The sequence below is a fragment of the Brenneria sp. L3-3C-1 genome (assembly GCF_016456245.1).
Classification (GTDB): domain Bacteria; phylum Pseudomonadota; class Gammaproteobacteria; order Enterobacterales; family Enterobacteriaceae; genus Brenneria.
This window is the reverse complement of the sequence record NZ_JAEMHF010000009.1, coordinates 1-115,343: the sequence shown is the minus strand read 5'-3', so window position 1 is coordinate 115,343 and position 115,343 is coordinate 1. Positions and strand designations below refer to the sequence as shown.

Below are 115,343 nucleotides of genomic sequence, written 5' to 3'. Positions count from 1 at the left end.
GATCCGCTGGAGATTGTCGAACTGGCGCAGCGCCATTTTACCGCCGTCAACGATCTGCAACATTTGAACATTATGGTTACGGCCGGCCCGACGCGAGAAGCGCTCGATCCGGTGCGCTTCATCAGCAATCACAGTTCGGGGAAAATGGGATTCGCCATTGCCCAGGCCGCCGCCGCCAGAGGGGCAAACGTCACGCTGGTTGCCGGCCCCGTCGCTTTAGCGACGCCGAGCGGCGTGAAGCGCATTGACGTCGGCAGCGCGCTGGATATGCAACAGGCCGTGATGGCCGAAGCCGCCCGGCAGCACATTGTTATCGGCTGCGCGGCCGTTGCGGACTATCGCCCCAAGCTGGTTGCTGACGAAAAAATCAAAAAGCAGGGTGATGAAATGACTGTCACGATGATAAAAAATCCGGATATTATCGCTGATGTCGCCGCGATGGATAAAAACCGTCCCTATGTCGTCGGGTTTGCCGCCGAAACCCAGAATGTGGAAGAATACGCGCGACAAAAACTGGCGCGTAAAAAGCTGGATCTCATCTGCGCTAACAACGTCTCCCTTTCCGGGCATGGTTTTAACAGTGAAACCAATGCATTACATCTTTTCTGGCAAGACGGAGACAAGCAGTTGCCACAATGCGACAAGCTTCTTCTTGGCCAAAACTTAATCGACGAGATTGTCAGCCGTTATGATGAAAAAAATCGACGTAAAAATAGTTGACCCGCGTATTGGTCAACAATTCCCGTTACCGGCCTATGCCACGCCGGGTTCCGCCGGGCTGGATTTGCGCGCCTGTCTGGATCAGGCGATTGAATTAAAAGCCGGCGAAACCACGCTGATCCCCACCGGGCTGGCGATTCATATCGCCGATACCAATCTGGCCGCCATGGTGCTGCCGCGTTCGGGTCTGGGCCATAAACATGGCGTGGTGCTCGGTAATCTGGTCGGGCTGATCGACTCCGACTATCAGGGGCAGTTAATGGTTTCCGTCTGGAACCGCGGTCAGCAGACATTCACCATTGAGCCGGGCGAGCGCATCGCACAGATGATTTTCGTTCCCGTCGTTCAGGCCGAGTTTAATCTGGTCGAAGATTTCGTTAGCAGCGAGCGTGGAGAAGGTGGTTTCGGCCATTCCGGTCGTAACTAACACGCCCTTTACCACCCGGTATCGTAAAAACTCATATAAGCCACAGCACGATAGCGTGACTGTGGCGCTACCGGGTGCTTGTCAGTCAAATTTTTAGCAAGGGTCTTTTCAGGCATGGCAGAAAAAGAAAACAAGAAAAGGAATCGGCGCGAGGAAATTTTGCAGGCGCTGGCGCAAATGCTGGAATCCAGCGACGGCAGCCAACGCATTACCACAGCAAAACTGGCCGCAAACGTCGGGGTATCCGAAGCCGCGCTTTATCGGCACTTCCCCAGCAAAACGCGTATGTTTGACAGCCTGATCGAGTTTATTGAGGATAGCCTGACTACCCGCATTAACCTGATTCTGCAAGATGAAAAAGAAACGTTTAACCGTCTGCGCCTGATTTTATTGCTTATTCTGGGGTTTGCCGAGCGTAATCCAGGGCTGACGCGGATTATGACCGGCCACGCGCTGATGTTTGAACAGGATCGGTTGCAGGGCCGAATCAATCAGCTGTTTGAACGTATCGAGTCGCAGCTGCGTCAGGTATTACGTGAACATAAACTGCGTGACGGCAAGGGCTTTCAGCACGATGAAACGCTGCTGGCCAGCCAGCTGCTGGCATTTTGTGAAGGCATGCTTTCACGGTTTATCCGCTCCGACTTCCGTTACCGACCGACGCAGGAATTCGATACGCGCTGGCCGTTGCTGGCCGCGCAGCTGCACTGATTTCCGCTCTGTCTTTCGGCCGTTCCCGCCAGACGCCTCTGGCGGAACCCGCCGTTGGCGCGAATTAAATGCCGTACTGTTCGCGGTATGCCTTAACCGCCGCCAGATGCGCAGCCATTTCCGGTTTTTCCGCCAGATACGTAATCAACTCTTGCAGGGTAATGATGGAGATCACCCGGCACTGATAATCACGCTCGACTTCCTGAATCGCGGAAATATCGGCCCGTCCGCGCTCCTGACGATCCAGCGCGATCGTCACGCCGGCCAGGGTGGCGCCGTGGGCGGCAATGATCGACATCGACTCGCGGATCGCCGTGCCGGCGGTGATCACATCATCAACCAGCATCACGCGCCCCTGTAGCGGGCTGCCGACCAGACTGCCGCCTTCGCCGTGATCTTTAGCTTCTTTACGGTTAAAACAGTAAGGCAGATCGCGTTGATGATGTTCCGCCAGCGCCACCGCCGTGGTGGTGGCAATCGGGATCCCTTTGTAAGCCGGTCCGAACAGCAAATCAAACTCAATGCCTGAATCCACTAACGCCGCGGCGTAAAAGCGCCCCAGTAATGCCAGATCGCGCCCGGTATTAAACAATCCGGCATTAAAGAAATACGGGCTGATACGCCCTGATTTCAGGGTAAATTCCCCGAACTTCAATACCTGTTTGCTGAGCGCAAATTCAATAAACTGGCGCTGATAGGCTTTCATTACTGCATCTCCTCGTCTCACGGTTTGGTCGCGTTGTTGTTCGTCACGGCTATCTTCATCAAAGACAGACCACAAAAAAGCGACCATGCGGTCGCTTAAGGAAAATCAATCGGCTAACGCGGCTTTTTGCGCCTGAATGATATCTTCGATGCCGCCGCGCGCCAGCGCCAGCAAAGACAGCAATTCTTCGTGGGTGAACGGTTCGCCTTCGGCGGTTCCCTGCACTTCAATCATGCGGCCATCTTCGGTCATCACCACATTCATGTCGGTTTCTGCGGCGGAATCCTCGACATATTCCAGATCGCACACCGCCTCGCCGTTGACGATGCCGACAGAGACCGCCGCGACCATGCCTTTCAGCGGGTTCTTCTTCAGCTTACCGCCGGCAACCATGGTATTCAACGCATCGGCCAGCGCCACGCAGGCACCGGTAATCGACGCCGTACGCGTGCCGCCGTCCGCCTGCAAGACATCGCAATCCAGCGTAATGGTGTACTCGCCCAGCACTTTAAGGTCGATGGCGGCGCGCAGCGAGCGGGCGATCAGACGTTGAATTTCCAGCGTCCGGCCCCCTTGCTTGCCTTTCGCGGCTTCACGGGCATTACGGCTGTGCGTCGCGCGCGGCAACATGCCGTATTCGGCGGTGACCCAGCCCTGGCCCTGTCCTTTCAGAAAGCGCGGCACACCCTCTTCAACCGTGGCATTACATAAAACTTTGGTGTCGCCAAACTCAACCAACACCGATCCTTCAGCATGTTTTGTGTAATGGCGGGTTAATTTCAGGGGGCGTACTTGCTGTGCACTTCGGCCTGTAGGGCGCATGGCTTATCTCCGGCGGGTAAATGTTAACTGGCGCGCATTATACGGCCTTAGCGGCGCAATGCCTATCTTGCCCTGCGGCGCGGGGCCAAAATCCGGCGTTTTCGGTCTGCGGCCGTCTTCCCGGCAAATCGCTAAACGGTGAAAACATATACCCCCGCCGGTATAACCTCAGGCTATACCCTACCCATGAACAAGTATTCGTCAGCGATGATGCATCATGGAATATTTTCTTAACTACTTGCCCATTGATGAGAAAAACGTCATGTCGATCCCACAACCTTATCTGCCGCTGTCCGGTAATGAGACCGAATCTCTGGCGTTGCCGATGTCCGTCGCTATTACGGCTCCGGCGTTTCATGAGCGCTTCATGGCGCATGGCTATCGGTATGCATGTTAAACAGTGCGGGGAGTGAGGTTAACCATGCGTCATATGCAAATCGAAACCGTAAACCTGCCTTTAGCGCGACCATTCACGATTTCTCGCGGCACCCGTAGCGCGGTCGCCGTGGTGCGGGTCACGCTGGAAGAACAGGGATTTATCGGTCAGGGCGAATGTACGCCGACCGCTCACTACGGCGAATCCGCAGAAAGTGTGTGTCGGCAGTTAAAACAGATAACCGATGATATCGAAAGCGGTCTCAGCATCGCGCAACTGCAAACTCGTTTACCGCCGGGAGCGGCCAGAAACGCGCTGAACTGTGCGCTGTGGCGACTCAAAGCCGCGCTGGAGAAACAAACCCTGTGGCAATGCCTCGGCATTCAGCCGCCGACATCCGTCATCTGCGCGGAAACCCTGTCTCTCGACAGCGTGGAAAAGATGGCCGCCGCCGCCGCCGATGCGGTGTCGCGCGGCGTCCTGCTGCTGAAAATAAAACTGGATCGCGAACTGATTCTGGAGAAAGTGGCCGCGATTCGTGCCGTGGCCCCGCACGCCACGCTGATTATCGACGCCAATGAAGCCTGGGGTGGTCTGGATCTCAGCAGCCTGCTCAGTGCGCTGACCCGCTATCAGATTGCCATGGTGGAGCAACCGCTACCTGCCGGAAAAGATGATGACTTACAGCGTTTTACTCACCCCATTCCGATTTGCGCGGATGAGAGTTGCCACCACAGCGGCGATATCGCCGGACTGCGCAGCCGCTATGAGATGATCAACATCAAGCTGGACAAATGCGGCGGGCTGACCGAGGCGCTGGCGATGGTGGAAGCGGCGAAGCTCCACGGCCTACAGGTGATGGTCGGCTGCATGCTCGGCTCGTCAATGGCGATGGAAGCCGCTTTACCCATCACCACGGCGGCAGAACATGTCGATCTCGATGGCCCCATCTGGCTGGCCGCCGACAGTTCCCCTTACCTGACCTATAACCTCGGCCGTATCTGGCTATGACCCAAGCAACCGGAGTGACAATGACGGCTATCACGCAAACGGGTGCGGTAACCGCCGCAGCACCGGGTAAAACACCCAGGCCCGTGCTGGAAATCAACGATTTGAGCGTCAGCTTTAGCGGACGCTCCGGCAGGCATCTGGTGCTGAAAGGCATCTCTTTCACCCTGAACAAGGGAGAGGTGGTTGCCGTAGTGGGCGAGAGCGGTTCAGGTAAATCCGTTACTTCGCTGGCGGTAATGGGTTTACTGGCTGACGCCGCTCGCATTGAACGCGGTAGTGTCCGTTTTACCGGCCGTGACGGGCGACAGCATACGCTGCTGGACATGAAGGCCGAACAACGCCGTCAGCTACGCGGCCGTGAAATGGCGATGATCTTTCAGGAACCGATGACATCACTGAACCCGGTGCTGAAAGTCGGCGATCAACTGACGGAAGCCCTGCGAGATCATCAGATTTGCGATGCGGCCAGCGCCGAGAAAAAAGCCCGCGAATTGTTACACAAGGTGCGCATCGCCGACGTCGACCGGGTAATGAAAAGTTATCCGCATTCACTGTCCGGCGGCATGCGCCAACGGGTGATGATCGCCCAGGCGCTGGCCTGCGACCCGCAATTGCTGATTGCCGATGAGCCGACTACCGCGCTGGATGTCACCGTGCAGGCGCGTATTCTGCAAATCCTGCGCGACCTGCAACAGCAGAGCGATATGGCCGTACTGTTCATTACTCACGATATGGGCGTGGTGGCCGAAATCGCCGATCGCGTGGTAGTGATGTATCAGGGCGAAGTGGTGGAACAAGGCAGCGTGACCCAGATTTTCGCGCATCCTCAACACCCTTATACCCAGTCGCTGCTGGCCGCCGTGCCCAAACTGGGCGATATGCGCGAAAACATCTGGCCGAAACGCTTTCCGCTGCTCGGTCAGCAATCCGGCAACGATGAAGGCGATCAGGTCACTGCCCGCTACGATGAGGCGCCGTTGCTGGATATCTGCGGCCTGCGCGTCTATTACCCGGTGCGCAGCGGGATCTTGTCGTCCGTCACCCACAATGTACACGCCGTGGAACAGATTGATTTCAACGTCTGGCCGGGTGAAACCCTGGCTATCGTGGGAGAAAGCGGCTGCGGCAAATCCACCACCGGTCGGGCCTTGCTGCGTCTGGTACAGAGCGAGGCGGAAAGCATCCATTTTCAGGGGAAAGAGATTTCCCAAATGAAAGACGGCGATTTTCAGCCGCTGCGCCGTGAAATCCAGATGGTGTTTCAGGATCCGTATGCGTCCCTGAACCCGCGTCTCACGGTGGGCTTTACCATCGCCGAACCCCTGCTGCTGCACGGACTGGTGAAATCCCTGCAAGAGGCCACGCCGCAGGTACAGGCGTTATTGAAAAGCGTCGGCCTATTGCCGGAACACGCCCGCCGTTATCCTCACGAATTCTCCGGCGGTCAGCGTCAGCGCATCGCCATCGCCCGCGCCATGGCGCTGCAACCGCAGATCATTATTGCCGATGAGGCGGTTTCCGCACTGGATGTCTCCATTCAGGCACAGGTTGTGAACCTGATGATGGATTTGCAAAAGAATACCGGCGTGTCGTGGATTTTCATTTCTCACGATATGGCCGTCGTCGAGCGTATCGCCAACCGGGTAGCGGTAATGTATCTCGGTCAGATTGTGGAAATCGGGCCGCGCCAGTCGGTGTTCAATTCGCCGCAGCATCCCTACACCCGCCGCCTGCTGGCATCAGTCCCGATTGCCGATCCCACTCAGCGCGGCGTTCGCCAGCTTGATGACAGTGAAATACCCTCTCCGCTGCGTAAGGCAGGTGAGAGCGTGACAAAAACGCGCTATCGACAGGTCGCGCCCCATCATTGGGTGGCGGACGGTGAGATCGCCGACTCGTCCCCGGGTAATGATGTTCTTTGATCGTATTTTTATATCGCTAACCAGGAGAAACACCATGAAGCCATTCGTTCGCCGATCCGCTGTTGCCCTCGGGCTTTCATTGTGTCTGGCAGCTATTGCCCAGGCACAGGATCTTCGCATTTCCATCTACGCCGATATCACCGGATTAGACCCGCACGACACCTCCGATACGCTGAGCTACTCCATTCAGAGCGGTATTTTTGAGCGCCTGTTCCAGTTCGATAACAAAATGAAACTGGAGCCCAGACTGGCCGCTGACTACACCAGTAATGAAGACGCCACCGAATTCGTCATCACGCTACGTGAGGGCATCACCTTTCAGGATGGTACGCCGTTCAACGCCGATGCCGTTAAAGCCAACCTCGACAGACTCGCCGATCAGACCAAAGGTCTGAAACGTAATAGCCTGTTTAAAATGATAAAAACGGTTACGGTGATCTCGCCCACCCAGGTGAAAATCGATCTTAATCAATCGTTCGGCGCCTTCGTCAACACCCTGGCCCACCCGTCTGCGGTGATGCACAGCCCGGAGGCGTTGAAAAAATATCCTGATGAAGCACAGCTGCGCGTCAACCCGGTGGGAACCGGCCCGTTCAAATTCGATACGTGGCAGCAGGGTAAAGACGTGAAGCTGGTGAAATATGACAATTACTGGCAGAAAGGCTGGCCGAAAGTCGATAGCGTAACCTTCTTCCCGGCGCCGGAAGACTCCACCCGTGTGGCATCGTTGAAATCCGGCCAGGTCGATGCCATCTACCCCCTGCCCTCCGACCTGCTGAACGCGGTGCAAAGCGACAGCAAGCTGGCGGTACAGCGTGATGAAAGTATTTATTTCTACTACATCGCGCTCAACGCGCAGCACAAACCGTTGCAGGATGTGCGCGTGCGTCAGGCGATCAACTATGCCATCAACCGCGATATGTGGTTGAAAGTCGGTTTTGCCGGCATGGGAACACCGGCCACCTCAGCCATGCCGCCTAACGTTCAGTTCTACCAGAAACAAGCCACCCCGGACTACAGTTACAATCCGGAAAAAGCCAAGGCGCTGCTGAAAGAAGCCGGTTACGCCAACGGGCTGGATCTGAAGCTGTGGACCACCAACGCGACGGTAGCCGTTCGTAGCGCGCAATTCCTCAAACAGCAGTTGTCTCAGGTTGGCATCCGCGCCACCGTCACGCCAATGGACTCCGGCGCACGTAACGCCAAGCTGTGGGGCGTGAAGGACCCGAAACAGGCGGAGTTTGACCTTTACTACGGCGGCTGGTCGACCTCCACCGGGGATGCCGATTGGGCGCTGCGTCCGCTGTTCGCCACCGAATCCTGGGTGCCGACCGCCTATAACGTTTCTTACTACAGCAACCCGGCGGTGGACAAGGCCATTATGGCCGGCCTGCAAACCGCCGACCCGGCCAAACGCGCCGCAGCCTATGCCGACGCGCAGAAACTGATTTGGCAGGATTCGGCCGTCGCTTTCCTCGGCGCGCCGGACAACCTGGTGGGTAAAGCGAAAAATCTTTCCGGCGTTTATATGCTGGCCGACGGCTCGCTGATCTTTGATCAGGCGGAATTTAAGTAACAGACCCGGGGAGCACGCCATGTTTGCCTATATCGTCCGACGTTTGCTGGAAATGATCCCGGTTCTGCTGGTGGTCTCCCTGTTAGTGTTCGGTTTTATCAAACTGCTGCCGGGCGATCCGGCACGCATTTACGCCGGGCCGGATGCCACCATTGAAGCCGTTGAAGCGGCGCGCCAGCAACTGGGGCTGAACGATCCGCTGCCGCAACAGTACGTCAACTGGCTCGGCGGTTTGTTCAAAGGGGAGCTGGGCGTCACTTATCGCACCCAGCAACCCGTTACCGAGGTAATCGGTAAAAGTTTTATGCCCACCATGTGGCTGGCGCTGGCGGGGTTCGCCTGGTCGGTGGCGCTGGGGCTGCTGATTGGCGTGATTTCCGCGCTAAAACGGGGGAAATGGCAGGACTGGACGCTGATGAGCTTTGCCGTCGGGGGCATTTCCATGCCGCCGTTCTGGCTGGGATTACTGCTGATCCAGTTCGTGGCGATGCCGTTCGGCGTCTTTTCCGTCAGCGGCTTTAATCAGCCCAGCGATATTATTCTGCCCGCGCTCACCCTGGGCGCATCGGTGGCCGCGGTGATGGCGCGTTTTACCCGCTCCGCCTTCTTGGAAGTGGCGCAGGAAGACTATGTGCGCACCGCCCGTTCCAAAGGGCTGCGTAACCGGCTGGTAACGTGGAAACACGTAATGCGCAACGCGCTTATCCCGGTGATCACCATGCTGGGATTGCAGTTCGGCTTTCTACTCGGCGGCTCAATCGTGGTGGAAAGCGTGTTCAGTTGGCCGGGCCTGGGCTGGCTTTTGATCGAATCGATCAAAACGCAGGACCAGCCGGTCATTCAGGCGCTGGTTATGCTGTTTGTGTTTGAATTTATTGTTATTAACCTGTTGGTGGACCTGCTGTACGCGGTGGTCAATCCGGCGATTCGCTTACGTTAGGAGATATGATGAGCCTGCCTTCCGAGCCCGCCGTGGCCGCTGTTACGCTCGGCGAAAACACCATCCGTTCCCCCTGGCGTGATTTCGCCCAGGTGTTTATCCATAATCCGATGGCGCTGATTTCCAGCGGATTCATTTTGCTGCTGCTACTGGTGGCGGTCTTTGCCCCTTGGCTGGCGCCGTGGGATCCGATGGAACCCGACTGGATGGCGATCTCCTCGCCGCCGTCAGCGGCCCACTGGATGGGAACCGACGACCTCGGGCGCGACATCTTGAGCCGCATTATTTACGGTTCCCGCATCTCGCTGTATATCGGTATTTTTTCCGTTACGTTGGGAATGCTGGCAGGCATTGTGTTAGGCCTGCTGGCGGGATATTACGGCCGCTGGATCGATATGCTGATTATGCGCGGCTCCGATGTGCTCTTCGCCTTCCCCGGGATGCTGCTGGCGATTGCCGTGGTGGCGATCCTTGGGCCGGGGCTGAACAACGTGATTATTGCCGTCGCCGTCTTCAGCGTACCGGTATTCGCCCGTATTGTGCGCGCCTCCACGCTGTCGCTGAAGCAAGCCGCCTACGTCGAAGCCGTGCGCTGCGCGGGCGCGCCGGACCGCATTGTGCTGCTACGCCACATTCTGCCGGGCACTCTGCCCAGCGTGATCGTTTATTTCACCATGCGTATCGGCACCAGCATCCTGACCGCCGCCAGCCTCAGCTTTATTGGCTTGGGCCCGGAGCCGGACGTACCTGAATGGGGCAATATTCTGGCGATGAGCCGTAGCCTGATGATGGCCGGCTTCTGGCATGTCAGCGTATTCCCCGGACTGGCGATATTTTTTACCGTACTGGCTTTCAACCTGCTGGGCGATGCGCTGCGTGATACGCTCGATCCGAAACTGAAAAGCTAAGGAGCGGACATGGCTTCCTATCAACAGCAACAGATGATTTTGTTGTTACGCCGCTGGCGGCAACACCGCCAGTTGGGCACGCCCCGCTCAGCCAGCGGGCCGCGCAACAACATCAGCGACGTAGCCGGCGTTCGCGTCGGGCACTGTACGCTGGCTGAGAGAGCGACCCAAACTGGCGTAACGGCGATCCTGCCCTCTGACGAGAACCTGTTTACCCACCCTCTGCCCTGTGGCGCAGCGGTATTAAACGGTTTCGCCAAACCCGTGGGGCTGATACAGATTGAGGAGCTTGGTCTGTTGCAGACGCCCATTCTGCTCAGCAACACGCTGGCCGTGGGGACGCTGTTTACCGCGCTGGTACGCAACGCCATTGCACGTAATCCTGAACTGGGCCGCACCCTTCCCACCGTCAACCCGCTGGTGCTGGAGTGCAATGACGGCTGGCTGAATGATATTCAGACGCTGGCCGTTACCGAACAGATGGCGCGTCGGGCGATGGAATGCGCCGAAGAAACCTTTACGCGCGGCAGCGTCGGCGCGGGGCGCGGCATGAGTTGCTTTGGGCTGAAAGGCGGCATCGGCACCGCTTCACGCCTCATCCCGGAATTGAACGCCACGCTGGGCGTGCTGGTGCTGGCGAATTTCGGCACGCTCTCCGCGCTGACGCTTGACGGCGTGCGGATGGGCGAAGCCATTGCCCCTTTATTGCCTGAACTGGCGCCGCAGCGGGACGCCGGCTCAATCATCATTATTATGGCGACGGACGCGCCGCTGGATGCGCGCCAGCTCGGACGCATCGCCAAGCGCGCGGGAGCGGGATTAGGCCGTCTGGGCAGCTACTGGGGCCATGGGTCCGGCGATATTGCCGTCGCGTTTTCCACCTGCCCGGCTCCGCAACCGCCCGCCGACGACAAACTCGAACCCATGTTGAGCGCCGCCGCGGACGCCACCGAACACGCGGTGCTGGACGCCCTGCTCAACGCAGAGTCGGTGACGGGTTTTCGCGGGCATCACCGTCCGGCATTACGTCAGGTACTGGATCGTCTGGTACAGGATTTACTTGATTAAGGAATGGGTCATGAAAATTTTCATTTCGGCAGACATTGAGGGGATCGCAGGCGTGATGCGCCCGGAACAGTGCAGCCCCGGCACGGCGGAGTATCAGCTCGCTCGCGGTCTGATGGAGCAGGAAGTCAATGCCGCCATTGAAGGGGCGTTCGCCGGCGGCGCCACCGAGGTCGTCGTGGCTGACAGTCATGCCGCCATGGTAAATCTGCGGGCGGAGAATATGGATGCCCGCGCCCGGCTGGTGCAAGGCAAACCGCGTGGCTTATCAATGGTTGAAGGGCTGGAACAACAACGCTATGACGGCATGATGTTTATTGGTTATCACAGCGCCGCCGGGGAGTTCGGCGTGCTGGCGCATACCATCAACGGCCGGGCTTTTTACCGGGTTCATATTAATGGTGAAGTCATGGGCGAAAGCGATATCTACGCGGCTGCCGGCGCCGAGCAAAACACCCCGCTCTGGCTGGTCAGCGGCGACGATACGCTGCAACAATGGATCGCCCGCTATTATCCGGCCGCCGGTTATGCCTGCGTCAAACGGGCGATTTCCCAACATGCCGCGGAATCATTAAGTCCGGAAGCGGCCCGTCAGGTCATTCGACAGGCGGCGATGAATGCCGTCAGCAAAGCCCACAAAACCGTTACGTCGCGTATTCAGTCGCCCTATCATCTTGAGCTGATGGTGGCGAAGCCGGTACTGGCCGATCTGTTCTGTTTGCTCCCCGGCGTAAAACGTCAGGATGCCATTACCGTCGGTTATACTGCGCAAACCATGACGGAATTGGTTAGCCTGTTGAGTGCTTTTTCCTATCTGGCGACAACGCAGAATTGAGGCTGGAACCGCTCCTTGCGGCGTTATTGCACGACTAAAAAGAGAATCTGTAACATGATAAAACCCGTGATTGTCATCCACGGCGGCGCCGGCGCACTGACACGTTCGGCCATGAGCGCGGAAAAAGAACAGCGTTATCTGGCCGCGCTGGCCGACATTGTCGCCAGCGGACAGCAAATTCTGGCACAGGACGGCAGCGCGCTGGATGCGGTGACGGAGGCCGTTCGGCTACTTGAAGAGTGTCCGCTGTTTAATGCCGGACATGGCTCGGTGTTTACCCATAATGAAACTCACGAACTGGATGCCAGCATCATGGACGGCCGCACGTTGGATGCCGGGGCCGTCAGTTGCGTCAGCCATATCCGCAACCCGGTGTTGGCCGCCCGCGCCGTACTGGAGCACAGCCAGCATGTGATGTTCACTGCCGACGGCGCGGAAGATTTCGCCCGCCGGCACCGCCTGACGATGGTGGAACCCGCCTTTTTCTCCACCGAAGAACGCAGGCAACAGTTGTATAACGCACAGTCAGGCTCAGGCAAAGTGGTGCTGGATCACGATGGTCAGGCCCAGCTTACAGGCGCCGACCCTATCGATCCCGACCGCAAATACGGCACCGTCGGCGCCGTGGCGCTGGATAGCGCCGGAAATCTTGCCGCGGCGACCTCCACCGGCGGCATGACCAATAAACAGGCCGGCCGGGTAGGAGACAGCCCCATCATCGGCGCGGGATGTTATGCCAATAACCAGACCGTCGCGGTCTCCTGCACCGGCACCGGCGAAATCTTTATGCGTACCGTAGCCGCCTATGACGTTTCCGCGCTGATGGAATATGCCGGACTTTCCCTGCCGCAGGCCGCTGAACGCGTCGTAATGGAAAAACTGGTGCGGCTGAACGGCAGCGGCGGCCTGATTGCCGTCGATCGCCATGGCAACATTGCGCTGCCGTTCAACAGTGAAGGCATGTACCGCGGTTACGGCTATGTCGGTGAAGATCCGGTCGCGAATATTTATCGGTGACGGATGCGATACCGCGAGCGCGGCATCGATTGAGTAACCGGCGTCGGGCAGGTTGAAAATACAAAGCGGGGGTTTTTTGTCCATTTTGGTGCAAACACGCCATAAATGCGCAATTAACGCCCATTCCTTTGCATCCTGCGCCGATGCTTTTGACTGTGCCTGACAACCTCTCTTCCAACCCTGCACTTTTCCGATCTTTGACGGCTATCGATGTCCTCTGCGTCCATGGCCTTGGGATAACCACGATAAACCACCCGGGACGCCCGATTTAAACAGCCAAAAGCGATAACAGGCGAGCATTCATGAATGGCATGAATATTGCACGGATTTCTTAACGGTACAGCGACCACCAAAGAGACACGGAGCATGCTCCCATGCGTTTACGACACATCGAAATTTTCCAGGCGATTATTCAGGCGGGCACCATTAGCGGCGCCGCCCGCCTGCTGAACGTTTCCCAGCCTAATGTCAGCCGGGTGCTTAATCACGCGGAACAACAGCTTGGCTTCGCTCTGTTTGAACGACGTACGCAAGGCATGATCGTCACCAAGGAAGGCCGCCGCCTGATCCCCGACGTACAGGCGCTATTCAGAAACCTGCAAACCATCAGCTCGTTGACAGAACAGATCAAAACCGGCAAAGAACAGTCCGTTCGCCTTGGCGCGGCGCATGCGTTTGGACAGATGATTGTGGCCCCCGCGCTGGTGGAATTTCATAAGCAGGAGATGCTGGTCAACGTGGAGCTGGTGACGGAACATTTTAGTACGCTTTGCCTGAATATCCTGCAAGATCAGCTTGATTTCGCGCTGGTGTTTGGTCAGCAGGTGCCGGCGGCCTTGCTGGCGGAACCGCTGTTTCAGTCTTCCATGGTGGCATTGCTGCCCAAAGACAGCCCGGTGAACGGCCCCGTTTCGCTGGAATGGCTGTGCTCGAACAATCTGCTGATGATGCAGCTTCAGGATCCGCTCGGACAGGTATTACATCGGGCATTACGCGATAAATCCCTGAAGCCGGCGGCGGCGCTGTATATCAAAACCTACTCGGTGATTGCCGATATGGTACTGGCCGGAGGGGGGGTCGGCGTGGTCGATCTCTTTACCGCCTGTCGCTACGCCAACCAGCTTAAAATCGTCTCCATCGACCAGCCGTTACCGTTTGAAGTGACGCTGATTAGCCGCCGGGATAACCCTCAGTCACGGGCGACATTACAGCTAAAACAGATGATGAAAAATAAATGCCAGGAAATCGCCCGACAGAATGAAGCGCTACTTCACGCCGCATAAAACCATATAAACAGGCAAGCGGTATCACAAAAACAGTATGGCGCACTCCCTGTCAACGGCCGTTCCAGGAGACCTGACTGCCAGCTTGCCGATTTTGTTCTACCCAGCCCAGAGACACAACGTTATAATCCTTTCATCATTTGCTCTACAGGTATGCACCAATGATTCGCAGCATGACCGCTTACGCCCGGCGAGAAGTCAAGGGTGACTGGGGAAGCGCAGCCTGGGAACTGCGTTCTGTCAACCAACGTTATCTGGAAACCTACATCCGTTTACCAGAACAGTTCCGCAGTCTGGAGCCTGTTATCCGCGATCGCATCCGCACTCGTTTGACCCGCGGTAAAATTGAATGCAACCTGCGTTTTGATCTGGATCCACGGGCGCAAAGCTCGCTGATCCTCAATGAAAACCTGGCTAAACAATTAGTCAGCGCAGCCAACTGGGTAAAAATGCAGAGCGACGAAGGGGAGATCAACCCGGTCGATATTCTGCGCTGGCCCGGCGTCATGGCCGCCGAAGAGCAGGATCTGGACGCCATCAGCGCCGAGTTGTTGCAAGCGTTGGATCGTACGCTGGATGATTTCATCAGCGCGCGGGAAAGCGAAGGCCACGCCCTGAAAGGACTGATTGAACAGCGCCTGGCGGGCGTCAGCGGCGAAGTCGCCAAAGTGCGGGCGCATATGCCGAATATCCTGCAATGGCAGCGTGAACGGCTGCTCAGCAAACTGGAAGAGGCACAGGTTCAGTTGGAAAATAACCGCCTGGAACAGGAACTGGTTATCATGGCGCAGCGCGTGGACGTGGCGGAAGAGCTCGATCGCCTGGAAGCCCACGTGGCGGAAACCTATAAAATTCTGAAAAAAGAAGAAGCCGTCGGCCGACGTCTGGACTTTATGATGCAGGAATTCAACCGCGAATCCAACACGCTGGCATCTAAATCCATTAACGCCGATGTCACCGCCTCAGCCATCGAACTCAAGGTACTGATTGAGCAGATGCGGGAGCAGATCCAAAATATCGAATAATTTCCACCCTGTTCCACTGACTGCCACAACGCCCTGTTTTCAGGGCGTTTTTGTAAGATAAATGTGATCATGCCAATATTTACAAGAATGCCATAACACTTATACCACGATAACGCTGGTGCAAAGAGCATTGAAAAAAACCGCCTCCGCTCGTAATAAAATGACCAACACCATTTGCAAGGGTCAATTACACGTGTTTTAACAAAGGGTAGCGCGAGCATCCGCCGCAAGAAGACGGTAAGTGTGACACCAGAGCCCGCGCTATTTCAGCAAGCACGTAATGCGGGCATAAATTTGTCTGCTGTACTCACCGAAGCCCTGAAACACGAGATTCGAGCGTCAGAATCCGAACGCTGGAAAAAAACCACAAGGCACTCCAGAAGCTTAACCGTATTACGGATAAGCATGGTTTGTTATCGGACGATCAACGGGTATTTTAATCTATGCGGTACATTGTTTACCGTAATAATGGTAATAGCCATGCTTACCCTTACCTGCTTGATGTGCAGAGCAACATATTCGTCAGACCCAAATGTGTCCGGAAGTGGCAAGCGTTCAGGAACACCGTGAAAGGATAAAAAGTGCTATCGATTTTTTGCTGGATAGGTTTTAGATAACACGAATAATCGGAATTTTTTAGCCCCTCATCCCAGAGAGGGGAATATATTCAACTTATGGAATATAAGCATAACGCTTTATGGCCGCAGTAAAGCCACGGTCAATAGATATTGAATATACTTATGGTAAAAACAGCGAGTCTATATTTTTCAACCGGTTATTCATGGTTGATTCATAATGACATCAGCAGTCATTATTCAGCATTCAAATATCGGCTCCAGGCCAAATCGGCCGATTCGACGCCCATCATCTGCTGTATTTTTTCGTAAATTTCAGCGGCGGTCATACCGTTATATATTCCTTTACTGTAAAAGCTGAACATGTCCCTATTATCATCGGCGGTTTCCCGCCCTATCACCCCGGCATCCTCGGCCGTCACCGGCTTACCGGTAAAGGCATCAAATGCCTCCCAACTGCCGTCAGGGTAATTAATCATGGATACCAACGTACCGCCGTAAAGGGGAATACCGTTGATCATTTCCAGCGAACGTTGCGAAGAATCGGCCTGCTGCCGCGCTTGCTCTTCCCGCTCCTCTTTCGCCTGTTGCGCTTCGCGGGACACCAGTTGCTTCTCCAGATCTTGCAGGCTGTCACGTGACTGCGCCATTCCGGACTGTTTTTCTCCGTCCGTCGACAGCGTTACCTGGGTACTGGCGCCCGGCGGGCTATTCCCCGGCGAATAACCGTCTGTACCCGCCGTTGATGAGTTGGTGTTATCCACAACGCGATCGGATGCGATAAGGGGATAAATAGGTTTTATATTCTGACTGTGTGTGTCGATACCAGATATAGTCACAACGCCGCTCCTTCTTATTGTTTTAATACCGGTCCAGGCTAGAAGTTATAGTGATAACCCAAACCAATATGTTGAAACAGATATCAAACGCTGTCATCCAAACAGCGATTATTGATGCTATTAAAGGCGATGACCGACAGAGAAATAAACGCACTTCCGCCAATCTTGTCGCGAACTTACCTCATGTGATAAAGACGGTTGATATCAGCATTGAAAAAAGACTGTTCTGTAAAAGATATCGGTAATTTTATTTTTTTATTAATACAAAAAAAGAATAAGCATAGAAATACCACCGATGCAGGCGCATAAAAAAATCCGGAAACGTTTTTCGTCTCCGGATTTTTATGCATTAAATACCAAACTGCGGTGAATTACTTTTTGGTTTTGTCCTGCAACTGCTCAACCTGCGGCAGGCCGGCGTTGGCAGATGAAGACAACAGTCCGGTTTCAACATAGTTGAACAGCTTTTCGCGGGTATCGGTGATATCCAGATTGCGCATCGTCAGTTGGCCGATACGGTCATCCGGCGAGAACACCGAATCGCCTTTTTCCATCGTCAGACGTTCTGGCTTGTAGGTCAGATTATCGGACACGGTGTTCATGATGGAATAATCGTTGCCACGGCGCAGTTCCAGCGTCACTTCGCCGGTGATGGCGCTGGCGATCCAGCGCTGTGAAGAGTCACGCAGCATCAGCGCCTGCGAGTCGAACCAGCGCCCCTGATAGAGGAAGCGGCCTAGCTGGCGGCCATTGGCGTGATACTGTTCGATGGTATCTTCATTGTGGATACCGGTAAGCAGACGCTCATAAGCGATATGCAGCAACGCCATGCCCGGCGCTTCATAGATGCCACGGCTTTTCGCTTCAATGATGCGGTTCTCAATCTGATCGCTCATGCCTAAACCGTGACGTCCGCCAATACGGTTGGCTTCCAGCATCAGTTCCACATCGTCGGCAAAGGTTTTGCCATTCAGCGCAACCGGATGACCCTGTTCAAAACGGATCGTCACTTCTTCCGCCGTGACTTTGACGTTCTCATCCCAGAACTTAACGCCCATGATCGGGTTAACGATTTTGACGCTGGAGTTCAGGTATTCCAGATCTTTGGCTTCATGGGTCGCACCCAGAATATTGGAGTCGGTGGAATAGGCTTTTTCCGCCGACATTTTGTAGCCGAAACCCGCCTGAGCCATAAACTCGGACATTTCCTGACGGCCGCCCAGCTCATCAATAAAGTCGGTGTCCAGCCACGGTTTATAGATTTTCAGTTCGGCATTGGTCAGCAAACCGTAGCGATAAAAACGTTCAATATCGTTACCTTTATAAGTGCTGCCATCGCCCCAGATATTGACGCCGTCTTCTTTCATCGCCGCCACCAGCATCGTACCGGTTACCGCCCGCCCCAGCGGAGTAGTATTAAAATACGTGACGCCAGCGGTAGTATTATGAAAAGCGCCGCACTGGATCGCCGCAATGCCTTCCGCAACCAGTTGCTTACGGCAGTCGATCAGGCGGGCATTTTCAGCGCCGTATTCCATGGCGCGGCGTGGGATTTCATCGTAATCATCTTCATCCGGCTGACCCAGATTCGCGGTGTAGGCATAAGGAACCGCGCCTTTTTGACGCATCCAAAGCAGCGCGGCGCTGGTATCCAGCCCACCAGAAAACGCAATACCAATGCGCTGACCAACCGGAAGATGTTTGAGAATCGTTGTCATAAATAAATCCCTGCTCGAAGATCGATGGATAGAAGCTTAGCAGCTACACCATTATGTTACGCAATACATTGATGAGAGGTTATGCCTTCCCGGATAGGGAATTGGCCAGACTGGGTTGATTGTCAAAACCAATGCGCTCAAAAATGCATATTTATGCAAAATAAGTGAGTGATAATTTAAACATCTTTTTGCCGGCACAGGAAGAGAAGAGTCGAGTTTTAGGCAAAAAAATTCGCGCCTGATTCGCGCCCAAGTGAGCGAGTATAACGCTATTTGTGCGACAAGCTAAGCAGTAAAAACGGGTTACGCGATGCCAATAACAATAATAAAACATCGTTTCATTTAAATGCGCTTTCTTTGCTATTCTTTATTTCCCCCTGCACGTTGCTGGAGATGTTATGTCTAAGAAAATCGCCATTCTGCTGGCGCCTGGTTTTGAAGAAGCCGAAGCGATTATGGTGATCGATGTACTGCACCGCATGAAAATAGAGGTCACCATGCTGTCATGTCACGACAGGCTGGAGCTGCGCAGTTATCACAATATTCGTATGTTTGCCGATGCTTTATTGGAAAGAAACATGGACGTCCTGTTTGATGCCGTGATCATTCCCGGAGGTCCGCAGGGAACGGTCAATCTAGCGGCGAACCCGCTCGTCGTTGAATTCATTCGTCGCCACGATGAGGCCAACAAGCTGATTTGCCCGCTGTGTTCCGCCGCCGCACGCGTACTGGGCGGCAATAACCTGCTGAAAGGCCGACGTTATGTCTGCTCCGGCGAGCTATGGCGGGATGTTACCGACGGCGTATACGTCAACCAGAAAGTCGTCGAAGATGGTAACCTGATCTGCGGTAAAGGGCTGGGCGTCACCTTTGATTTTGCCTTCACTATCGCCTGCCGTCTGACGGGTGATAAAGAAGATGCCAATTTTCAGGTTGAACACATCGATTACGATTACTGGCGTGTGCCGGCGTAGCAGATAGGGTTCCCAGCGCGGTGTTGTCGGCCGCGCTTTATCTGTCCACGCCCGTGGACTATTTAAAGTCCAGCGACGCCAGCACTTGTTCAATCAGCGCCTGATGGACGTCACCACGGCTGGCCGGCGTGTTAATTTGCAACGTCAGTATTTTCTTCCGCCACACGGTATAGAACAGCGTCGAGTTGATCTGCTGTCCGCCAACCTGTAGCTCGTTGTCCATACGCTGCAAGGGTGTCTTGCCAATGGCGACGGCCTGTTGCCGGATCTTTTTTATATGCTGATACTGACCCTGCATACTGGCGAAAATGTCGTTTCCCAGGCTCTCCAGCCCCGCCTGATTCGTTCGCAATACCTGTCCTGCCGGCGGCGGCACCACGGAGAACACCACTTGCTGACGCGAGTCGCTGTTAATAAACAGATGCGTTTTACCCAGTTCGCCATTGTTAACATCATCGGGCGGCGTTTGGTCGGAAAACGCATCCGGCAGCATAAAACTGATTTTACCTTGTTGCAGCATCACCTTGTGTGCCGATGCTTCAGGCGCGGCGGGCGGCTCCACCGGCGCGGCGGCGTTGCTTTCCGGCGCCTGCATCGGCGGCGGCGCGGGCTGCGGGTCAGGCTTATTGTTATCCGATGGATTATCGCAGGCGCTTAATCCGGCGACTAACAAGGTGATAGCGAATAACTTACCCAATATCTTCAACATGTCTGCTCCGCGTTTTGCCGCACTATTCCGGTAAGACTTATACCATGCACCTCGTCATCTTAACTGATCAGACGCCGGGTATCGATTTTCTGCAACACCATCGACAACAGCAGGCTGCCCAGCAACGCAAGGGTGAATACGTAAAAAATATCCAGCACCGGCCGGGACGGAATATTCATGCCATGAGTACGCAGATAATGGATAATCAACGCATGAATGCCGTAAATCGCCAGCGAGTGACGTGATATCAAGGCAAACCCCGGCAGCACCCGTTGATTCAGGTAATATTTAACTATCATCAACAGACTGACCGCGGCCAGAAACACCAGCGGCCCGCAGTAAATATAAAAAGTCTGGGTAAAATTATCGTTTCGCAGCGTGTGATATTTGGTTCCCAGCGCCACCATCAGCACACAGAAAATAAATAACGGCATCGCGGCAAGCACCATTTTCCGCGGGATAGCCAACATCCCCAGCGCACGGCCGAGCATGGCGTACAGCAGGTAATAAAAGGTATCGCCGTAAATATAGAGGTTGACCGGCAGTAACCTGAATCCGGCGAATTCAACGCGCCCGGTATTGGGATTGGCAATAATCGCCAGCAGTGCAATGAACACCAGCAAATACTTTCCGGAAACAGGCTTGATATTTATCAGCGGAGAGAACAGATAAATCACCACAATGGCGTAGAAAAACCATAAGTGATAAAAAATCGGTTTCTGCAAAGCATGGCGAAGCGCATTCAGTCCATTTATCGGCGTCAGCGTGGCGATATAAATCAACGCGATGGCGCTATAAAACAGAATACATAAACCTATCCGCAGAAAATGCTTCTTCTGCGCGCTGCGTTCGCCAAAAAACAAATAGCCGGAAATCATGAAGAACAGCGGTACACAGACGCGAGACGCGGAATTAAGGATATTCGCCACATTCCAATGGGCGTCATCGGGTGTCCCGCCGGCGGTAATGGAGTAGGTTGTGCTGTGAATCAGAACGACCATCATACAGGCCAGTGCCCGCAAATTATCAATCCAGCCGATCTTGTCGGTCATGCACAACCTCTTAAAATATAATGCCTATTCAACAGAGTAGTGCCTGTTTACCATTGATACAATCAACAATCGGGGTAATCCGAAGCGCGCGGTGAAAACGAGAAGGGAAAAGGCCGCTAACCTTTAGCGGCCCCATGCTTACATTAGAACAAGCCCAACGGTTTATCCGAGTAGCTCACTAACAGGCATTTGGTTTGCTGGTAGTGTTCCAGCATCATTTTGTGGTTCTCGCGCCCAATGCCCGACTGCTTGTAACCGCCAAAGGCCGCGTGCGCCGGATAGGCATGATAGCAATTGGTCCACACGCGCCCGGCCTGAATGCCGCGCCCCATCCGGTAGGCGACATTGCCGTTACGGCTCCATACGCCGGCGCCCAGACCATATTCCGTTTCGTTGGCGATTTCCAGCGCATCCTCCATGGTTTTAAAGGTCGTCACCGCCAGCACCGGCCCGAAAATCTCTTCCTGGAAAACGCGCATGCTGTTTTTACCAAACAGGATGGTCGGTTCCAGATAATAGCCTTGAGCCAGATCGCCCGGCATCGCTTTGCGATGACCGCCCGTCAGCACCCGCGCCCCCTCTTTCTTACCGATGTCGATGTAGTTGAGGATGGTCTCCATCTGCCCGGCGGACACCTGCGCCCCCATCATGGTTTTGCTGTCCAGCGGGTTGCCGATGCGAATGGACTCCACGCGTTTAATCGCCCGCTCCATAAAACGATCGTAGATCGATTCCTGAATCAGCGCCCGGCTCGGGCAGGTGCAGACCTCGCCCTGATTAAAGGCGAACAGCGTAAACCCTTCCAGCACCTTGTCAAAGAAGCTGTCTTCCTTGTCCATCACGTCCGCAAAGAAGATATTCGGCGATTTCCCTCCCAGCTCCAGCGTCACCGGCGTGACGTTCTGCGCGGCATAGCCCATGATTTGCTGGCCGACCTCTGTTGAACCGGTGAACGCCACTTTGGCGACGCGCTTTGAGGTTGCCAGATATTCGCCAATCTCGCTGCCCGAACCGTTCACGACGTTAATCACCCCTGGCGGCAGCAGATCCTGGATCAGTTCCATCAGGATCAGCACCGACATCGGCGTCAGCTTGGCGGGCTTCAATACGATACAGTTCCCTGCCGCCAGCGCCGGCGCCATCTTCCAACAGGCCATCAACAGCGGGAAGTTCCACGGAATAATCTGGCCGACCACGCCCAGCGGCTCATGGAAGTGATAGGCCACCGTGTCGCCGTCAATCTCGCTAATGGCGCCCTCCTGCGAACGCATACAGGCGGCGAAATAGCGGAAATGGTCTATCGCCAACGGGACATCGGCGCCGCTGGTTTCGCGGATGGGCTTGCCGTTATCCCAGGTTTCCACATTCGCCAGCAGTTCAATATTCTGCTCCATTCGGTCGGCGACGCGGGTAAGGATCAACGACCGTTCCTGCACCGACATTCCCCCCCACTCGGCTTTCGCTTTATGGGCGGCATCCAGCGCATGATCGACATCCCGTGAGGTGGAACTGGCGACTTCACATAAAGGCTGGCCGGTAATCGGCGTCAGATTAACAAAATACTGTCCGCCGTCGGGCGGAACCCAGGCTCCGCCGATAAAGTTGTCATAACGTTTTTTCAGATTAAGCGCGCCATACTCGTCGGAAGTAATCCGGCCTTCAGATGTGACATGTGCCATTTCTGTCTCCTTTTCGCTGTCTGGATTCGCGGCAAAACCGCAGTGAAAATAGAGGCAATATGAAAAGTTTCGCTAAATAAAGAGCATGACTAAAGCGTATACAGTGATGCGCATTTCCGACAGCCGCAGCCGAAAGAGAATGACAACTCTTCGAGTTAACGCACAATTTATGGTACATCCATTAACAAAACGGTCGGCGGCGCGCGGGCATGTTCACCGTTTTCGGAGAAAAATTCGCATCCGTCGGGAGGCAGTGAAATAATGCTTTCATCAGTTTCCGGTTATTAACTTGCAGGTGTTCAGGTGAAAGGCGTTAATGCACAGACGGTAACGCCCCCGACAGGGGCATGTCAGCGAACGGTTCGTCATCAAGGTTCATTGGCGCAGCCGCAGGGCGACTGGCTGGCGGAAGAAGTACCGGTGGCGCTGGTGTATAACGGTATTTCGCACGTCGTTATGATGGCGTCGCCCAAAGACCTGCCGCTGTTTGCTTTGGGGTTTTCGCTGTCGGAAGGCATCATCCAGTCGCCGCAGGATATCTATGGCATCGATGTTCAACCGGTATGCAACGGCATCGAAGTTCAAATCGAGCTTTCCAGCCGCCGCTTTGCCGGATTAAAGGCACGGCGTCGGGCGATGGACGGCCGCACCGGGTGCGGCGTCTGCGGGGTTGAGCAGCTATCGGAGATCGGTAAACCCATTGCGCCCTTGCCCTTTAGCCAAACCTTTTCGCTAAGCCGCCTCGAATCCGCGCTGACGCAGTTGAAAGATGTGCAGCAGGCAGGTCAATTAACAGGTTGCACCCATGCCGCGGCCTGGATTCTGCCGGATGGTTCGCTAAGCGGCGGCTGTGAAGACGTCGGTCGCCACGTCGCGCTGGATAAGCTGCTCGGTATGCGGGCCAAACAACCGTGGCGGCAGGGCGCCGTGCTGGTTTCCAGCCGCGCCAGCTACGAGATGGTACAAAAGTCCGCCATGTGCGGCGTGGAGATCCTGTTTGCGGTTTCCGCAGCCACCTCGCTGGCCGTCGAGGTGGCCGAGCGATGCAATCTGACGCTGGTGGGTTTCTGTCGTCCGGGCCGTTCAACCATTTACACCCATCCGCAGCGACTGTGCGAATAGCGCCAGAGCGCGAAGACTTAGACCGATTTGTTGTTACCTCAGCGCATTACCACATAAGCGCTTGTTATCGGGGGTTAAGCCGATGAAACGCATCGCTTTCAGACGAGAATAATCATTTTCAATATCATTTAATTAACTATAATGAACCTAATTCTTACGCGGTGCTAACAAAAGCAGTGCCGCAACACTTTGTGTACTAGAATAATTGTGTACGATACCTCTTTTCAGTACTACAACACTTCAGTACGACAACCATGGAGATGCTAAACATGAGTTATTCACTGCCATCCCTGCCTTATGCTTATGACGCGCTGGAACCTCATTTCGATAAGCAAACGATGGAAATCCATCACACCAAACACCACCAGACCTACGTCAATAACGCTAATGCAGCGCTGGAATCCCTGCCTGAGTTCGCCAAACTGTCTGCGGAAGAACTGATCGCGCAGTTGGACAAAGTACCGGCAGAGAAAAAAACCGCTTTACGTAACAACGCGGGCGGCCATGCCAACCACAGCCTGTTCTGGAAAGGTTTGAAACTGGGCACCACGCTGGCCGGCGATCTGAAAGCCGCCATTGAGCGTGATTTCGGCAGCGTCGATACGTTCAAAGAAAAATTTGAACAAGCTGCGGCAACCCGCTTTGGTTCCGGCTGGGCCTGGCTGGTGCTGAAAGATGACGGCAAACTGGCGGTTGTATCCACCGCCAACCAGGATAGCCCGCTGATGGGCGAAGCCATTTCCGGCGCATCCGGCTACCCAATCGTCGGGCTGGACGTATGGGAACATGCTTACTATCTGAAATATCAGAACCGTCGTCCTGACTACATCAAAGCGTTCTGGAGCGTCGTAAACTGGGACGAAGCCGCCAAACGTTTCACCGAGGCGAAAAAATAAGCCGTCTTCTTACCGCCCCGGGTCAGCCCCGGCGGTGACTGAATAAACCGGAGTAACGGTAATCCCTGTTATTCCGGTTTTTTATTTTCAATGACGATGAACGGAATATTTCCCGTTTTCCCCCACTTTATTGGCTTATTAATCACCAGCAAGGGTATTAAAGTTTTCCCCTCTCCTGCCGATGATCCCTATGTGACTCTATCGTATTATTTTTAACCGATATGTTGTGCCTCACACGACAATCTCATGGCGCGATCTTTCATAATCAACGCGATGGATGACAAAACCGCGCCTGAGCCAGTATTCAGTTCATAAGATAGTGGAAGAAACAACATGGCTATAAAATTTGAAGATATTAACGTCGGTAAAAAATTAGGATTAGGTTTCTTCTTTATTTTATTGATGACGGTCATCATCGCTGGCGCGGGCGTCATGCACATTGAAGAATTAAAAAAAAGCATTGATAAAGTCAATTTAAGCAACAATATCAATAATGAAATTAATCAGGCCAAATATTACCGGGTGCGCTATAGCGCAACCTACTCGCCGGACGATATAAAACAAAATATCGTACACATTGAGAATATTAATCAGTACGTATCTCAGGCTAAAGGCTGGAACTGGCCTGAGCAGGCCAGAACGCAATTTTCCCACATCGAAAACGTGATTGCCGAATATCGGCAAAGACAGCAAAGCTATATTGACGCCATCCAAAAGAAAGATGACGTCAGGAAAAGCTGGAATATTTCCGAAACAGGCGCACCGCTAAAACAACTGGACGAACAATTAAAAGCCGACGGGGATAACATCCGGCTTCAGTTGCTGCTTTCCGATCTGAACCAGAAGCTGACGGCCGTTCGCTACCATGTACGCGGTATGCTGTTATCCCGGGATAAGGAATCGGAAGAAGAACTTGCCGGCGCCATTGACGATGCGCAAAGCGCGCTGACTACGCTGTACCAGAACCTGCCCGCCGAACAACAGGCGATACTCGCGCCCGTTCTGAGCACCATGAATACCTATGAAGAGCGCGCCATGGCTTATATGCCCGCCTATCAGGAAGAGCTGACTCAGGCTAAACAAATGGCCGCCAGTGCGGACGATCTCAACGCCACCATCCAGTCCCTGCTTAACAATCAGCTACAGCTTGCTCAGCAGGATATTCGTTCCTCCGAGATACAGATGGGCGTAACCATGCTGATTACGCTGGTTCTCGGGTTGCTGATTTCCTGGTTTATCTCACGCCAAATCACCAACCCGCTGAATACGACGCTGGATATGGCCGAGCGCATCGCAACCGGCGATCTGACCATGACCGTCAACACCGACCGCCGCGATGAACTGGGGCAGCTCATCAGGGCGATGGCGAAAATGAATGCTAATCTGCATAACATGATCGATGAGATCCGCATCGGCGTCAGCCAGATTTTCACCGCGTCAGGGGAGATCGTCGCCGGCAACACCGACCTGTCCTCACGTACCGAGCAGCAAGCCGCCGCCGTTGAGCAGACCGCCGCCAGCATGGAGCAGTTAACCGCAACGGTGAAACAAAACGCGGACAATGCCCACCACGCCAACACGCTGGTGATCAGCGCGTCGCAAACGGCGAAGCAAGGCGGGGAGCAGGTGAACAATGTGGTGAAAACCATGAACGATATTGAACACAGCTCCAGGCGTATTGCGGAAATCACCTCGGTGATTAACGGCATTGCTTTCCAGACCAATATTCTGGCGCTGAACGCGGCGGTTGAAGCCGCCCGCGCCGGCGAACAAGGCCGCGGTTTCGCCGTGGTGGCCGGCGAAGTCCGCAATCTGGCGCAGCGCAGCTCACAGGCGGCCAAAGAGATTGAGGGGCTGATCGCCGAGACGGTCAGTCAGATCGGCAGCGGCGCCGTTCTGGTCAGCAATGCAGGTAAAACCATCAATGACGTCGTCGTCTCCGTGACTCAGGTACACGACATTATGGGCGAAATAGCAACGGCCTCAGATGAACAGAGCCGGGGAATTACCCAGGTCAATCAGGCTATTGTGGAAATGGACAGCACCACCCAGCAGAACGCGGCACTGGTTGAACAATCCTCGGCGGCGGCGGATTCGCTCGAAGAGCAGGCCGCGTTGCTCAAACAGGCCGTTTCCGTCTTCCGTCTGGCAAACTCACAAGATGACGCAACGCCAGCCGGCATCGCCTTTTCCCAATCATCGCCCCAGCTAGGCCATAAAAAGTGATCGCGGTAAGCAATATGGACGTTGCCGACAAACCCACTCCGCCATAGTCATCCGCGAATACCACCGGCGGCTTGGTGTTGCTGAGATGCCCGCTTTCGCGGGCATGACGGAGGAGAAGGGCAGGAAACAGCGCGGCTTAAAAGGGTTTAGGGGCGTAACCCGTCATCTCTTTTAGCCCCATTTCACGGCCCAGCGCCGTCATGGGGTGTACCACCACCAGGCCGCGCACGCTTTTCTTCAACGCGCCCATATTGGCCTGCTCTTTTTTGGTGATGGCGCGGCTAAACGGCAAGCGGGCCAGCTTCTGCGCTTCCTGGCTGAGTTTCTGTTCTTTTACGCTGCGCAGACGTTCAATTTCCGCCGCCAGTTTCCCGCAGGCTTCCAGATTAAGCGCAATCGCCTCCGCATCCCCCTGTGCCAGCAGGGTGTCTTGCTTCCGGTTCAACTTATCCAGCTGATCGCTGAGGCGTTTAATTTCTGCTTTTTCCTGCTCTTTCATAACCTATAAACCTATCTAACCGGAGAATCGTGCGGGGCACAAGCATACACCAAACCGCCTGTCGGTGCAGTGGGCGAAGGGAAGAAGAAATAGGGATTAAAAAGCCTTTTTCAAACTAATCCGGGAAATCAGTTCGGTGAGTGACAGCAGCAGCGTCGAGCGCACCATCTGCTGATAACGCTGCTGTTGCATACCAATCAGTAATTGGTCGGCGGGGTCGCCGCCAGCGGGCAATGGCGGCGCTGGCGGCAGAGCGCTGACGCAGTGCAATTCGCCAATCGGACCGAGAATTTCATCATCGGTAAAACGGTAGTCATGGGCGTCGTGCGTGAGCTCTTCACCCAGCGCCATCAGCAGTTCTGCATCCTCATACTCTTTACGACTGATCATCCCTAATCCGTAAATCAATTTGAGACGCACAGACAGATCGCCCAGCGGACCGGTTCCCGTCATCAGCGGCTCCACCGCATATTTAACCGCATAGTCATCCTTGCGAAACACCTGCAACATCAGAATACTGGCCGCCTCAGCCAGCAGCTCGACGGCTTGCAGCATAAAACCGCGCACCGTCGTTGCTGAATTCAGCGATTCAAGAACCCGATTTTCAAACGCCTGTGTTTCTTCCATCGTCACTTCTCGTACCTTTAACCCACATGCAGATTTGCCTTACCCGATAATAGGGTTTTACCAGCGAGTGCGGCGATGTCGGTATGTAACATCACCTGTTCTATATCTCAACGGTTCCGAACGCACCCAGGTAATCAGGCAAAGGCAAACCCGCCTTGTGCCGAGACGCGCCGATTACTGCATGGCGTTATACACACTCACTGCTTGCGCGACAACCTTGCTGTCGGCATCCAACCCGGAAATCTGCGCCAATGCCGCCTGTGGCCCCAGTTTTTGCAGCAGCGCGGCCAGTTCCTGCGCCTGCGGATCCTGCTCGCTACGGTAGTGCATCGCTGCCGCAATACCGATAATCAGGTTATCGTACGGCAGGTTATATTCCAGCGTACCCAGCAGCGGCTTGATCAGCCGGTCGCCAGCGCTCAGCTTGCGCAGCGGCTGGCGGCCCACACGTTCGACATCGTCGTGCAGATAGGGATTTTCAAAGCGGCTGAGAATTTTATTGATGTAGGCGGCGTGTTTATTGGCATCGAAACCGTAGCGTTTAATCAGCACGGCGCCGCTCTCTTCCATCGCCCCTCTGACCACGGCGCGAACCTCTGGATCAAGGATGGCATCACGGATGGTCTGGTGTCTGGACTGCTGGCCCAGATAAGCGGTAATGGCGTGACCGGTGTTGAGCGTAAACAACTTACGCTCGACAAACGCCATCAGATTATCGGTCAGTTCCATACCGGGGATCGCCGGCGGCTCGCCGTTGAACTGCGTCTGGTCGACGATCCATTCGCTGAACGTTTCTACCGTTACCGCCAGCACATCGCTGCTGCCGGCTTCGGAAGGCGGCACAATACGGTCAACCGCGGAATCGACGAATCCCACATGCTCAACCACCCACTCCAGCTTATCTTCCGGCAGCAGTTTGAGTACATGCTGCTTAAGCTGGCTGGTGCCGCGCACCATATTTTCACAGGCAATGATGTTTAACGGCTGCAAATTACCGTTATCGTGACGCTTCAGCAGCCCCTGGGCGATGGTTCCGGCAATCTTTTCCAGGATTTGCGGCCCGACGGCCGTCGTGACCAGATCGACGTCGGCAATCAGCGCAACAGCCTCCGGGCCGCCGCTGTGAACCGCGCTAACGTTACTGACGGTTTCAAGCCGCGTTTGCTCTCCCACAATACGCACCTGATAGCTTTTGCGGCTGTTCAACGCATCCAGCAGCGGCTGGCTGACGTCGGCAAACGTCAGTTCGATGTTGGCATCGGCCAACAGTTTACCAATGAATCCCCGGCCGATATTTCCGGCGCCAAAATGTAATGCTTTCATTATGCTTTAACCTTTTAAAACGAAAATATAAAAAGAGGCCGCCCGCAGGCGGCACAGCCGTGAACTTAGGCGCTCTTTTTACCCGACAGCAGATCGAGCACCTCCTGCACGTCCCGGGTATGCGTCAGACGTTCAATCACCGTGGCATCGTCCAGCGCATTGGTCAGGCTGGTAATCACCTGAATGTGTTCGTTATTACGGGCGGCGATACCGATAACCAAACGCGCGACGTCATCGTCATTCTCACCGAAGCGCACGCCGTCGGGATACTGGCAGAAAACCACGCCGGTTTTCAGTACCTGATCTTTCGCTTCAATCGTTCCGTGCGGCACCGCGATGGACTCGCCCAGATAGGTTGAAGTCAGTTTTTCACGCTCCAGCATGGCATCGACGTATTCCGGCTTAACGAAGCCGCCTTTAACCAGTTGCTCGCCGGCAAAACGGATGGCCTGCTCTTTATCCGTCGCATGCTGATCGAGGAAAATATTCTCAGCGCCGAGTTGGAACAGATTTGGCGCGTCGCTGACGGCAGCCGGTTGAGCGGCCGTCGCGGGCGTCTGGGCAGCGCCGCCCTCGCCCTGCGCGGCGACGAGACGCGCCACCACATCGCCGTACAGCTGGCTGTCGAGGAAATTGGTCAGCGAGATATGCTGCGCCTGCGGCGCATGGCGCAGCGCGCGCTCGGTCAGATCACGGTGGGTAATGACCAGATCGACATCGTCCGGCAGGTTGTTGATGGCGCTGTTGGTCACGGAAATATTTTTCAGCCCGGCATCCTGTACTTTCTTGCGCAGCACGCCGGCCCCCATCGCGCTGGAACCCATACCCGCATCGCAGGCCACGATGATTTTACGCACGGTGCTCATATCGCCGCTGACGCCGGTATTGGCGCGATCCACGCCCTTAGAGGCCGATTTCATATCCTGCATGCGGCGAGTGGCATCACCAAGATCTTCCTCGCCTTTGTTCTTCGTGCTTTTCAGCAGAATGGCGGAAACAACGAAAGACACCGCAAAAGCCGCCGCAATCGCCGCCACGTTGGCGAAATAGGCGCCTTTCGGCGTCATCGCCAATACCGCCAGAATAGAGCCGGGAGACGCCGGAGAAATCAGGCCGCCGCTCAGCAGGGTCAGGGTAAACACGCCGGTCATACCGCCCAGGATCACCGCGATGATCAGACGCGGATTCATCAGCACATAAGGGAAGTAAATTTCGTGGATCCCGCCGAGGAAATGGATGATCGCCGCGCCCGGCGCAGACTCTTTCGCATTGCCGCGGCCAAAGAACATATAGGCCATCAGCACGCCCATACCGGGGCCTGGGTTGGCTTCAATCAGGAAGAAAATGGATTTCCCGGTTTCCGTCGCCTGCTGAATACCCAACGGCGAGAAGATGCCGTGGTTAATCGCATTGTTCAGGAACAGAATTTTTGCCGGTTCAACGAAAATCGAGGTCAGCGGCAACAGGTTATTCTGCACCATAATGTTGACGCCGGCGGCCAGCACCTGGGAAAAGACTTCGACCAGCGGGCCAATCGCCAAAAACGCCAGGATCGCCAGCAACATGCCGATAATACCGGCAGAGAAGTTGTTGACCAGCATTTCAAAACCGCTTTTGATTTTGCCGTCAACCATACCGTCGAAACGTTTAATGGCCCAGCCGCCCAACGGGCCGACAATCATCGCCCCCATGAACATGGGGATGTCCGTACCCGCGATAACCCCCATGGTGGTGATGGCGCCGACCACGCCGCCGCGTTCGCCGAACACCAGGCGACCGCCGGTATAACCGATCAGCAACGGCAGCAGATAGGTGATCATCGGGCCGACAAGTTTCGCCAACGTCTCGTTGGGGATCCAACCCGTAGGAATAAACAGTGCGGTAATAATACCCCAGGCGATAAATGCGCCGATATTGGGCATCACCATGTTGCTTAGAAAGCGACCAAAGTTCTGAACTTTGATCTTGATGTCTGGTGAAAGCATAAAACACACCCCTATTGAGACGCGCTGCCAATAAGAGCGCGTGATAATTATCGTGAGACGCTATGCGAACGAGTCGTCCTATGAACGTCCCCGTCAGTATTACTGTATGCAGCGAGGACTCTAGCACGCTGTTTTCATACCGCAACTCAGTGGCATAAACGTGACAAAAATCACACATTCACCCTACATCACTGCCACAAATAAGTGATCCATTTCACAAAAAACGCTTAAAAAGCCAAAATCCGGCGCTATCGGCGCATCATTACAGGCTTTTTATGTGACGTTAATCACATTTTTTAACCAAGCTTTTGTTTCACTTATGTGATGACAATCACAATTTATTTTCATCCCGCCCAACATCTTCTCGTCAGGCCGCCTCTCCTACGGTGTCGCGGTGACGCCCAACGCCTTTAGCGCATTCAACAGATTCTGCTGTTGCGCAGGCAATTCCGACACCATGCCGTTGTACTGCGCCACCTGCTGTGGCGTAGGGAACTGAACCGAGGCGCCGTTGAACACCACCTGATCGCCCTGCGCCTGAAGGTAATCCCCCACCTGAATCAGACTTTGAGCGAACGCGATGGCGCTTGGAATGACCGGCAGTAATACATTTGTCGGCTGCGTCACAACCCGCGCGTACAACCGCTCATAGGCGACCTGTAGCTCCTCCGGCTGTTTGAGCGCCCGGTGAGCGTTGTCGGCCTGTGCTTTGGCGGCCTGAACCTGCTGGCCTAACAAATTCAGCGCGCCAATGGATTGCCGCAGGTTATCGCGTTGAGACAGATAATCCTGAGGTACGCGAATGTGGGAAACTTGCTCCAGCATCGGCGTCAGGCTCCCCGCCACCGCTTGATTCACCTGCTGGGAAAATGTGGTCAAAATCGCGTAATCATTGACAAAAGGCCCGAATGTCTTCTTTTGTTCCTCCGTCAACGCAGGCAGTTTTCCATCCTGTTGCTGTTGAACATTTTGCAGAAAATCAGTAAACGCTTTGCGCTGGTCGGCTTCGGAATCACCGCAGGCAACCAACTGTAATCCCATAAAAAACATCAGTATTGGCAGTAACCAGCGTGAGCGATATCCCATCAATATTTTCATTCCATACCCCTGTTTTACATGCTTCTCGGTCAGTCAGTGATTTTCACGTATACAATACGTCGACGGCGTGTTTCAGATTACAGTAAGCATAGTCGAATCAGCCTGATGCAACGGGCAAAATAGCGCGGTGACAAAAGATAACGTCCGGGATCGGCAAGCCGGTCCCGGACGTTAAAATTTTACCGTTGAAAAGGATTAATGCCCGTAATACGCCACGGTGTACAGCTCTTTCATGTCTTCCACTTTTGGGTTGCCGGGGTTGGTCAGCGTACAGGGATCGGCCAGCGCGTTGTGACTCATGCGATCGAGTACCTTCACGAATTTCTCTTCAGCGAAATCCACTTCATCGCACGTATTCAGCGTATCGGGAATATTCAACCGATGGTTCAGATCCCGGATGGCGCTCGCCAGATTGATAATGCCGAAGCGCTTTTCAATCAGCTGATATTTATTGGTCCAGTGGCGGTTATACTGGATCACGTAAGGCAGCAAAATCGCATTAGCCAACCCATGCGTCACGCCGAACTCACCGCCGAGCTTATGCGCCAGCGAATGGATAATCCCCAGCGATGCATTGGTAAAAGCAATTCCCGCCAGCGCAGAGGCATTGTGCATGTGATAACGCGCCTGCATGTTGTCCGGCGAAAGGTAAGCCGTTTCCAGATTCTCAAACACCAGCCGAATGGCCTCCAGCGCGTAGGGGTCGGTGAATGAGGTCGCGGCGGTGGACACATACGCTTCCAGCGCGTGGGTCAACACATCCATCCCCGAATAGGCGGTAATGTGTGGCGGACAGGTGGCCGGAATGGCCGGATCGAGGATGGCGATATCCGGCACCATATCCGCCGCAACGATAGGATATTTAATATGGCTTGCGGTATCGGTGATCACCGAAAAGGCGGTAATTTCCGAGGCGGAACCGCTGGTGGAAGGAATGGCGACGAACTTTGCCTTGTTGCGCAGCGACGGCATCGCGCCAACGGGCAGAATGTCCTCCAGCGTAAGATGCGGGTGCTCGTAGAAGCACCACATGACTTTCGCCGCATCAATCGCAGACCCGCCGCCAATCGCCACAATCCAGTCCGGCTCGAATTCAAGCATCGCTTTCGCGCCGCGCTGTACCGTCTCCACCGAGGGATTAGGTTCGACATTATCAATCAGCAGGCAATCCATTCCCGCCTGCCTGAGCAGTTGCTCGGTTTTTGCCAGAAAGCCATGCCTTTTCATGGAATTGCCGCCGGTCACGATAGCCGCTCGGCGACCCCGCAGGGTTGCCAGCCGATCCATCGCATTTTCACCATAGGTGATATCCCGTGGAATAGAAAAATTAAGCGCACTCATAATAATCTCCTGCAATTAATAATAAACTATAGAAATAGTGTTACAGCAGACTGAGAGCAACGACGTTATCGGCAGTTCAGAATACCCCGGTATATTATTTGTTGTTTCTACCCGATTCCGACCAATAACAAGACCATCCATTCTGCCTTGAAATTAATAAAAAACACGGTGTTATTTATTTCAACGATACTTCATCGCGTAATGATTGCGATCAGAAATTTTTCCCAGTATAGGCGCGACACTGGGTAAGAATTGTGATCTTTATTCTATTTCACAAAAAATGAAATAATATGAAAACCACAATAAAATCGAGGAAAAACTTAACGTTAACAATATAATAGAGAGGAATAAAAACAATTATTATTATGTTGTAAAAATGAAATATTAATTAATATTCTACGTTAATAGAATGATATTTAATTTACATCAGTAATGAATACGCCATTATTGCGGGGAAGAAAATAGACTATCCAGATACCAAATAAAATATTCCCAAGGTGGTCAAAACGTTATTAACCAGCCCCGGGTTAAACATGATGCTCCCCCTCAGCATGAAGAGGGAGCACAAAGCACGCTACTGCAACAGCGAAATATCGGCGACTTGCAGGAACAGTTCACGCAGCTTGTTGAGCAGCGTCAGACGATTGATACGCACCGGTTCATCATCCGTCATCACCATTACCTGCTCGAAGAACGCATCGACCGGTTCGCGCAGCGAAGCCAGTTCCGCCAACGCTTCCTGATAACGACCTGCGGCAAACAGCGGCTCCAGCTTGTCAGACAGCACCACGACATGCGTCGCCAGCGTGATTTCCGCCGCGTCTTTCAATACCGACGCATCAACATTCGCTTTTAGCGTATCGCTGGATTTCGCCAGGATGTTGGATACGCGCTTGTTTGCCGCGGCCAGCGCGGCGGCGGCCTCCAGCGTACGGAAATGAGTGACCGCTTTCACCCGGGCATCGAAATCGGCCGGACGCGTCGGGCGACGCGCCAGCACGGCCTGAATGGTATCCACGCTGTGGCCTTCTTCCTGATACCAGGCGCGGAAACGACCGAGCATAAACTCAATCACCTCATCCACCGCCTTGGCGTTGGTCAGCTTGTCGCCGTACAGGCGCACCGCCTCTTCCGTCAGGGTCTGCAAATCGAGCGGCAAACGCTTCTCGACGATAATACGCAGCACGCCCAGCGCCGCACGACGCAGCGCAAACGGGTCTTTATCCCCTTTCGGATGCTGACCGATGCCAAAAATCCCGGCCAGCGTATCCATTTTGTCGGCAATCGCCAACGCACAGGCAACCGGGGAAGACGGCAGATCGTCGCCGGCAAAACGCGGCTGATACTGTTCGTTCAGCGCGACGGCCACATCTTCCGCCTCGCCATCGTGGCGCGCATAGTGCATTCCCATCACGCCCTGCGTGTCGGTGAATTCAAACACCATGTTGGTCATCAGGTCGCACTTGGACAGCAGACCGGCGCGGGTCGCGTGGTTCACGTCCGCGCCGATCTGAGCGGCAACCCAGCCCGCCAGCGCCTGAATGCGATCGGTTTTGTCACGCAGCGAACCCAGCTGTTGCTGGAACAGCACGGTTTCCAGACGCGGCAGATGATCTTCCAGCCGTTTTTTACGGTCGGTGTTGAAAAAGAATTCGGCGTCAGCCAGACGCGGACGCACCACTTTTTCATTACCGGAAATAATCTGCTGCGGATCTTTGGATTCGATGTTGGCGACAAAAATAAAGTTCGGCAGCAGCTTGCCGTCGTTGTCGTACACCGGGAAGTATTTCTGGTCGCCCTTCATGGTGTAAACCAGCGCTTCGGACGGCACCGCGAGGAATTTCTCTTCAAACTTCGCCGTCAGCACCACCGGCCATTCCACCAGCGAAGCGACCTCTTCCAACAGGCTGTCGCTCAGATCGGCGTTGCCGCCAATTTTACGCGCCGCGTCTTCGGCATCGGCTTTGATTTTGGCTTTACGTTGGTCGTAATCCGCCATGACCTTACCGCGATCCAGCAGGATTTTAGGGTACTGATCGGCATTATCGATGGTGAATTCCGCTTCACCCATAAAACGGTGGCCACGCAGGGTGCGGGCGGCGTCGATACCCAGCACGGTCGCCGGGATCAGTTCATCGTCCAGCAGCAGCGTCACGGTATGCACCGGACGCACAAACTGGGTGTCTTTATCGCCCCAGCGCATCAATTTCGGGATCGGCAGTTTAGCCAGCGCCGCGCTCACCATCCCCGCCAGCAGCGCCTGAGCCTGCTCGCCTTTAACCTGCGCGCGGTATAACAACCACTCGCCTTTGTCGGTCGTCAGGCGCTCCGCCTGATCGACGGTGATGCCGCAGCCGCGCGCCCAGCCTTCGGCCGCTTTGGTCGGCTTGCCGTCGGCGCCGAATGCCTGGGCGATCGCCGGGCCGCGTTTTTCTATTTCACGATCCGGCTGCGCGGCGCTCAAGCGGGCGACTTTCAGCGCCAGACGACGCGGCGCGGCGAACCAGCTTACTTCGCCGTGCGCCAGACCGGCGGCATCCAGCTCGGCGGTAAAGTTTGCGGCAAAAGATTCCGCCAGATTGCGGAGAGCCTTCGGCGGCAGCTCTTCCGTGCCGATTTCCACCAGAAAAGTCTTGTCAGTCATGGCTGCCTCTTAGCTCTCTTTCTTATTGCACATGTTCTTGTTACACATAGGGAAGCCCAACGCCTCGCGGGAGGCATAATAGGCTTCCGCTACCGCTTTGGTCAGCGTACGAATGCGCAGGATATAGCGCTGACGCTCGGTAACAGAAATCGCTTTGCGCGCATCCAGCAGGTTAAAACTGTGCGCCGCTTTCAAAATGCGTTCGTAAGCCGGTAAGGGCAGCGGTTTTTCCAGCGCCAGCAGGTGCTGCGCTTCTTTTTCATACTGCTCAAAGCAGCTGAACAGGAAATCGACATCGGCGTGTTCGAAGTTATAGGTCGATTGCTCGACTTCATTCTGATGGAACACATCGCCGTAGGTGGTTTTACCCAACGGGCCGTCGCTCCAGACCAGATCGTAAACGCTGTCCACGCCCTGGATGTACATCGCCAGACGTTCCAGGCCGTAGGTAATCTCACCGGTAACCGGTTTGCACTCCAGCCCGCCGACCTGCTGGAAGTAGGTGAACTGGGTGACTTCCATACCGTTCAGCCACACTTCCCAACCCAAGCCCCAGGCGCCCAGCGTCGGGTTTTCCCAGTTGTCTTCCACGAAACGGATATCGTGGATAGTCGGATCCATACCCAGCTCTTGCAATGAACCGAGGTAAAGTTCCTGAATGTTATCGGGTGAGGGTTTAATCACCACCTGAAACTGGTAGTAGTGTTGCAGGCGGTTAGGATTTTCGCCGTAGCGGCCGTCGGTCGGGCGGCGGGACGGCTGCACATAGGCGGTCGCCATCGGCTCCGGGCCGAGCGCCCGCAGACAGGTCATCGGATGTGAGGTGCCGGCGCCGACTTCCATGTCCAACGGTTGAACAATGGTGCAGCCCTGACGCGCCCAATAATCCTGTAACGTCAGGATCAGGCCCTGAAAGGTCTTGGTATCAAACTTTTGCATGTTGGATTCGCAGCGATACAAGTGGATTTACAATGAATGCGCCAGTATACCCTCTGAGTGCAAGATATACAGCCAGAATGCGGCAACAAGTGCATATCGGCGGCGATTTTTCATGCGGGCGGCGTCTGCCCGCATCCCTTCGCCGGCAGAGAATTAGCCGGTAAACACCGTTTGCAGCATCTTCAGACTGAGCAACAGCAGCAGCGCGGCAAACGCCTTCTTCAATGTCGCCACCGGCAGACGGTGCGCCAGACGCGCTCCGACCGGCGCGGTGAAGTAGCTCACCACGGAGATTAACAACACCGCCGGGAGCGAAACATAACCCAGGGTATAGTCCGGCAAACCGCTCGCCGACCAGCCGTTGATCATGTATCCCAGCGCCCCGGCCAGCGCGATAGGCAACCCGACCGCCGCCGATGTGCCGATCGCCTGCTGAATACGCACATTACACCAGGTGAGAAACGGCACCGTCAGCGATCCGCCGCCAATCGCCACCAGGGCGGAAATACCGCCAATCACCAGTCCCGCCAGCGAAATGCCCGCCGTGCCGGGTAATTGACGCTGCGGTTTGGGCTTGATATTCAGCACCATTTGCAGCGCGACATAAGCCATAAAACAGGAAAAGAAGATCGCCAGCGTCCGCGTCGGCAGCAGCGTCGCCAGCCAGGTGGCGGCAAACGTGCCAATCAGTATCGCCGGGGTAATCCGCCATACGACCGGCCATAAAACCGCCTGATGCTGATGGTGCGTGCGCAGGCTGGAGATCGCCGTAATCACAATCGCCGCCATTGACGTTCCCAGCGCCACATGCACCAAATGCTCATTCTGCACGCCCTGTGCGGCAAACAATGCGGTCAGAATCGGCACCATAATGCCGCCGCCGCCGATCCCCAATAGCCCCGCCATAAAACCCACTACCGCGCCTAACGCCAGATAGGCCAGAATCCACTCAACCGCCATTCCCGTTCCCCAATCAGTCACTCGTTATCGTTTTTTATTCAGACAGCTTAATGGTCAGCATCATGATATCTGTGAGCCATGACACAAAAAGCTGGTTGCATATACAGTGCTTGAAATGCAATGATCGCATTATATTGTCAGCGGCATTGCTATCAATACCAACAACCGTATCGAATAACAACCTGCCGACAGACCATTTCATGACAGGAAAATAAAATGAATCGTTGTGGCTGGGTGACCCAGGATGCGCTCTATCAGGCGTATCACGATAATGAATGGGGAAAACCCTGTACGGATAGTCAAAAACTGTTTGAGCTGCTTTGCCTTGAAGGCCAGCAGGCCGGGCTGTCATGGATTACCGTACTGAAAAAACGTGAAAACTATCGCCGTTGCTTCCGTCAGTTTGATCCCGGGCAGATTGCGCAAATGACCCAGGAGGATGTGGATAAACTGATGCAGGACAGCGGCATCATCCGCCATCGTGGAAAAATAACCGCCATTATCACCAACGCCCGCGCCTGGCTGGAGATGGAAAATCAGGGCGAAAGTTTTTCCCGTTTCATCTGGTCATTCGTCGACCATCAGCCGCAGCTTAACCGTCCGGCGTCGCTTGCCGATGTGCCGGCTAAAACGGCTATTTCGGACGCCATGTCAAAGGCGTTGAAAAAGCGCGGCTTCAAGTTTATCGGCTCGACCATCTGTTACGCCTTTATGCAGGCCGGCGGGTTGGTGAACGACCATACCATCGACTGTTTCCGTCGTCAGGAAACGGAAACGTGATCCGCGCGCATCAGCCGCAGGATCCGGCCCCGCGGCTGTCGCCAGATTAAATAAACCCTCACATTCCGCCCAACTAATCTACTGTAAAGGTACTATCTTAATTCTATCTGGTGTTACGCTGTGCAGTAACGTTTTCCTGCTTTCTTGTTTAATCACGGCGTGAACATTGATCAGAGGAAATTCATTGCCGAAATCAATCATTAACCACGAAAAAGCCAGTCGGACGGCCTCTCTTAATAACCATCATGGACAGGGGATTATCCAAGTTCGTTAAGGATGTACCATGCCATCAAATAAGCAGAACCGTATTAATGGCGCGTTATATGGTCAGATGTTGGGCGATGCGATGGGAATGCCGTCGGAATTGTGGCCGCGTACACGGATTAAAAACCATTTTGGCTGGATTGATCGTTTCCTGCCCGGCCCGGCGAATAATAGCGCCGCCCGTTATTTTCAGGCCGCGCAATATACCGACGACACGGCAATGGCTATCGCGCTGGCGGATGCCCTTATCGAATGTGAAGGCCGCATCGACCCAACGGCGATAGGCGAGCATCTTCTGAAGTGGGCGTTGTCGTTCGGCGCATTTGAGAAAAATATCCTCGGCCCCGCATCAAAAGCGGCGTTAACCGCGCTACGGCAGGGAGTCGACATTCACGAGTTGGAAAACAACGGCATCACTAATGGCGCGGCGATGCGAATTTCCCCGTTAGGTTGCCTGCTGCCTCCCCGTTCACTGAATGATTTCATCAATAACGTCGCGCTCGCTTCCAGCGTAACGCATAAATCCGATATTGCCGTCGCCGGCGCCGTGGCGATCGCCTGGGCCATATCCAGAGCGATTGAAGGTACGTCCACCTGGAACGGGATCTGCAATGAACTGCCGGCTGTCGCCCAGGCGGCGCAGAACAGAAGGATTACCACCTACAGCGCATCCCTGGCCTGCCGTATCGAACTAGCTTTAGAGACCGTCAAACGCGCCGGCGGCGCAGAACGCGCGATGACGCAGATTTATAATCTGATTGGCGCCGGTACGGACATGATTGAATCGGTGCCGGCGACGATTGCCATGGTTGAACTGGCGCAAACCGACCCCAACCGCTGCGCCATTCTGTGCGCCAACCTGGGAGGCGATACCGCTGCCATCGGGGCAATGGCGACGGCAATCTGCGGGGCGCTGAATGGCGTAACCAGTATCGCGCCTCACTTTAAACAACAGCTGGATGAGGTAAACAGGCTCGATATTGACTACTACGGACGCGAACTTCTGCGATTGCGCATTCTGTGGGAACAGGTCTCCCGGCGATTGCCGGCGTGATCCTGCAATACTTTTCCTGCTAATCTTTTTCATCATGCATACTGTGTGATGTGGCTTGGCGATGATTCCAACAGCTATTTCTGCGTTAACCTCTCTCAATTGCCGGAGTTTGCGATGAAACCTAGCGTTATTCTGTATAAAAAGATCCCTGACGATTTGCGTGCCCGTTTAGATCAACACTTCACCGTCACTGAATTTGACGACTTGCCGCCCGAGAACCATCCGGCGCTGGCGCAGGCCGAAGGCCTCCTCGGCGCCGGCGGCAACGTAGATAAAGCATTTCTGCAACACACGCCGCGCCTGCGCGCCGCTTCCACCATTTCCGTCGGTTATGACACCTTTGATGTGGATGCCCTCAACGAAAAAGGCGTTATTCTCATGCACACCCCAACGGTGTTAACTGAAACCGTGGCGGATACCGTGCTGGCGCTGATGCTGACCAGCGCCCGCCGGGTTGTTGAAGTGGCCGAACGGGTAAAAGCGGGTGAGTGGCAGAGCGGCATCGGCAGCGACTGGTTCGGTACGGACGTCCATCATAAAACCATCGGCATTCTCGGTATGGGCCGCATCGGGCTGGCGGTGGCGCAACGCGCTCACTTTGGATTCAGCATGCCGGTGCTGTACAACGCGCGCCGCCGCCATACGGAAGCCGAAGAGCGCTTTGACGCGCGCTATTGCGAGCTGGATACGCTGCTGGCTGAAGCGGATTTTCTGTGTATCACCCTTCCGCTGACCGCCGAAACGCACCATCTTATCGGTCGTGAACAATTGGCAAAAATGAAGCCCAGCGCCATCCTGATTAATATTGGTCGCGGAGCGGTGGTGGACGAAGACGCGCTGATCGACGCCCTCGCCAACGGCGCCATCCACGCGGCCGGCCTGGATGTTTTCGTTAAAGAACCTCTGCCTGTTGACTCTCCGCTGCTAAGCCTGCCAAACGTGGTGGCGCTGCCCCACATCGGTTCGGCAACGCATGAAACCCGTTATGCCATGGCAGCCTGCGCCGTGGATAACCTGATCGCCGCACTGAGCGGCCGGGTAAAAGAAAACTGCGTTAACCCGCAGGTGCTGAAATAGGTTCAGCCCACCGCGAACAAGGCGGCTGACGCCGCCTTGTTCAAGAAGCCGCTATCGTAGCGATCACTCAACCGCGATCGGTTTCTCCGTCAGCGTGGTTTTATTTTCGCCCTGAATCGCTTTCACCCGTTGCTCCGTTTTCTGTACCGCATCCGCGCTGCTCAGCAAACTGTATGTCAGTTCAAAGACGGTGCTCTGACCCGGTTGCAGTTGTTTTACCCGCCCCTGTTCGCGCTCAATGGTAACCGGATACGCATAACTGGTGCCGGGTTCAATACCGGTAACGTAGCCCTGTTTTTCCGTATCGGTGTTTTTCCATAACGTCAGCAACGGCAGTTGATGAGTATCAAATTCAATCGATACCCCTTTATCACCGGCGCGATTGACCAACGCCGCCAACGTTTTCCCCTGTTGATCCGCATACGGCGTCAGGTTGAAGACCATTTCGTCAAAGTCTTTGGTGGGGCCTTGATAGGTTTGCCACTCTTTCAGACCGGCTTTGGCATAGTCGTTAAACGGTGAAATATCCTTTACCGGCGCAATAAAACGCGCGCCCTGTTCCAGGATCGGCGTACCGAAGTTGCTGTGATAAATAATCTGATAATCACGGGCATAATCGGCTTTATTGGTCAGCACATCATGAACGGTAAAGGATTCGCTGCCGGGGATGTAACGCAGTTCCGTCCAGGTTTCCAGATTCGATTTCTTGAAGCTGTTCTCTTTCAGCAGACCGCGGACGGTGATCTGATAAGGCGCTTTCTCGCTGACGTCGACCACCACTTTCGAGGCTGGCGTGTTCCCGGCGCGCCCATGCAGGGTATACAGCATTCCGTCGCTGACCACCGGGTGCCCGGTCCACTCAAAACCACAGCGCACCATCATTTCATTGAAACCTTCCAGCCACCCCACCCCATTACGGCTTTCCAGGTTGATCGTATTCGGATTCACCACCTCATTAACCGGAGAATCCCACCCTAAACGGATGTTTTTGCCCGTGACGTGCAGCAAATCCATGCCGCGGGTTGGACTAAGCACAATTTTCAGCCCATTCTGACTGTTGATAGTGATGATTTTACTGCCTTCCTGACGCCCGCCGCGCAGCACGCTTTGCTCAATGCTGAAGTGCTGATCCTTAATCTTCATCGCGTCGCTGCTAATCTGCCAATTCCCTTTCTCCACGCTGCCTTCAGCATCCGTCAGCACAAATGTCTGAGCCGATAATTGCCATGAAGCCAGCGCTAATGAAATTCCCATTACCAGTAATTTTTTCATTTCATTTTTCCTTTTTGCTGAATTGATTTAGCCCAATACGCTGCCAAGACTACAAATCAGCTGAATTTCAGAATGTGATACTTATCACCAGTTCAATAAATAGCGTTTTACCAGTGAATTTCTTCTATGGAGATCACAATAACGTTAGAAACATTAATGCTTATTACAAAATAATAGCGTACAGATCGGTTAAAGCTGATATCGATTCAGCTTTAATCAAAAAACAACCCGTCGCTTGATGGTAATACGCTTTAGGTTATCAGTACTTTATGCTGAAAAATAAAGCCAGATCAGAACAATACAACAACCGTTTGATTTTCCGCCGCATTGCACCACGGTAACGCAAGCGTTATGGTTGCCGTCCACCCATGTATTACCGTTGATTAACAAACTATGAACTTTTCTCTTTTCGGCAACAAATTCACCCGTCATGCAGGCATCACCCAGTTAATGGATGATTTGAACGAGGGACTCCGTACGCCAGGGGCAATCATGTTGGGGGGCGGTAATCCGGCGCATATTCCGGCGATGGATAGCTATTTTCAACAGCTCTGTCAGGACATGCTGGAACAGGGGAAATTAACCGACGCCTTATGTAATTACGATGGCCCGCAGGGTAAAGACATTCTGCTCGGTTCACTCGCCGATCTGCTGCGCGATAAATTAGGTTGGCAGATTGGACCACAGAATATTGCACTGACAAATGGCAGTCAGAGTGCATTTTTCTACTTATTCAATCTGTTTGCCGGCCGACATGCCGACGGCAGCCTACGCAAGGTGCTATTCCCGCTGGCGCCGGAATACATCGGTTACACGGATGCCGGACTGGATGAAAACATGTTTACCTCGGTTCGTCCGCAGATTGAACTGCTGCCGGAGGGACAGTTTAAATACCATGTCGACTTCGATCATCTGTCGATTACCGACGATATCGGGCTGATCTGCGTTTCCCGACCGACCAACCCGACCGGCAATGTGCTGACCGATGACGAGCTGATGCGTCTGGATATTCTGGCCCAACAGCACGATATTCCGTTACTGATTGACAATGCCTACGGCGTCCCTTTCCCCGGTATTATTTTCAGTGAGGCCACGCCGCTGTGGAACCCGAACATTATTCTGTGCATGAGCCTGTCCAAGCTGGGGCTGCCCGGCTCACGCTGCGGCATCGTTATCGCGGACGAAAAGGTCATTTCCGCCATTGGCAATATGAACGGCATCATCAGCCTGTCGCCGGGAGCGATTGGTCCGGCGATGGCGCATGAAATGATCCAGCGCGGCGATTTGCTGCGGTTGTCCAATGAGGTCGTACGCCCGTTTTATCAACAGCGTGTGGCGGAAACCATCGCCACGATCCGTCGCTATCTGTCGCCGGAACAGTGTCTTATCCATAAGCCGGAGGGGGCGATTTTTCTGTGGTTATGGTTTAAGGATTTGCCCATCACCACCGAGGTGCTGTACCAGCGATTAAAGAAACGGGGGGTGCTGATGGTGCCCGGCCATTACTTCTTCCCGGGACAAGAGCAAACATGGCCGCATGCGCACCAGTGTCTACGCATGAACTACGTGCCGGACCCGGAGAGCATTGAGCGCGGCATCGCCATTCTGGCGGAGGAAGTCGTAAAAGCCTTGCAGGAGAACGGGCAGTAACGCTGCGCAATGTCGATCCCCGCTGAAAACCGATGGGTTTATATCCCGACCGCTGACGATAGGCCCTCATCAGGCAAAGGGGATCTTGCCAGATAACGGCAGGCTTCAGCCGTCAGGCAACGCGTGAGCCAATCGATGCACGGCGATTGCACTTTCCAGTGATGCCAATAGAGGTCAATATCGCTATAAGCGCCCGGCGAAATATCCACCAGCGCGCCGGTCGCCAGATTGTCGGCATACTGCAATTCCGAAATCATACCGTAGCCGAACCCCTGTTGCACCGCGATATAAAATGCTGCGGCAGACGGCACGCAGTGATATCGACACGCTTCCTGATTAACGGAAAACACCCGATTCAGGAAATCCGACTGTAGCTTGTCCTTATTGCCGACAATCATCAGCGGCGCCTTCTGTAGCGCCTCGCGGGTAACGCCGTGCGCGAACCAGCGTTGATAAAAATCGGGGTTGCACAGAAAACGATAGCGGATCGCGCCAAGCGGCACCACGTCGCAACCGCGCATCGGCTTGGCGATAGAAGAGATAGCCGCAATCACATTGCCCTCCGCCAGCGATTTCAGCGTATAGTCCTGATCGTCCACGATGATATCCAATAAAATACTTTTCTTTTGAACAACCGGCTGAACGGCGGGTAAAAACCATGTGTCCAACGAATCCTGATTAATGGCGATGCGTATTTTGACCTTGGTGTTTTCTTTACCCAAAAATTCGGATTCAAATTCCTGATAAAGAAATTTCTGCCTGCGCAAATATTGAACCAGCTTCCTCCCTCCTTCAGTAGAAGCGCAAGGCTTGCCTCGAATGACCAAAGGTTTGCCGATAGCGCTTTCCAACGCTTTGATACGTTGCGATATCGCCGAGGTGGTCAGGTTTAGCCTCTTCGCCGCAAGTTCAAAGCTCCCGGTTTCAATCACCGCCATTAAGGCTTCCATTTTGCGAATATCAATGTTCACAAGCGCCCTTCAGCTTAAGAAAAATTAAACATACCGTAATGTTTCTTAACAGACTTGCTAGTGTAAAACAAGTTAATTAATCTCTCTCACGGCGTCAGTTTAAAGGAAAAGGTAATTAGACAAATAACTGAATAATAAAACTTTATTTTTTATTGCTCACAGGGAAAAGCACGTTCAGATAATGAACCGACACAATACGGAGATTAGGTAGAAACATGAATATAGGTGAACTTAAGGGTAAAACAGTGGCCTTTGCCGCTTCTGGTGGATTGGATAGCTGTACGATCACGCATTGGCTTGCCAACCAGGGGGTAAACGTCGTGTGCCTGACGGCGGATTTGGGGCAACCGGATGAAGATGATTTCGGCCAAATCGGAGAAAGGATGCTCGCTTCCGGCGCTAAAGAGTTCATCGCCGTTGATCTCAGACAAAAAATGGCGGAAATGGGACTGGAAGTCATTCAAACCGGCGCGAAATACGAAGGAAATTACTGGAATCTCACCGGCGCCGGGCGGCAGGTCATTATCAAGGGACTTTTGCCGAAGCTTAAAGAGCGCAACATTACGATATTCAGCCACGGCGCTACAGGCCGCGGCAACGATCAGGTCAGATTCCAGGTTATCGCCTCCCTGCTTGACCCAACCATGCAGTTTTATGCCGCCTGGCGTGACGCCGCCTTTCTCGATGCCTTTAAAGGACGGCGGGAAATGATCGACTACTGCCAACAGCATGCGATCCCTATCAAGGCCACGGCGGACAAACCCTATTCCACGGACGCCAACCTACTCGGTTTGACCCATGAGGGCGGCGCGCTGGAAAGTCTTGCCAACCGTATGGACTTCGTGGATCCAGGCTTGGGCTGCTGGCCGATCAACGCCGCCGCGCAGCCAGAGGAACTCCGTCTGACCTTTCTGGAGGGCAGGCCGGTGAAATTAAACGGTCAAACCCTCGCCTTAGTGGATATATTCGAAACGCTTAACGCCATCGGCGGCAAACACGGTGTCGGCATTGCCGAAAATCTGGTGGAGAACCGCTTCGTCGGCGTGAAATCGCGCGGCGTGTATGAATCTCCCGCGATGACCATTCTCGCTTACGCCTATCAGCAGTTGCTACAGCAGATCCTTGATAAACGCGCCCTCAGTTTTTACCGCAACACCGCCGACTATCTCGGTACGCAACTCTATCAGGGCTATTGGATCGATCTCGGCTCCCGCATGGCGCGCCACGCAATTCAGCAAGTCACCGCCCTGGTCAGCGGCGAAGTGACCTTCTCCCTCTATAAAGGCAATCTGTCTTATCTATCTACCCATAACGTAAAACACAGCCTCTACAGCAAAGACGGCTCAATGGAAAACGAGGGCAGTTTCGACCATCGGGATTCCGAGGGTTTGCTGAATATCCTGACGCTGAATACCCGGATAAGCGCTCTGGCCGGACAGATTAAGGAATAGAGGTGCATCATGAACAAAAAGAAAAACGACGGCGTGCTTTTTATCGGTGATTGTTCTTTCTGGTCGGAAACCGCCTGCGAATTCGTTTCTTCGCTTTTCAACCGGGTCACGCCTGTATTTTGGGAAAACGGTATGAAAAAAAACCCGATGGTTTCTACCTGGCGGGGTGACTGGATTATCTCTTTCAAGTCAGACCTTGTTCTGCCGGAACCTATTCTGGATCATGCCGCTAAAGGCGCCATCAACTTCCACCCATCCTCGCCTAAATATCGCGGACTCGGCGGATATCACTACGCTGTCGACAATCATGACGCCCGCTTTGGCGCGACCTGCCATTACATGGACAAGCATATCGATCACGGGCAGATCATCCAGACATCGGAATTTCGGCTTTCCCCCACGGAAACCCCTGAAATGCTGCGCAGCCGAACCGCGGCGTATTGCCTGACGCTGCTCTATGACGTTTGTATAAAAATTTATCACGACGAACCCCTGCCCCGTTCCGCAATACGCTGGGGCGACCGGTTGTTTACTCACCGGGAACTCGAAAACTACCTTACGCAATCCCGGAAGCCGACGATGAACGTCAAAACAGGAGCAAAGTAATGAGCAAAAAACTTTGGGGCGGATGTTTCAGCAAAGATATCACCGGCGAAGTGCTGCAATACACTTATACCACGGTCATCGACGAGCGACTGCTGCCTTTCGATATCCTCGGCAGCATGGCGCATGTGGCGATGCTGAAGGAATGTCAGATTGTCTCTTCGGAAACCGCAGGGAAAATCCTCGGAGCGCTGGTGAGTTTATACGAACAGCACCAGCGCGGTGAACTGAAATTGAATCCCGAATATGAAGACGTTCACCTGAATATTGAACAACTGGTGATACAAAAAATAGGACTGGATCATGGCGGCCAGATGCACAGCGCCCGTTCGCGCAACGACCAGGTCGTCCTTGATACGAGAATGTATTTGCGCGCGGAGTTGTTGCAGATACAAAAAACATTATGCGCGTTTGTCGCATCGTTACTCGATCTGTCAGAAAAAAACGCGGACAAATCCGCGTTGGGGTATACCCATCTCCAGCCGGCGCAGCCTATCAGCCTGGGGTTCTGGTATAGTTGCTACGCCAGCATGTTCCTACGCGATCTGGAGCGGTTAAGCCAGGCGCTGAACGTCACGAATTTAAACCCGCTCGGCGCTTGTGCTTTATCCGGCACCTCATTCCCCATCGATCGCTATATGACGACCGCGATGCTCGGCTTTGATCGTCCTCTGTTGCATAGTCTTGACGCCACCAGCAGCCGTGATTTCGTGCTTCAGTCAGCCTCGGCATTCGCCTTGCTGATGGGCAACTATTCACGTCTGGCGGAGGAAATCGTCATTTGGAGCAGCCACGAATTCCGTTTACTCAGCGTCGACGACTCATTCGCTACCGGCAGTTCCATTATGCCGCAGAAAAAAAATCCGGTTGTCGCCGAACTGGTGAAAGGCAAAGTCGGCCGCGTCTATGGCACGCTGATGCAATTACTGACCATGGTAAAAGGGGTCACGCTCGGCTACAACTGCGATCTTCAAGAAGATAAGCCCATGATGTGGGGGGCGATCGATGCGATTAAGGACACCACCACCATCCTTCATCACCACATTGAAAACTGCGAATATAACTCAGCCAGAGCAGAGGAACTCTGTTGGCAAAACTTTTCCACCGTGACCGAACTGGCCAATTTTCTGGTCAGTCAAAAAGGCATCCCTTTCCGCGAAGCCCATCGAATCACCGGTATGTTGACCAAGGCGCTGATCAACGCGCAAACCGACCTACGCAACACGGAAATGGTCTGCCATTTCTTCGAAACGCAAGGCATCCGGGTCGATAAGCAAGAAATTATTGAATACGTCTCACCCGCGCATGTTATCAGGCGGCAGCGCAGCGACGGCTCAACCGGGCCGAACAAAGTGCGTCAGATGATCGACCACCTGCGTACCGAGCTTATTACGCATGAACAAGCCCTGGCGAAAACAGAGGAACAAATTAAACAGGCGGAACAGGAAACATTGAACCATGCCCGAAAATATGCCGACGTCTAAAACAACCCCATCGGCAGATCGGCGCAACGACATCCACCTTCCTACCGCGTTCGGTGCCATTGGCATCGACGCGGTGGTGGTCGCCGAACTGTATAACATTGACAATACGCAGCCGCTGCTCCCCGATATCGCACTAAGTTGCGAAGCCGCGGCGCGCAGCGTCTGCAACATGCCGGATGACGTTATCCGGGACAATACGATTCTTCAAGGCTACCGGGACATGATCCACAGGCGAGGGAGAAGCAATAAAAAATTCCCTCCCAGCGCGGAAGCCCTGATCGGCATCGTCAAACGAAAAGGGAAATTTCCCTCTATCAATACGCTTGTCGATATCTACAACCTTGCCGCACTGGAGCACTTTCTCTCTTTCGGCGTACATGACAGAGATTTGATCAAAGGTGATATCTGGTTTCGCTTCTCCGCCGGCGGGGAAGCGTTTATCCCGATCGGCGGCGGAAACAAGGCGACGGCGAAAGATGATTACGTATATGCCGATACCGAAAAGGTGCTGGCCTGGCTTGATTCAAGAGACAGCGATCTGGCAAAAGTTTCTCCGGCCACGAAAAGTGTTCTCATCGTGGTTCAGGGAAACGCGGCAACATCCATCGCGTACCGCACTCATGCGCTTAACGCATTGTGTCAGCGTATTGTGAGAAATTGCGGCGGCGAGTTCACCGTCTATACGATACCGGCCAAGGACAGTTAAGTGATAGACCTACTACATATTGCCAGGGCGTTTGCGCTCGGACTCAGTTTGATCGTCGCGATTGGCGCGCAAAATATCTACATCATTAAAACGGGTTTGCAAAATAAAAATGTTTTTCTTGCCGCGACGATAGCGGCAAGCTGTGACTGCGCACTCATTATTTTGGGAACCTTTTCCATGTCGGCGCTGATGACCATCGTGCCTGGCCTGATCATTATCGCAAAATGGATTGGCGTCTTGTTTTTGGTCTATTACGGTTTACTCTCTTTGATGAATGCTTTCTCCCGGCATCCCAAAGGTTGGGAAGCCGTGCTGTCCGATGTCAACAACTCAGAGAAAGCGCGCTATCTGAAACAACGCAGCGTGGTGATCCCGGCGCTGGCGTTTTCGCTTTTAAACCCGCACGTTTATCTCGACACCTTTTTTATTCTCGGCAATATCGGCTCCCGGCAACCTGATGATGCCAGGCTGAGCTTTATTATCGGCGCCAGCGCCGCCTCTTATATCTGGTTTTACGCGACTGGATACGCGGCCTACCGCGTTTCACGCTTTTTCGCCAATCCGCTTATGGTAAGAGGGCTTGATTTCGTTGTGGCCATCGCCATGTTCGCGATCGCCTATGGCTTGAGCCGCCTGGAAGCCCTGCCTTGATGCCGGCGTGTCGGCCCAATCAATCTGAAAACGATACCGTCTGGTTAAGACGGTATCAAATGACAAGCCCGTTCGGTCGGTAGCGATCGGCGATTTTGCCGACAAGCGCACGCCTCTCCGGCAAAAGCGAGACGTGCGTGAGAGGAAGCGAATCAATCAAGGTGGAGCGGCTTGTCCCCCGCTTCGTCCTGATCGACGGCAAAGCACGCCACCCTTTGATCGCCGTAGGTTTTCAACTGCGGCTGAAGCTGAGTACAGGTGCTGAAACAGCGCTGGCAACGGGCGTTGAACGCGCAGCCCGGCGGCGGATTCAACGGGCTGGGCAGTTCGCCGACCAGTTTGATGCGCTCACGGCGTAAATCCGGGTTAAGCCGGGGCGTCGCCGACAACAGCGCCTGCGTGTACGGATGACGCGGATTATTGAAGATGGCCTCTTTGCTGCCTTTCTCCACGCAGCGCCCCAGATACATCACCATCACCTCGTCGGCGATATGCTCGACCACCGACAGGTCATGGGAGATGAACACGTAGGACAGCCCCATATCCTGCTGCAAGTCCATCATCAGGTTCAGCACCTGCGCCCGCACCGAAACATCCAGCGCAGACACCGGCTCATCGGCAATCACCACGTCCGGCTCCAGCATCAGACCGCGGGCAATGGCGATACGCTGACGCTGCCCCCCGGAAAACATATGCGGATAGCGGTCGTAATGCTCAGTCTTCAGCCCCACCTTCGCCATCATCGCCAACGCCTTTTCACGACGCTCGGCTTTTGACAGTTGAGTATTGATCAGCAGCGGCTCTTCTAGGATCTGGCCGACCTTTTTACGCGGGTTGAGCGATCCGTAAGGATTCTGAAACACGATCTGGATCTTCTGACGACGCAGCTTCTCCGCCGTTTGATCCGGCTTCAGCAGATCCTGTCCCTGATAGTAAAGTTCGCCGCCGGAGGGGATTTCGATCATCGTCAGCAGGCGGCCGAGCGTCGACTTGCCGCAGCCGGACTCGCCGACCACCGCCAGCGTTTTTCCCCGTTCCAGGGTGAAAGAGACGCCGTCCAGCGCCTTGACCATTCTCTCCGGCGCGAAGAAGCCGGTTTTTACCGGATAATGCTTTTTCAAATCAATCGCATGCAGCAAATGCGCCGGCGATGTAAGGTTAGTTTGGTTCATAGGGTCGGCCTCCCCGCGTCATCCAGCGGCGTGTGACATTTAACCTGACGACCGGGTATCTCCCGCAGTGCCGGCTCTTCCCGGCGGCAACGGTCATGCGCATAGGGACAGCGCGGATTCAGCAGGCAACCGTCAGGACGGTCATATTTACCCGGCACCACGCCCGGCAGCGACGCCAGACGCGCCTTATCCGCCGCAAATTCCGGCAGGGCGCGCAGCAGCGCCTGCGTATAGGGATGGCGGGGCGCACGAAAAATATCCGTCGCCTTGCCCGACTCCACCACCTGCCCGGCGTACATCACGATGATCTGATGCGCCGCTTCCGCCACCAGCGCCAGATCGTGGGTGATCAGAATCAATGCCATGTTCTCGCGCTGCTGTAATTCAAGCAGCAGTTCGATAATCTGCGCTTGAATCGTCACGTCCAGCGCGGTCGTCGGCTCATCGGCAATCAGCAGCTTCGGCCGACAGGCGATAGCCATGGCGATCATCACGCGCTGGCTCATCCCGCCCGAAAGCTGATGCGGATACACATCCAGCCGTGAATCCGGATCGGGAATGCCCACCAGCGTCAGCAAATCAACCGCCCGCTGGCGGCGGGTTCTGCGGTTGCCGCCTTGATGCACCTTAATGGCTTCCATAATCTGGAACCCCACGGTATAGCAGGGGTTGAGGCTGGTCATCGGATCCTGAAAAATCATCGCCACTTCCGCGCCGACCAACTGACGCCGTTCTTTCTCCGAGATACGCGTCAAATCACGCTGGTCGAACTCCAGCTTGTCGGCCATCACTTTACCGGGATAATCAATCAATCCCATGATCGCCAACGAACTGACCGATTTGCCGGAACCGGACTCACCCACGATCCCCACGACCTGCCCTTGTTCCACCCGGTAACTGATACGGTCGACCGCGCGAAACGGTACGTCCTCATCGCCAAAGTGAACCGACAGTTTATCTATATTAAGTAACGCCATCTCTCTACCTCGGTTACTGCTTGAGTTTGGGGTCGAGAGCATCACGCAAGCCGTCCCCCATCAGGTTAAATGCCAACACCGTCAGTAAAATCGCCACGCCGGGGAACGTCACCACCCACCAGGCGCTCTGCGCAAACTGCAAAACATCGGAAAGCATGGTGCCCCACTCCGGCGTTGGCGGCTGAGCGCCCATACCGAGGAAACCCAAAGCAGCCATATCAAGAATGGCGTTAGAAAAACCCAGCGAAGCCTGCACGATCAACGGCGCCAGACAGTTGGGCAAAATATTGACGAACATTTGGCGCAGCGCGCCCGCGCCCGCCACCCGCGAAGCCGTCACATAGTCACGGTTCACTTCCACCAGCACGGCGGCGCGGGTTAAACGGACATAGTGCGGCAGCGCCACGAACGTCAGCGCCAGCGAGGCGTTGACAATCGACGGCCCGAAGACCGCCACCAGCACCAGCGCCAACAGCAGACTGGGCAACGCCAGCATAATGTCGACGACACGCATGATAATGGCATCCGCCACGCCGCCGAAGTAGCCCGCCAGCAGGCCGAAAATCACCCCCAGAACCAGCGACAGCGCCACCACCAGACATCCCACCAGCAGCGACAAACGCGCACCATACATCAGCCGGGACAGCACGTCGCGGCCGACATCGTCGGTGCCCAGAATAAACTTCCAGCTTCCCCCCTCCTGCCAGACCGGCGGATGAAGCAGCGCATCGCGAAACTGCTCGGCCGGCGCATGAGGGGCCAGTATGTTAGCGCCGACCGCAATAAGCAGCATCAGCACGACATAGATCATGCCGACCACAGCCCCTTTATTACGTTTGAAGTAATGCCAGAATTCCTGTAGCGGGGTCATCGGCTTAGGCGCGCTGTTTACAACAGGCTCAATAAGTTGTGTCATCTCAGCCTCCCCCTTATTTCTTATGTCGGATGCGTGGATTGACGACGCCGTAGAGCACATCCACCAGCAGGTTAACCAGAATAATCATGGTCGCCACCAGCAGAACGCCCCCCTGCACCACCGGATAATCACGGCGCTGCAAGGCGTCGATCAGCCAGCGTCCCAGCCCCGGCCAGGAGAAGATGGTTTCCGTCAGGATGGCGCCGGCCAGCATCGTCCCGACCTGCAACCCGATAACCGTCACCACCGGCAGCATGGCGTTGCGCAACGCATGCACCACAATCACCCGCAGCCGGCTCAATCCTTTGGCGCGGGCGGTACGGATATAGTCCTCGCCCAATACTTCCAGCATGGCGGAGCGCGTCATACGCACAATCACCGCCAGCGGGATGGTGCCCAGCACCACGGCGGGCAGGATCATGTGCTCCACCGCATCGATGAAGTCGCCGGACTCGCCCCAGAAAAAGGTATCGATCAGCATAAACCCGGTAAGCGGCAAGCTTTCATCGAGAAAAACCGTATCGCCGATGCGGCCGGATACTGGCGTCAGGTTAAGGTGAACCGACACCAGCATGATCAGCATCATGCCCCACCAGAAAATGGGCATGGAGTAGCCCGTTAACGCCAGGCTGATGGAAGCGTGATCGAAGATGGAACCGCGTTTTACCGCGGCCAGTACGCCGACGGGAATACCTACGCTGATGGCGAATATCATCGCGCAGACGCCTAATTCCAGCGTGGCCTTAAAACGCGGAACGAATTCGTCCCAGACGGGGATGCGGCTCTTAAGGGAAATGCCCAAATCGCCATGTAATACGCCGCCAATGTAGTTGACGTATTGCTGCCACAGCGGCTTATCCAACCCCATTTCAGCCATCAGCTGCGCGTGGCGCTCGGCGGAAATTCCGCGTTCTCCGGCCATGATCATCACCGGGTCGCCGGGGATCATATGCACGAAAGCAAAAGTCAGTAGCGTAATGCCAATAAACGTTGGGATAACCAGCCCCAAACGCCGGAGTATGAACTGCAACATATCCCGAATTCTCTTAAATTTACCTGTCCGAGCGCTCATCGGCGACCGAACTTATGTATGCTCACAACAAAAAATCGCCGGAAGCGATCTTAAACGTCGCGTGCGACGGCCCGTAGGGTAACGGGCAAGGACACCCGTGATAAAATGGATAGGCTTAAAGCCCTGCCTCCACCGCATCGGCAACGACGCGACGGAAGCAGGGCTTAGCGTTTACCCATAAAATGACGGGTTGAATTAATCCAGCGACACGTTGTTGAAACTGTGTACGCCGCGCGGCTCGATAACATAGCCTTTCACGTTGTTGCGGATCGGCTCATACACGGTGGAGTGCGCCACAATCAATGCCGGCGCCTGATCGTGCATCACCACCTGCGACTGTTTGTACAGTTCGATACGTTTTTCATGATCGGAGGTGGTACGCGCCGGCTGGATCAGATCTTCAAACGGCTTATAGCACCATTTGGAGTAGTTCGAACCTTTTTCCGATGCGTCGCAGCTGAACAGCGTGGCGAAGAAGTTATCCGGATCGCCGTTGTCGCCGGTCCATCCCATCAGCACCGTCTGATGCTCGCCGTCTTTGGCGCGTTTGAGATACTCGCCCCATTCATAGGTGACAATCTTGGCCTGCACCCCGACTTTAGCCCAATCCGACTGAATCATTTCGGCCATCCGGCGCGCATTCGGGTTATAAGGACGCTGTACCGGCATCGCCCACAGGTCAATCGTGAAACCGTCCGCCACCCCCGCTTCTTTCAGCAACGCTTTGGCTTTTTCCGGATCGTAGCTGTAGTCCTGAACGTCATCGTTATAGCCCCACATGGTCGGCGGGATCAGGTTTTTAGCCGCTTGCCCCGCGCCCTGATAGACCGCATCAATAATCGCGCTCTTATTCACCGCATAGGTCAGCGCCTGACGGACTTTCACATTATCCAGCGGCTTTTTCTGCACATTGAACGCCAGATAACCGACGTTAAGCCCCGGTTTTTCCAGCAGCGTAATATTTTTATCCTGCTTCATACGCGCCAGATCGGCCGGATTGGGGTACGGCATAATCTGACATTCATTTTTCTGGAGTTTGGCATAACGTACGGAAGCATCCGGGGTGATGGAGAACACCAGGCGGTCGATGCCCGGTTTTTTGCCCCAGAAACCGTCAAACGCGGTGTACAGAATGCGGGAATCTTTCTGGTATTGCTGCAATTTGAACGGCCCGGTGCCGATCGGATTCAGGTCGATTTTCTCCGGCGAACCGGCTTTCAGCATGTTGTCGCCGTACTCCGCCGACATAATGGACGCGAAGTCCATCGCCAGGTCGGCCAGGAATGGGGCTTCCGAACGGGTCAGTTCGAAGCGAACGGTGTAATCGTCCACTTTTTCAATCTTGCTAATCAGATCCGGCATCCCCATGCCCTGATAGTACTCATAGCTGCCGCCGGAAACTTTATGGTAAGGGTGGTTCACATCCTGCTGACGCAGGAATGAGAACAGCACGTCATCGGCATTGAAATCACGTGACGGTTTAAAGTCTTTACTGTCCTGCCACTTCACCCCTTTACGCAGGTGAAAAGTGTAGGTTTTGCCATCTTCACTGATGTCCCATTTCTCCGCCAGACCCGGCTCGATATCCGTTGTCCCGCTTTTAAACTCGATTAAGCGGTTATAAATCGGAATAGAGCTGGCATCAAAGGTGGTGCCGGAAGTAAACAGCTGCGGGTTAAACCCTTCCGGGGAACCTTCTGAACAATAGACGAGCGTTTTAGCCTGTAATCCGGCCGCGACAGACATGGCCAGCAGACCAAGCCCCAGCGTCAGTACCCTTGATTTAGCCAAGGAATTTCCCATTATTTGTGCTCCACTATGGATGATGTTGTGTATTCATTCGGCCAGACCGGTATTTTTAACTGCAATGGCCCGTACCTTGCCCGAAGGCGCGAAATTAAAATAACGGAGGAAGCCCTGTAACAGAGTGCAAGAAACACCCTATGAATACCTGGAATCTTCAGGCATCCGCTGTTTTCTTTCTCAATGACAGCTTAAATCTGTCAACAGATCATCCTAACGTCAATACAAGCTGTAAGGATTTACAAACCCGCGCCGCCCTCCGCATAGGTTTAAAATATAACAATAAGAAAAAAACTAAGTTTTATTGTTCACTAAAATAATAAAAACCAGTTATATACTCCATTAAGTGGTGCAATCAAAGAAATTACCACCGTTAAAAAAACTATAATAATGATCTGCGGCATGCCTACAATATGAGCACTATTTTTTGCAAAAGACGTTAACAACAGGTGAAAATCCTGCCAGATAATAAGTAAAAGTGATATATCCACCTACTTCATAAGCCATCAACTGACTATCTACGCTGCATAAAAAAACTTTATAACCGGAGTATGACTCGCATAGATGCATACCGACGCTTGACGACAAACGGTGTTCGAACCAATGCAGGATGTGTTTTGTGTGTAAGGATGACAGAGCAAAGGAATGCCGGGTTAAGGCATGGTTAGGTAACATGGAAAACAAGAAGCAACATACAAATAGCTTCCGGCGATAAAACACAAAAATGACCTGCCGATCCCTTTAATTTACGCTAAAAACAAATTAAAATTATAGTTATGGAAATATTTTTATTAACATCAATCCTTGCTATTTACTTATTTCTATAACGTGATATTTTCTATCGCATATTCACATTCCACCTCAAAATACGCCAACCTCCGCCACATAAATTATTTTAATTACAAAAAAAGAAGATAAGTTATTTAAAAAGGAGTTGCTAATAAGTTCACAAATATGCCATAAATTGCGGGATGACGTATTATTTTTAACATTTACTCATGCTAAATTACCCACCAACCTGAGACAGGGTTAAATACACTTCACTATTTTTATTTTTTTGTTACTTGTTGATAAAAAACAAAAAAACTAATTTTCTTACTTTCTGAAGATAAATACAGACTGTTTCTGTACCAACTATCCGGTAGGGTGAATATAATGAAAAAAATAGAAACTGATATTTTATGTGAGAACAATCTCGCCATCGAAACATCACCATCCGCTTCATCATTTGTGATACGTCTCTTAAAAAAAACCATTGGCTCCGTTCCTGTTGCTCTCTTTATTGCAATTAGCGCCATTGTGTTTATTGCCGCCTATAAAGGATTTCTGCCTAAGAATATGATTGGCGGCTTTGCCGTTATCATGACCATGGGGTTTTTACTGGCCCATATCGGACATAAAATACCGGTATTTAAAGATATCGGCGGTCCGGCGATTCTTTGTCTGATGGTGCCATCCATTCTGGTGTATTTTCATTTATTCAATGACAACACCATGAAAACGGTCCACCTGCTGATGAAGGAAGCGAATTTCCTTTATTTCGTTATTGCCTGCCTGGTTGTCGGCAGCATTCTGGGAATGAATCGGAAAATCCTGATTCAAGGGATGATTCGCATGTTCGTTCCGCTGGTTGTCGGCACTGCAACCGCATTGGTGACAGGCTTGCTCGTCGGTAAGCTCTGTGGTTACAGCGTCTACCACACGTTCTTTTTTATCATCGTTCCAATTATCGGCGGCGGGATCGGCGAAGGTATTCTGCCGTTATCACTGGCATATTCCGCCATTTTAGGGCAAACACCGGATGTCTATGTCGCACAGTTGGCGCCGGCCGCCGTTGTCGGCAATATCTTTGCTATTTTCTGTGCCGGCATATTGTCCCGTCTTGGCATGCGTCGTAAAGACCTGAACGGTGAAGGCCGTCTGGTACGCAGCGATGAAGATAATGCGCTATTCAACGTGACCGAGGCGCCGAAACCGGTTGATTTTCATCTGATGGGCGGTGGTTTACTGATGATTTGCGCCTTCTTCATCGTCGGCGGTCTGTTTGAACAACTGGTGCATATTCCAGGCCCCGTGCTCATGATTCTGATCGCCGTGTTCTGTAAATACAGCCGAGTGATCCCTTCCAGCATGGAAACCGGCGCGCACAGCGTTTACAAGTTTGTGTCCAGTTCGCTGGTATGGCCGCTGATGATTGGGCTAGGTATGCTATATATCCCGTTAGAAAGCGTCGTGGCCGTATTCTCTGTTGGATATGTGATCGTTTGTGGCTCAGTGGTGCTCTCCATGGCTCTGGTGAGCTTCTTCATCGCCCCTTACCTGAACATGTACCCGATAGAAGCCTCTATCGTCACCACCTGCCACAGCGGGCTGGGCGGTACGGGTGATGTTGCGATTCTGTCAGCATCTAACCGTATGTCACTGATGCCGTTCGCACAGATCGCTACCCGCATCGGCGGTGCCTCAACGGTTATCGGCGCGACATTGCTGCTCGGCTGGATGGTATAGCCCCCAACGATTCATCCATAATGCAAAACGCCACGGTGGTTGCCGTGGCGTTTTTTTACGAAAAAAGCGGTGGGAACGTCGCCTATTCGCAATACTGCCGCAATGCGTCCTGCTTTTCCGGCAACAGGCGATAGAGATAGACCGGGCGACCCGTAGAGCCGTACAGAATATTGGTCGCCAGAATCCCGGTTTCAGCCAGATAGATCAGATATTTACGGCATGAGACACGAGAAATGCCGATCGCATTGGCCAGCATTTCCGTTGAAAACTCCGCGCCCTGATTCCCTTCAATCCATTCGCACACGGTGCGCAGCGTTAAGCTGGTCAGCCCTTTCGGCAATTTCTTACGCTCGCTGGCTGAATTGCCGCTGGTGCGGCGGATCAGATTATCAATATCGGACTGCGCAACGAAATCGCGGTGCTTCAGTAAATTGGCTTCTTCACGATAAGCCGTCAATGCCTGTTCAAATCGTGAGAACTGGAAGGGCTTGATCAGGTAATCCACCACGCCGTAGTGCAGCGCTTTTTTGATGGTATGGACGTCGCTGGCGGAAGAAATAATGATCACATCCGTCTTCTCGCTGAATTCACGGATGGTGGGCAATAAATCCAGCCCGTTATCCTGCTGCATATAGATATCCAGCAATACCAGATCGATATCGGAATTCGGTTGCATCAGTAGATTTCTCGCCTGCTGCAAGGTGGGCACCGTCGCATAACAGCTAAATCCGGAAACCTGATTCAGATATGATTTATTCAGCTCTGCAACCATGGCATCGTCATCAACAATCAGTACATTAATCATGGTCAAACAGCCTTGCTTGATAAGGAATATTAACGAAAAACTGGGTGTATACCTCAGGTTCCGACTCAAAATCGATGTTGCCGCCGATCTTCTCCAGACTCTGTTTGGTCAGATACAGACCAATACCGCGTCCACTGCCTTTGGTGGAAAAACCCTGTTCATAAATACGTTCCTGATCCGCCAACGCAATCCCAGGCCCGTCATCACCGACGGTAACATGCAAACGCCCATCCTGATGATGGAAACTGACGCTGATTTCGCAATTTTCCTGGCCGTTTATGGCGTCCATGGCGTTTTCAATCAGGTTACCCAACACTGTAATCAATTCATTGGTGGCATCGACATCATCCGTATCCGGCAGCAGGCTTTCTTCGCTGATGGATAACACAATGCCAAGATCGCGGGCGCGGTTAATTTTACCCAACAGGAAACCAGCGATCACCGGCGATTTTACCTTACGAATAATGGAGCCGATTTCCGCCTGATAATTATTGGCGGTTTTCAAAATATAATCCTCCAGTTGAGGATAATATTTTAAGTGCAGCATTCCCAATATCACGTGCAGCTTATTCATAAATTCATGCGACTGCGCCCGCAGGGCGTCCGCATAATAGGACATACCGCTCAAACGTTGTAGCAGCTGGCTGATTTCCGTTTTATCACGAAATGTGGCGATAGCCCCGATAATATCGCCTTTAACAAACACCGGCACCGTATTGGTCAGCAACAGATGTCCGTTAACGTTGATTTCTTCATCGCGGCACGGAGTGCCGCTCTCCAGAACCTGTTTCAGATGCAGATGCTCCAGCCACTGTTCGCTGACGCTCTCGGTCGACTTATTGGTCGTCGGATTACTTTGTCGAAACAACCGCTTGGCTTCATCATTGATCACCGTAATGCGAGCATGCCGGTCAACCGCTATCACCCCTTCCTTAATCTGCTTCAACATCGCGTTGCGCTGCTCAAACAGATTAGAGATCTCAAACGGCTCAAAACCCAACATGATTCGTTTGAGTATTTTCACCAGAATCAAGGTGCCGAACCAGCCAACCAGCGCGCCGGCCAGGATAGTCCAGGGGATCATCCAGCGGTTCTCGCTGATGACCTTTTGCACGCTGGTCAGTGCGATCCCCAAGGCCACCACGCCAATCTGCCGGTGATTACCGTCAAAGACCGGCGTAAAAACCCGCAGCGCCGGATCAAGCGTTCCCCGGCTAATAGACGTGTTCTCCATCCCCAGCAAGGCCGGATAAATATCCCGTCCCGCAAAATATTCACCAATCCTTTCCCGCTCGGGATGGGTATGGCGAACGGTGTCCATATCGGTGACGGTCACAAAGAGCAACTGGTTACGCAGGCGGATCACTTCCGCCGAATCCTGCACCGCTTTTGGATTGCCGACCCCCTGTAACTCATTAATAACCACCGGTGAAGCGGCAAATGTGCGGGCAATGGCGAAGGCTTTTTCCCGCAGATGATCCTCTGATAGCTGGTTAATGCGGAAAAACAGTAAGGCGTATACGACCAACAGCACAGCGCCAATCACCGCCGAAACCATCAGAAACACCGAAGTTCCCAATTTCAACGGTGTTTTTTTCATACTCATGTCGCTCTCCGGAATGACCATCGTTACACCGCCATCTTATACTGTTTCGTCGCTTTTCGCGTGTCGAGGAGGACACTGAATGCGCTCTACCTCCGGGGGCAGAGCGCATCATCTTAGGAAGGAACGTAAATCGTTATAATCAAAGGGATCTATCGGGTATTACCAAAAACCGAGCAGTTTCCACCACATGCCGCCGACGCCCAGCCAGATGGGGATAATCACCAGGCTGACCAGGAAACCGATCTTCCACCAGGTGCTCAGCGGCATGTAACCACAGCCGAACAGAATCGGCGCCGGGCCGCTGGAGTAGTGGGTGGTGGACATAAACAGGTTACTGAAAATACCGAAGACTAACACCGTCAGCATCGGTGGCGCGCCCGCCGCCAGCGCAATCGAAACGAAAATCGCATACATCGCGCTGATATGGGCGATCGCGCTCGCCATCAGATAGTGGCTGTAGTAGTAAATCAGCAGCAGCAGGCCCAGCATCGGCAGCCAGTGCATACCGCTTACCGCGTTGCCGGCCAGACCGCCAAGCCAGGAAATCAGACCCATTTTGTTGAGCTGCCCGGCCAGCGTCATCAGCACGGCGAACCACACCACGGTATGCCAGGCTTCTTTTTCGCCGATCACATCATCCCAGCTCAACGCGCGACTGAGCAACAGAACGCTCAGGCCCGCCAGCGCGGTCAGCGTCGCGTCAATATTCAGCGTGGAACCCAACACCCAGAATGTGACCAGCCCCAGGAATACGCCTAACACCACCCACTCGTCGCGGCTCATCGCCCCCATTTCACGCAATCTTTCAACGGCAATCGCGCGCATTTCCGAGGTTTTCTTCAGTTCCGGCGGATAGAAGCGGTAAATCAGGTACGGGATCAGGGCCAGCGAGAGGAAACCGGGCAGCAGCGTTGCCAGCGCCCAGTCAGTCCAACTGATATGAATGCCGAACTGAGAAGCCAGTTTCGCCACCATCGGGTTACCGGCCATGGAGGTCATAAACATGGCGGAAGTCACGGCGTTACACTGGAAAATGGACTGCACCAGAAAGGCGCCGATACGCCGTTGTGTGCCTTTTTCCGGCGTTGAGTCGTATGCCTCGGCGATGGAACGGAACAGCGGAGTAATAATCCCGCCGCAGCGTGCGGACGTCGACGGCATCGCCGGGGCGAACAGCAAATCGGTGAACACCAGCCCGTAAGCCAGGCCCAGCGAACTGTTACCCAACTTGCTGATAAACAGCAAACCGATGCGCCGGCCAAACCCGGTTTTAATAAAGCCGCGGGAAATAAAGAATGCGCAGGCAATCATCCAGATAGTCGGATCGCTGAAGCCAGCCAGAACATCTTTAATGGAGAGCAAACCCAGAATGGCGACCGATGTCAGGCTGAACATCGCCATCGCGCCCAAAGGGTAAGGGGAAAGGATCAGGCCGACCACTGTGGCAACGAAAATCGCCATTAAGTGCCAGGCATCGGGCTTAACGCCGTCAGGAACCGGGAGTAACCACAATCCACCGGCGATACAGAATATAATCAGAAGCTTTAACAACCTGCTACTATTTGCAGACATAGGAACACCACTCTCCATTGAAACAAAATTCACTAATTCACAACGGATGTTCCGTGCGGAGGAGTCGGCGTTTCTTTTATTCTTCCTTCATCACCCTGCCGGTCAATAACCCATTAACTCGCGCAACAGGAAACATCAGTAGAAAAAAGGCGAGAAAATAGTCGTGCCACGGTATTTTTCTCGCCCTATCAAATCCAATAATTCATGGAAATATAATATTATAACACATAGTGAAAGCCGTGTTACTTTAGTTACTAAAGCTGTTTATTAACTTATATATCGAATCGATATTTTCTAAAAATAAATATTAAACGCTAAAAACAAGGATAAATAACAATTAAGGTACATAAAATTAACCTGATTCATTTTTTATAAATAAAATATAAAACACTGGAATTATTAAAGACGGTAAAACTAACCATTAAAAAAGATAAATAACAAATTTTTATTTATTTTTCCCGATAATTATCCTCGCCCTAAATAATAAAGGAGAGGTTTCCCCCTCCTTTATTATTTTATTTCCAGTCATAACAATGACCTTGCCATCCCCGCCTAAGCCTTTGTCACATCGCCCAAAACAGGACGGCCAGAAGCTGTGGCGAAATAATGCGCAAAAACATCGCTAACGGGTACACCGTGGCATAGGACAATGCCGCCGCGCCGCTGGTGGGATGCAGCCCATTGGCGAACGCCAGCGCCGGCGGGTCCGTCATCGATCCTGACAACATGCCGCACAGCGTCAGGTAATTCATTTTGCAGACAACGCGCGCCAGCGTCCCGACAATCAATAAAGGAATAATGGTGATTAAGCCCCCGTAGCCAATCCACCATATACCATCACCATGCAACAACGTTTCCACAAAATCCCCGCCGGACTTCAGCCCGACCACCGCTAAAAACAACACAATTCCCAGTTCGCGCAAGGCAAGGTTAGCGCTGGGAGGCATAAACCAATACAGCTTACCGATACCGCCGATACGCCCCAGAATCAAGGCCACCACCAGCGGCCCGCCGGCCAGCCCCAACCGTAAGGCGACCGGAAAACCGGGAATAAACAGCGGAATAGATCCCAGCAACACGCCGAGGCCGACGCCAATAAACACCGGCAACATTTGCACCTGCTGGAGCTTCTGCTGAGCATTCCCCACAATATCCGCCACGGCGTCAATCGCGCTCTTGCGCCCGACCAGATTAAGAATATCGCCGAATTGCAGACTGGCGTTATTGCTGGCGACCAGTTCGACGCCGGCACGGTTAAGGCGGGAAATCACCACGTCATAATTTTGCTTCAGGTTTAATTCACGGATCTTGCGCCCCAGCACTTTTTCATTGGTCACCACCACCCGCTCGACATGCAACTCTGTGCCGCGGGTCGACAATGACGTGTCCACTTCATTGCCGATCACCAGCCGGGCCTGTTCCAGATCGCTTTTCGCGCCGACCAGATGTAAATAGTCGCCCAGTTGAATAATGGTTGCGGGAGACGGCACCATCAGGTCATCTCCGCGCTTGAGACGGGAGCACACAATGGCGTCGCGATTCAGAATGGGAACGTCCTGTATCGCCAGCCCTTGCAGGTTTGAGTTGGAGACGGCCACATTCATGGTATGCAGTTGTTCATGATGCATGCCGTTGCTGTTCTCAAACTGCCTGGCTTCCGCATCCACCACCACGCGAAACACAACACGCAGCAGCCACATCACCAGCAAAATGCCGCAGATGCCCAGCGGGTAAGCCATCGCATACCCCATCCCCATCTGATTGACCAGCGTTCCGCTGGAACCGAGATCGGTCAGGATTTGCTGAGCCGCCCCCAAAGAAGGCGTATTGGTAACGGCGCCCGAAAAAATCCCCAGAATAATCGGCAACGGCACATTGAACATTTTATGAATAATCACCGTCACCACACAGCCAAGCAACACGGTCAGGATCGCAAAACCGTTGAGGCGCAGCCCGGAAACGCGTAATGAAGAGAAAAAACCCGGCCCGACCTGAATACCGATGGTATACACAAACAGAATTAGCCCAAACTCCTGAATAAAATGCAGCATGTCGTCATTCAGGGTGAACTGATAGCTCTGAGCAAAGTGTCCGACGATGATCCCGCCGAACAACACCCCGCCAATCCCTAGACCTACCCCGTAAATCCGCCAGTTGCCGATCCATAACCCTAAAACCGCCACCAGCGCCAACATACTAACGGTAAGCGCGATATCACTCATACCTTGTATCCTTGTGCGGACGTATCTTATTGGAAAGAAAACTAAAAACACGCTCTTTAGTTAAGCATTAGCTTTTACTGTCACTGATTCTGGCAGAATGACACCGTAGGAAACGTGGCGGGCAGCACAAAAAGTTTCCATAAGAAAAAAACGCCGGGAGCGTTTTTCAACAACGCGAAGCGTCGGCCCGTCAGGGGGCGGGCAGAGATAGCACGCAAAAAAACGCCCGCTACTCGGCTAAGCAGCGGGCGCAACAAACAAAACGATGATCAACGGAAATTATGCTTCATCATCAGCAGATGACTGGGTCAATACCGGGCGGCTATTGCCGATGGCAATCCGCTGCGGCTGCAATGCTTCCGGCACGTCGCGCACCAGATCGATATGCAGCAACCCATGTTCAAACTGCGCCTCGGAGACGTGCAGATGTTCCGCCAGCGTAAAGCTCAGGGAAAATGGCTTAAACACCAACCCCTGATGCAGATATTCCACTTTTTTCTCTGTCGGCGTCGGATTGCCTTTCACCGTCAGGCGCGGGCCTTCCACTTCAATTTCCAGCTCGCTTTGCTGGAAACCGGCCAAAGCCAGCGTGATGCGATAATGATTATCGTCTTTTTTCTCAATGTTATAGGGAGGAAACTCAATAGACTCCTGTCCCCCCTGCATCGAACTGGCTAATTTGTCGAAACCGATCCACTGACGCAATAAGGGTGATAAATCGTAGTTACGCATACTATTACTCCTTCTATGAAGCGAGACAATTTCTCCCAGTCACGGAACGTTACTGGGTTCGTCCCCATTCGGCGGACGATGTTTGGTTCATTAACGCAATAAATAGGTGGCCGTCGGCCGCGGTTATTTGATTTCGATCCGACGCGGCTTCATCGTTTCCGGCACAACGCGTTCCAGATCGATATACAGCAAACCGTTTTCCAGATTGGCGCCTTTGATCTGAATATGCTCGGCCAACTGGAACTTGCGTTCAAAATTACGCTCGGCAATACCTTGATATAAATAGTTACGAGCCACCGGTTCGCCGGCATGAGCCCCTTTCACGATCAATAAATTGTCGTGGGCCGTAATATCCAGTTCCTGTTCGGCAAAACCGGCGACGGCAATCGCGATACGATATTGGTTTTCGTCGACTAACTCGACGTTGTAGGGAGGGTAGCCGCCGTTGCTTTGGGTTTGGCCGGTTTCCAACAGATTGAACAGGCGATCAAAACCAATGGCGGAACGATAAAGCGGTGAAAAATCAGGGTTACGCATAAAACAGCCTCCTAAAACATTCAGCGAGGATTTAACCATCAACCTTCCCTCGGGACAGGTTAGCCGCCTGAAGCGATACCCTTACGGCATATCTTTCTCATCAGGCTTGTCATCAATATGGTGACCCCTCTCAGACTTTCAATAGCTCGAAAAGAAAAATTGGCGTTTTTCATGCAATATTCACCGATGAAGCGCGTGTTATCACATACACTCAATGATGAGATAGACAAGAAGGCCGTCGCGTAACCACCGGATGTTCGCTTATCCGACGCCGCGTTTTATAACCGAGGCAAGGTTCGCTCTGCTCTAACGGACGATAATATGACCATACTGAAAAGTGCTCTGTTTTCTTTCATCATCACCGGCAGCGGAGTGATGGCAATCAGCGGTTGTTCCAGCGTGATGACCCACACCGGCGCCGATCAGGGCTACTATGCCGGCACGCGCGCCAGTATGGATATGCTGCGCGACGACGACACCAGTTGGGTGATGATGCCGCTGGTGGCGCTCGATCTGCCGTTCTCCGCCGTGGCGGACACGCTACTATTGCCCTATGACTATTACCGGGCGGACCGTGATAAAACCAGCACCTCGACGCACGATCGTATTCTACACAGCGAACAGCAAAACCAGACTGTCACTACACAGGCTGCCGGCATCCCCCACAATCAGCTTTAAGCTTGCTTTCCCCTTTCACTCCGCGGACAAACGCGCTTATCGGATAAGAGATAATTTTTTATTATACAAAAAAGGCACAGCGTACAAGCCATGCCTTTTGGTTATCGGAATAGATCAATCAGCCCGCACCCACTTTTTATTCATCGTCATCTTCGCGCAGCGGAACAATCAGCATATCGATATGTACGGTATTAATCAGCTGACGCGCGGAAGACATCAGTTTGCTCCAGAAATCCTGATGATGACCGCACAGCACCAAATCCATATCATATTTTTTGATCGCATCCACCAGCACCTGCCCCAGATCGCCGCTGCCGCTTAATGTTTCGGTAATGGGATAACCGGCATTCTGAGAAAGTTCGGTCAACGCATTCTGGGTTTCTTCAGAGATACGTTGCTGCATATCGCCCAGATTGACGTCGATAAGCCCGGTATAAAGATCGGAGTAATTCACATCGACATGAATTAAGGAAATCTTTGCGTTATACGGCCTCGCCATAGAGACCGCTTTTTCCACCAACACTTTGCTTTCCGGAGAAAGGTCAACAGCAATAAGGATATGTTTGTAAGCCATAATAAGACTCCTTCCGTAAAGACTAATAATCGGTCAGCAGATTTTCCTGCCAATCTGATACTTAACAGCGGCTTATATGATAACACTTCACTGCATTATGGTTATGTTCAGCAGATCACAACGCCACGTTTTAGCCAGTCATGAGGAAAACCGTGGGTTATGAAGACCTAACATCTTGATTATCTCATCAAAGACTGTTTTCAATCCTGTCAATATTATGAGTAAGTGTAGTAGAAAGCGCTTCTTTTCGCGGTCAAATCACGCAGTTTGTTCTTCGACTGAGGGCATTACGGCAGAGAAAGTCGCCTACTGCGCCGATTTTGCTCTATCTGTAGCAAAAAAATACGTTCCTCTTCTACAATAAAAGTGAGAGCGGCCGGCGCATGCCGCCATTCTCAAAGGGTGAGAAATAACAATGGGGTTAACGGTGATGAAATTGATCATCCGGCCGCATGATAAAATCACGTCAAGAACGTGTGGCATAAATATTCGCCGAGGCGCCGCCGGCAAAACCTGTATAGCCATTGCCTCCGACGAATAACACAATCGGGAACCGGGAGGGGAGCATGATCAGTACATTTGCGCTTTTCTGGGCTTTATGTGTTGTCTGCATCATCAATATGGCGCGATATTATTCCTCATTACGCGTATTACTGCTGATATTACGTGACTGTGACCCGTTGCTTTATCAGTACGTGGATGGGGGTGGTTTTTTCACATCACACGGTCAGCCAAGCAAACAAATCAGACTGGTACGTTATATCTACGCGCAGCGCTATCTTGAACATCACGATCCTGAGTTTATGCGGCGCTGTGAAAGGGTGCGCGGTCAGTTTCTGCTCACGACAGCCTTATGCGGATTGGTGGTCATCAGTTTGGTAGCGATGCTGATTTGGTATTAAACAATGAACGGTTATCCAGAGTAATAAAAAGGCGATCCTGTAAGAATCGCCTTTTTTATGATGGGCTATCCCTGCCCATCACCCTACGGGCCGTCGCAAGCGACGTTAAAAATTTCTCCAGGAAATTTTTTATGTGGGCTATCCCTGCCCATCACCCTCACAAAATAATTTTTAATGCCAACCAGTACAAGGTGCCGGACAGCAACAACGATACCGGCAGCGTCAATACCCAGGCCAGCAGGATATTTTTCACCGTTTTACCCTGAACGCCGCCGCCATCAACGATCATCGTCCCGGCGACCGCCGATGACAACACGTGGGTGGTGGAGACCGGCATCCCGGTATAGCTGGCGACGCCAATCGACAGCGCGGCGGTGACCTGCGCCGAGACGCCCTGCGCATAGGTCATTCCTTTCTTGCCGATTTTCTCGCCAATCGTGGTTGCAACACGCTTCCAGCCCACCATCGTACCCAGAGAGAGCGCCAGCGCGACGGCGATGATGATCCAGATAGGCGCATACTCAATGGTATGCAGCAGGTCGTTACGCAGGTTGCTCAGGTAGCGCCTATCTTCCGTCGGCGTTTCCGGCAGTTTGACGATCCGATCCATGGTATCGGCAATACACATCAGCAAGCGGCGCACTTTACCGCGATCGTCCGCGCTTAACTGCTCGTAGCTTTTCAGGTTGCTCAACAACACCTGGGTTTGCTCGATGGCAATCATGACGCGCGAGCTATCGCAGTGAAAATCGACGTTGCCGTTCGCCGGAATGGTTTTTTCCGGCGCCGGGATCAGCGGCGGAGAAAGGTCGATGACATGCGCCAGCGCCGCGCCGTGTTGCTGATAATACTCCTGTAAATTGACCACGGAATCGCGGGTACGGCTGATGTCATAGCCGGAGGCGTTCATATTGACGATAAAGCCGGCGGGCGCCACGCCAATCAGTACCAGCATGATCAGACCAATACCTTTCTGACCATCATTCGCGCCGTGTGAAAAGCTGACGCCGATAGCGGATAAAATCAGCGCGGTACGCGTCCAGAATGGCGGCTTGCGTTTACCATCCTGTTTTTCACGGTCGCTTGGCGTAAGGTGTACCCGCTTGCGTTTTTTACTGTTGCTCCAGAAACGGCGTAACAGGAAAACCATCAGACCCGCAATAATCATCCCGACGATCGGCGATAAAATTAACGACAGGAAAATAGCGATCATCTTGGGAACATTGAGCGCATCCACCACGGAGGTATCCGTCAGTAAGGCGTTGGTTAAACCAATACCGATGATGGCGCCGATCAACGTGTGCGAACTTGAGGCGGGAAGCCCGAAATACCAGGTGCCGAGATTCCAGATGATGGCGGCCAGCAGCATGGAAAAGACCATCGCCAGCCCGTGAGCTGAACTGACATTCAGCAATAAATCCGTGGGGAGCAGATGGACAATGGCGTAAGCAACGCTGAGTCCCCCCAGCAGCACGCCGAAAAAATTAAACACGCCCGCCATAACGACAGCGAACTGCGCTCGCATGGCACGGGTATAAATAACGGTAGCGACAGCGTTGGCTGTATCGTGAAAGCCATTGATGGCTTCATAAAATAATACAAACAACAAAGCCAGTATCAACATCAGGCCGGTGTAGTAATCCAGTCCGGCAAATAAATGTAGCATAAGCGTTAGGCCATTTAGTGGTCATGAACGCGGCGCATTATCGGCGACAAGCAGGGGCGGGGAAAAGGGAAATATGACTTTTTTTTGACTTAGGGTGTGATGGATACGGATGAAAAGTCCACTTAGTCAATAAAAATCAATGTATTATACATTTTTACCAAAACACGCAAATTGTTACGCTGGCATCTGACAGAAACGGACACTACAATTTGCCGCCCTGAACGTTGCAGGCTTCCTGTCAGGGCAGAGGACGCCAGCGCCAATAACCGGAGAAACCATTGTGGAACAGTTTGACGTTGTCATTATCGGCGCCGGAGCCGCGGGATTGTTCTGTGCCGCACAGGCCGGACAACAGGGACTGCGCGTTCTGCTGCTCGACAATGGTAAAAAACCCGGACGTAAAATTTTGATGTCCGGAGGGGGACGCTGCAACTTTACCAATCTGTACGCCGAGCCGGCGGCTTATCTGTCCCAAAATCCCCACTTTTGTAAATCGGCCCTGGCGCGCTATACCCAATGGGACTTTATCAGCCTGGTGAATAGCCACAATATCGCCTACCACGAGAAAACCCTCGGTCAACTGTTTTGCGATGATTCCGCTCAGCAGATCGTCGATATGTTGCTTAAGGAATGCGAGCAGGCTAACGTCACGATGCGTTTACGCAGCGAAGTGGCGACGGTGGAAAAACCGGATGGCGCGTTCATTTTGCAATTAGCCGATGGCACGACGCTTCATAGCCCGGCGCTGGTGATCGCCAGCGGCGGCCTGTCGATGCCGGGCCTGGGGGCGACGCCGTTTGGTTATCAAATCGCCCGGCAATTTGGGTTAAACGTCCTGCCGACGCGCGCGGCGCTGGTGCCCTTTACGCTGCATAAACCATTGCTGGAACACTTGCAGACGCTATCCGGCGTCTCCGTACCCGCGGTGATAACGGCCGAAAACGGCGCGACGTTCCGGGAAAACATGCTGTTTACGCATCGGGGGCTTTCCGGCCCGGCGGTGCTGCAACTCTCCAGCTACTGGCAGGCCGGCGAGTTCGTCACGATCAATTTGCTGCCGCATCAGGATTTGGCGGCGCTGATTAATGATGAACGGGCGGCTCACCCCAATCAAAGTCTGAAAACCACCCTGGCGCAATGGCTGCCAAAACGGCTGGTCGACTGTCTGCAAACGCTGGGACAATTGCCGGACGTCACGCTGAAGCAGTTGAACAACATCCAGCAACAGCAAATTGAAACCAACCTCCAGCAATGGCGGGTGCAACCCAATGGCACAGAAGGCTATCGGACGGCGGAAGTGACGTTAGGCGGCGTGGATACCCGTGAGTTATCCTCCAAAACGATGGAAGCCCGCAACGTTCCGGGATTGTATTTTATCGGCGAGGTGGTCGACGTCACCGGCTGGCTCGGCGGCTACAACTTCCAATGGGCCTGGAGTTCGGCCTGGGCCTGCGCCCAAGCGCTCGTAGCCGTGAAATAGAAACTATAATAATAATTGCCTGGTTATATCCAATCGCCATCACCTTGAGAGAAAGGCTTTTTACGGACACGACTTATTCGAGCAGCCTCAGAAATTAAGAGTGAATACAACATCTTCTGGTTCTGTAGACTTGCCACTGCCGTCGACTCACGTATCCTCATCCTAGGCATTGGATCCGCCAAAAAAGGAGATGTGGATGATTCCCGGATATGGCAAATATAAAAGTCACTGGCCGTTATTGCTGACAGCAAGTGTATTACCGCTGCTACTTGGATTGCTATTCACCTTCGTCGAATCCCGGGTGATGGTTAAACGGAATCTCGAATCTACTGCGTTAATCGCTCTGCATCACGCGGAAAACATCACCGAACAAGCGTGGGAGATGGTTGCCGAAATCCAGCGCTTGAGCGGTCAGCCATGCAATGTGATCGGCGCTGAATTGCAGCGGCTTGGCTCGGTGTTTTCCTACTTTCGCGCGATCGGCGTCACCAAGGATACTACTGTCTACTGTTCGTCGACGTTCCGTCATGCCTCTCCCCCCATGGACGTCGTGATCATGCAGCCTTTACCTTCCCCTCTGCCAACACGCTGGAGTCTGTCAATCGCTGGCTCATCCAGTGTGAAAAGCCGCCCGGGAATCATCTTCGTTCAAATGCCGCTCCATGGCTATGGCGCCTACGCTATGGTCGACGCCCAATATCTTATCGACCTGATGCTGGCGATCGGGGAGGCGCGTGGCTACCAATTGACGTTAACGGTAAATAACGGCTATCCCATTCAGGTTGGCCAGCCATTCCCCGCGCTTTCAGGCCTCTTTCCCCTCGCTGAGTTTGAAATAAAATCGGATAAGTTCCCGATTGCCGTACAGGTGACCGCGCCGATCGAAGAATCGATAAGAACCTGGAAACAAACGTTTTTTACCTTTCTTCCCATCACGCTAATCTTATCCCTGTTTTTTACCTTCGGCGTGTGGAACTGGCAAAAGCGCAAGCTATTATTTCGGGATGAAATTAAAAAAGGGATCGCTAATGGTGAATTCTCCGTTTATTACCAGCCAATCTACGACTCAGCGGAAAACCATTGTCTCGGCGTCGAAGCGCTACTGCGCTGGCGACGTAACAGCGGAAAATGGATCAGGCCGGACATCTTTATCGCGGCCGCCGAAGCGGAAAACATGATTATTCCCATTACCCGACACCTGTTTGACCTCGTCGCGACGGACATCGCGGGCTGGCGGGTAAGTCCGGGGTTCCATCTGGGCCTCAATGTCGCCGCGGAACATTTACAGCATCCGACTTTTGTTTCAGACGTCCGCCGTTTCGAAGCCAAGGTCGCGTCTCACCAACTGAAGATTACGCTGGAGCTTACGGAACGCAGCCTTATCAGCAATGGTTCCGACGTCATACAGCGGTTACATCAACTGCGTGAAGAGGGTTTCCTGATAGCCATTGACGATTTTGGCACCGGTCATTGTTCGCTCTCATACCTGCAAAACTTCCCTTTGGATTATCTGAAAATCGATAAGGGATTCGTCAGCGCCATCTCGTCATTGGATGAGGATGCGCCAATACTTGATGCCATCATTAACCTAAGCCACCGGATGAAGCTTAAAATGGTGGCGGAAGGCGTTGAAAACGCCAGACAACTGACTTACTTAAAACAGCGCGGTGTGATTTACATGCAGGGGTTTCTTTACGCCAGACCCATGGACAACGAATCGTTAATCGCCTGGCTACGTTACAACCACGATAAATCATTGGAGAGTTTTATGATAAAAGACGATGCTCAGGACGAAAAATAGCCAGCAGGTTTTCCTCGCCGGCTATTTATACTCTAAATCAGAAGCGGTAGCCTACACCGATATTGAAGGCGTCGATTTTTGCGTCATCAATTTTGGTGCCTTCATAGCCGATATCAATCGCCCAGTTAACCGCTGGCGTGATTTGAATACCTAAGCCATAAGCAAAACGCGACTCATCCTCACTTCCTGATTCAACAAATGGGCCGTAGTTATATTTCCAGTCAATTTTCCCATGACCGATACCGGCCAGACCATAGATGCTTACCAGATCGTTAAAGCGATAAGACGGGCCGGCCATCAGGGAGTAGTACTTCACTTTAAAGCTATCGTTGGAATTAAACTCCGAATCGTAATAATCGTCTTTTCCACTCAGGTAGGTAAAAGAGCCGATAATGCCGACAGGAGACGTTCCCTGATAATGATACTTGGCGGTAATACCTTTCAGATCTTTGAAACCATCAACGTTCGCTTGCGCATAACCTAAGGAGATCGTTTGCGCCGCATGAGCAACAGACATTCCCATACCGCAGGCAGCCAGGGCGGAAAGCAGCAGTGTCGTTTTTTTCATCATCAACATATCTTCCATGTTTGAACAATACAAAAGTGAGCCATACAGCGTATGAATTCAGTAACATCCGGACACTGTACGTATTTTTTTCGCACACAAAATTGCATTTAATAAAAATCATGTAAAGCCGGTTATCTGAGATAACTTATAAAATGGATACATTAAATTAATTAAAAAACAAAATGTTATAAAACAAAAACAACAAAACAAAGCCAGTTTGAAACGTGATTTTGAGAAATTTCTTAGGTAAGGGAAGTGTAAAAAACCATAAGCGGCAGGCTTGGCTGGGAACATCGCTTTCAAAATCATATTCTGAGTAAACTCCGTGAATGCCTCCTTTTACCGGTAAGTAAAAAACACAGCGAGCGACGGAGATGAACAGTTACGCGGCTTTGATTTCAGAAGTAGTTATACAGGGTATACCGATGGACAACAGGCAATAAAAAACCCGCTAATCCAGACAGGATGCTGAAGGAGGGATGTATTTATTACTAGCGTAATCGTTTTATCGCATCGTCGTAGGTTTCGGAGTGCTCACGTTTGCCAACTGACACGACAAAAACCACCACTTTTTCATCCTGAACCTGGTAAACCAACCGGTAGCCAGCAGAACGCAGCTTTATTTTGTAGCAGTCCGGCATCCCTCGTAATTTGTTTGCTTCTATACGCGGTGCTTCCAGAATATCGGCCAGTTTCTTTTTGAATTGATTGCGAACCGTCTCGCCCAGCTTGCGCCATTCCTTTAGTGCGCGTTCGTCAAAATCCAGAAAATACGACATTAAAGATCATCCAACGTCACACGTACTGGTTTAGGGTTGCGAAGGCGTTCACGGACAATTTCTACTAATTCAGCATCTTCATCACTAAGTAACGTTTGTTTGAAGGGAAGACGTTCATTTTCAGCAATGTATTCCAGCGTAAGACGCAATGCTTCAGAAGGCGTAACCCCCAATTTTTCAAGTGCGGCGTAGGAGCGTGCTTTAAGATCATCATCGATACGGAGATTAATGCTACCCATCATGTTCACCTTTGTATTTACATATGTCTTTACGTAGTGTCGCGCTTTTTTTACTCAGGTGCAAGGGGAGGGGTAATCCTTGCTCATAATAGGAAAAAATAGCCAAGGGCTCTTGGGCTTGGTAAGTAGGTTATTAATTCTTAAAACATTCTCGTTCTGTAACGTGTATTCCGTCTCGGCAGGTTTTGCGGATTTGATTTCGGTATTGGTCAGAGGGGTAGTTATACGTGCCATCGTAATTATATGGGGTGGTATAACTAAACTTTCCAGCTGTAAACGGGGTATACCGATAGATAACGGGCATTAAAAAACCCGCCAATCCAGACAGGATGCGGGTTTCTTGGTACTTTCCGGTGATATCCGTCTATTCCAGATCCTTACCGAAAGTCGATTTGGTCGGTGAGAGAGGATTCGAACCTCCGACCCCTTCGTCCCGAACGAAGTGCGCTACCAGGCTGCGCCACTCACCGAATGCGGGCGCATATTACTGCTACCCCATTGAAGCGTCAATCCCTTTTTAGAAAAAGGATTATGCCTGTTGGTAAAGTATCCAGTAACCGATCTCTCCCCCAATCCCCCGAATGCAAATCCACGGCGATCGGGCGAATTACGGTTTGGAAAACGTGTTAAATACGGAACACGCCAACAAGACTTGAACGACACTATCAGTGACGTTAAGGTACTCGCTTATTATATCGCCTGGTTCACCCCCATGATCACGATTGCTCTCATTGACGATCACCGTATCGTTCGTTCTGGTTTCGCCCAATTGCTGGCGCTTGAACCGGATATGCAGGTTGTCGGCGAGTTTGGTTCAGGCCGCGAGGCGCTGGCCGGGCTACCGGGGCGCGCCGTGCAGGTCTGCATATGCGATATCTCGATGCCGGATATTTCCGGTCTGGAACTTTTAAGCCAGTTGCCGAAAGGCATGGCGGTGGTGATGCTCTCCGTCCACGATAGCCCGGCGCTGATTGAACAGGCGCTGAATGCCGGCGCGCACGGATTTCTGTCCAAACGTTGCAGCCCCGATGAACTGATTGCCGCTGTCCGTACGGTGACGGCCGGCGGCTGCTACCTCACGCCGGATGTGGCCCTGAAACTCGCCTCCGCCAAGCAGGATCCGCTGACCCGCCGCGAACATCAGGTAGCGGAAAAACTCGCGCAGGGGATGGCGGTCAAAGAGATCGCCGCCGAACTGGGGCTATCGCCGAAAACCGTGCATGTTCACCGTGCCAACCTGATGGAAAAACTCGGCATCAGCAATGACGTCGAACTGGCCCGTCGACTATTCGCTGGTTGGTAATGCATCCGTTACTCGCCCGGCTCATCTCCGTTACCGCCAGCTTCTTTATTTTCTCCGCCGCGTGGTTCTGCCTGTGGGGCATTAGCCTGCATCTGGTGGAGCGACCGGAGCTGGCGGCGTTGCTGTTTCCGTTTGGTTTGCGTCTGGGATTGATGTTGCAATGCCCGCGCAGTTACTGGCCGGTATTGCTCGCCAGTGAATGGCTGCTGTTGGTTTGGCTGTCGCAGGAAGTGAACCTGCTTCACCTGCCCTTATTGACGATCGGAAGCCTGCTGTCACTGTTGCCCGTCGCATTGGTCAGCCGCCGGCGACGCCCGAATGACTGGCATACCTTGTTGCTACAGGGCGGCGCCCTGATCGCCGCCGCGCTATTACAGTCTCTGCCCTGGATTGGAAGCGGGGAAGACGCGCTTACCGTACTGCTGTTGACCCTGACTGGCGGACTCACGCTGGCGCCCACCTGTCTGGTTATCTGGCACTATCTCACCAGCGCCACCTGGTTGCCGCTCGGCCCGGCGCTGGTTTCACAGCCGATCAACTGGCGCACCCGGCATCTGCTCTGGTATCTGCTGCTGTTTGCCGTCAGCCTATGGCTACAGTTAGGGCTGCCGAATGAGCTGGCGCGCTTTACGCCGTTTTGTCTGGCGCTGCCGATTATCGCCCTCGCCTGGCATTACGGTTGGCAGGGGGCGCTCATCGCGACGCTGATGAATGCCATTGCCCTGATCGCCAGTCAGACCTGGCACGATCATCAGGTGGATTTACTGCTCTCGTTGCTGGCCCAGAGCCTGACGGGGTTGCTGCTGGGGGCGGGCATCCAGCGCTTAAGGGAACTTAATCTGTCCCTGCAAAACCAGTTGGCCCGCAATCATCGCCTTGCTGAGCGGCTGCTGGAAACCGAAGAGAGCGTCCGGCGGGAAGTAGCGCGCGAACTGCACGATGATATCGGCCAGACCATCACCGCGATCCGCACGCAAGCCGGTATTTTGCAACGGCTGGCGCCGGAAAATGCCGGAGTGAAGCAGAGCGGCGCGTTGATTGAGACGCTGTCTCTTGGCGTTTACGATTCGGTGCGCCGTTTGCTGGGCCGCCTGCGGCCGCGCCAGTTGGACGATCTTTCTCTTGAGCAGGCGATGCGTTCGTTGACGCGAGAGATGGAACTGGAAGCGCGCGGCATCGTAAGCCGCCTTAGTTGGCAAATTGACGAAGCGATGCTCAGCGAAAGCCAGCGCGTCACGCTGTTCCGCGTCTGTCAGGAAGGACTGAACAACATCGTCAAACACGCCAACGCCAGTACGGTCACGCTGCAATGCGGGTGCAAAGACAATCAACTCCTGCTGGTGATTGAAGACGACGGCTGCGGCCTGCCGCCGAATTCAGGACAGTTGGGCCTGGGCCTGACCGGCATGCGCGAACGGGTATCGGCCCTCGGTGGTTCGCTGACTATCTCCTGCACCCGCGGAACCCGCGTCACCGTCAGTCTGCCGCTGCGTAATCAATAAGGATCGTCATGTTTGGTTTTCTGAAAATTCCGCCCGGCATACCGCCGCTCACCGATCGGCAAGCGATTGACGAAACTTACCGCTACTGGCGACGGCACATTCTTATCTCTATCTATCTGGGCTACGCGCTATTTTACTTTACGCGTAAAAGTTTTAACGCAGCGGTGCCGGAAATTCTGGTTAACGGCATTTTGACGCGCAGCGACATCGGCCTGCTCGCCACGCTGTTTTACGTCACTTACGGCGTGTCGAAATTCTTTTCCGGTATCGTCAGCGACCAGTCTAACGCCCGCTACTTTATGGGGCTGGGGCTGATTGCCAGCGGCGTGGTGAACATTCTGTTCGGCTTTTCCTCGTCGCTATGGGTATTCGCCCTACTGTGGGTAGCGAATGCGTTCTTTCAGGGCTGGGGCTCGCCGGTGTGCGCGCGTTTACTCACTACCTGGTACTCGCGTACCGAGCGCGGCGGCTGGTGGGCGGTGTGGAACACGGCGCATAACGTGGGCGGCGCGTTGATACCGATGGTGGTGGGTGCGGCGGCGCTGCACTACGGCTGGCGAGCCGGGCTGATTATCGCCGGAACGCTGGCTATTCTGGTCGGGCTGTTTTTATGCTGGCGGCTGCGCGATCGTCCGCAAACCCTGGGGCTACCCAGCGTGGGCGAGTGGCGCCGCGATGCGTTGGAGATCGCGCAACAGCAGGAAGGCGTGGGGCTGTCGCACCGGGAAATTCTCCATAAGTACGTACTCACCAACCCTTACATCTGGCTGCTGGCGCTGTGCTATGTGCTGGTTTACGTGGTGCGGGCGGCCATCAACGACTGGGGCAATCTGTATATGTCAGAGACGCTCGGCGTAAACCTGGTCACCGCCAATTCGGCGGTAACCATGTTCGAACTGGGCGGATTTATTGGCGCGCTGGTTGCGGGCTGGGGGTCGGACAAACTGTTCAACGGCAATCGCGGGCCGATGAATCTGATCTTCGCGGCCGGCATCCTGCTATCGGTCGGCTCGCTTTGGCTAATGCCGTTCGCCAGCTATGTGATGCAGGCAGCCTGTTTCTTTACCACCGGCTTTTTTGTCTTTGGCCCGCAGATGCTGATTGGCATGGCGGCGGCGGAATGCTCGCACAAAGACGCGGCGGGGGCCGCCACCGGCTTCGTCGGACTATTTGCCTATCTCGGCGCATCGCTTTCCGGCTGGCCGCTGGCGCAAATTATGGATATCTGGCACTGGACCGGTTTTTTTGCGGTCATTGCGGTGGCGGCCGGCGTCTCCGCTCTGCTGCTGCTGCCGTTTTTAAATGCTCAGGCGCCGCGCAGCGGAGCAAAAATCCCCGCAGAAGCGTGACTCACTTCACTCTTTTTCACCTCAAAGACCAAAACCGGGAAAATTTCCTAGTTTTTACTGGATGATGTCTTAAGCCAGTACCGACCTCCGTTTCTTACAATGCAGCCACTTCCAGCGTTTGCGTAGTAAGAGGAGACAACCATGCTGGCCTTTCTTAATCAGGTGCGCAAGCCGACCCTGAATCTGCCGCTCGAAGAGCGGCGCAAAATGTGGTTCAAGCCCTTTATGCAGTCCTATCTGGTGGTCTTTATCGGCTACCTGACCATGTACCTGATCCGCAAGAATTTTAATATCGCGCAGAATGACATGATCTCCACCTACGGCTTGAGTATGACTCAACTGGGGATGATTGGTCTGGGCTTCTCCATCACCTACGGCGTGGGGAAAACGCTGGTCTCCTATTATGCGGATGGCAAAAACACCAAGCAGTTCCTGCCGCTGATGCTGATCCTGTCCAGTATCTGTATGCTTGGCTTCAGCGCCAGCATGGGTTCCGGCTCCATCAGCCTGTTTTTGATGATTGCCTTCTACGCGCTGAGCGGGTTCTTCCAGAGCACCGGCGGATCGTGCAGCTATTCCACGATCACTAAATGGACGCCGCGCCGTAAGCGCGGAACCTATCTTGGCATGTGGAACATCTCGCATAATCTGGGTGGCGCGGGCGCGGCGGGCGTGGCGCTGTTCGGCGCGAACTACCTGTTCGACGGCCATGTGATCGGTATGTTTATCGTACCGTCGGTTATCGCGCTGATTGTCGGCTTTATCGGTCTGCGCTACGGCAGCGACTCGCCGGAAGCTTACGGTCTGGGTAAAGCGGAAGAGCTGTTTGGCGAAGCGATCAGCGATGAGGACAAAGAGACGGAAGACGGCTCGATGACCAAATGGCAGATCTTTGTCGAGTACGTGCTGAAGAACAAAGTGATCTGGCTGCTGTGTTTCTCCAATGTCTTCCTTTATGTGGTGCGTATCGGTATCGACCAATGGTCGACGGTCTACGCCTTTCAGGAACTGAAGCTGTCAAAAGAAGTGGCGATTCAGGGCTTTACCCTGTTTGAAGCCGGTGCGCTGGTCGGTACGCTGCTGTGGGGCTATCTCTCCGACCTTGCCAACGGCCGCCGCGCCCTGGTTGCCTGTATCGCGCTGGCGCTGATCATTGCCACCCTCAGCGTCTACCAGCATGCCAGCAATGCGTACGTTTACCTCTCCTCGCTGTTTGCGCTGGGTTTTCTGGTCTTTGGTCCGCAACTGCTGATTGGCGTCGCCGCCGTAGGCTTTGTACCGAAAAAAGCCATTAGTGCGGCCGACGGCATTAAAGGCACCTTTGCCTACCTGATTGGCGATAGCTTCGCGAAACTGGGCCTGGGGATGATTGCGGACGGTACGCCGATCTTCGGTCTGACCGGCTGGGCCGGCACTTTCGCCGCGCTGGATACGGCCGCCATCTGCTGTATCTGTCTGATGGCCATCGTTGCGGTGATGGAAGAACGTAAAATCCGCCGCGAAAAACAGGTTCATCAACTGAAATCCGCGTGACCGGTTGATAATATGCCATTGCCCAGTCTATCGACTGGGCTCAAACCGTTGACAAAGCCCGTTATTAGGGAGAACGTGGCTAGGGGCCGTAGCGGCGTAAGCCGCCGGAGCGCCCCTCGGTACGCTAGGCCCGGGTATCTCAGGCTTACAAACGACTTTGTCAGCAACCTCTGCCCAGTCTAGGCTTAACCGCGCCAAACATCATCGTCAGCTTCCGGTCTTGTTGCACCAGTTGTTTTTCGGGTTGATGCCGCCATCCGGCGAGGTATATCCCAGACATCCCAAAATGGTATCAAACAGCTCTTCATGGCGATGGGTTTTGCCGATTCGCTGCTGTGCTTTTAACCGATCAAACGCATTCATATTACCTGAGTCAGCCAGAAATTTATCCGATGCCCAGACTATCATCGGCGATCGGAACTGTTCCGGCGGCGCCATTTGGCGCGGCGTACCGTGTAAATGATAGTTATCATCGATGGATTCACCGTGATCGGAGGCATAAAACACCAATGCTTTCTTATCCCGCACCTGGTTAATCACGTTTTCGATAAAGCTATCGGTGTACAGCACGCTATTATCAAACGCATTAATCAGCTGTTCACGGGAACAGGATGCATCGACGCCCATACATTCCGGCTGATAGCGGGCATAGCTACGGGGATAGCGCATCGAGTAAAGATAGTGGGACCCCTTGGTATGCAGCACAATCAGATGCTTACCTTTCGGGTAGCGCTCCAGCGACTCCCTGACTTCATCCACCAGCAGCATGTCATCCACCGACTTACCGTCGTTGCTTTTTTCCGACGCGATCATTTCACGGAAAGAGTAGTTATCGGCTTCAATGCTGTTATAGAACCAAACTTCACTCTGCATCGCGAATAGCTCGGACGTGAACCCCAGTTCCTTTAATACCGCAAAGATATTCTGCTCCTTCAATGTCCGCTGAGGATTATCTTCCGTACCACCTTCCCGTACAAACATGCAACGCATGGAGAGTTTGGTCGAGGTATCACAGGATTTTCCGCGGAAAGCCACCAGATTTTTTTCTTTCGACAAGCGGGGCGTGGTATCGCGCTCATACCCTAACAGCCCCATGTGATCCCAACGGGTGGTTTCGCCAATGATGAAAACCACATAGGTATCATCAATCCCGGTTGGCGGAAGGTAAGTAAAATGTTTGCCGGGATCGAACAAATTCGTCGCGTCCTGACTTTCGTCATATTTCGTATAGGCAAATAATCCCAAAGCAGACAGCCAGTTCGATGGCAGATACGAATGCGCAACCACGCCGCCATAGCTGGGTAAGTCAACATTAGAGAGCTTTTCCGAGACCGACTGGGCCTTATCCATATAGCGGATCGGTAACCATACCAGGGCAACCACAGCCAGTAAGATCAACACCGGCGTCAGGCGTTTCCCCGGCGACGTTAGCTGTTCAATTAGTGTATGACGTAAGGCATTTTTCCAAATCAATAACAAGGGTAATGCGCTTACCGCCAGCATCCACAGAATAAAACGGAAACCGATAACTTCTTTAGAAAGATCAATGTCCGTCGTCATAACCGCGGCAATAATGCCGTAGCCGATAACGACATTAAAAAACGTCATGTAATAACTGGCGGCGACAGAAATCAGCACCAGCAGTGAGGCAACGACGCGATAAAAATAGCGCCCGCCCAGAGAAATAATCCGCATAAGAAAAAAGGTAAACAATATACAGGCCAGCAATTCAATTATTGCCGGGGTAAATTTTGATAGCTGCTTACCTGTAAATACCGAAAAAGCATCAAATCTTCGATAAAAGACTGAAAGATTAAGGAAAAGACCGATATATATTGCCAGAAAGAACGATAACTTAGGCTGTGAAATCGCGGGGCCAAACTTCATCGCTTCAAGTGCTCCGATAAAACGAATTATTATCTGAAGCTAGTAGGACAACGGGGCAATGAGGGAGTTCATTACTAAACCTCGCATTTATTCTTTCCCGTATGCGACAATAATTACAAAAAATAGATAAATCCGATGGCTAATCATAAATGTTATTTATGATTATTGCGCTAATATCTAATATGTCCGGTAGTGTTATAGCCTTTAATGATGCTTTAATTTTTTCCCGTCCGTTTCGGCACTGGCTATTATTCACTCAGTCTGGAAATAATAACCATGTTTTGGGGTACGGCCTCCGTCCGGTTTTTAATATCTATCCCCGCGTTACTTAACGAGGCAATAAGCTCCACCACGACCGGATGATGCAAAAAAGCCATGATCTCTTCCGCTCGCCTGGCGCCAACCCCCGGAAACTGCCGCCACTGCCGTGCGGTACGCTGTTGTAACTGTAACCAGCTCATATTCTCCAGCGCTCCCCGCGCCGAACGAGGCAAGGGAACCCCCAGCGCCCATAGCCAGCGAACCAAAGGCTGCTGACGAGCCTGCTGTAGAATCTCATAAATACTCTCGGCCTGCCTGGCGCCAATACCTTTAACGTCCTTTATTTGTGCTCTGGTCAGCGCCAACCATGACACGACATCCCGCAATACGCCCTGCTGCATCAAACGTCGCCATATCCCTTCACCGATGCCTTTAAGATTCAGCCCCTGATCGCTACTTAACCAGGTTAGCCGTGAAAGCATCTGTTGCCGGCAGGCTATGCTGTACTGAAAACAGCTGAAATTGTGAAAGTCGTCCTCTTTCGGCGGCGTTACCGGCGAACGCTCGGCAACCCGCCACGCCACGTTATCCAGCCGTGGAATACCTTGCCCCGCCAGACTGATGCTCACCTGATCGCCGGGCAGAACATCCCATTGTTTCCAGCGTGATAGCGATCCGACATTGACCCGGCGAACCGACTTGTCATCCAGCCGCAACGGGTTGAGGCTCAGTACGACGCTGATCTTGCCGGTACGGCCGATAGCAAAATTAACCCCGTTAACCTCCGCCACCTGCCGCACCGGCGGATATTTCCAGGCGACGGCCCCGTCGGCCGGCGTATCCCGCCAGAAGCGTCCCGGCGATTCTTTGCCCTGACGGATCACCACGCCATCGGTTACGAAAGGAAGAGGATGACGATACCAGCGCTCCCGCCAACGCTCAGCCTCCTCCAACGAGGAAATCCTGTGCGTGTAGTCAGCGGTCATGGCGAACCCCATCGCCTGCAATCCCTTAAGGCGCTCAGGCAACGTGGCCGGGCCGTCGGGCCAACCCCAGATAAAGATGCCGATTCGCGGCAAAACAGCCGAAGAGTCATGGCGCCGCATCTCCCCGGCGACCACCGCGCGGGCATTTATTCCACCGTGCAGATTTTGCCGATGATCGACAACGTTGAGAAATAGCTCCCCCTGTAGCACCAAGGTTGACGGCGCCCCGGTCAGCGTTTTAGGGATATCCGGCATGGCGAGGACTTTTTTCGTCCAGTTTTCCCCGCGCAAACCATTGCCGCGGCTGATGGCCGATGCCAATTTCCCCTGCCGATACACCAGCGTTACCGCCACGCCATCAATTTTGGGCTGGATCCATAAATCCTGATGCTGTTTTATCCATCGCGACAGTTGCCCGCGATCGGACAGCTTTTTTAAGCCGGTATGCGCGACCGGATGACGCTGTTTACCGTTATCCGGCAGTCGGACGGCAAAATCCGCGCCCTCGGGTTGAAAACAACGCCGCCAGTGGTTCAGTCTGCTTCTGAGCTGATCATAAACCTCGTCATCCACCGGACTGGCGCCGGCTTTATAATAAGCGTCATCCCACTGCGCCAACTGCCAGTTCAACATCCCCATTTCTTTTTGGGCGCGACCCGTCGGCCAGTCCGGACAAGACGGCGCGGCGATTAACGGCCAACCAGCGACGCCCGCCAATATTACGATGACAAACCGACTGAACCCGCAATTCATGTAACCTCCCATAAGTACCGACTGAGCGCAGTACAACGCAGCCGCGAACAAAAAACGAGAGTAAAAACCGAGGAATGCAAAACGCTTCGCAACGTTTTTTGTCGTTTGCAATCAGTATGAAAAATCACCGGGAGCGGCTGCGCAACGCATGCGGAAAAGGTTGGCAGAAAGCATTTCTGGTGGCATAACGGTAAAACATTCTGCAATGACATTTATCACAGCGCGACTGATGGCGTATTGGCGTGTATAATGTGGGGAAATGCGGGTTCCGCCGCATTTATATCAATAATTAATTGCAATTAATAAAACTTCACTATGGCTCAAGGCACGTTATATATCGTTTCCGCTCCCAGTGGGGCCGGAAAGTCCAGTTTGATTCAGGCGCTATTAAAAACGCAGCCGCTTTATGACACTCAGGTATCGATCTCCCATACCACCAGAGCCAAACGACCGGGGGAAAGCCACGGCGAGCACTACTTCTTTGTCTCGGTTGATAAATTTAAGCGTATGATCCAGGAAAACGAATTTCTGGAATATGCGGAAGTCTTCGGTAATTACTACGGTACGTCCCGGTTAGCCATTGAACAGATATTGGCGACGGGCGTAGATGTATTTCTGGATATCGACTGGCAGGGCGCCCAGCAAATCCGTACCCATATGCCGCAGGCGCGCAGCATTTTTATTTTGCCGCCGTCAAAAGAAGAACTGGCGCGCCGACTGCGCGGCCGCGGTCAGGATAGTGAAGAGGTTATTGCCCGCCGCATGGCGCAGGCGGTGGCTGAAATGACGCATTACGCAGAATATGATTATTTAATCGTTAATGATGATTTCGATTTGGCGTTGCTCGATCTGAAAACCATTATTCGCGCCGAACGTCTGCTGCTGGGCAGGCAAAAAGTTCGGCATGAGGCATTAATCACCAAACTATTGGCAGACTGACGGCTCTTTCAGTATGATGCCCAGTCATTTTATTTCCCTGTGGAGTAGCACATTATGGCACGCGTAACTGTTCAAGACGCTGTAGAGAAAATTGGTAATCGTTTTGACCTGGTGTTGGTCGCTGCTCGTCGCGCCCGTCAGATCCAGACTGGTGGTAAAGAGCCGCTGGTAGCGGAAGAAAACGATAAGTACACCGTGATCGCCCTGCGCGAGATCGAAGAAGGCCTGATCAACGCCCAAATCCTGGACGTTCGTGACCGTCAGGAGCAGCAAGAGCAGGAAGCCGCGGAAATTCAGGCGGTCACCGCGATTGCTGAAGGCCGCCGTTAATCAGACCGCGAGTCGCCCTTGTACCTTTTTGAAAGCCTTAATCTGCTGATTCAACGTTATCTGCCGGAAGAGCAGATTAAACGTTTACGCCAGGCTTACCTTGTTGCACGTGATGCTCACGAGGGGCAGACTCGCTCCAGTGGCGAACCCTATATCACTCACCCGATTGCCGTTGCCTGTATTCTGGCCGAGATGCGTCTTGACTATGAAACGCTGATGGCCGCGCTGTTGCACGATGTGATAGAAGACACCCCCGCCACCTATCAGGACATGGAACAGCTCTTCGGCAAGAGCGTCGCCGAACTGGTGGAAGGCGTCTCCAAACTCGACAAGTTGAAGTTCCGCGATAAGAAAGAAGCGCAGGCTGAGAACTTTCGCAAGATGATCATGGCGATGGTGCAGGATATCCGCGTCATTCTGATCAAACTGGCCGACCGTACCCACAATATGCGCACGCTGGGTTCTTTACGCCCGGATAAGCGCCGGCGCATTGCCCGCGAAACGTTGGAAATATACAGTCCGCTGGCGCATCGGCTGGGTATCCATCACCTGAAAACCGAGCTTGAAGAGCTGGGTTTTGAAGCGCTCTATCCCAACCGTTACCGCGTAATCAAAGAGGTGGTCAAAGCCGCCCGCGGCAACCGGAAAGAGATGATCCAGAAAATCCTTGCCGAGATTGAAGGCCGTTTGACCGAAGCCGGAATTGCCTGCCGGGTAAGCGGCCGTGAAAAACACCTTTATTCCATCTACTGCAAGATGCATCTGAAAGAACAGCGTTTTCATTCCATTATGGACATTTACGCTTTTCGGGTGATCGTTAAGGAACTGGATACCTGCTATCGCGTGTTGGGTCAGGTGCATAGTCTGTATAAACCCCGCCCCGGCCGGGTAAAGGATTATATCGCCATTCCCAAGGCGAACGGCTATCAGTCGCTGCATACTTCGCTGATTGGTCCGCACGGCGTTCCGGTGGAAGTGCAGATCCGCACCGACGATATGGATCAGATGGCGGAAATGGGCGTTGCCGCGCATTGGGCCTATAAAGAAGGCGAAAGCAGCACCACCGCCCAGGTTCGCGCCCAGCGCTGGATGCAAAGCCTGCTGGAATTGCAGCAGAGCGCGGGCAGTTCGTTTGAATTTATCGAAAGCGTTAAGTCCGACCTCTTTCCCGACGAAATGTATGTCTTCACGCCGGAAGGCCGGATTGTGGAATTGCCCGCCGGCGCAACGCCGGTCGATTTCGCCTATGCCGTACATACCGATATCGGTCATGCCTGCGTCGGCGCCAGAGTCGATCGCCAGCCCTATCCGTTGTCGCAGCCGCTGACCAGCGGGCAGACCATTGAGATCATTACCGCGCCAGGCGCCAGACCAAACGCCGCCTGGCTGAACTTCGTCGTCAGCTCTCGAGCGCGCGCCAAAATCCGCCAGATGCTGAAAAACCTTAAGCGCGATGACTCCGTCAGTCTGGGCCGTCGTTTGCTGAACCATGCTCTGGGCAGCGGCCGTAAACTGTCTGATATTCCGGAAAAAAATATTCAGCTTGAGCTTGACCGAATGAAGCTTGCCACGCTGGACGATCTGATGGCGGAAATCGGGCTGGGCAATGCCATGAGCGTGGTGGTGGCGAAAAATCTGCTGAACGAACAATCCCAGTTGGAAAATACCGGGCTGCGCAAATTGCCGATTAAAGGCGCGGATGGCGTGATGATTTCATTCGCCAAATGCTGTCGCCCTATTCCGGGCGATCCGATTATCGCTCACGTCAGCCCCGGTAAAGGACTGGTTATCCACCACGAATCCTGCCGCAACATCCGCGGTTATCAGAAAGAGCCGGAAAAGTTTATGGCCGTGGAGTGGGATAAGGTGACCGATCAAGAATTTATCGCCGAAATCAAGGTGGATATGTTCAACCATCAGGGCGCGCTGGCTAATCTGGCTGCCGCAATTAATACGGCGAACTCAAATATCCAGAGCATCAATACCGAAGAAAAAGACGGCCGCGTATACAGCGCGTTTATCCGACTCACCACGCTCGACCGCGTTCATCTGGCGAATATTATGCGCAAAATCCGCGTAATGCCGGATGTAATAAAAGTTAACCGTAACCGAAATTAACCGTTATGACGCCTCAACGCTATGCACGCATAAGAGAGATGCTGACCTGCCGTCAGCCTGATCTGACAATCTGCATGGAGCAGGTGCATAAGCCGCATAATGTTTCCGCCGTTATTCGTACGGCCGATGCCGTGGGCGTCCATCAGATCCATGCCATATGGCCCACCAGCAGAATGAAAACGCTGGTATCTTCCGCCGCCGGCAGCAATAGCTGGGTACAGGTTAAAACCCATCGCACCATTCATGACGCCGTCAGCCACCTGCAAACGGCAGGCATGCAGATTCTGGCGACGCACCTTTCTGAACAGGCCGTCGATTTCCGCGACATTGATTATACCCGCCCGACCTGTATTTTACTGGGGCAGGAAAAAACCGGTATTAGCCCGGAAGCGCTAAAACTGGCCGATAAAGATATCATTATTCCGATGACCGGCATGGTGCAGTCGCTGAATGTCTCCGTCGCATCCGCATTGATTCTGTATGAAGCTCAGCGCCAGCGTCAGTTAGCCGGCATGTACCAGCGCGAGGACAGCCCATTGGACGAAGAAGAGCAACAGCGGTTGCTGTTTGAAGGCGGCTACCCGGTACTGGCGCGAGTCGCCAAACGTAAGGGTCTGCCGCGCCCTTATATTGATAGCAGCGGCCAGATCGTTGCCGATACCGCCTGGTGGGCCTCAATGCAATCCTCGGAGCGCTGATGAAAGGCCGCCTGAATACCCAACCGTTGAGCACGCTTGCCGGCGTGGGTAGCAGTCAGGCGGCTAAACTTGCCCGCCTCGGGCTGGAAACCGTGCAGGATCTGTTGCTGCATCTGCCGTTACGCTACGAAGACCGCACTCGCCTTTACCCGATTGGCGACCTGCTCCCCGGCATGTTTGCCACGGTGGAAGGCGAAATTCTGCGCCACGACATTACCTTCGGCAATCGGCGTATGCTGACTTGCCAAATCAGCGATGGCAGCGGCGTGCTGACCATGCGTTTTTTCAATTTCAACGCCGCCATGAAGAACAGTCTGGCGCCGGGTCAGCGGGTCACCGCCTACGGTGAAATCAAGCGCGGCAAAATCGGCGCTGAAATTATCCACCCGGAATATCACCTACAGGGCGATAACACACCGGTGGAATTACAGGGATCGCTGACGCCGGTTTATCCCACCACCGAAGGCGTTCGTCAGGCAACATTGCGTAAACTGACCGATCAGGCGCTGGCGCTGCTGGACGCCAATCCGATCGACGAACTGCTGCCGCAAGAACTGAGTCGATCGCTCATCAGCCTGCCCGAAGCCCTGCATATCCTGCACCGTCCCCCGCCGGACATTCAACTCAGCGAACTGGAACTGGGTAAACACCCGGCGCAACAGCGGCTGATTATGGAAGAACTGCTGGCGCATAACTTAAGCATGCTGGCCGTTCGCGCCGGCGCGCAAAGCTACCGGGCATTATCCCTGGCGGCTGATGATTCTCTTAAACTACGCCTGCTGACGGCGCTGCCGTTTACGCCGACTGCCGCGCAGGAACGCGTGGTTGGTGAAATTGAAGCCGATCTGGCAAAAGAGTTCCCCATGATGCGATTGGTACAAGGGGATGTCGGGTCAGGAAAAACGCTGGTTGCCGCGCTGGCCGCGCTACGGGCGATAGCGAACGGAAAACAGGTCGCGCTAATGGCGCCGACCGAGCTGCTGGCGGAACAACATGCCCATAACTTTCGCCAGTGGTTTGCGCCGCTGGGGATTGAGGTGGGCTGGCTGGCCGGCAAGCAGAAAGGAAAAGCCCGACAGGCGCAGCAGGACGCCATTGCCAGCGGTCAGGTATCCATGGTCGTGGGCACTCACGCCATCTTCCAGCAACAGGTCAAATTCAACGGGCTGGCGCTGGTGATTATTGATGAACAACACCGTTTCGGCGTACATCAGCGTCTGGCATTGTGGGAAAAAGGCGAACAACAGGGGTTCCACCCACATCAGTTGATTATGACCGCCACCCCGATCCCCCGCACGCTGGCGATGACGGCTTACGCCGATCTGGATACCTCGGTCATTGATGAACTGCCGCCAGGCAGAACGCCCGTCACCACGGTTGCCATACCGGATACGCGCCGTAATGAGATTATTCAACGTGTCGATAACGCCTGCCGGCAAGAAGGCCGGCAAGCCTATTGGGTCTGTACGCTGATTGAAGAATCCGATCTGTTGGAAGCCCAGGCCGCCGAAGCGACCTGCCAGGAATTAACCGCCGCCCTGCCTGACATCACCGTCGGATTAGTCCACGGACGCATGAAAGCGCAGGAAAAACAGGCAGTCATGCAGGCTTTTAAACAAGGCGAACTGCAATTGTTGGTCGCCACCACGGTGATTGAAGTGGGGGTTGACGTGCCTAACGCCAGCCTGATGATTATCGAAAATCCAGAAAGGCTTGGCCTAGCGCAGCTTCACCAGTTACGCGGCCGCGTTGGACGGGGCGCGGTCGCTTCTCATTGTGTGCTGCTTTACAAAACCCCGTTGAGCAAAACGGCGCAAAAACGGCTTCAGGTATTACGCGACAGCAACGATGGCTTTGTCATTGCGCAACGTGATTTGGAAATTCGCGGCCCGGGTGAACTGCTGGGTACGCGCCAAACCGGCGCCGCGGAATTTAAAGTCGCCGATTTACTCCGCGATCAGGCACTGATCCCGCAGGTGCAGCGCGTCGCCCGTCATCTCCACCAACGCTACCCGGAACACGCCAAGGCGTTGATTGAACGCTGGTTACCCGAAAGAACCCGTTATACCAATGCCTGACGGCGCCATCATTCAGCACAATATCCCTTTAAATAATAAGGCATTACCAGCCAGACAAATTTCATATCGGAAACGCCGTTCCGCAAACGTTTGCTTTTGTTAAAGAGATCATTAAAATGCCCTCTTTGTCGTTTCAGGAACGCCAACTATTATGACGACCGCCACCACGGATACCCACCAAACCGACAGTCCCGCCGCGCCCAAGCACAGCGAGTTGATTTATCGTCTGGAAGACCGTCCTCCTCTGCCGCAAACCCTGTTTGCCGCCAGCCAGCACCTGCTGGCGATGTTTGTCGCGGTGATCACTCCCGCGCTGTTGATCTGTCAGGCGCTTGGTTTACCCGCGCAAGATACGCAACACATCATCAGTATGTCGCTGTTCGCTTCCGGTCTGGCCTCTATTCTGCAAATAAAAACCTGGGGGCCGGTAGGATCGGGTCTACTGTCCATTCAAGGCACCAGCTTTAACTTCGTTACGCCATTAATCATGGGCGGGCTGGCGCTGAAAAATGGCGGAGCGGACGTCCCCACCATGATGGCGGCGCTGTTTGGCACGCTAATGGTCGCCTCCATGACGGAAGTTATTCTGTCGCGCTTCTTGCACCTTGCGCGCCGAATCATTACGCCGCTGGTATCCGGCATTGTGGTGATGATCATCGGTCTGTCGCTGATTCAGGTCGGCCTGACCTCCATCGGCGGCGGCTATGCGGCAATGAATAACAACACCTTTGGCGCACCGAAGAATCTGTTGCTGGCGGGTATCGTACTGTTGATCATTATCCTGCTGAACCGCCAGCGTAACCCTTATCTGCGCGTGGCCTCACTGGTCATCGCCATGGCGGTCGGTTATCTGGGCGCCTGGCTGATGGGGATGTTGCCCGACAGCGCGCCGGCGGAACAGCATTCATTCATCATGGTGCCCACGCCGCTCTATTACGGCCTGGGCTTTGACTGGAATCTGCTGATCCCGCTGATGCTGGTGTTTATGGTGACATCGCTGGAAACCATCGGCGATATCACCGCCACATCCGATGTCTCAGAACAGCCGGTCAGCGGGCCGTTGTACATGAAGCGTCTGAAAGGCGGCGTACTGGCGAACGGCCTGAACTCTTGTCTGTCCGCCGTCTTCAACACCTTTCCAAACTCCTGTTTCGGCCAGAATAACGGCGTTATCCAGCTTACCGGCGTCGCCAGCCGCTACGTCGGCTTTGTGGTGGCGCTGATGCTGATTATTCTGGGGCTGTTCCCGGCGGTCAGCGGCTTTGTGCAGCATATTCCGGAACCGGTGCTCGGCGGCGCAACCATCGTCATGTTTGGTACGATCGCCGCTTCCGGCGTGCGTATCGTGTCGCGTGAACCGCTGAACCGTCGCGCCATCATGATTATCGCCCTCTCGTTGGCCGTGGGGCTGGGGGTTTCGCAGCAACCGCTGATTCTGCAATTCGCACCCGACTGGATGAAAACGCTGCTGTCTTCCGGTATCGCCGCCGGCGGTATTACGGCGATTGTGCTGAATCTGGTTTTCCCCCCGGAAGAAAAATAATTCGTACTCGCTTCAATAATTTCTGATAAGCGTGAATAAAAGCGACCGCGGGTGCAACACCGGTCGCTTTTTACGGTCTGTAACAGCATTAGCTATTGAGCCTGCGGGGTAATTGCGGCATAAAAACAGTTATCCCTGACGACTGGCATGGACTGACACGATGAGATTTATCGGGAAATTATTGCTGACCCTACTGCTGCTGGCATTACTGGCGCTGGTGATATTGTACGTAATACTGCAAACCACCTGGGCCTCAAGCCGGATCGGCAACTGGGTGAATCAAAACACGGACTATCAGATCTCATTGGGGAAAATTGACCATAGCTGGTCCAAGCCCGATCGGATTCTGCTGAAGGACGTCATATTCGGCCATAAGGATCAGCCGCCGACGCTGACCGCCAAACAAATTTCGGCAGGGCTGAGCGCGCGTCAGATAACCGACCCCCGCCATTTTTCCAGTCTGGAACTGGAAGGCGGTACGCTGAATCTCTCCCCCGCCGCCGCGACCCTGCCGATCGAAGCCGATGTATTACAACTACGGACGATGGCGCTTCAAGCGCAGGATGATGACTGGCGCTTGAACGGCCAACAGGTCAATGGCGGGATCATGCCCTGGCAGCCTGAAGCGGGGCGTTTACTCGGCAAACAGGGGCATTTTCAACTCAGCGCCCGTTCGTTGCGGCTCAATGATATCCCCGCCAGCCAGGTGCTGATGCAGGGAGAAATTAATCATAATCAGCTTATCCTGGGGAATTTCGGCGCCGACGTGGCGCAAGGCCAGTTAACCGGCAGCGCCAGTCGGGCGGAAGACGGCAGTTGGCAGATTGGCAACCTGCGTCTCAGCAAGGTTCGCTTGCAAACGCCAAGCACCCTACGGGAATTCTGGCAACCGATTACCGCGTTGCCTTCGGTTGCCGTCTCCCGTTTTGATTTGATCGATGCCCGTATTGAAGGGCCGGGGTGGGCGTTTATCGATCTCGACGTCACCCTGCAAAACGTCACATTCAAACAAGACGACTGGCAAAGCGATGGCGGCGAACTGTCGTTCAATGCCACGGATATCGTCAACGGCGATATGCATCTGATCGACCCTATCGTTAACCTGACACTCTCCCCCAGCGGGGTTGAAATCAAACAGTTTACCACCCGCTGGGAAAGAGGGCTGTTGCGTACCGACGGCAACTGGCAACGCAGCAACCATCGTTTGCAACTGAATGAATTCGTGGTGGCGGGCATGGAATACACGTTACCGGCCGACTGGCGTCAGCGTTGGCAAACCACGCTGCCGGACTGGCTGGAGGAAGTGAATATCAGGAAATTCACCGCCAACCGTAATCTGTTGATTGATATCAACCCGGATTTTCCATTTCAGCTTACCGCTCTGGATGGAAACGGCAGCGATCTGCTGCTGGCGCGTAATCATCAGTGGGGTATCTGGAGCGGTTCGCTGAACCTGAACGCCAGCGATGCAACATTCAATAAAGTCGATATCCGCCGCCCCTCTTTGGCCTTAACCGCCAATGAGGGGCAGATCGCATTCACCGATCTCAGCGCCTTTACCCAAAACGGCTTGCTGGAAGCCAAGGCAACCATCGAGCAACACCCCGCCCGGGCCTTTTCGGTTACGATGACCGGGCGCTCCGTTCCATTGGATATATTAACTCGCTGGGGATGGCCGGCATCGTCTTCCGACCCCACGGGCAATTCCAATCTGCAATTGCAGCTTAATGGGCGGCTCGCCGCCGATACGCCGCTCAAGCCGACGTTGAACGGTTCGCTTCAAGGGGCTGACAGCAGCGGACAACCGATCAATCAGCAAATGCGGCAAGGCGCATTGAGCCAGACCGCACAGTAACGCTAATCAACGTTGATGGCCTTGCCGCCATCAACGTATTTCGGATCCCCCTAGTTCCAGCGGCTCTTTCGGCGTAGCGGGTAAGACAATATAAACCCCCTCGAACAACGCGCCTTTTTTATCATCGCCGAACAGATCCACATTCAGTTGCACCCTGGCTTTACGTCCCCGGGCCAGACGATCCAAATCCCCGCTCAACGAACCGAGATCGGCAATCGCGCTTGGTCTGCCCGTTACCGGCGTACTGTAGCGAATGTGCGCATCGGCCAGAATAATCGTGCCGCCCAAATGCCTTTCACGCAGTAGCAACCAGATCAATCCCCAGCCCGTCAGGGTGGCGAGAGAAAACATGCTGCCGGCGAACAACGTATGGTGGGGGTTCTGATTACCGGTTTCCGGCATGGTGGTAATAAATTTTTGACCGGTATACTGACTAATACGTACGCCCATTTTTTCACTCAACGGGATGTGCTGATACCAGGCCTGCTGCAACTGCCCGCACCAGTCAGGGCGGTGCAAAATATCATCCAGCGTCACGACCGGTTTGATCATCAGAAAATGGCGTATCGGCGTGGTTTGCGGCGCAGTGATTTCCCCCTGATTCACAAAACCAAGTTTGGCGAAAAAATCTATCGCGTCCTCGCGGGCGCTACAGACGACGCGCTTCGCCCCTTCCTGACGCGCGACCGATTCCAGCGCCATCGCCAGCAACGTCCCTAATCCTTTGCCACGGACATCGGGATGAACGGCCAAAAAACGCATCGCCGCTTCATTGTCTGCATTGATGGACAAGCGGCCGATCGCCACCAGCCGCCCTTGTTCATCCACCACCGTCTGATGATGCGCCAGTGCGTCATAGGCATCGCGCTCAGAGCCCAGCGGTTGGTGCAGGGGTTTACGCAGCATCTCCCAACGGAATTGATAGTACGCATCAAGTTCTTCTGCGCTTTCAGGTACTCTCAGGTGATACATAAACATGCCTCATTAAAAAATAGTGACAAGAACGTCTTCGCCTTATACATGCAGCCAGAACGTCACCGGCCCGTCATTAACCAATGCGACTTTCATATCGGCCGCAAAACGCCCCGTTTCCGTGTGAATACCCCGCTCGCGGCACTGTTCGGCAAAATACTGATACAGGCGATCGGCTTGTGCCGGGGGCGCGCCGCGGGAAAAACCGGGGCGCATTCCCTTTTGGGTGTCGGCCACCAGCGTAAACTGCGACACAATCAGTACGCTGCCGCCCGCCTGGCGGACGTTGAGGTTCATTTTGCCATTATCATCACTGAAGATACGGTAACCCAGAACCCGCTCACAAAGCCGCACGGCTTTTTGCTCATCATCACCTTGCTCAACCCCCAGCAACACCAGCAACCCGGCTCCGATTTCCCCAACAACGGCATTTTCCACCGTAACGCTGGCGCTGGAGACTCGCTGAATTAACGCGATCATCGAATGTTACAGCTCCTGTTTTCATTATTTTGAAAGATTCGCGGCAAAATCAGCCGCAAACCCCACGCGGTGAGTTACTCATTGATAGCAGCTACTTGCGAGGCAAAAAAATCCGGCACCACCTGAGGGTCTGTCACCAGAATACTGTGGATGCCCAATTTCTGGGCGGCGGCGACATTGGCAGGATTATCATCAAAGAAGATGGCTTGATCGGGCGTTACCCCTTCCTGCGTCAGAACATGGTGATAAATAGCGGCTTCAGGTTTACGCAATCCGATATCCTGAGAGAGATAAAGACGATCGGCGGCCTCTTCCACTTCCGGGAACAATACCGGCCAGTGGCCGCAATGCAGACGATTGGTGTTGGACAGGATCACCACCCGATGCCCCTGGCGGCGCAGCCGCTGCATAATATTGATGACCTCAGGGCGCAGCGCCACAAAAATAGCCTGCCATCCGGCGGAAAACTGCTCAAAGCTCAGCGAGATGCCCATTTCATGGCATAACCGTTCAGCAAACGCCTCATCACTGATTTCGCCGCGTTCATGTTGTTCAAAAGTTTCGCCCATCACAAAACGCTCTTTCAGCGTCGCCAACGGCGCGCTGCTCAGCTTGCTCCAGACGCCCAACACCCGATTGAAATCAATATCTATGACGACATTACCCAAATCAAAGATATAAAGCATGGCATCTTCCTCCTGATGTAACCGTGGGATTTTCACTGTAACGGGAAATAGCAAAGCTGAACAGGGAGGAAAAGCGGGAAACATGAAAGCGGAGAGAATCAGATAAAACTCAGGGCGCCCAAAGGCGCCCTGTTACACATAAGAAGCTACTGATAAAAATCAGCCTTCTTTAGGACCGCGGTTCGCGCGTTTACGATCGTTTTCGGTCAAATGACGCTTACGAATACGCACGGATGATGGCGTAACCTCGACCAGTTCGTCATCATCGATGAATTCCAGCGCTTGCTCCAGCGACATTTTAATCGCCGGAACCAGCGTCGTTGCTTCATCCGTACCGGAAGCACGCATGTTGGTCAGTTTCTTACCGGTCAGACAGTTTACCGTCAGATCGTTGGAACGCGAGTGAATACCGATAATCTGGCCTTCATACACTTCAGCGCCGTGCCCCAAGAACAGTTTACCGCGATCCTGCAAACTGAACAGGGCGAAAGCGACCGCTTTACCCTGACCGTTGGAGATCAGTACGCCGTTCTGACGTTGACCGATTTCGCCCGGACGCACGTCATCGTAGTGGCTAAAGGTAGAGTACAGCAGACCGGTGCCGGACGTCATGGTCATGAATTCGGTACGGAAACCGATCAGACCACGAGCGGGGATCAGGTAATCCAGACGAATACGGCCCTTGCCATCAGGAACCATGTCTTTGACATCGCCCTTGCGCTCGCCCATGGCTTGCATCACTGAACCCTGGTGCTGCTCTTCAATATCCAGCGTCACGTTTTCGAATGGCTCTTGCATGCGGCCATCGATTTTACGATTGATAACTTTAGGACGTGAAACGGCCAGTTCGAAACCTTCACGACGCATGTTTTCGATCAGCACCGACAGGTGAAGTTCACCACGGCCCGAAACGCGGAACGCATCGGCATCTTCAGTTTCTTCAACCCGCAGCGCCACGTTGTGCACCAGCTCTTTGTTCAGGCGGTCAAGGATTTGACGTGAAGTCACGTACTTACCTTCTTTACCACAGAACGGCGAGGTGTTGACGTTGAAGTACATGGTTACGGTCGGTTCATCAACGGACAGCGCCGGCAACGCTTCAACCGCGTTCACATCACAAACCGTGTCGGAGATGTTCAGTTCGCCCAGACCGGTGATAGCGATGATGTCGCCAGCTTCGGCTTCCGTCGCTTCGATACGCTCCAGACCCATATGGGTCAGAACCTTACCGACTTTGCCGTTACGGGTTTTGCCTTCGCTGTCGATGATGGTGACCTGCTGGTTAGGCTTAACTTTACCGCGTTTGATACGGCCGATGCCGATAACACCCACGTAATTGTTATAGTCCAACTGAGAGATTTGCATCTGGAACGGCGCATCAAGCTCGACTTTCGGCGCGGAAACATGGTCGACGATCGCCTGATACAGCGGGGTCATATCTTCCGCCATATCATTGTGATCGTTACCCGCGATCCCCATCAGCGCCGACGCGTAGATAATGGGGAAATCGAGTTGTTCATCGGTGGCGTCCAGGTTCACGAACAGGTCGAACACCTGATCGACAACCCAGTCTGGACGCGCGCCGGGGCGGTCGACCTTGTTGATTACCACGATCGGTTTCAGACCATTAGCGAATGCTTTTTTGGTCACGAAACGGGTCTGCGGCATCGGGCCATCCATTGCATCAACGACTAACAGCACCGAGTCGACCATCGACATAACACGTTCAACCTCACCGCCAAAGTCGGCGTGTCCCGGTGTATCCACGATGTTAATACGGTAGTCTTTCCAATTAATGGCGGTATTTTTGGCGAGGATGGTAATTCCACGCTCTTTCTCCAAATCGTTGGAGTCCATTACACGTTCGGTTGCTTCAGTGCGTTCTCCGAAAGTTCCGGATTGTTGCAACAACTTATCAACCAGGGTGGTTTTCCCATGGTCAACGTGCGCAATAATGGCGATGTTACGCAAATTTTCGATCACAGCTTTGCCTCAGGCATTTAGAAATAGCGCGCTATTGTACACGTATTAATCGAGGGACTAAACAAGATCACAAGCATCTATGATAAACAACCTGATGCTGCTTACTTTGTGATCCCTTTCACGGTGCAAAAGCGCTACAAGTTGGCACCTGCGCACCATATTAGTGCACACATTCACCCATAAAGCACCATTTTGGTGCCATCTGCTATAATGGTGCAGCGGGTTTTGATAAGGAAAGCCCCAAAGGGCAACACATCGCACTAATTTAAAAAGTTGGCACACTTTTAGCTTTAGTCTACTCACGGTAACAACATCAATCCACAACGATATTCGTTCCACGACGATAAATGACAATCGGGAGAACCAAGTATGTCCGCAGAACATGTTTTGACGATGCTGAATGAACATGAAGTGAAGTTTGTTGATTTGCGCTTCACCGATACCAAAGGCAAAGAACAGCACGTCACCATTCCGGCTCACCAAGTTAATGCCGATTTCTTTGAAGAAGGCAAAATGTTTGATGGTTCCTCGATTGGCGGCTGGAAAGGCATTAACGAATCCGACATGGTATTGATGCCGGATGCCAGCACTGCGGTCATCGATCCGTTCTTTGAAGAATCCACGCTGATCATCCGTTGTGACATCCTGGAACCCGGCACCATGCAGGGTTACGATCGCGATCCGCGTTCCATCTCCAAACGCGCCGAAGATTTCCTGCGTTCTTCCGGTATTGCCGATACCGTTCTGTTCGGGCCGGAACCTGAATTTTTCCTGTTTGACGACGTTCGTTTCGGCAGCAGCATCTCCGGCTCCCATGTCACTATCGATGATATCGAGGGCGCCTGGAACTCCAGCAAAGAATACGAAGGCGGCAACAAAGGTCACCGTCCGGGAGTAAAAGGCGGTTACTTCCCTGTTCCTCCGGTAGACTCTTCACAGGACATCCGTTCCACCATGTGTCTGACCATGGAGGAAATGGGACTGGTGGTTGAAGCTCATCACCACGAAGTCGCAACCGCTGGTCAGAACGAAGTGGCTACCCGCTTCAACACCATGACCAAAAAAGCTGACGAAATTCAGATCTACAAATACGTGGTGCACAACGTTGCTCACGCATTCGGCAAAACCGCCACCTTTATGCCTAAGCCGATGTTCGGCGATAACGGTTCCGGTATGCACTGCCATATGTCGTTAGCCAAAAACGGCGCCAATCTATTCTCCGGCGACAAATACGGCGGCCTGTCTGAAACCGCGCTGTTCTATATCGGCGGTATCATCAAACACGCGAAAGCCATCAACGCGCTGACCAACCCCAGCACCAACTCCTACAAGCGTCTGGTTCCTGGCTACGAAGCGCCGGTCATGCTGGCTTATTCCGCACGTAACCGTTCCGCCTCTATCCGTATCCCGGTGGTTGCCAGCCCGAAAGCGCGCCGTATTGAAGTCCGTTTCCCGGATCCGGCCGCTAACCCGTATCTGGCATTCTCTGCGCTGCTGATGGCCGGCCTGGACGGGATCATCAACAAGATCCATCCTGGCGATGCGATGGATAAGAACCTGTACGATTTGCCGCCGGAAGAAGCGAGCGAAATCCCAACGGTTGCAGGTTCGCTGGAGGAAGCGCTGAACGCGCTGGATGCGGATCGCGAATTCCTGACTCGTGGCGGCGTATTCACCGATGACACGATTGATGCCTATATCGAACTGCGTAAAGCGGAAAATGACCGCGTTCGCATGACGCCGCATCCGGTTGAGTTCGAACTGTACTACAGCGTTTAATCACCGCGCTGCATCATAAGTAAGGCGGTAGTTTGATCGTGCTGACGGTCAGGCTACCGCCGGAACCACCGTTTTTAAGATAGTTTTTGTGACCGGCTAACCATGCCCGTCATTCCAGGAAAGCCGTCGAGCTAACGCTTTGCGTTATTAAAAATTTTCCTGAAAATTTTTTGTTGCCGTGGAAACTTTTCAGCCCATCTCAGGATGGGCTTTTTTCTCCACCGGCTCTGAAGTTGCGGCATCTTATCCATCATCTACACTACTATGCACTTATACGGTGCGGGAGTCTGCGTTATGGCAACAGGCACGCTGCCCGATGCTGGGCAGATCCTAAATTCTTTAATAAACAGCATTTTGTTATTGGATAACGATCTGTCTATTCATTATTCCAACCCAGCAGCACAACAACTACTGGCGCAAAGCTCGCGTAAATTGTCAGGTACGCCGCTGCCGGATTTGCTGGGGTACTTTTCTCTGAATATAGATTTGATGCGTGAAAGTCTGGATTCAGGGCAAGGTTTTACGGATAACGAAGTCACAATTGTTATCGACGGCAAAGCGCATATTATGTCGCTCACGGCCCAGCGGATACAGAATAACTTCATTCTGCTGGAGATGGCGCCAATGGATAACCAACGCCGCCTTAGCCAGGAGCAGCTCCAGCAGGCCCAACAGCAGGCGGCCCGCGATCTGGTCAGAGGGCTGGCCCATGAGATTAAAAATCCGCTCGGCGGGTTACGCGGCGCGGCGCAACTGCTATCCAAAGCCTTGCCCGATCCGGCGCTGACCGAATACACCAAAGTTATCATCGAACAGGCCGATCGCCTGCGTAATCTGGTCGATCGCCTGCTCGGCCCGCAGCAACCCGGTCTGCATGTAACTCAAACCATCCATCAGGTGGCGGAACGGGTGTGCCAGCTTGTTTCATTGGAAAAACCGGACAACGTGACGCTGGTGAAAGATTATGACCCCAGTCTACCGGAGCTTACACACGATCCGGATCAGATTGAGCAGGTATTGCTGAATATCATGCGCAATGCGTTACAGGCGCTGGGTGAAGAAGGCGGCACCATCACTTTACGTACCCGCACCGCATTTCAGCTCACCTTGCATGGGGTGCGTTACCGTCTTGCCGCGCGTATTGATATTGAAGATGACGGCCCCGGCATCCCCGCCCAACTACAGGATACGCTGTTTTACCCCATGGTAAGCGGACGCGAGGGGGGGACCGGTTTGGGATTATCGATTGCCCGCAGCCTTATCGATCAACACTCCGGTAAAATTGAATTTAACAGTTGGCCAGGTCATACCGAATTCTCGGTTTACCTGCCCATTCGCCAGTGAGGTTCACAATGCAACGAGGGATAGTCTGGATTGTCGATGACGATAGCTCCATCCGTTGGGTGCTCGAACGCGCGCTCACTGGCGCGGGCTTGACCTGCGCCACGTTTGATAACGGAAATCAGGCTCTGCACGCTCTGGCGACGCAAACGCCAGACGTCCTGTTGTCCGATATCCGCATGCCCGGAATGGATGGGCTGGCGTTATTGCAGCAAATAAAACAACGGCATCCGATGCTGCCAGTCATCATCATGACGGCGCATTCCGATCTTGATGCCGCCGTCAGCGCTTATCAACAGGGCGCTTTTGATTATTTACCGAAACCCTTTGATATTGACGAAGCGGTGGCCCTGGTCGAACGCGCCATCAGCCATTATCTGGAACAACAGCAACCGGTTCGCAATCAGCCGAGCAACGGCCCGACGACGGATATCATCGGCGAAGCGCCGGCGATGCAGGACGTATTCCGCATTATCGGCCGTCTTTCACGCTCTTCCATTAGCGTATTGATCAACGGCGAATCCGGTACGGGGAAAGAGCTTGTCGCTCATGCCTTACATCGCCATAGCCCACGCGCCAAAGCGCCGTTTATCGCGCTGAACATGGCGGCAATCCCCAAAGATCTGATCGAATCGGAATTATTTGGTCATGAAAAAGGCGCATTTACCGGCGCCAATCAAATCCGGCAGGGACGGTTTGAACAGGCGGACGGCGGAACACTGTTTCTTGATGAAATCGGTGATATGCCGCTGGATGTTCAGACCCGCTTATTGCGGGTGCTGGCTGATGGCCAGTTTTATCGGGTTGGCGGTTATGCCGCGGTAAAAGTGGACGTGCGAATTATTGCCGCCACGCATCAGAATCTTGAGTTGCGGGTACAGGAAGGCAAATTTCGTGATGATCTCTTCCATCGCCTGAACGTGATTCGGGTTCATCTGCCGCCTCTGCGTGAACGGCGCGAAGATATTCCCCGTCTGGCTCGTTATTTTTTACAGGCCACCGCCAAAGAATTGGGCGTCGAGCCGAAAAACCTGCATCCGGAAACGGAAACCGCGCTCACGCGCCTGCCGTGGCCGGGGAACGTGCGTCAGTTGGAAAATACCTGCCGCTGGTTAACCGTGATGGCTGCCGGACAAGAAGTTCTGATCCAGGATTTGCCCCCGGAACTCTTTGAAACCACGGCACCCGACGCCACGGTGCAAATGCTGCCTGACAGTTGGGCGACCTTATTGGCCCAGTGGGCGGATCGGGCGTTACGTTCCGGTCATCAAAACCTGTTGGCCGAAGCTCAGCCGGAGATGGAAAGAACCCTGCTCACAACGGCATTGCGTCATACTCAGGGCCATAAGCAGGAAGCGGCCCGTTTACTTGGCTGGGGACGAAATACCCTCACGCGCAAGCTGAAAGAGCTGGGAATGGAGTAACCGAGGTTGCGCTTTTATTGCACAATTGTTCGCCGGAAGATCGTCGGAGGGTAAAAAACGGCAAAACGTTATTTATCCTTGCCGGGCGGCGACCGGCAAAACAGCGGGTAAGGACAACCCGCTGTAAGAAATACAATCTGACGCACGAAATTGTCGCTAATTTGTCCTTTACTTGCCCCGAGTCAGCAGTATGATCGTGTCGCTGATTCGGGAGGAGCACTATGTTGGATTCATTAATTTCCGTGGTGACGCACGGCGCTGAAATAAGCTCTGCGGCCAGCCACTCGCCGCAAGCCGCCATCGCCGCCATACTGTGCGCCGCACTGATTAACTTCTTTAGCTAAGTGCCGACACTTGGCTGGATATGCCGCGCAATACCCGCGATTTGGTCGATGCCGGTCAGTTAAACTGACCGGCATCGGACTATTGTTCTTTGTTCTCCCTTACGGTAGCGAGCGACCCCGCGTTACGTCATGTGAGCGATAAAATAAACCGCCGCCGATGTCCGTATCAATTCAATTAATTTCACTTAAGATAAAAATGCTTTTCCTGATGTTTTTTGAGTCAGGAGACCAATTTTCAGATCATTTCACTGTCTCTCCACGCGATAACCGCCAAACAATAAAGCGTTATTTCAGCACGTTCCATTATAAAAAAACTACCACCTGCCGGCAGAAAAGAACGTCTAACAGACATCTTATACTAAAGTTATATTTAACTATTTAGTAAGGAGAAACAAACATGGATATATCGGTCAATAACCGTTTGCTCAGGCGAACGGCGACCACCCTGGCAACCATCATATTAAGCTTCTTCCTCTGGACATCCTCTGTAAACGCCACCACCCCGCCAGTGCAAAAATACGGCCAGTTGTCCGTCAAGAACGGAAGGTTGGTTAATGCGAACGGCGAACCGGTGCAATTGAAAGGGATCAGTTCTCACGGTCTGCAATGGTACGGCCAATATGTTAACCGGGATGCGATTAAGTGGCTGCGGGATGACTGGGGGATCTCGGTATTCCGCGCCGCCATGTACACGGCGGACGGCGGTTATATCGCCAACCCTTCCATCGCCGACAAAGTGAAAGAAGCCGTCACCGCCGCGCAGGAGCTTGGCGTCTACGTCATCATTGACTGGCATATTCTGTCGGATGGCGATCCCAACACTTATAAGGCGCAGGCGAAAACTTTTTTCAATGAAATGGCCGGACTCTACGGCAATTCGCCCAACGTCATTTACGAAATCGCCAACGAACCGAACGGCAACGTGAACTGGAACGGGCAGATCCGTCCGTATGCCGCCGAGGTGACGCAGGTCATTCGCGCCAGGGATCCCGACAACATCATCATCGTGGGCACCGGCACCTGGAGCCAGGATATCCATGACGCGGCAAACAATCCGCTGCCGGATGCGAACACCCTGTACGCGCTGCACTTCTATGCGGGTACGCACGGACAGTCTCTACGCGACCGGATTAATGTCGCGCAAAACCAGGGGCTGCCGGTGTTCGTCAGTGAATGGGGCACCAGCGATGCATCCGGCAACGGCGGACCGTTCCTGCCGGAATCAAAAGTCTGGATCGATTTTCTCAACAACCGCGGCATCAGTTGGGTAAACTGGTCGCTGTCGGATAAACAGGAAGCCTCCGCTGCGCTGGCGCCGGGCGCCAGCACGACCGGCGGTTGGACGGAAGCAAACCTGTCCGCTTCGGGTAAATTCGTCAGGGAGCAGATTCGCGCCGGGTCCGATCTCGCCAACAACGGCGATACGCCGCAAACGCCGCAAAATCCGAGTACCGGCAGCGAGAGCGTGGTGCTGCAATATCGCAATAACGACAGCAACCCGTCCGATAATTCGATCCGCCTGGCGTTTAATATCAAAAATAACGGCAGCAGCGCAATCAAGATGAGCGATCTGAAAGTACGTTATTACTTTAACGACGACGGTAAAACCAGCGATCAGAGATACATCGACTGGGCCGCCGTCGGAGCGGACAATGTTCAAACAGCGTCCACCGCGCTTACCGGCGGCAACGCGCGAGCAAACCGCTACGTGGAATTCACCTTCAGCAGCGGCGCGGGCGCGATCCCGGCGCAAGGACAGAGCGGCGAAATTCAGGCGCGCATCCATCCTTATGACTGGAGTAATTATGATGAAACCAATGATTACTCTTATAGCCGCGACGCCACGAACTTCGTCGATTGGAGCAACATGACCGTTTACCACCAAGGTAAACTGATATGGGGAACCGAACCTTAATCGAACCTTAATCTTTCGGATATACTACTCAGGGAGAGGATGCCTCTCCCTGTCATAATAAATCCGGATAATACACCGCTGAAGCGTGGCAGAAAGGAATCAGATCACCCGCGAAAACTGTCTTGCACGCATTTTATTACGCAGATAAACGTCAAAGCACATACAGATATTGCGGATCAACAAACGACCTTTCGGCGTCACGATAATCCCGGATTCTTGTATCTCCACCAGCCCATCGGCCGCTAAAGGCGCCAGCTGTTGCATATCTTCGGCAAAATACGCGTTGAAATTGATATCGTAATCAGCCTCAATCGCTGCGTAGGACAAGCGGAAATTACATATCAGCGTTTTAATCACATCACGCCGAATACAGTCATCCGGCGTCAGCTGTAACCCTCGCCACAACGCATTTCCGGTTTCCGCTACCTGGGCATAATAGTGCTTCAGCTCCTTGCGGTTCTGAGCATAGTTATCACCGATCATACTAATCGCCGATACGCCCATCCCCAGCAGCTCGCTATCACCCTGCGTCGTATACCCCTGGAAGTTGCGGTGCAATTCCCCCGCCCGTTGCGCAATCGCCAGTTCATCATCCGGGCGGGCAAAGTGATCCATGCCAATAAACTGATAGCCGGCCGTCGTTAAGGTACTGATGGTCTGTTGCAGTATTTCAAGCTTTTGCTCTGCGCCCGGTAAATCCGCCTCTTTAATTTTCCGCTGGGCGGCAAACAAAGTGGGTAAATGCGCATAATTAAATACGCTGAGCCGATGAGGGTTCAATTCAGCCACTCGCTGTAAGGTAAAAGCAAAACTCTCCGGCGTCTGTTTCGGTAAACCGTAAATCAGGTCAATATTGGTTGAAGTGAACCCCAGCAGCTTAGCCCGCGCAATCAGGGCGAAAATAAAATCTTCGTCTTGTTCGCGGTTCACCCGCTGTTGGACTTCTTTATTAAAATCCTGTACCCCCATGCTAAGGCGATTAAATCCTTCGGCACGCAGGTGATCCAGAATATTCAGCTCGATTTCCCGCGGATCGACCTCCAGCGACAGTTCGGCCCGATCGGAAAAAGAAAATTGATCGCGCAATAGCGACATCAACCGGCTGATTTGCGTTTTATTAAGATACGTCGGCGTACCGCCGCCCCAATGCATTTGCGTGACCGTGCGCCCGGCAAATAGCGGAGCACGTTGTCGAATTTCCTGCTCCAGCACATCCAGATACTCATCCGCTTTATGCTGCTGACGCGTTACCAGCTTATTACAGCCGCAGAAGTAGCACAGCCGATGGCAAAACGGGATGTGGATATATAATGAAAGCGCTCGCTGCGGATAACGTGCGATAGCCTGCCGAAAAGCCGGCTCGTCATAACGTTCGCTGAATTCCAACGCGGTAGGGTAAGACGTGTAACGCGGCCCGGAATAATTATATTTTTGAATCAGGGCCAGGTCCCAGTCAACTGCCTGCTCAGACATCGTGCTCACTCCAGTCTTTTTTATTGGCGGCTACCCCTGCCCACCGCCTTTCGGGCCGTCACTGCGTGACGTTGAAAAACGCGCCCGGCGTTTTTTCACGCGGCTCATTCCTGAGACTCGCCTCATTGGCATCTGCCGTCCGTTAAAAACCGCACGATGCAGCCGCGCTTTGCGTTTTGACAGCATCCATAATTTGGTTAACAAACAAAAAAGATAAACCGTAACCAGGAATGTTAGCAGCAGGAACAACCACTTCATTGATTAAAAGTCGTCTTTCGAGCTATTACGTTTCAGAAGTTGCAGCATATCTTCCTTTTGCTCTTCTTCATCGTCGTCATCGCCCAGTTCAATGCCAAGTTGTTCCATCAATATGTCGATACGATCCAATGTAACATTCACCCACGCCTGATCTTTAGCACTCAGCGTTTCGCCGTTATCCAGACGATCCAGCAACGCATCCAGGCGGGCATCGTTTTCCAACTGCGTCAGCTCTTCCTCCGGCGACAGCGCGACCGGTTGAGTCTCCGGGGCCACGGACTTAGGCTTGGCGACGGTTTTTTCTTTACTACCCAACGATATCGGTTTTTTGCTGCCAATACGCGGATCGGCGAGCTTACGCTGCCCGTCGGTTTTTCCTACCGCGCCGCTTTCCTGAGCGCGGCTTCCCGCAACATGGCCGCGATGTTTTTTCTTCCGCTTGCGATCGCGCGCTTCCCGATCCAATTCTTCACGGGTTTTTCTTTTCACTTTTGGTTTGGTGGCATTACCACCCGATCCTTTAACTGGTTGGTTCATCATGTTGCTCTCAGGTACACAGGTGGAGGTCATTGCGGCGGAATCTAGCAGAAAGCCCGGCAATAAAAAAGCGCTCACATCAGCCAATGATGCTTTTCGTTATTTCGGTAATCTTTACCGATTGCGGCCAAACGCTCAAACACAGATAAAACCGCCTTTATTGTCAGTTACAGGTATAATCCCCAACCAGACAGAGATCCAGATAGAGATAATTATTGTGACCCAGCAATATAACTACCATATGACGCATTTTGTCATCAGCGCCCCGGATATTCGCCACCTGGCAACCGATAGCGGTATTGAAGTTGCCTTTGCTGGGCGCTCTAACGCCGGTAAATCAAGTGCGCTCAATACGCTGACCAATCAGAAAAATCTGGCGCGTACCAGTAAAACCCCGGGAAGAACCCAGCTTATCAATATGTTTGAAGTGGCTGAGGGGATTCGCCTGGTCGATTTGCCCGGCTATGGCTACGCCGAAGTGCCGGAAGAAATGAAGCTTAAGTGGCAACGCGCGTTAGGGGAATATCTCCAGAAGCGTAATAGCCTGAAAGGGCTGGTGGTGCTGATGGATATTCGCCATCCCCTGAAAGATCTCGATCAGCAAATGCTGCAATGGGCGGCCGATGTGCAGCTTCCCGTTCTGGTTCTGCTGACGAAAGCAGACAAGCTGGCTTCCGGCGCACGCAAAACGCAGCTCAACATGGTGCGCGAAGCGGTATTGCCATTTATGGGAGATATTCAGGTAGAAGCGTTCTCTTCACTGAAGAAATTAGGCGTCGATAAGCTCCGCCAAAAACTCGATAGCTGGTTCAGCACGTTGCCGCAGGCGGAAGAAGAGGAAGACCCGCAGGCAAGCGAGTAGTCAGCAGGGATGGTGGTAGCCCGTAGGGTGAGTCTCAGGGATGAGACGAATAAAAAACGCCCCAGTCAAAACTGACCGGGGCGGCTAATATTCAGCCAAATCCGATTACGTGAAGTAAAAGGTCTGAAAGATAGAACATCTTACCTCTGTACCCTACATCTTTAACTCTACATTATTTTTTCATCGGAACAAAGTTTTTTTGTTGTTTACTTTCATAAAAAATCGCAGCTAAAGACACAAAGTTAAACCAGGTCACACAATACTGTCATTTAATTACAGAATGAAAAAGCCATCGCCCGCTTAATGCGCTTCATCCCAATTCAGTCCGGTTCCGATATCAACCCGCAGCGGAACGTTAAGTTGCATGCAGCCTTCCATTAACTCTCTGATTTTACGTTTGGATTCTTCCAAAACCGAATCATGGATCTCAAAAACCAGTTCATCGTGAACCTGCATGATCATGTTCACCAGCGGTTTGTCCTGTTGTAACCAGCCATCAATGGCGATCATCGCCTTCTTGATAATATCGGCAGCGGTTCCCTGCATTGGCGCGTTGATGGCGGCCCGTTCAGCACCTTTACGCGCCATCGCGTTACGCGAATTAATATCCGGCAGGTAAAGACGACGGCCGTCCAGCGTAGAAACATAACCTTGTTCAGCCGCCTGCTGACGAGTTCGCTCCATGTAGTCATGAACGCCTGGGTAACGCTCGAAATACAGATTCATGTATTTCTGCGATTCGCTACGTGGAATGTTCAACTGACGAGATAACCCAAAGGCGCTCATACCGTAAATCAAACCAAAGTTAATGGCTTTCGCGCTGCGACGCTGCTCTGACGTCACCTTATCCAGCGCCAGTCCAAACACTTCCGCCGCCGTCGCCCGGTGAATATCCAGTCCTTCAGAGAACGCTCGCAGCAACCCTTTATCGCCAGACAGGTGCGCCATGATGCGCAACTCAATTTGTGAATAGTCGGCGGCAACAATGCTATACCCCTTCGGCGCAATAAACGCCTGCCGTATCCGGCGGCCCTCGTCGTTACGCACCGGAATATTTTGCAGGTTGGGATCGCTGGAGGATAAGCGACCGGTCGCCGTCACCGCCTGATGATAAGAGGTATGCACACGCTTGGTTGCCGGATTAATCATCAGCGGCAGCTTATCCGTATAGGTGGATTTCAGTTTCGCCAGCCCGCGATACTCAAGAATCAGCTTCGGCAGCGGATAGTCCAACGCCAGTTCCGCCAACACTTCCTCATTGGTGGAGGGCGCCCCTTTGGGCGTTTTTTTCAGAATCGGCAGCTTCTGCTTCTCATACAGAATGCCTTGCAGCTGTTTGGTTGACGACAGATTAAACTCTTCGCCCGCCAGTTCGTACGCCTGTGTTTCCAACTCTCCCAGACGGAGGGTGAGTTCTTTCGAATGTTCCGCCAGTATGGCGGGGTCGATCAGCACGCCGCCGCGCTCCATCCGGGATAACACCGGCACCAGCGGCATATCAATATCCTGAAACACCTTACGCAGTTCTGCGTGCTGCTGTAATTTAGCCCACATTTTCTGATGCAGATACAGCGTGACATCCGCATCTTCCGCAGCATAAGGGCCGGCCTGCTCCAGCGCAATCTGATTGAAAGTGAGCTGATTTTTGCCTTTGCCCGCGATCTCTTCAAAGGTGATGGTTTTGTGGCCAAGATGGCGCTCTGCCAGGCTGTCCATATCGTGACGGCCGGCAACGCTATCCAGAACATAGGATTCCAACATGGTATCAAAAGCGATGCCGCGTAATTCGATGTCATAACGTTTCATCACGCCTTTATCGAACTTGAGATTCTGGCCGACCTTGAGCAGCGTCTCATCTTCCAGCAACGGTTTAAACAGCGCCAGAACCTGGGCCCGATCCAACTGTTCCGGCGCATCCAGATAATCATGCGCCAGCGGCAGATAAGCGGCTTCGCCCGGCGTCACGGCAAACGACATCCCGATAAGATTAGCCGTGAGGGTATCCAGACCATCGGTTTCCGTATCAAACGCAAAAACATCGGCTTTTTTTATGCGTTCAACCCAATCAAGCAACGTCTTCTCATCCAGGATGGTGACATAGCCTTCAGAGGAAAGCGCTATCGTCTCTTCTTTCTTATTGCCGCTTTCTTCTACCGCTCTCATGACTTGTTGCGCCGGCTGATGACTTTTTTTACTCTGTAGCCACGTACCAGACTCGATATCTGACAACCAGCGTTTAAATTCGTAACGCGCAAATAAACGATGCAGTTCATCAACATCAGGTTCATTCACCGTTAATTGTTCACAGGTTAACGCTAATTCGACATCCGTCTTAATGGTGGCCAACTGGTAGGAAAGATAGGCGACATCCTTATGCTGCTCAAGCTTCGGCGCCAGGGTCTTCGCGCCGCGGAATGACAATCCGGCAATCTTGTCCAGATTCGCATACAGCATATCCAGACCGCCCAGTCCTTGAAGCAGGGCTTGCGCCGTTTTTTCGCCGATGCCGGGCACCCCGGGAATGTTATCGGAAGCGTCCCCCATCAGAGCAAGGAAATCGATAATCAATTCCGGTGGAATACCATATTTGTCACACACTTCCTGTGGGCCAAGAATGGTATTGTTCATGGTGTTGATTAGCGTAACGTTTGGCGTAACCAACTGGGCCATATCCTTATCTCCGGTACTAATCAGCACCGGGACACCCGCATTTTCAGCCTGTAAAGCCAACGTGCCGATAACATCGTCGGCCTCCACGCCGGAAACCGCCAGTAACGGCAATCCCATCGCCTTTACCATATTATGCAAGGGTTCAATCTGTTCACGTAAATCATCCGGCATCGGGGGACGATGAGCTTTATAGTTCTCAAACAACTCATCACGGAACGTTTTGCCCTTGGCATCAAATACCACCGCCACATGACTGGGATGATATTGCAACAGCAAGCTCCGCAGCATATTCAGTACGCCGTACATCGCGCCCGTTGGTTCGCCGGCGCTATTGCTTAACGGCGGAAATGCGTGATACGCGCGGTACAAATAGGAAGAACCGTCTACTAAAATTAAAGGGTTTTCTGCAATCTGAGCCATAGCCTGTTATGATCTTTGTCGTCTGCCATACTGCTAAGCATGCCATAGCTGGAGGAAAGAGACGATCCTTAACGCACGATATGTTTCGTTTTTTGCACAGATCCTCGCAAGATCAACCTGTGGATAAGTTTGTGAATAGAAATAAAAAATTAATTATTTATGACACTAATAAATAATTTAATTAATTTTTTATTCATATTTTTCATATACTTGTAATAAAACCCATCAGTTTTAATGTTCAATAAAAGCCAATCCGTATTTGTGGATATAAATTATTCCACCCAATATTAATGAACCCTCGGTTTCCCGATAAACCCGTGATTGAGATTGTATGATAAAACCACGCCGATATAACCAGCGTGGTTTATAGAGTGGATGGTTTATTTTTTATCAATCAGGAATTTTACAACTTCAGCATACTGTTTGACGTATGTATCCATGGAGCTGGTATCCAGACCATCATTCTTAATCATATATTTGCCATTAACGAACATGGCGGGAACACCGCGTAATTGTAAATCCGCCGCTGCTTTTTCCTGCTGAACAACTAAAGATTTCACAACAAAGCTATTTAATGCGCCGTCAAATTCTTCTGCGCTAACGCCCGCGCTAATAAAGACCTTACGAATATCCTCCGGCTTTTGTAGCGCTTGCGTTTTTTGCACCGCGTCAAACAGCAGCGGACTCACTTTATCTTCAACGCCCAGCGCCATCGCCACCGCCCAGGCTTGAGTCAATTCTTTTCCCAACGGTCCCAGAAAATCAACATGATAACGGGTCATTTTCGTACCGGTGGGCAATGCTTTTTCTACCGCTTCGGGAATATGATAAACCAGTGAAAACTGATAACAATGCGGACAGTAGAATGAGAAAAACTCAAGAACCTGAGGTTCCTGAGTGGCAGGTTTATCCAATTCTATATATTGCTTGCCATTAGAAAATTCAGCCGCCGACGCACTAAATGCCAAAACGACGCCAATCAGCGCAAACCATAATTTTTTCATAAAATACTCTCTCTCCATTCAATTCAGTACATTGGCATTAGCTGTAGCGGAGGCTCCTGCAACAGCTTAACCTGCTCGGTAAATATCGATGTCTGTTTAAGCCAGAAATCGCCATCTTTTATCCAGGGAAAATTTCGGGGAAAAGCAGGATCCTCCCAACGTCGTATAATCCAGGCCAAATAATGAACCTGACGCATAGCGCGTAACGGTTCAATTAACGCCAACTCTTTATCCTGAAATTCAGTAAACTCGCTGTAAGCTTCTAACAAAATATCTAACTGAATACGCTGTTCACGGCGTTCACCATGCAGCAGCATCCACAAATCCTGTATTGCCGGGCCATTACGCGCATCATCCAAATCAACAAACAGAGGGCCATCACGCCATAAAATATTACCCGGGTGACAATCGCCATGCAGACGAATCGATTGCCAATCCGTATGCCAATAAGCCCCAACGGCATCTATCAGCTTGCCGGTTGCCTGTAAAAAAGCATTTCGCTGTTTTTTCGGTATTAGCGGACAACTCTCCAGCAACGTATAAGGCTCATGCAGATATTCATTCACACCGATTGTCGGTCGTTCAGCGAATGATGATTTACGGCCCGTTTGATGAATTCGGCCTAAAAAACGCCCTACCCACTCTAATTGCTCTTCATTATCTATTTCATACTGCCGACCGCCGACGCTCGGGAAAACAGCAAAATGAAATCCTTGGTAAAGATGCAGCGTACTGCCGTTAAGATCCAATGGGGCGACAATCGGCACCTCATCGTCTGCAAGCTCACGGGCAAACGCATGCTCTTCAAGAATCTGGGCGGTGCTCCACCGTTCTGGACGGTAGAATTTAACCACAAACCGCTTCCGATCTTCATCGGTAAACTGATATACCCGGTTTTCATAACTGTTTAGCGCTGTTAAACCAGAATCCACACGTATCCCCGCATCCAACAATGCATCCATTATCAACTCGGGAAACAACGTCTGAAAATTAAAAACCGAACTGTTCATAACAACCACTACCAGTAACATGCGATGTAAGATAAATACGCGCGGATATCAGTGCCGACCAGACTCTGTTTCTCCCCGCCCTAGTCCTTAATTACTCCACGAGCACGAAGCAATGCGGTTTTGAAATCCTCTTCATAATCTTTTTTAAGCCCTGGGATGACCTGTTCTTTATCCGAGTCACGCATTTTCAGATGATAAATAAGGATATCATCAGTCAGCTCATTAAACTGCCCCTCAAACCCGGCCTCCTGTGCAAGTTTTTGTAAAAATTGCACAAGATTCAAATCAGGTTCTTTTTGCCAGGCGGGATGTAGCAGTTCAATCAATTCATTAACGCGATGACATTTCATTTTTTTATCCTCGGAAGTAAATACAATGACAAAAATAACAGTCTTGTTAAGGTGTGAAAAGAACTTGGTCTCCAGTAAATGTTTGCAGAAAATAACCTCTGACTTAGATAACCGGGGCGAACAATGATCACTGGTGTGATTCTGGCTGGCGGACAGGCAACGCGTATGGGCGGTTGCGATAAAGGTCTGCTGGAGCTAAAGGGTATGCCGTTATATCAACACGTACTGATACGGCTGAGAATACAGGTCGACGAGGTCATCATTAATGCCAATCGCAACCTTCCTGTCTATCGACAAAGCGGGTGTAGGGTAATAAGCGACCTCCAAAACGACTTTTCCGGGCCGCTGGCAGGTATACTTACCGGCATGTATGCCGTAACGTCAGAATGGATTGTCTTCGTTCCCTGCGATGTTCCTGAGCTGCCGCAAGACCTGGTAAAACGGTTATGGAGAGAGCGGAAAGGGAAAAACGCCGCTTACGCCACTGACGGCAGCCGTGGTCATCCCACTTTGCTGCTGATAAATCGATGCCTTATGAAGCCGTTGGAAGATTATCTTAGTCATGGCGATCGTAAACTAATGATTTTTATGGAACAGGTGGAAGCAACCGCCGTTTCATTTGCCGACCAGCCTGACGCATTCCATAACCTGAATTTCCCTGAAGACCTGTCAAACTTCCAGAGGCGCCACCATGAATCCTGAACAACCTTGTCTACTCGCTATTGCGGCTTATAGCGGTACAGGTAAAACAACGCTACTAAAAGAAATCATCCCCATCCTTAAGAGCAGCGGCATTCGGGTTGGCTTAATCAAGCACACGCATCATCACATGGACATTGATACCCCGGGCAAGGACAGCTATGAGCTGCGTAAAGCCGGGGCAGAGCAAACCATGGTGGTCAGCAGCCAACGGTGGGCTTTGATGACGGAAACACCGGATCAGCAAACACCCAATTTATGTGATCTGGCGAAGAAGATGGACGCTACCGCTCTCGATCTTATTTTAGTAGAGGGATTCAAGCAGGAGAAAATTAGCAAGATCGTACTATTTCGTCAGGAACTGGGAAGATCGCTGGAGGATTTACTGGACGAATTTGTCATCGCCGTTGCCTCAGATCGGGCGCTGAAAACATCGATCCCACAGCTGGATATCAATCAACCTGAACAGATCGCCATATTTATCCATCGCTGGTTACAGCGGTCAAGATAGCAATCCGCTATCAAGATATGCGTCTTACGTCAGTATCCTACTTTTCCGGGGTAACAGCACATAAAACAAAAAGCCCCATGCTTTCGCATGAGGCTTTCCGCTTTGTTTGATGCCTGGCAGTTCCCTACTCTCACATGGGGAGACCCCACACTACCATCGGCGCTACGGCGTTTCACTGCTGAGTTCGGCATGGGGTCAGGTGGGACCACCGCGCTATCGCCGCCAGGCAAATCTGTTTTATTCCAACCGTTACAGCTTTCTCTGTAACCACCGGAACCAATCTCAAAACAAGCTGAATATCATTTATCTTTTGCGTCTCTCACCAAAACACCTTCGGTGTTGTAAGGTTAAGCCTCTCGGGTCATTAG

97 protein-coding genes, 1 tRNA gene, 1 rRNA gene and 3 pseudogenes (1 of these 102 running past the window's edge) are annotated in these 115,343 nt (G+C 53.1%); 53 read left to right on the top strand and 49 right to left on the bottom strand.

The features are described from left to right. The 3 genes from coaBC to slmA all read left to right on the top strand — a co-directional run. Window positions 1-720: the 3' portion of a bifunctional phosphopantothenoylcysteine decarboxylase/phosphopantothenate--cysteine ligase CoaBC gene (coaBC, locus tag JG725_RS16280; RefSeq protein ID WP_199378882.1), read on the top strand. Its footprint begins 537 nt before the window's first position; the window shows 720 of its 1,257 coding nt (coding positions 538-1,257); the start codon falls outside the window, past its left edge; it ends in the stop codon at window positions 718-720. Then, window positions 689-1,147: a dUTP diphosphatase gene (gene dut, locus JG725_RS16275; protein ID WP_199378821.1), complete on the top strand. Its 459-nt coding sequence runs from the start codon at window positions 689-691 to the stop codon at window positions 1,145-1,147. Before coaBC ends, dut begins: the two co-directional genes overlap by 32 nt. A gap of 114 nt (window positions 1,148-1,261) precedes the next feature. Further along, window positions 1,262-1,858 carry a nucleoid occlusion factor SlmA gene (gene slmA, locus JG725_RS16270; RefSeq protein ID WP_172291057.1) on the top strand — a complete coding sequence of 199 codons (597 nt, stop codon included), beginning with the start codon at window positions 1,262-1,264 and terminating at the stop codon, window positions 1,856-1,858. A gap of 64 nt (window positions 1,859-1,922) precedes the next feature. Here slmA and pyrE read toward each other — a convergent pair whose 3' ends face one another. Beyond that, window positions 1,923-2,564 carry an orotate phosphoribosyltransferase gene (pyrE, locus tag JG725_RS16265; protein ID WP_172291056.1) on the bottom strand — a complete coding sequence of 214 codons (642 nt, stop codon included), beginning with the start codon at window positions 2,562-2,564 and terminating at the stop codon, window positions 1,923-1,925. Between the two features lie 105 nt (window positions 2,565-2,669). Continuing rightward, the gene (gene rph / locus JG725_RS16260; protein ID WP_172291055.1) at window positions 2,670-3,386 is read right to left on the bottom strand and encodes a ribonuclease PH; all 717 of its coding nucleotides are present in this window, start codon (window positions 3,384-3,386) and stop codon (window positions 2,670-2,672) included. Between the two features lie 217 nt (window positions 3,387-3,603). On the opposite strand from rph, the gene JG725_RS16255 reads away from it, so the two are divergent. The 13 genes and pseudogenes from JG725_RS16255 to JG725_RS20905 form a co-directional block, all read left to right on the top strand. Continuing rightward, the gene (locus JG725_RS16255) at window positions 3,604-3,783 is read left to right on the top strand and encodes a hypothetical protein (RefSeq protein ID WP_199378819.1); all 180 of its coding nucleotides are present in this window, start codon (window positions 3,604-3,606) and stop codon (window positions 3,781-3,783) included. A 24-nt stretch (window positions 3,784-3,807) separates the two neighbouring features. Then, on the top strand, window positions 3,808-4,773 hold the full coding sequence (gene dgcA, locus JG725_RS16250; protein WP_172291053.1) for an N-acetyl-D-Glu racemase DgcA: 966 nt from the start codon (window positions 3,808-3,810) through the stop codon (window positions 4,771-4,773). Between the two features lie 20 nt (window positions 4,774-4,793). Beyond that, window positions 4,794-6,695, top strand: coding sequence for an ABC transporter ATP-binding protein (locus JG725_RS16245; protein WP_199378817.1), 1,902 nt, complete (start codon window positions 4,794-4,796; stop codon window positions 6,693-6,695). Between the two features lie 34 nt (window positions 6,696-6,729). Then, a complete protein-coding gene (locus JG725_RS16240) occupies window positions 6,730-8,271 on the top strand; it encodes a glutathione ABC transporter substrate-binding protein (protein WP_172291051.1) in 1,542 nt (513 codons plus the stop codon). 19 nt (window positions 8,272-8,290) lie between these two features. Beyond that, a complete protein-coding gene (locus JG725_RS16235; protein WP_172291050.1) occupies window positions 8,291-9,211 on the top strand; it encodes an ABC transporter permease in 921 nt (306 codons plus the stop codon). Between the two features lie 8 nt (window positions 9,212-9,219). Further along, entirely contained in the window at window positions 9,220-10,119 is a 900-nt protein-coding gene (locus tag JG725_RS16230; protein ID WP_172291049.1) for an ABC transporter permease subunit, read from the top strand. Between the two features lie 9 nt (window positions 10,120-10,128). After that, the gene (locus JG725_RS16225) at window positions 10,129-11,187 is read left to right on the top strand and encodes a P1 family peptidase (RefSeq protein ID WP_199378815.1); all 1,059 of its coding nucleotides are present in this window, start codon (window positions 10,129-10,131) and stop codon (window positions 11,185-11,187) included. Window positions 11,188-11,197: 10 nt separating this feature from the next. Continuing rightward, window positions 11,198-12,019, top strand: a complete 822-nt coding sequence (locus JG725_RS16220; RefSeq protein ID WP_172291047.1) for a M55 family metallopeptidase — start codon at window positions 11,198-11,200, stop codon at window positions 12,017-12,019. A 54-nt stretch (window positions 12,020-12,073) separates the two neighbouring features. Then, on the top strand, window positions 12,074-13,036 hold the full coding sequence (locus tag JG725_RS16215; RefSeq protein WP_199378813.1) for an isoaspartyl peptidase/L-asparaginase family protein: 963 nt from the start codon (window positions 12,074-12,076) through the stop codon (window positions 13,034-13,036). Window positions 13,037-13,410: 374 nt separating this feature from the next. After that, a complete protein-coding gene (locus JG725_RS16210; RefSeq protein WP_172291045.1) occupies window positions 13,411-14,319 on the top strand; it encodes a LysR family transcriptional regulator in 909 nt (302 codons plus the stop codon). A gap of 161 nt (window positions 14,320-14,480) precedes the next feature. Then, window positions 14,481-15,344 carry a YicC/YloC family endoribonuclease gene (locus JG725_RS16205; protein ID WP_172291044.1) on the top strand — a complete coding sequence of 288 codons (864 nt, stop codon included), beginning with the start codon at window positions 14,481-14,483 and terminating at the stop codon, window positions 15,342-15,344. Between the two features lie 186 nt (window positions 15,345-15,530). Then, window positions 15,531-15,784 (top strand): annotated as a pseudogene (locus tag JG725_RS16200) (type II toxin-antitoxin system CcdA family antitoxin). Window positions 15,785-15,787: 3 nt separating this feature from the next. Then, window positions 15,788-15,862: pseudogene (locus JG725_RS20905) on the top strand (cytotoxin); the annotation flags it as partial. A gap of 293 nt (window positions 15,863-16,155) precedes the next feature. On the opposite strand, the gene JG725_RS16195 reads toward JG725_RS20905, so the two are convergent. Next, window positions 16,156-16,758 (bottom strand): hypothetical protein, encoded by a 603-nt coding sequence (locus JG725_RS16195; protein ID WP_172291043.1) that lies wholly within the window; start codon window positions 16,756-16,758, stop codon window positions 16,156-16,158. A gap of 371 nt (window positions 16,759-17,129) precedes the next feature. Next, window positions 17,130-18,476 (bottom strand): argininosuccinate synthase, encoded by a 1,347-nt coding sequence (argG, locus tag JG725_RS16190; RefSeq protein ID WP_199378811.1) that lies wholly within the window; start codon window positions 18,474-18,476, stop codon window positions 17,130-17,132. 398 nt (window positions 18,477-18,874) lie between these two features. Here argG (JG725_RS16190) and JG725_RS16185 point away from each other — a divergent pair, with 398 nt between their 5' ends. Next, the gene (locus JG725_RS16185; protein ID WP_172291041.1) at window positions 18,875-19,450 is read left to right on the top strand and encodes a DJ-1/PfpI family protein; all 576 of its coding nucleotides are present in this window, start codon (window positions 18,875-18,877) and stop codon (window positions 19,448-19,450) included. A 58-nt stretch (window positions 19,451-19,508) separates the two neighbouring features. Here the strand turns inward: JG725_RS16185 and JG725_RS16180 are convergent, their stop codons facing one another. The 3 genes from JG725_RS16180 to JG725_RS16170 all read right to left on the bottom strand — a co-directional run bounded on the left by JG725_RS16180 (window position 19,509) and on the right by JG725_RS16170 (window position 22,890). Then, on the bottom strand, window positions 19,509-20,159 hold the full coding sequence (locus JG725_RS16180; RefSeq protein WP_172291040.1) for a DcrB-related protein: 651 nt from the start codon (window positions 20,157-20,159) through the stop codon (window positions 19,509-19,511). A 59-nt stretch (window positions 20,160-20,218) separates the two neighbouring features. Continuing rightward, window positions 20,219-21,211: an acyltransferase gene (locus tag JG725_RS16175; RefSeq protein ID WP_172291039.1), complete on the bottom strand. Its 993-nt coding sequence runs from the start codon at window positions 21,209-21,211 to the stop codon at window positions 20,219-20,221. Between the two features lie 143 nt (window positions 21,212-21,354). Next, window positions 21,355-22,890 (bottom strand): aldehyde dehydrogenase family protein, encoded by a 1,536-nt coding sequence (locus JG725_RS16170; RefSeq protein ID WP_199378808.1) that lies wholly within the window; start codon window positions 22,888-22,890, stop codon window positions 21,355-21,357. Window positions 22,891-23,193: 303 nt separating this feature from the next. Here JG725_RS16170 and fdhD point away from each other — a divergent pair, with 303 nt between their 5' ends. The 3 genes from fdhD (at window position 23,194) to JG725_RS16155 (ending at window position 27,134) form a co-directional block, all read left to right on the top strand. Then, window positions 23,194-24,012, top strand: a complete 819-nt coding sequence (fdhD, locus tag JG725_RS16165; protein ID WP_199378806.1) for a formate dehydrogenase accessory sulfurtransferase FdhD — start codon at window positions 23,194-23,196, stop codon at window positions 24,010-24,012. A 269-nt stretch (window positions 24,013-24,281) separates the two neighbouring features. Continuing rightward, the gene (sodA, locus tag JG725_RS16160) at window positions 24,282-24,908 is read left to right on the top strand and encodes a superoxide dismutase [Mn] (RefSeq protein WP_172291036.1); all 627 of its coding nucleotides are present in this window, start codon (window positions 24,282-24,284) and stop codon (window positions 24,906-24,908) included. Window positions 24,909-25,241: 333 nt separating this feature from the next. After that, entirely contained in the window at window positions 25,242-27,134 is a 1,893-nt protein-coding gene (locus tag JG725_RS16155; RefSeq protein WP_172291035.1) for a methyl-accepting chemotaxis protein, read from the top strand. Window positions 27,135-27,270: 136 nt separating this feature from the next. On the opposite strand, the gene JG725_RS16150 is transcribed toward JG725_RS16155, so the two are convergent. From JG725_RS16150 to JG725_RS16110, 9 genes are all read right to left on the bottom strand, one after another. Continuing rightward, complete coding sequence (locus JG725_RS16150; protein WP_172291034.1) at window positions 27,271-27,633, bottom strand: YibL family ribosome-associated protein; 363 nt, start codon at window positions 27,631-27,633, stop codon at window positions 27,271-27,273. 96 nt (window positions 27,634-27,729) lie between these two features. After that, window positions 27,730-28,260 carry an MltR family transcriptional regulator gene (locus JG725_RS16145; protein WP_172291033.1) on the bottom strand — a complete coding sequence of 177 codons (531 nt, stop codon included), beginning with the start codon at window positions 28,258-28,260 and terminating at the stop codon, window positions 27,730-27,732. 174 nt (window positions 28,261-28,434) lie between these two features. Continuing rightward, window positions 28,435-29,583: a mannitol-1-phosphate 5-dehydrogenase gene (locus tag JG725_RS16140; protein ID WP_172291032.1), complete on the bottom strand. Its 1,149-nt coding sequence runs from the start codon at window positions 29,581-29,583 to the stop codon at window positions 28,435-28,437. A 65-nt stretch (window positions 29,584-29,648) separates the two neighbouring features. After that, on the bottom strand, window positions 29,649-31,568 hold the full coding sequence (locus JG725_RS16135) for a PTS mannitol transporter subunit IICBA (protein WP_199378804.1): 1,920 nt from the start codon (window positions 31,566-31,568) through the stop codon (window positions 29,649-29,651). A gap of 381 nt (window positions 31,569-31,949) precedes the next feature. Then, window positions 31,950-32,666: a DUF3053 domain-containing protein gene (locus JG725_RS16130; RefSeq protein ID WP_233356451.1), complete on the bottom strand. Its 717-nt coding sequence runs from the start codon at window positions 32,664-32,666 to the stop codon at window positions 31,950-31,952. A gap of 195 nt (window positions 32,667-32,861) precedes the next feature. Continuing rightward, window positions 32,862-34,007 carry an iron-containing alcohol dehydrogenase gene (locus JG725_RS16125; protein ID WP_199378803.1) on the bottom strand — a complete coding sequence of 382 codons (1,146 nt, stop codon included), beginning with the start codon at window positions 34,005-34,007 and terminating at the stop codon, window positions 32,862-32,864. A 574-nt stretch (window positions 34,008-34,581) separates the two neighbouring features. Beyond that, complete coding sequence (gene glyS / locus JG725_RS16120; RefSeq protein ID WP_199378801.1) at window positions 34,582-36,651, bottom strand: glycine--tRNA ligase subunit beta; 2,070 nt, start codon at window positions 36,649-36,651, stop codon at window positions 34,582-34,584. Window positions 36,652-36,660: 9 nt separating this feature from the next. Continuing rightward, window positions 36,661-37,590, bottom strand: coding sequence for a glycine--tRNA ligase subunit alpha (gene glyQ, locus JG725_RS16115; protein WP_172291028.1), 930 nt, complete (start codon window positions 37,588-37,590; stop codon window positions 36,661-36,663). A 153-nt stretch (window positions 37,591-37,743) separates the two neighbouring features. Beyond that, window positions 37,744-38,550 carry a sulfite exporter TauE/SafE family protein gene (locus tag JG725_RS16110; RefSeq protein ID WP_172291027.1) on the bottom strand — a complete coding sequence of 269 codons (807 nt, stop codon included), beginning with the start codon at window positions 38,548-38,550 and terminating at the stop codon, window positions 37,744-37,746. A 216-nt stretch (window positions 38,551-38,766) separates the two neighbouring features. Here JG725_RS16110 and JG725_RS16105 point away from each other — a divergent pair, with 216 nt between their 5' ends. The 3 genes from JG725_RS16105 (at window position 38,767) to ghrB (ending at window position 41,725) form a co-directional block, all read left to right on the top strand. Continuing rightward, window positions 38,767-39,330 (top strand): DNA-3-methyladenine glycosylase I, encoded by a 564-nt coding sequence (locus JG725_RS16105; protein WP_199378799.1) that lies wholly within the window; start codon window positions 38,767-38,769, stop codon window positions 39,328-39,330. Between the two features lie 283 nt (window positions 39,331-39,613). Beyond that, window positions 39,614-40,648, top strand: coding sequence for an ADP-ribosylglycohydrolase family protein (locus JG725_RS16100; RefSeq protein WP_172291025.1), 1,035 nt, complete (start codon window positions 39,614-39,616; stop codon window positions 40,646-40,648). Window positions 40,649-40,762: 114 nt separating this feature from the next. Then, complete coding sequence (gene ghrB / locus JG725_RS16095; protein WP_172291024.1) at window positions 40,763-41,725, top strand: glyoxylate/hydroxypyruvate reductase GhrB; 963 nt, start codon at window positions 40,763-40,765, stop codon at window positions 41,723-41,725. 63 nt (window positions 41,726-41,788) lie between these two features. On the opposite strand, the gene JG725_RS16090 is transcribed toward ghrB, so the two are convergent. Next, window positions 41,789-42,997, bottom strand: a complete 1,209-nt coding sequence (locus JG725_RS16090; RefSeq protein ID WP_172291023.1) for an aldose 1-epimerase family protein — start codon at window positions 42,995-42,997, stop codon at window positions 41,789-41,791. Between the two features lie 393 nt (window positions 42,998-43,390). Here JG725_RS16090 and JG725_RS16085 point away from each other — a divergent pair, with 393 nt between their 5' ends. Then, entirely contained in the window at window positions 43,391-44,647 is a 1,257-nt protein-coding gene (locus JG725_RS16085; RefSeq protein ID WP_199378797.1) for a valine--pyruvate transaminase, read from the top strand. 38 nt (window positions 44,648-44,685) lie between these two features. Here the strand turns inward: JG725_RS16085 and JG725_RS16080 are convergent, their stop codons facing one another. Beyond that, window positions 44,686-45,618 (bottom strand): LysR family transcriptional regulator ArgP, encoded by a 933-nt coding sequence (locus JG725_RS16080; RefSeq protein ID WP_172291021.1) that lies wholly within the window; start codon window positions 45,616-45,618, stop codon window positions 44,686-44,688. A gap of 215 nt (window positions 45,619-45,833) precedes the next feature. On the opposite strand from JG725_RS16080, the gene argG (JG725_RS16075) reads away from it, so the two are divergent. From argG (JG725_RS16075) to JG725_RS16055, 5 genes are read left to right on the top strand one after another with little or no spacing between them, the layout of a single operon-like run. Continuing rightward, window positions 45,834-47,069 carry an argininosuccinate synthase gene (gene argG, locus JG725_RS16075; protein WP_172291020.1) on the top strand — a complete coding sequence of 412 codons (1,236 nt, stop codon included), beginning with the start codon at window positions 45,834-45,836 and terminating at the stop codon, window positions 47,067-47,069. 9 nt (window positions 47,070-47,078) lie between these two features. Beyond that, window positions 47,079-47,675, top strand: coding sequence for a formyltransferase family protein (locus JG725_RS16070; protein WP_172291019.1), 597 nt, complete (start codon window positions 47,079-47,081; stop codon window positions 47,673-47,675). After that, window positions 47,675-49,156 carry an argininosuccinate lyase gene (gene argH / locus JG725_RS16065; protein ID WP_199378795.1) on the top strand — a complete coding sequence of 494 codons (1,482 nt, stop codon included), beginning with the start codon at window positions 47,675-47,677 and terminating at the stop codon, window positions 49,154-49,156. The genes JG725_RS16070 and argH overlap by 1 nt, the downstream gene beginning before the upstream one ends. After that, window positions 49,131-49,862: a B3/4 domain-containing protein gene (locus JG725_RS16060; RefSeq protein ID WP_199378793.1), complete on the top strand. Its 732-nt coding sequence runs from the start codon at window positions 49,131-49,133 to the stop codon at window positions 49,860-49,862. The genes argH and JG725_RS16060 overlap by 26 nt, the downstream gene beginning before the upstream one ends. Beyond that, on the top strand, window positions 49,863-50,513 hold the full coding sequence (locus JG725_RS16055; protein ID WP_172291016.1) for a LysE/ArgO family amino acid transporter: 651 nt from the start codon (window positions 49,863-49,865) through the stop codon (window positions 50,511-50,513). 152 nt (window positions 50,514-50,665) lie between these two features. On the opposite strand, the gene dppF is transcribed toward JG725_RS16055, so the two are convergent. The 5 genes from dppF to dppA form a co-directional block, all read right to left on the bottom strand. Next, window positions 50,666-51,685 (bottom strand): dipeptide ABC transporter ATP-binding subunit DppF, encoded by a 1,020-nt coding sequence (gene dppF, locus JG725_RS16050; protein WP_199378791.1) that lies wholly within the window; start codon window positions 51,683-51,685, stop codon window positions 50,666-50,668. Further along, window positions 51,682-52,662: a dipeptide ABC transporter ATP-binding protein gene (gene dppD, locus JG725_RS16045; protein ID WP_172291014.1), complete on the bottom strand. Its 981-nt coding sequence runs from the start codon at window positions 52,660-52,662 to the stop codon at window positions 51,682-51,684. The genes dppF and dppD overlap by 4 nt, the downstream gene beginning before the upstream one ends. A 13-nt stretch (window positions 52,663-52,675) precedes the next feature. Further along, on the bottom strand, window positions 52,676-53,578 hold the full coding sequence (gene dppC, locus JG725_RS16040) for a dipeptide ABC transporter permease DppC (RefSeq protein WP_199378789.1): 903 nt from the start codon (window positions 53,576-53,578) through the stop codon (window positions 52,676-52,678). Between the two features lie 13 nt (window positions 53,579-53,591). Continuing rightward, window positions 53,592-54,611: a dipeptide ABC transporter permease DppB gene (gene dppB, locus JG725_RS16035; protein ID WP_172291012.1), complete on the bottom strand. Its 1,020-nt coding sequence runs from the start codon at window positions 54,609-54,611 to the stop codon at window positions 53,592-53,594. A 234-nt stretch (window positions 54,612-54,845) separates the two neighbouring features. Beyond that, a complete protein-coding gene (gene dppA / locus JG725_RS16030) occupies window positions 54,846-56,453 on the bottom strand; it encodes a dipeptide ABC transporter periplasmic-binding protein DppA (RefSeq protein ID WP_199378787.1) in 1,608 nt (535 codons plus the stop codon). A gap of 1,155 nt (window positions 56,454-57,608) precedes the next feature. Between dppA and JG725_RS16025 the strand changes: the two genes are divergently transcribed. After that, complete coding sequence (locus JG725_RS16025; RefSeq protein ID WP_199378785.1) at window positions 57,609-58,961, top strand: 2-hydroxycarboxylate transporter family protein; 1,353 nt, start codon at window positions 57,609-57,611, stop codon at window positions 58,959-58,961. Between the two features lie 82 nt (window positions 58,962-59,043). Here JG725_RS16025 and dcuR read toward each other — a convergent pair whose 3' ends face one another. The 6 genes from dcuR to ibpA form a co-directional block, all read right to left on the bottom strand. Then, window positions 59,044-59,766, bottom strand: coding sequence for a two-component system response regulator DcuR (gene dcuR, locus JG725_RS16020; protein ID WP_172291009.1), 723 nt, complete (start codon window positions 59,764-59,766; stop codon window positions 59,044-59,046). Beyond that, window positions 59,759-61,372 carry a sensor histidine kinase gene (locus JG725_RS16015; RefSeq protein WP_172291008.1) on the bottom strand — a complete coding sequence of 538 codons (1,614 nt, stop codon included), beginning with the start codon at window positions 61,370-61,372 and terminating at the stop codon, window positions 59,759-59,761. Before JG725_RS16015 ends, dcuR begins: the two co-directional genes overlap by 8 nt. 159 nt (window positions 61,373-61,531) lie before the next feature. After that, window positions 61,532-62,944 (bottom strand): anion permease, encoded by a 1,413-nt coding sequence (locus JG725_RS16010; protein WP_172291007.1) that lies wholly within the window; start codon window positions 62,942-62,944, stop codon window positions 61,532-61,534. Between the two features lie 563 nt (window positions 62,945-63,507). After that, window positions 63,508-65,166, bottom strand: coding sequence for a putative transporter (locus tag JG725_RS16005; protein WP_172291006.1), 1,659 nt, complete (start codon window positions 65,164-65,166; stop codon window positions 63,508-63,510). A gap of 279 nt (window positions 65,167-65,445) precedes the next feature. Further along, entirely contained in the window at window positions 65,446-65,898 is a 453-nt protein-coding gene (gene ibpB / locus JG725_RS16000) for a small heat shock chaperone IbpB (RefSeq protein WP_172291005.1), read from the bottom strand. Window positions 65,899-66,021: 123 nt separating this feature from the next. After that, window positions 66,022-66,435 carry a small heat shock chaperone IbpA gene (gene ibpA, locus JG725_RS15995; RefSeq protein ID WP_172291004.1) on the bottom strand — a complete coding sequence of 138 codons (414 nt, stop codon included), beginning with the start codon at window positions 66,433-66,435 and terminating at the stop codon, window positions 66,022-66,024. Between the two features lie 321 nt (window positions 66,436-66,756). Here ibpA and JG725_RS15990 point away from each other — a divergent pair, with 321 nt between their 5' ends. Beyond that, entirely contained in the window at window positions 66,757-67,113 is a 357-nt protein-coding gene (locus tag JG725_RS15990; RefSeq protein WP_199378783.1) for a YceK/YidQ family lipoprotein, read from the top strand. A 136-nt stretch (window positions 67,114-67,249) separates the two neighbouring features. Here JG725_RS15990 and uspA read toward each other — a convergent pair whose 3' ends face one another. Further along, a complete protein-coding gene (uspA, locus tag JG725_RS15985) occupies window positions 67,250-67,687 on the bottom strand; it encodes a universal stress protein UspA (protein WP_172291002.1) in 438 nt (145 codons plus the stop codon). Window positions 67,688-68,253: 566 nt separating this feature from the next. Here uspA and uspB point away from each other — a divergent pair. Then, window positions 68,254-68,589 (top strand): universal stress protein UspB, encoded by a 336-nt coding sequence (uspB, locus tag JG725_RS15980; protein ID WP_172291001.1) that lies wholly within the window; start codon window positions 68,254-68,256, stop codon window positions 68,587-68,589. Between the two features lie 157 nt (window positions 68,590-68,746). Here uspB and pitA read toward each other — a convergent pair whose 3' ends face one another. After that, window positions 68,747-70,255, bottom strand: a complete 1,509-nt coding sequence (pitA, locus tag JG725_RS15975; protein WP_172291000.1) for an inorganic phosphate transporter PitA — start codon at window positions 70,253-70,255, stop codon at window positions 68,747-68,749. Between the two features lie 280 nt (window positions 70,256-70,535). Between pitA and JG725_RS15970 the strand changes: the two genes are divergently transcribed. Then, complete coding sequence (locus JG725_RS15970) at window positions 70,536-71,735, top strand: NAD(P)/FAD-dependent oxidoreductase (RefSeq protein WP_172290999.1); 1,200 nt, start codon at window positions 70,536-70,538, stop codon at window positions 71,733-71,735. Window positions 71,736-71,931: 196 nt separating this feature from the next. Continuing rightward, window positions 71,932-73,536, top strand: coding sequence for an EAL domain-containing protein (locus tag JG725_RS15965; RefSeq protein WP_199378781.1), 1,605 nt, complete (start codon window positions 71,932-71,934; stop codon window positions 73,534-73,536). A 37-nt stretch (window positions 73,537-73,573) separates the two neighbouring features. On the opposite strand, the gene JG725_RS15960 is transcribed toward JG725_RS15965, so the two are convergent. The 5 genes and pseudogenes from JG725_RS15960 to JG725_RS15945 all read right to left on the bottom strand — a co-directional run bounded on the left by JG725_RS15960 (window position 73,574) and on the right by JG725_RS15945 (window position 75,592). Beyond that, entirely contained in the window at window positions 73,574-74,107 is a 534-nt protein-coding gene (locus JG725_RS15960) for an Ail/Lom family outer membrane beta-barrel protein (protein ID WP_233356450.1), read from the bottom strand. A 488-nt stretch (window positions 74,108-74,595) separates the two neighbouring features. Next, entirely contained in the window at window positions 74,596-74,883 is a 288-nt protein-coding gene (locus JG725_RS15955; protein ID WP_172290997.1) for a type II toxin-antitoxin system RelE/ParE family toxin, read from the bottom strand. After that, a complete protein-coding gene (locus JG725_RS15950; RefSeq protein ID WP_172290996.1) occupies window positions 74,883-75,122 on the bottom strand; it encodes a type II toxin-antitoxin system RelB/DinJ family antitoxin in 240 nt (79 codons plus the stop codon). Before JG725_RS15950 ends, JG725_RS15955 begins: the two co-directional genes overlap by 1 nt. Before the next feature lie 96 nt (window positions 75,123-75,218). Next, window positions 75,219-75,356: pseudogene (locus JG725_RS20900) on the bottom strand (integrase); the annotation flags it as partial. 159 nt (window positions 75,357-75,515) lie between these two features. After that, window positions 75,516-75,592: transfer RNA gene (locus JG725_RS15945), tRNA-Pro, on the bottom strand. Between the two features lie 242 nt (window positions 75,593-75,834). Between JG725_RS15945 and uhpA the strand changes: the two genes are divergently transcribed. The 4 genes from uhpA to uhpT all read left to right on the top strand — a co-directional run bounded on the left by uhpA (window position 75,835) and on the right by uhpT (window position 80,809). Continuing rightward, window positions 75,835-76,425 (top strand): transcriptional regulator UhpA, encoded by a 591-nt coding sequence (uhpA, locus tag JG725_RS15940; protein ID WP_172290995.1) that lies wholly within the window; start codon window positions 75,835-75,837, stop codon window positions 76,423-76,425. Beyond that, complete coding sequence (uhpB, locus tag JG725_RS15935) at window positions 76,425-77,927, top strand: signal transduction histidine-protein kinase/phosphatase UhpB (RefSeq protein ID WP_172290994.1); 1,503 nt, start codon at window positions 76,425-76,427, stop codon at window positions 77,925-77,927. The genes uhpA and uhpB overlap by 1 nt, the downstream gene beginning before the upstream one ends. A gap of 8 nt (window positions 77,928-77,935) precedes the next feature. Further along, a complete protein-coding gene (locus JG725_RS15930; RefSeq protein ID WP_172290993.1) occupies window positions 77,936-79,276 on the top strand; it encodes an MFS transporter in 1,341 nt (446 codons plus the stop codon). A 141-nt stretch (window positions 79,277-79,417) separates the two neighbouring features. Beyond that, on the top strand, window positions 79,418-80,809 hold the full coding sequence (uhpT, locus tag JG725_RS15925; RefSeq protein WP_172290992.1) for a hexose-6-phosphate:phosphate antiporter: 1,392 nt from the start codon (window positions 79,418-79,420) through the stop codon (window positions 80,807-80,809). A gap of 207 nt (window positions 80,810-81,016) precedes the next feature. Here uhpT and eptB read toward each other — a convergent pair whose 3' ends face one another. Together eptB and ligB are read right to left on the bottom strand one after the other, a co-directional pair. Beyond that, window positions 81,017-82,696, bottom strand: a complete 1,680-nt coding sequence (gene eptB / locus JG725_RS15920; RefSeq protein WP_172290991.1) for a kdo(2)-lipid A phosphoethanolamine 7''-transferase — start codon at window positions 82,694-82,696, stop codon at window positions 81,017-81,019. Between the two features lie 248 nt (window positions 82,697-82,944). Continuing rightward, a complete protein-coding gene (gene ligB / locus JG725_RS15915) occupies window positions 82,945-84,696 on the bottom strand; it encodes an NAD-dependent DNA ligase LigB (protein WP_199378779.1) in 1,752 nt (583 codons plus the stop codon). Between the two features lie 315 nt (window positions 84,697-85,011). Here ligB and gmk point away from each other — a divergent pair, with 315 nt between their 5' ends. The 7 genes from gmk to JG725_RS15880 all read left to right on the top strand — a co-directional run bounded on the left by gmk (window position 85,012) and on the right by JG725_RS15880 (window position 94,257). Then, complete coding sequence (gene gmk / locus JG725_RS15910; protein WP_172290989.1) at window positions 85,012-85,635, top strand: guanylate kinase; 624 nt, start codon at window positions 85,012-85,014, stop codon at window positions 85,633-85,635. A gap of 54 nt (window positions 85,636-85,689) precedes the next feature. Further along, window positions 85,690-85,965 carry a DNA-directed RNA polymerase subunit omega gene (gene rpoZ, locus JG725_RS15905; protein ID WP_048636744.1) on the top strand — a complete coding sequence of 92 codons (276 nt, stop codon included), beginning with the start codon at window positions 85,690-85,692 and terminating at the stop codon, window positions 85,963-85,965. An 18-nt stretch (window positions 85,966-85,983) separates the two neighbouring features. Next, a complete protein-coding gene (gene spoT, locus JG725_RS15900; protein WP_172290988.1) occupies window positions 85,984-88,083 on the top strand; it encodes a bifunctional GTP diphosphokinase/guanosine-3',5'-bis pyrophosphate 3'-pyrophosphohydrolase in 2,100 nt (699 codons plus the stop codon). A gap of 5 nt (window positions 88,084-88,088) precedes the next feature. Next, window positions 88,089-88,781, top strand: a complete 693-nt coding sequence (trmH, locus tag JG725_RS15895) for a tRNA (guanosine(18)-2'-O)-methyltransferase TrmH (protein WP_172290987.1) — start codon at window positions 88,089-88,091, stop codon at window positions 88,779-88,781. After that, window positions 88,781-90,859, top strand: a complete 2,079-nt coding sequence (recG, locus tag JG725_RS15890; protein WP_199378777.1) for an ATP-dependent DNA helicase RecG — start codon at window positions 88,781-88,783, stop codon at window positions 90,857-90,859. Before trmH ends, recG begins: the two co-directional genes overlap by 1 nt. Before the next feature lie 151 nt (window positions 90,860-91,010). After that, window positions 91,011-92,402, top strand: coding sequence for an NCS2 family protein (locus tag JG725_RS15885; protein WP_172290985.1), 1,392 nt, complete (start codon window positions 91,011-91,013; stop codon window positions 92,400-92,402). A gap of 160 nt (window positions 92,403-92,562) precedes the next feature. Further along, a complete protein-coding gene (locus JG725_RS15880) occupies window positions 92,563-94,257 on the top strand; it encodes an AsmA family protein (RefSeq protein ID WP_199378775.1) in 1,695 nt (564 codons plus the stop codon). A gap of 30 nt (window positions 94,258-94,287) precedes the next feature. Here JG725_RS15880 and fabY read toward each other — a convergent pair whose 3' ends face one another. From fabY to typA, 4 genes are all read right to left on the bottom strand, one after another. Continuing rightward, window positions 94,288-95,229, bottom strand: a complete 942-nt coding sequence (gene fabY / locus JG725_RS15875; RefSeq protein WP_172290983.1) for a fatty acid biosynthesis protein FabY — start codon at window positions 95,227-95,229, stop codon at window positions 94,288-94,290. A 42-nt stretch (window positions 95,230-95,271) separates the two neighbouring features. Continuing rightward, complete coding sequence (gene dtd, locus JG725_RS15870) at window positions 95,272-95,709, bottom strand: D-aminoacyl-tRNA deacylase (RefSeq protein ID WP_199378773.1); 438 nt, start codon at window positions 95,707-95,709, stop codon at window positions 95,272-95,274. Window positions 95,710-95,783: 74 nt separating this feature from the next. Beyond that, window positions 95,784-96,395, bottom strand: a complete 612-nt coding sequence (gene yihX, locus JG725_RS15865) for a glucose-1-phosphatase (RefSeq protein WP_172290981.1) — start codon at window positions 96,393-96,395, stop codon at window positions 95,784-95,786. Between the two features lie 159 nt (window positions 96,396-96,554). Continuing rightward, a complete protein-coding gene (gene typA / locus JG725_RS15860) occupies window positions 96,555-98,378 on the bottom strand; it encodes a ribosome-dependent GTPase TypA (protein WP_172290980.1) in 1,824 nt (607 codons plus the stop codon). Between the two features lie 369 nt (window positions 98,379-98,747). Here typA and glnA point away from each other — a divergent pair, with 369 nt between their 5' ends. The 5 genes from glnA (at window position 98,748) to JG725_RS15835 (ending at window position 105,181) form a co-directional block, all read left to right on the top strand. Next, window positions 98,748-100,157: a glutamate--ammonia ligase gene (gene glnA / locus JG725_RS15855; protein WP_199378771.1), complete on the top strand. Its 1,410-nt coding sequence runs from the start codon at window positions 98,748-98,750 to the stop codon at window positions 100,155-100,157. A 294-nt stretch (window positions 100,158-100,451) separates the two neighbouring features. Continuing rightward, window positions 100,452-101,501: a nitrogen regulation protein NR(II) gene (gene glnL, locus JG725_RS15850; RefSeq protein ID WP_172290978.1), complete on the top strand. Its 1,050-nt coding sequence runs from the start codon at window positions 100,452-100,454 to the stop codon at window positions 101,499-101,501. Window positions 101,502-101,509: 8 nt separating this feature from the next. Beyond that, window positions 101,510-102,922, top strand: coding sequence for a nitrogen regulation protein NR(I) (gene glnG / locus JG725_RS15845; protein WP_172290977.1), 1,413 nt, complete (start codon window positions 101,510-101,512; stop codon window positions 102,920-102,922). 221 nt (window positions 102,923-103,143) lie between these two features. Then, on the top strand, window positions 103,144-103,266 hold the full coding sequence (locus JG725_RS15840) for a YshB family small membrane protein (protein ID WP_172290976.1): 123 nt from the start codon (window positions 103,144-103,146) through the stop codon (window positions 103,264-103,266). A gap of 397 nt (window positions 103,267-103,663) precedes the next feature. Then, window positions 103,664-105,181: a cellulase family glycosylhydrolase gene (locus JG725_RS15835; protein WP_172290975.1), complete on the top strand. Its 1,518-nt coding sequence runs from the start codon at window positions 103,664-103,666 to the stop codon at window positions 105,179-105,181. 99 nt (window positions 105,182-105,280) lie between these two features. Here JG725_RS15835 and hemN read toward each other — a convergent pair whose 3' ends face one another. Beyond that, window positions 105,281-106,654, bottom strand: coding sequence for an oxygen-independent coproporphyrinogen III oxidase (hemN, locus tag JG725_RS15830; RefSeq protein ID WP_199378769.1), 1,374 nt, complete (start codon window positions 106,652-106,654; stop codon window positions 105,281-105,283). A 261-nt stretch (window positions 106,655-106,915) separates the two neighbouring features. Then, on the bottom strand, window positions 106,916-107,449 hold the full coding sequence (yihI, locus tag JG725_RS15825) for a Der GTPase-activating protein YihI (protein WP_199378880.1): 534 nt from the start codon (window positions 107,447-107,449) through the stop codon (window positions 106,916-106,918). Window positions 107,450-107,666: 217 nt separating this feature from the next. Here yihI and yihA point away from each other — a divergent pair, with 217 nt between their 5' ends. Continuing rightward, window positions 107,667-108,311, top strand: a complete 645-nt coding sequence (gene yihA, locus JG725_RS15820) for a ribosome biogenesis GTP-binding protein YihA/YsxC (protein ID WP_172290973.1) — start codon at window positions 107,667-107,669, stop codon at window positions 108,309-108,311. A gap of 300 nt (window positions 108,312-108,611) precedes the next feature. Here the strand turns inward: yihA and polA are convergent, their stop codons facing one another. The 4 genes from polA to JG725_RS15800 all read right to left on the bottom strand — a co-directional run bounded on the left by polA (window position 108,612) and on the right by JG725_RS15800 (window position 113,765). Then, window positions 108,612-111,401 (bottom strand): DNA polymerase I, encoded by a 2,790-nt coding sequence (gene polA, locus JG725_RS15815; RefSeq protein WP_199378767.1) that lies wholly within the window; start codon window positions 111,399-111,401, stop codon window positions 108,612-108,614. Between the two features lie 380 nt (window positions 111,402-111,781). Then, a complete protein-coding gene (gene dsbA, locus JG725_RS15810) occupies window positions 111,782-112,405 on the bottom strand; it encodes a thiol:disulfide interchange protein DsbA (protein ID WP_199378765.1) in 624 nt (207 codons plus the stop codon). A gap of 23 nt (window positions 112,406-112,428) precedes the next feature. Beyond that, window positions 112,429-113,415 (bottom strand): serine/threonine protein kinase, encoded by a 987-nt coding sequence (locus JG725_RS15805; protein ID WP_172290970.1) that lies wholly within the window; start codon window positions 113,413-113,415, stop codon window positions 112,429-112,431. An 80-nt stretch (window positions 113,416-113,495) separates the two neighbouring features. Further along, on the bottom strand, window positions 113,496-113,765 hold the full coding sequence (locus JG725_RS15800; RefSeq protein ID WP_172290969.1) for a YihD family protein: 270 nt from the start codon (window positions 113,763-113,765) through the stop codon (window positions 113,496-113,498). 123 nt (window positions 113,766-113,888) lie between these two features. Here JG725_RS15800 and mobA point away from each other — a divergent pair, with 123 nt between their 5' ends. Further along, window positions 113,889-114,467 (top strand): molybdenum cofactor guanylyltransferase MobA, encoded by a 579-nt coding sequence (mobA, locus tag JG725_RS15795; protein ID WP_172290968.1) that lies wholly within the window; start codon window positions 113,889-113,891, stop codon window positions 114,465-114,467. After that, the gene (gene mobB, locus JG725_RS15790) at window positions 114,457-114,975 is read left to right on the top strand and encodes a molybdopterin-guanine dinucleotide biosynthesis protein MobB (RefSeq protein ID WP_172290967.1); all 519 of its coding nucleotides are present in this window, start codon (window positions 114,457-114,459) and stop codon (window positions 114,973-114,975) included. Before mobA ends, mobB begins: the two co-directional genes overlap by 11 nt. A gap of 111 nt (window positions 114,976-115,086) precedes the next feature. On the opposite strand, the gene rrf is transcribed toward mobB, so the two are convergent. Continuing rightward, window positions 115,087-115,202, bottom strand: a 5S ribosomal RNA gene (gene rrf, locus JG725_RS15785). Between the last annotated feature and the right edge of the window lie 141 nt (window positions 115,203-115,343).

Bases quoted from the DNA above. Each gene is read 5' to 3' on its own strand.
- JG725_RS15805 (WP_172290970.1), bottom strand. From the start codon at position 113,415: ATGAACAGTTCGGTTTTTAATTTTCAGACGTTGTTTCCCGAGTTGATA.
- ibpA (WP_172291004.1), bottom strand. From the start codon at position 66,435: ATGCGTAACCCTGATTTTTCACCGCTTTATCGTTCCGCCATTGGTTTT.
- hemN (WP_199378769.1), bottom strand. From the start codon at position 106,654: ATGTCTGAGCAGGCAGTTGACTGGGACCTGGCCCTGATTCAAAAATAT.
- JG725_RS16155 (WP_172291035.1), top strand. From the start codon at position 25,242: ATGGCTATAAAATTTGAAGATATTAACGTCGGTAAAAAATTAGGATTA.
- JG725_RS16225 (WP_199378815.1), top strand. From the start codon at position 10,129: ATGGCTTCCTATCAACAGCAACAGATGATTTTGTTGTTACGCCGCTGG.
- JG725_RS16100 (WP_172291025.1), top strand. From the start codon at position 39,614: ATGCCATCAAATAAGCAGAACCGTATTAATGGCGCGTTATATGGTCAG.
- dcuR (WP_172291009.1), bottom strand. From the start codon at position 59,766: ATGATTAATGTACTGATTGTTGATGACGATGCCATGGTTGCAGAGCTG.
- pitA (WP_172291000.1), bottom strand. From the start codon at position 70,255: ATGCTACATTTATTTGCCGGACTGGATTACTACACCGGCCTGATGTTG.
- dgcA (WP_172291053.1), top strand. From the start codon at position 3,808: ATGCGTCATATGCAAATCGAAACCGTAAACCTGCCTTTAGCGCGACCA.
- JG725_RS15955 (WP_172290997.1), bottom strand. From the start codon at position 74,883: ATGTCGTATTTTCTGGATTTTGACGAACGCGCACTAAAGGAATGGCGC.
- dtd (WP_199378773.1), bottom strand. From the start codon at position 95,709: ATGATCGCGTTAATTCAGCGAGTCTCCAGCGCCAGCGTTACGGTGGAA.
- dppA (WP_199378787.1), bottom strand. From the start codon at position 56,453: ATGGGAAATTCCTTGGCTAAATCAAGGGTACTGACGCTGGGGCTTGGT.
- argG (WP_199378811.1), bottom strand. From the start codon at position 18,476: ATGACAACGATTCTCAAACATCTTCCGGTTGGTCAGCGCATTGGTATT.
- dppC (WP_199378789.1), bottom strand. From the start codon at position 53,578: ATGACACAACTTATTGAGCCTGTTGTAAACAGCGCGCCTAAGCCGATG.
- JG725_RS16235 (WP_172291050.1), top strand. From the start codon at position 8,291: ATGTTTGCCTATATCGTCCGACGTTTGCTGGAAATGATCCCGGTTCTG.
- ligB (WP_199378779.1), bottom strand. From the start codon at position 84,696: ATGAATTGCGGGTTCAGTCGGTTTGTCATCGTAATATTGGCGGGCGTC.
- JG725_RS16230 (WP_172291049.1), top strand. From the start codon at position 9,220: ATGAGCCTGCCTTCCGAGCCCGCCGTGGCCGCTGTTACGCTCGGCGAA.
- glyS (WP_199378801.1), bottom strand. From the start codon at position 36,651: ATGACTGACAAGACTTTTCTGGTGGAAATCGGCACGGAAGAGCTGCCG.
- pyrE (WP_172291056.1), bottom strand. From the start codon at position 2,564: ATGAAAGCCTATCAGCGCCAGTTTATTGAATTTGCGCTCAGCAAACAG.
- JG725_RS16170 (WP_199378808.1), bottom strand. From the start codon at position 22,890: ATGGCACATGTCACATCTGAAGGCCGGATTACTTCCGACGAGTATGGC.
- JG725_RS16025 (WP_199378785.1), top strand. From the start codon at position 57,609: ATGAAAAAAATAGAAACTGATATTTTATGTGAGAACAATCTCGCCATC.
- JG725_RS16245 (WP_199378817.1), top strand. From the start codon at position 4,794: ATGACGGCTATCACGCAAACGGGTGCGGTAACCGCCGCAGCACCGGGT.
- JG725_RS15950 (WP_172290996.1), bottom strand. From the start codon at position 75,122: ATGGGTAGCATTAATCTCCGTATCGATGATGATCTTAAAGCACGCTCC.
- JG725_RS16070 (WP_172291019.1), top strand. From the start codon at position 47,079: ATGAACAAAAAGAAAAACGACGGCGTGCTTTTTATCGGTGATTGTTCT.
- dppB (WP_172291012.1), bottom strand. From the start codon at position 54,611: ATGTTGCAGTTCATACTCCGGCGTTTGGGGCTGGTTATCCCAACGTTT.
- JG725_RS16255 (WP_199378819.1), top strand. From the start codon at position 3,604: ATGGAATATTTTCTTAACTACTTGCCCATTGATGAGAAAAACGTCATG.
- eptB (WP_172290991.1), bottom strand. From the start codon at position 82,696: ATGAAGTTTGGCCCCGCGATTTCACAGCCTAAGTTATCGTTCTTTCTG.
- uspB (WP_172291001.1), top strand. From the start codon at position 68,254: ATGATCAGTACATTTGCGCTTTTCTGGGCTTTATGTGTTGTCTGCATC.
- JG725_RS15880 (WP_199378775.1), top strand. From the start codon at position 92,563: ATGAGATTTATCGGGAAATTATTGCTGACCCTACTGCTGCTGGCATTA.
- JG725_RS15800 (WP_172290969.1), bottom strand. From the start codon at position 113,765: ATGAAATGTCATCGCGTTAATGAATTGATTGAACTGCTACATCCCGCC.
- dppD (WP_172291014.1), bottom strand. From the start codon at position 52,662: ATGGCGTTACTTAATATAGATAAACTGTCGGTTCACTTTGGCGATGAG.
- JG725_RS16145 (WP_172291033.1), bottom strand. From the start codon at position 28,260: ATGGAAGAAACACAGGCGTTTGAAAATCGGGTTCTTGAATCGCTGAAT.
- yihI (WP_199378880.1), bottom strand. From the start codon at position 107,449: ATGAACCAACCAGTTAAAGGATCGGGTGGTAATGCCACCAAACCAAAA.
- JG725_RS16110 (WP_172291027.1), bottom strand. From the start codon at position 38,550: ATGGCGGTTGAGTGGATTCTGGCCTATCTGGCGTTAGGCGCGGTAGTG.
- JG725_RS16085 (WP_199378797.1), top strand. From the start codon at position 43,391: ATGAACTTTTCTCTTTTCGGCAACAAATTCACCCGTCATGCAGGCATC.
- JG725_RS16090 (WP_172291023.1), bottom strand. From the start codon at position 42,997: ATGAAAAAATTACTGGTAATGGGAATTTCATTAGCGCTGGCTTCATGG.
- dppF (WP_199378791.1), bottom strand. From the start codon at position 51,685: ATGAACCAAACTAACCTTACATCGCCGGCGCATTTGCTGCATGCGATT.
- ghrB (WP_172291024.1), top strand. From the start codon at position 40,763: ATGAAACCTAGCGTTATTCTGTATAAAAAGATCCCTGACGATTTGCGT.
- JG725_RS16185 (WP_172291041.1), top strand. From the start codon at position 18,875: ATGTCTAAGAAAATCGCCATTCTGCTGGCGCCTGGTTTTGAAGAAGCC.
- JG725_RS16220 (WP_172291047.1), top strand. From the start codon at position 11,198: ATGAAAATTTTCATTTCGGCAGACATTGAGGGGATCGCAGGCGTGATG.
- JG725_RS16010 (WP_172291007.1), bottom strand. From the start codon at position 62,944: ATGTCTGCAAATAGTAGCAGGTTGTTAAAGCTTCTGATTATATTCTGT.
- JG725_RS16240 (WP_172291051.1), top strand. From the start codon at position 6,730: ATGAAGCCATTCGTTCGCCGATCCGCTGTTGCCCTCGGGCTTTCATTG.
- fabY (WP_172290983.1), bottom strand. From the start codon at position 95,229: ATGTATCACCTGAGAGTACCTGAAAGCGCAGAAGAACTTGATGCGTAC.
- JG725_RS16130 (WP_233356451.1), bottom strand. From the start codon at position 32,666: ATGAAAATATTGATGGGATATCGCTCACGCTGGTTACTGCCAATACTG.
- JG725_RS15960 (WP_233356450.1), bottom strand. From the start codon at position 74,107: ATGATGAAAAAAACGACACTGCTGCTTTCCGCCCTGGCTGCCTGCGGT.
- glnG (WP_172290977.1), top strand. From the start codon at position 101,510: ATGCAACGAGGGATAGTCTGGATTGTCGATGACGATAGCTCCATCCGT.
- JG725_RS15965 (WP_199378781.1), top strand. From the start codon at position 71,932: ATGATTCCCGGATATGGCAAATATAAAAGTCACTGGCCGTTATTGCTG.
- gmk (WP_172290989.1), top strand. From the start codon at position 85,012: ATGGCTCAAGGCACGTTATATATCGTTTCCGCTCCCAGTGGGGCCGGA.
- glnA (WP_199378771.1), top strand. From the start codon at position 98,748: ATGTCCGCAGAACATGTTTTGACGATGCTGAATGAACATGAAGTGAAG.
- argG (WP_172291020.1), top strand. From the start codon at position 45,834: ATGAATATAGGTGAACTTAAGGGTAAAACAGTGGCCTTTGCCGCTTCT.
- JG725_RS16175 (WP_172291039.1), bottom strand. From the start codon at position 21,211: ATGACCGACAAGATCGGCTGGATTGATAATTTGCGGGCACTGGCCTGT.
- dsbA (WP_199378765.1), bottom strand. From the start codon at position 112,405: ATGAAAAAATTATGGTTTGCGCTGATTGGCGTCGTTTTGGCATTTAGT.
- JG725_RS16105 (WP_199378799.1), top strand. From the start codon at position 38,767: ATGAATCGTTGTGGCTGGGTGACCCAGGATGCGCTCTATCAGGCGTAT.
- JG725_RS15840 (WP_172290976.1), top strand. From the start codon at position 103,144: ATGTTGGATTCATTAATTTCCGTGGTGACGCACGGCGCTGAAATAAGC.
- JG725_RS16210 (WP_172291045.1), top strand. From the start codon at position 13,411: ATGCGTTTACGACACATCGAAATTTTCCAGGCGATTATTCAGGCGGGC.
- JG725_RS15835 (WP_172290975.1), top strand. From the start codon at position 103,664: ATGGATATATCGGTCAATAACCGTTTGCTCAGGCGAACGGCGACCACC.
- uspA (WP_172291002.1), bottom strand. From the start codon at position 67,687: ATGGCTTACAAACATATCCTTATTGCTGTTGACCTTTCTCCGGAAAGC.
- polA (WP_199378767.1), bottom strand. From the start codon at position 111,401: ATGGCTCAGATTGCAGAAAACCCTTTAATTTTAGTAGACGGTTCTTCC.
- uhpB (WP_172290994.1), top strand. From the start codon at position 76,425: ATGCATCCGTTACTCGCCCGGCTCATCTCCGTTACCGCCAGCTTCTTT.
- yihX (WP_172290981.1), bottom strand. From the start codon at position 96,395: ATGCTTTATATCTTTGATTTGGGTAATGTCGTCATAGATATTGATTTC.
- ibpB (WP_172291005.1), bottom strand. From the start codon at position 65,898: ATGCGTAACTACGATTTATCACCCTTATTGCGTCAGTGGATCGGTTTC.
- slmA (WP_172291057.1), top strand. From the start codon at position 1,262: ATGGCAGAAAAAGAAAACAAGAAAAGGAATCGGCGCGAGGAAATTTTG.
- argH (WP_199378795.1), top strand. From the start codon at position 47,675: ATGAGCAAAAAACTTTGGGGCGGATGTTTCAGCAAAGATATCACCGGC.
- uhpA (WP_172290995.1), top strand. From the start codon at position 75,835: ATGATCACGATTGCTCTCATTGACGATCACCGTATCGTTCGTTCTGGT.
- glyQ (WP_172291028.1), bottom strand. From the start codon at position 37,590: ATGCAAAAGTTTGATACCAAGACCTTTCAGGGCCTGATCCTGACGTTA.
- JG725_RS16060 (WP_199378793.1), top strand. From the start codon at position 49,131: ATGCCCGAAAATATGCCGACGTCTAAAACAACCCCATCGGCAGATCGG.
- mobB (WP_172290967.1), top strand. From the start codon at position 114,457: ATGAATCCTGAACAACCTTGTCTACTCGCTATTGCGGCTTATAGCGGT.
- JG725_RS16135 (WP_199378804.1), bottom strand. From the start codon at position 31,568: ATGCTTTCACCAGACATCAAGATCAAAGTTCAGAACTTTGGTCGCTTT.
- mobA (WP_172290968.1), top strand. From the start codon at position 113,889: ATGATCACTGGTGTGATTCTGGCTGGCGGACAGGCAACGCGTATGGGC.
- glnL (WP_172290978.1), top strand. From the start codon at position 100,452: ATGGCAACAGGCACGCTGCCCGATGCTGGGCAGATCCTAAATTCTTTA.
- JG725_RS16150 (WP_172291034.1), bottom strand. From the start codon at position 27,633: ATGAAAGAGCAGGAAAAAGCAGAAATTAAACGCCTCAGCGATCAGCTG.
- sodA (WP_172291036.1), top strand. From the start codon at position 24,282: ATGAGTTATTCACTGCCATCCCTGCCTTATGCTTATGACGCGCTGGAA.
- JG725_RS16205 (WP_172291044.1), top strand. From the start codon at position 14,481: ATGATTCGCAGCATGACCGCTTACGCCCGGCGAGAAGTCAAGGGTGAC.
- trmH (WP_172290987.1), top strand. From the start codon at position 88,089: ATGACGCCTCAACGCTATGCACGCATAAGAGAGATGCTGACCTGCCGT.
- rpoZ (WP_048636744.1), top strand. From the start codon at position 85,690: ATGGCACGCGTAACTGTTCAAGACGCTGTAGAGAAAATTGGTAATCGT.
- JG725_RS15990 (WP_199378783.1), top strand. From the start codon at position 66,757: ATGACCATACTGAAAAGTGCTCTGTTTTCTTTCATCATCACCGGCAGC.
- JG725_RS16125 (WP_199378803.1), bottom strand. From the start codon at position 34,007: ATGAGTGCGCTTAATTTTTCTATTCCACGGGATATCACCTATGGTGAA.
- JG725_RS16005 (WP_172291006.1), bottom strand. From the start codon at position 65,166: ATGAGTGATATCGCGCTTACCGTTAGTATGTTGGCGCTGGTGGCGGTT.
- JG725_RS16180 (WP_172291040.1), bottom strand. From the start codon at position 20,159: ATGTTGAAGATATTGGGTAAGTTATTCGCTATCACCTTGTTAGTCGCC.
- dut (WP_199378821.1), top strand. From the start codon at position 689: ATGATGAAAAAAATCGACGTAAAAATAGTTGACCCGCGTATTGGTCAA.
- JG725_RS16015 (WP_172291008.1), bottom strand. From the start codon at position 61,372: ATGAGTATGAAAAAAACACCGTTGAAATTGGGAACTTCGGTGTTTCTG.
- rph (WP_172291055.1), bottom strand. From the start codon at position 3,386: ATGCGCCCTACAGGCCGAAGTGCACAGCAAGTACGCCCCCTGAAATTA.
- JG725_RS16215 (WP_199378813.1), top strand. From the start codon at position 12,074: ATGATAAAACCCGTGATTGTCATCCACGGCGGCGCCGGCGCACTGACA.
- JG725_RS15885 (WP_172290985.1), top strand. From the start codon at position 91,011: ATGACGACCGCCACCACGGATACCCACCAAACCGACAGTCCCGCCGCG.
- JG725_RS15930 (WP_172290993.1), top strand. From the start codon at position 77,936: ATGTTTGGTTTTCTGAAAATTCCGCCCGGCATACCGCCGCTCACCGAT.
- recG (WP_199378777.1), top strand. From the start codon at position 88,781: ATGAAAGGCCGCCTGAATACCCAACCGTTGAGCACGCTTGCCGGCGTG.
- JG725_RS16140 (WP_172291032.1), bottom strand. From the start codon at position 29,583: ATGAAAGCATTACATTTTGGCGCCGGAAATATCGGCCGGGGATTCATT.
- uhpT (WP_172290992.1), top strand. From the start codon at position 79,418: ATGCTGGCCTTTCTTAATCAGGTGCGCAAGCCGACCCTGAATCTGCCG.